The 110,568-nt window shown below is 65.7% G+C and carries 111 protein-coding genes, 5 pseudogenes and 1 riboswitch (1 of these 117 only partly in view); of the genes and pseudogenes, 51 read left to right on the top strand and 65 right to left on the bottom strand.

From position 1 onward, the window contains the following. A protein-coding gene (gene bhcR / locus ACIDOCELLA78_RS84800) for an HTH-type transcriptional regulator BhcR (protein ID WP_201728018.1) crosses the window boundary here: on the top strand, positions 1–17 show its 3' portion. The gene continues 823 nt to the left of window position 1, outside the view; only the last 17 of its 840 coding nucleotides appear in the window; its start codon lies beyond the left edge, outside the window; its stop codon occupies positions 15–17. Positions 18–244: 227 nt separating this feature from the next. Here bhcR and ACIDOCELLA78_RS84795 read toward each other — a convergent pair whose 3' ends face one another. Next, positions 245–448 (bottom strand): cold-shock protein, encoded by a 204-nt coding sequence (locus ACIDOCELLA78_RS84795; protein ID WP_007421600.1) that lies wholly within the window; start codon positions 446–448, stop codon positions 245–247. A 313-nt stretch (positions 449–761) separates the two neighbouring features. Here ACIDOCELLA78_RS84795 and fghA point away from each other — a divergent pair, with 313 nt between their 5' ends. Beyond that, positions 762–1,613 carry an S-formylglutathione hydrolase gene (gene fghA, locus ACIDOCELLA78_RS84790; RefSeq protein ID WP_201728017.1) on the top strand — a complete coding sequence of 284 codons (852 nt, stop codon included), beginning with the start codon at positions 762–764 and terminating at the stop codon, positions 1,611–1,613. Positions 1,614–1,638: 25 nt separating this feature from the next. Here the strand turns inward: fghA and dnaA are convergent, their stop codons facing one another. From dnaA to ACIDOCELLA78_RS84770, 4 genes are all read right to left on the bottom strand, one after another. After that, positions 1,639–3,108: a chromosomal replication initiator protein DnaA gene (gene dnaA, locus ACIDOCELLA78_RS84785; protein WP_201728016.1), complete on the bottom strand. Its 1,470-nt coding sequence runs from the start codon at positions 3,106–3,108 to the stop codon at positions 1,639–1,641. A gap of 548 nt (positions 3,109–3,656) precedes the next feature. Next, entirely contained in the window at positions 3,657–3,929 is a 273-nt protein-coding gene (gene rpsT, locus ACIDOCELLA78_RS84780; protein WP_201728015.1) for a 30S ribosomal protein S20, read from the bottom strand. Positions 3,930–4,166: 237 nt separating this feature from the next. Next, complete coding sequence (gene metZ, locus ACIDOCELLA78_RS84775) at positions 4,167–5,351, bottom strand: O-succinylhomoserine sulfhydrylase (protein WP_201728014.1); 1,185 nt, start codon at positions 5,349–5,351, stop codon at positions 4,167–4,169. Positions 5,352–5,442: 91 nt separating this feature from the next. After that, positions 5,443–6,108 carry a DsbA family protein gene (locus ACIDOCELLA78_RS84770; RefSeq protein WP_201728013.1) on the bottom strand — a complete coding sequence of 222 codons (666 nt, stop codon included), beginning with the start codon at positions 6,106–6,108 and terminating at the stop codon, positions 5,443–5,445. Between the two features lie 101 nt (positions 6,109–6,209). Here ACIDOCELLA78_RS84770 and ACIDOCELLA78_RS84765 point away from each other — a divergent pair, with 101 nt between their 5' ends. From ACIDOCELLA78_RS84765 to ACIDOCELLA78_RS84725, 9 genes are all read left to right on the top strand, one after another. Further along, positions 6,210–6,812, top strand: coding sequence for a TetR/AcrR family transcriptional regulator (locus ACIDOCELLA78_RS84765; protein WP_201728012.1), 603 nt, complete (start codon positions 6,210–6,212; stop codon positions 6,810–6,812). An 83-nt stretch (positions 6,813–6,895) separates the two neighbouring features. Further along, entirely contained in the window at positions 6,896–7,594 is a 699-nt protein-coding gene (locus ACIDOCELLA78_RS84760) for a glutathione S-transferase family protein (RefSeq protein ID WP_201728011.1), read from the top strand. A gap of 14 nt (positions 7,595–7,608) precedes the next feature. Then, positions 7,609–8,292, top strand: coding sequence for a haloacid dehalogenase type II (locus ACIDOCELLA78_RS84755; protein WP_201728010.1), 684 nt, complete (start codon positions 7,609–7,611; stop codon positions 8,290–8,292). 33 nt (positions 8,293–8,325) lie between these two features. After that, positions 8,326–8,534: riboswitch (cobalamin riboswitch) on the top strand. A gap of 105 nt (positions 8,535–8,639) precedes the next feature. Further along, positions 8,640–10,637, top strand: a complete 1,998-nt coding sequence (locus ACIDOCELLA78_RS84750; RefSeq protein WP_201728009.1) for a TonB-dependent siderophore receptor — start codon at positions 8,640–8,642, stop codon at positions 10,635–10,637. 300 nt (positions 10,638–10,937) lie between these two features. After that, entirely contained in the window at positions 10,938–12,173 is a 1,236-nt protein-coding gene (locus ACIDOCELLA78_RS84745; RefSeq protein ID WP_201728008.1) for a branched-chain amino acid ABC transporter substrate-binding protein, read from the top strand. A gap of 10 nt (positions 12,174–12,183) precedes the next feature. Next, positions 12,184–13,113: a branched-chain amino acid ABC transporter permease gene (locus ACIDOCELLA78_RS84740; protein ID WP_201728007.1), complete on the top strand. Its 930-nt coding sequence runs from the start codon at positions 12,184–12,186 to the stop codon at positions 13,111–13,113. Positions 13,114–13,119: 6 nt separating this feature from the next. Then, a complete protein-coding gene (locus ACIDOCELLA78_RS84735; protein WP_249675200.1) occupies positions 13,120–13,650 on the top strand; it encodes an ABC transporter permease subunit in 531 nt (176 codons plus the stop codon). Further along, entirely contained in the window at positions 13,596–15,101 is a 1,506-nt protein-coding gene (locus ACIDOCELLA78_RS84730; protein WP_249675198.1) for an ATP-binding cassette domain-containing protein, read from the top strand. The genes ACIDOCELLA78_RS84735 and ACIDOCELLA78_RS84730 overlap by 55 nt, the downstream gene beginning before the upstream one ends. Continuing rightward, positions 15,094–15,831, top strand: a complete 738-nt coding sequence (locus tag ACIDOCELLA78_RS84725; protein ID WP_201728006.1) for an ABC transporter ATP-binding protein — start codon at positions 15,094–15,096, stop codon at positions 15,829–15,831. The genes ACIDOCELLA78_RS84730 and ACIDOCELLA78_RS84725 overlap by 8 nt, the downstream gene beginning before the upstream one ends. A 97-nt stretch (positions 15,832–15,928) precedes the next feature. Here the strand turns inward: ACIDOCELLA78_RS84725 and ACIDOCELLA78_RS84720 are convergent, their stop codons facing one another. From ACIDOCELLA78_RS84720 to ACIDOCELLA78_RS84700, 5 genes are all read right to left on the bottom strand, one after another. Continuing rightward, positions 15,929–17,230, bottom strand: a complete 1,302-nt coding sequence (locus ACIDOCELLA78_RS84720; protein WP_201728005.1) for an Nramp family divalent metal transporter — start codon at positions 17,228–17,230, stop codon at positions 15,929–15,931. Between the two features lie 180 nt (positions 17,231–17,410). Next, on the bottom strand, positions 17,411–18,010 hold the full coding sequence (locus ACIDOCELLA78_RS84715; protein WP_249675196.1) for a CarD family transcriptional regulator: 600 nt from the start codon (positions 18,008–18,010) through the stop codon (positions 17,411–17,413). A gap of 322 nt (positions 18,011–18,332) precedes the next feature. After that, positions 18,333–18,665, bottom strand: a complete 333-nt coding sequence (gene fdxA / locus ACIDOCELLA78_RS84710) for a ferredoxin FdxA (RefSeq protein WP_201728003.1) — start codon at positions 18,663–18,665, stop codon at positions 18,333–18,335. Positions 18,666–18,742: 77 nt separating this feature from the next. After that, positions 18,743–19,039, bottom strand: coding sequence for an RNA-binding S4 domain-containing protein (locus ACIDOCELLA78_RS84705; protein ID WP_201728002.1), 297 nt, complete (start codon positions 19,037–19,039; stop codon positions 18,743–18,745). Continuing rightward, on the bottom strand, positions 19,026–21,539 hold the full coding sequence (locus tag ACIDOCELLA78_RS84700; RefSeq protein WP_201728001.1) for a helicase-related protein: 2,514 nt from the start codon (positions 21,537–21,539) through the stop codon (positions 19,026–19,028). Before ACIDOCELLA78_RS84700 ends, ACIDOCELLA78_RS84705 begins: the two co-directional genes overlap by 14 nt. Positions 21,540–21,676: 137 nt before the next feature. Here ACIDOCELLA78_RS84700 and htpG point away from each other — a divergent pair, with 137 nt between their 5' ends. Further along, positions 21,677–23,497, top strand: a complete 1,821-nt coding sequence (gene htpG / locus ACIDOCELLA78_RS84695) for a molecular chaperone HtpG (RefSeq protein ID WP_201728000.1) — start codon at positions 21,677–21,679, stop codon at positions 23,495–23,497. 64 nt (positions 23,498–23,561) lie between these two features. On the opposite strand, the gene ACIDOCELLA78_RS84690 is transcribed toward htpG, so the two are convergent. Then, positions 23,562–24,584 carry a dipeptidase gene (locus tag ACIDOCELLA78_RS84690; RefSeq protein ID WP_201727999.1) on the bottom strand — a complete coding sequence of 341 codons (1,023 nt, stop codon included), beginning with the start codon at positions 24,582–24,584 and terminating at the stop codon, positions 23,562–23,564. A 48-nt stretch (positions 24,585–24,632) separates the two neighbouring features. Beyond that, the gene (locus ACIDOCELLA78_RS84685; RefSeq protein WP_249675194.1) at positions 24,633–25,124 is read right to left on the bottom strand and encodes a zinc-ribbon domain-containing protein; all 492 of its coding nucleotides are present in this window, start codon (positions 25,122–25,124) and stop codon (positions 24,633–24,635) included. An 85-nt stretch (positions 25,125–25,209) separates the two neighbouring features. On the opposite strand from ACIDOCELLA78_RS84685, the gene ftsE reads away from it, so the two are divergent. The 6 genes from ftsE (at position 25,210) to ACIDOCELLA78_RS84655 (ending at position 30,087) form a co-directional block, all read left to right on the top strand. Next, a complete protein-coding gene (gene ftsE, locus ACIDOCELLA78_RS84680) occupies positions 25,210–25,881 on the top strand; it encodes a cell division ATP-binding protein FtsE (RefSeq protein WP_201727998.1) in 672 nt (223 codons plus the stop codon). Between the two features lie 12 nt (positions 25,882–25,893). Next, on the top strand, positions 25,894–26,820 hold the full coding sequence (locus ACIDOCELLA78_RS84675; protein WP_201727997.1) for an ABC transporter permease: 927 nt from the start codon (positions 25,894–25,896) through the stop codon (positions 26,818–26,820). A gap of 83 nt (positions 26,821–26,903) precedes the next feature. Beyond that, entirely contained in the window at positions 26,904–27,473 is a 570-nt protein-coding gene (locus ACIDOCELLA78_RS84670; RefSeq protein WP_249675192.1) for a YdcF family protein, read from the top strand. Next, on the top strand, positions 27,473–28,171 hold the full coding sequence (locus ACIDOCELLA78_RS84665; protein WP_201727995.1) for a 1-acyl-sn-glycerol-3-phosphate acyltransferase: 699 nt from the start codon (positions 27,473–27,475) through the stop codon (positions 28,169–28,171). Before ACIDOCELLA78_RS84670 ends, ACIDOCELLA78_RS84665 begins: the two co-directional genes overlap by 1 nt. A gap of 216 nt (positions 28,172–28,387) precedes the next feature. After that, positions 28,388–28,981 carry a DedA family protein gene (locus tag ACIDOCELLA78_RS84660; protein ID WP_201727994.1) on the top strand — a complete coding sequence of 198 codons (594 nt, stop codon included), beginning with the start codon at positions 28,388–28,390 and terminating at the stop codon, positions 28,979–28,981. Next, the gene (locus ACIDOCELLA78_RS84655; protein ID WP_201727993.1) at positions 28,978–30,087 is read left to right on the top strand and encodes a D-alanine--D-alanine ligase; all 1,110 of its coding nucleotides are present in this window, start codon (positions 28,978–28,980) and stop codon (positions 30,085–30,087) included. The genes ACIDOCELLA78_RS84660 and ACIDOCELLA78_RS84655 overlap by 4 nt, the downstream gene beginning before the upstream one ends. A gap of 64 nt (positions 30,088–30,151) precedes the next feature. Here ACIDOCELLA78_RS84655 and ACIDOCELLA78_RS84650 read toward each other — a convergent pair whose 3' ends face one another. After that, complete coding sequence (locus ACIDOCELLA78_RS84650; protein ID WP_249675189.1) at positions 30,152–31,612, bottom strand: class I SAM-dependent methyltransferase; 1,461 nt, start codon at positions 31,610–31,612, stop codon at positions 30,152–30,154. A gap of 446 nt (positions 31,613–32,058) precedes the next feature. Between ACIDOCELLA78_RS84650 and ACIDOCELLA78_RS84645 the strand changes: the two genes are divergently transcribed. Further along, complete coding sequence (locus tag ACIDOCELLA78_RS84645; protein WP_307850868.1) at positions 32,059–33,033, top strand: LysR family transcriptional regulator; 975 nt, start codon at positions 32,059–32,061, stop codon at positions 33,031–33,033. Positions 33,034–33,070: 37 nt separating this feature from the next. Here the strand turns inward: ACIDOCELLA78_RS84645 and ACIDOCELLA78_RS84640 are convergent, their stop codons facing one another. Beyond that, on the bottom strand, positions 33,071–33,271 hold the full coding sequence (locus ACIDOCELLA78_RS84640; RefSeq protein WP_249675187.1) for a hypothetical protein: 201 nt from the start codon (positions 33,269–33,271) through the stop codon (positions 33,071–33,073). Between the two features lie 298 nt (positions 33,272–33,569). Continuing rightward, on the bottom strand, positions 33,570–34,157 hold the full coding sequence (locus ACIDOCELLA78_RS84635) for a RecX family transcriptional regulator (protein ID WP_201727990.1): 588 nt from the start codon (positions 34,155–34,157) through the stop codon (positions 33,570–33,572). Positions 34,158–34,253: 96 nt separating this feature from the next. Here ACIDOCELLA78_RS84635 and ACIDOCELLA78_RS84630 point away from each other — a divergent pair, with 96 nt between their 5' ends. Beyond that, positions 34,254–35,237 carry a malate dehydrogenase gene (locus ACIDOCELLA78_RS84630; RefSeq protein ID WP_201727989.1) on the top strand — a complete coding sequence of 328 codons (984 nt, stop codon included), beginning with the start codon at positions 34,254–34,256 and terminating at the stop codon, positions 35,235–35,237. A 45-nt stretch (positions 35,238–35,282) separates the two neighbouring features. Here the strand turns inward: ACIDOCELLA78_RS84630 and ACIDOCELLA78_RS84625 are convergent, their stop codons facing one another. From ACIDOCELLA78_RS84625 to ACIDOCELLA78_RS84615, 3 genes and pseudogenes are all read right to left on the bottom strand, one after another. Next, complete coding sequence (locus tag ACIDOCELLA78_RS84625; protein WP_201727988.1) at positions 35,283–36,044, bottom strand: NAD kinase; 762 nt, start codon at positions 36,042–36,044, stop codon at positions 35,283–35,285. Beyond that, positions 36,041–36,892 (bottom strand): carbon-nitrogen hydrolase family protein, encoded by an 852-nt coding sequence (locus ACIDOCELLA78_RS84620; protein WP_201727987.1) that lies wholly within the window; start codon positions 36,890–36,892, stop codon positions 36,041–36,043. The genes ACIDOCELLA78_RS84625 and ACIDOCELLA78_RS84620 overlap by 4 nt, the downstream gene beginning before the upstream one ends. 40 nt (positions 36,893–36,932) lie before the next feature. Then, positions 36,933–38,107 (bottom strand): annotated as a pseudogene (locus tag ACIDOCELLA78_RS84615) (aminotransferase). A 289-nt stretch (positions 38,108–38,396) separates the two neighbouring features. Between ACIDOCELLA78_RS84615 and ACIDOCELLA78_RS84610 the strand changes: the two are divergent. The 9 genes and pseudogenes from ACIDOCELLA78_RS84610 (at position 38,397) to ACIDOCELLA78_RS84570 (ending at position 47,750) form a co-directional block, all read left to right on the top strand. Further along, the gene (locus ACIDOCELLA78_RS84610) at positions 38,397–38,735 is read left to right on the top strand and encodes a P-II family nitrogen regulator (protein ID WP_012040513.1); all 339 of its coding nucleotides are present in this window, start codon (positions 38,397–38,399) and stop codon (positions 38,733–38,735) included. 86 nt (positions 38,736–38,821) lie between these two features. Beyond that, positions 38,822–40,254 (top strand): annotated as a pseudogene (gene glnA, locus ACIDOCELLA78_RS84605) (type I glutamate--ammonia ligase). A gap of 230 nt (positions 40,255–40,484) precedes the next feature. Then, positions 40,485–41,663, top strand: a complete 1,179-nt coding sequence (locus tag ACIDOCELLA78_RS84600) for an acetate/propionate family kinase (RefSeq protein ID WP_201727986.1) — start codon at positions 40,485–40,487, stop codon at positions 41,661–41,663. A gap of 142 nt (positions 41,664–41,805) precedes the next feature. After that, on the top strand, positions 41,806–43,782 hold the full coding sequence (locus tag ACIDOCELLA78_RS84595) for a phospholipase C (protein ID WP_201727985.1): 1,977 nt from the start codon (positions 41,806–41,808) through the stop codon (positions 43,780–43,782). A 134-nt stretch (positions 43,783–43,916) separates the two neighbouring features. Continuing rightward, a complete protein-coding gene (locus ACIDOCELLA78_RS84590; protein ID WP_201727984.1) occupies positions 43,917–44,180 on the top strand; it encodes a DUF302 domain-containing protein in 264 nt (87 codons plus the stop codon). A gap of 138 nt (positions 44,181–44,318) precedes the next feature. Then, entirely contained in the window at positions 44,319–45,845 is a 1,527-nt protein-coding gene (gene istA, locus ACIDOCELLA78_RS84585) for an IS21 family transposase (RefSeq protein WP_201727680.1), read from the top strand. Between the two features lie 17 nt (positions 45,846–45,862). Then, positions 45,863–46,609 carry an IS21-like element helper ATPase IstB gene (gene istB / locus ACIDOCELLA78_RS84580; protein WP_201727488.1) on the top strand — a complete coding sequence of 249 codons (747 nt, stop codon included), beginning with the start codon at positions 45,863–45,865 and terminating at the stop codon, positions 46,607–46,609. Between the two features lie 121 nt (positions 46,610–46,730). After that, positions 46,731–46,976 (top strand): DUF302 domain-containing protein, encoded by a 246-nt coding sequence (locus tag ACIDOCELLA78_RS84575; protein WP_201727983.1) that lies wholly within the window; start codon positions 46,731–46,733, stop codon positions 46,974–46,976. Positions 46,977–47,030: 54 nt separating this feature from the next. Beyond that, on the top strand, positions 47,031–47,750 hold the full coding sequence (locus tag ACIDOCELLA78_RS84570) for a sulfite exporter TauE/SafE family protein (protein ID WP_201727982.1): 720 nt from the start codon (positions 47,031–47,033) through the stop codon (positions 47,748–47,750). 120 nt (positions 47,751–47,870) lie between these two features. Here ACIDOCELLA78_RS84570 and ACIDOCELLA78_RS84565 read toward each other — a convergent pair whose 3' ends face one another. The 11 genes and pseudogenes from ACIDOCELLA78_RS84565 to soxC all read right to left on the bottom strand — a co-directional run bounded on the left by ACIDOCELLA78_RS84565 (position 47,871) and on the right by soxC (position 56,935). After that, positions 47,871–49,379, bottom strand: coding sequence for a tetratricopeptide repeat protein (locus ACIDOCELLA78_RS84565; protein ID WP_201727981.1), 1,509 nt, complete (start codon positions 49,377–49,379; stop codon positions 47,871–47,873). A gap of 51 nt (positions 49,380–49,430) precedes the next feature. Then, a pseudogene (locus tag ACIDOCELLA78_RS84560) lies at positions 49,431–50,215 on the bottom strand (sulfite exporter TauE/SafE family protein). Between the two features lie 99 nt (positions 50,216–50,314). Next, positions 50,315–50,752 carry a hypothetical protein gene (locus tag ACIDOCELLA78_RS84555; RefSeq protein WP_201727980.1) on the bottom strand — a complete coding sequence of 146 codons (438 nt, stop codon included), beginning with the start codon at positions 50,750–50,752 and terminating at the stop codon, positions 50,315–50,317. Beyond that, positions 50,749–52,485, bottom strand: a complete 1,737-nt coding sequence (soxB, locus tag ACIDOCELLA78_RS84550) for a thiosulfohydrolase SoxB (RefSeq protein WP_201727979.1) — start codon at positions 52,483–52,485, stop codon at positions 50,749–50,751. Before soxB ends, ACIDOCELLA78_RS84555 begins: the two co-directional genes overlap by 4 nt. Before the next feature lie 24 nt (positions 52,486–52,509). Next, the gene (locus ACIDOCELLA78_RS84545) at positions 52,510–52,803 is read right to left on the bottom strand and encodes a hypothetical protein (RefSeq protein ID WP_249675211.1); all 294 of its coding nucleotides are present in this window, start codon (positions 52,801–52,803) and stop codon (positions 52,510–52,512) included. Positions 52,804–52,808: 5 nt separating this feature from the next. Continuing rightward, positions 52,809–53,648 carry a sulfur oxidation c-type cytochrome SoxA gene (gene soxA / locus ACIDOCELLA78_RS84540; RefSeq protein WP_201727977.1) on the bottom strand — a complete coding sequence of 280 codons (840 nt, stop codon included), beginning with the start codon at positions 53,646–53,648 and terminating at the stop codon, positions 52,809–52,811. 54 nt (positions 53,649–53,702) lie between these two features. Next, positions 53,703–54,014 (bottom strand): thiosulfate oxidation carrier complex protein SoxZ, encoded by a 312-nt coding sequence (gene soxZ, locus ACIDOCELLA78_RS84535; protein ID WP_201727976.1) that lies wholly within the window; start codon positions 54,012–54,014, stop codon positions 53,703–53,705. An 11-nt stretch (positions 54,015–54,025) separates the two neighbouring features. Beyond that, entirely contained in the window at positions 54,026–54,520 is a 495-nt protein-coding gene (soxY, locus tag ACIDOCELLA78_RS84530) for a thiosulfate oxidation carrier protein SoxY (RefSeq protein WP_249675183.1), read from the bottom strand. A 46-nt stretch (positions 54,521–54,566) separates the two neighbouring features. Continuing rightward, positions 54,567–54,911, bottom strand: coding sequence for a sulfur oxidation c-type cytochrome SoxX (soxX, locus tag ACIDOCELLA78_RS84525; protein ID WP_201727974.1), 345 nt, complete (start codon positions 54,909–54,911; stop codon positions 54,567–54,569). Between the two features lie 10 nt (positions 54,912–54,921). After that, positions 54,922–55,677 carry a c-type cytochrome gene (locus tag ACIDOCELLA78_RS84520; protein WP_249675181.1) on the bottom strand — a complete coding sequence of 252 codons (756 nt, stop codon included), beginning with the start codon at positions 55,675–55,677 and terminating at the stop codon, positions 54,922–54,924. Between the two features lie 7 nt (positions 55,678–55,684). After that, on the bottom strand, positions 55,685–56,935 hold the full coding sequence (soxC, locus tag ACIDOCELLA78_RS84515) for a sulfite dehydrogenase (protein WP_201727972.1): 1,251 nt from the start codon (positions 56,933–56,935) through the stop codon (positions 55,685–55,687). Positions 56,936–57,050: 115 nt separating this feature from the next. Between soxC and ACIDOCELLA78_RS84510 the strand changes: the two genes are divergently transcribed. Together ACIDOCELLA78_RS84510 and ACIDOCELLA78_RS84505 are read left to right on the top strand one after the other, a co-directional pair. Continuing rightward, positions 57,051–57,644, top strand: a complete 594-nt coding sequence (locus ACIDOCELLA78_RS84510; protein WP_201727971.1) for an isoprenylcysteine carboxylmethyltransferase family protein — start codon at positions 57,051–57,053, stop codon at positions 57,642–57,644. A 59-nt stretch (positions 57,645–57,703) separates the two neighbouring features. Next, on the top strand, positions 57,704–58,483 hold the full coding sequence (locus tag ACIDOCELLA78_RS84505; RefSeq protein WP_201727970.1) for a class II aldolase/adducin family protein: 780 nt from the start codon (positions 57,704–57,706) through the stop codon (positions 58,481–58,483). 197 nt (positions 58,484–58,680) lie between these two features. Here ACIDOCELLA78_RS84505 and ACIDOCELLA78_RS84500 read toward each other — a convergent pair whose 3' ends face one another. From ACIDOCELLA78_RS84500 to ACIDOCELLA78_RS84460, 9 genes are all read right to left on the bottom strand, one after another. Then, complete coding sequence (locus tag ACIDOCELLA78_RS84500; protein WP_201727969.1) at positions 58,681–58,890, bottom strand: hypothetical protein; 210 nt, start codon at positions 58,888–58,890, stop codon at positions 58,681–58,683. 60 nt (positions 58,891–58,950) lie between these two features. Further along, a complete protein-coding gene (locus tag ACIDOCELLA78_RS84495; protein ID WP_249675179.1) occupies positions 58,951–60,372 on the bottom strand; it encodes a cytosine permease in 1,422 nt (473 codons plus the stop codon). A gap of 38 nt (positions 60,373–60,410) precedes the next feature. Then, a complete protein-coding gene (locus ACIDOCELLA78_RS84490; RefSeq protein ID WP_201727968.1) occupies positions 60,411–60,914 on the bottom strand; it encodes a prepilin peptidase in 504 nt (167 codons plus the stop codon). Between the two features lie 71 nt (positions 60,915–60,985). Continuing rightward, the gene (locus tag ACIDOCELLA78_RS84485; RefSeq protein ID WP_201727967.1) at positions 60,986–61,336 is read right to left on the bottom strand and encodes a carboxymuconolactone decarboxylase family protein; all 351 of its coding nucleotides are present in this window, start codon (positions 61,334–61,336) and stop codon (positions 60,986–60,988) included. Between the two features lie 14 nt (positions 61,337–61,350). Beyond that, a complete protein-coding gene (locus tag ACIDOCELLA78_RS84480; protein WP_201727966.1) occupies positions 61,351–62,766 on the bottom strand; it encodes a bifunctional enoyl-CoA hydratase/phosphate acetyltransferase in 1,416 nt (471 codons plus the stop codon). 12 nt (positions 62,767–62,778) lie between these two features. Next, positions 62,779–64,212, bottom strand: coding sequence for an alpha/beta hydrolase (locus tag ACIDOCELLA78_RS84475; protein ID WP_249675176.1), 1,434 nt, complete (start codon positions 64,210–64,212; stop codon positions 62,779–62,781). Continuing rightward, positions 64,098–64,592 (bottom strand): poly-beta-hydroxybutyrate polymerase N-terminal domain-containing protein, encoded by a 495-nt coding sequence (locus ACIDOCELLA78_RS84470; protein WP_249675174.1) that lies wholly within the window; start codon positions 64,590–64,592, stop codon positions 64,098–64,100. The genes ACIDOCELLA78_RS84475 and ACIDOCELLA78_RS84470 overlap by 115 nt, the downstream gene beginning before the upstream one ends. A 34-nt stretch (positions 64,593–64,626) precedes the next feature. Continuing rightward, a complete protein-coding gene (gene fabI / locus ACIDOCELLA78_RS84465; protein ID WP_201727965.1) occupies positions 64,627–65,403 on the bottom strand; it encodes an enoyl-ACP reductase FabI in 777 nt (258 codons plus the stop codon). Positions 65,404–65,407: 4 nt separating this feature from the next. Continuing rightward, entirely contained in the window at positions 65,408–65,659 is a 252-nt protein-coding gene (locus tag ACIDOCELLA78_RS84460) for a hypothetical protein (RefSeq protein ID WP_201727964.1), read from the bottom strand. Positions 65,660–65,817: 158 nt separating this feature from the next. On the opposite strand from ACIDOCELLA78_RS84460, the gene ACIDOCELLA78_RS84455 reads away from it, so the two are divergent. After that, on the top strand, positions 65,818–67,650 hold the full coding sequence (locus ACIDOCELLA78_RS84455; RefSeq protein WP_201727963.1) for a heavy metal translocating P-type ATPase: 1,833 nt from the start codon (positions 65,818–65,820) through the stop codon (positions 67,648–67,650). A 114-nt stretch (positions 67,651–67,764) separates the two neighbouring features. On the opposite strand, the gene ACIDOCELLA78_RS84450 is transcribed toward ACIDOCELLA78_RS84455, so the two are convergent. The 3 genes from ACIDOCELLA78_RS84450 to ACIDOCELLA78_RS84440 form a co-directional block, all read right to left on the bottom strand. After that, positions 67,765–68,268: a DsrE family protein gene (locus ACIDOCELLA78_RS84450; RefSeq protein WP_201727962.1), complete on the bottom strand. Its 504-nt coding sequence runs from the start codon at positions 68,266–68,268 to the stop codon at positions 67,765–67,767. A 120-nt stretch (positions 68,269–68,388) separates the two neighbouring features. Next, positions 68,389–68,973: a Spy/CpxP family protein refolding chaperone gene (locus tag ACIDOCELLA78_RS84445; protein WP_201727961.1), complete on the bottom strand. Its 585-nt coding sequence runs from the start codon at positions 68,971–68,973 to the stop codon at positions 68,389–68,391. Between the two features lie 87 nt (positions 68,974–69,060). Continuing rightward, a complete protein-coding gene (locus ACIDOCELLA78_RS84440) occupies positions 69,061–70,389 on the bottom strand; it encodes a Zn-dependent hydrolase (protein WP_201727960.1) in 1,329 nt (442 codons plus the stop codon). 29 nt (positions 70,390–70,418) lie between these two features. On the opposite strand from ACIDOCELLA78_RS84440, the gene ACIDOCELLA78_RS84435 reads away from it, so the two are divergent. Further along, complete coding sequence (locus ACIDOCELLA78_RS84435; RefSeq protein ID WP_201727959.1) at positions 70,419–71,912, top strand: CoA-acylating methylmalonate-semialdehyde dehydrogenase; 1,494 nt, start codon at positions 70,419–70,421, stop codon at positions 71,910–71,912. A 66-nt stretch (positions 71,913–71,978) separates the two neighbouring features. Here the strand turns inward: ACIDOCELLA78_RS84435 and ACIDOCELLA78_RS84430 are convergent, their stop codons facing one another. After that, positions 71,979–72,698, bottom strand: a complete 720-nt coding sequence (locus ACIDOCELLA78_RS84430; protein ID WP_201727958.1) for an NRDE family protein — start codon at positions 72,696–72,698, stop codon at positions 71,979–71,981. A 13-nt stretch (positions 72,699–72,711) separates the two neighbouring features. After that, complete coding sequence (purB, locus tag ACIDOCELLA78_RS84425) at positions 72,712–74,049, bottom strand: adenylosuccinate lyase (protein WP_201727957.1); 1,338 nt, start codon at positions 74,047–74,049, stop codon at positions 72,712–72,714. 96 nt (positions 74,050–74,145) lie between these two features. On the opposite strand from purB, the gene ACIDOCELLA78_RS84420 reads away from it, so the two are divergent. From ACIDOCELLA78_RS84420 to ACIDOCELLA78_RS84400, 5 genes are read left to right on the top strand one after another with little or no spacing between them, the layout of a single operon-like run. After that, positions 74,146–74,760 carry a YjbE family putative metal transport protein gene (locus ACIDOCELLA78_RS84420; protein WP_201727956.1) on the top strand — a complete coding sequence of 205 codons (615 nt, stop codon included), beginning with the start codon at positions 74,146–74,148 and terminating at the stop codon, positions 74,758–74,760. Beyond that, a complete protein-coding gene (locus tag ACIDOCELLA78_RS84415) occupies positions 74,757–75,842 on the top strand; it encodes an ABC transporter permease (RefSeq protein WP_201727955.1) in 1,086 nt (361 codons plus the stop codon). Before ACIDOCELLA78_RS84420 ends, ACIDOCELLA78_RS84415 begins: the two co-directional genes overlap by 4 nt. Next, complete coding sequence (locus ACIDOCELLA78_RS84410) at positions 75,839–76,588, top strand: ABC transporter ATP-binding protein (RefSeq protein WP_201727954.1); 750 nt, start codon at positions 75,839–75,841, stop codon at positions 76,586–76,588. The genes ACIDOCELLA78_RS84415 and ACIDOCELLA78_RS84410 overlap by 4 nt, the downstream gene beginning before the upstream one ends. A gap of 22 nt (positions 76,589–76,610) precedes the next feature. Beyond that, complete coding sequence (locus ACIDOCELLA78_RS84405; protein WP_201727953.1) at positions 76,611–77,600, top strand: MlaD family protein; 990 nt, start codon at positions 76,611–76,613, stop codon at positions 77,598–77,600. Next, positions 77,597–78,202 (top strand): ABC-type transport auxiliary lipoprotein family protein, encoded by a 606-nt coding sequence (locus tag ACIDOCELLA78_RS84400; protein ID WP_201727952.1) that lies wholly within the window; start codon positions 77,597–77,599, stop codon positions 78,200–78,202. Before ACIDOCELLA78_RS84405 ends, ACIDOCELLA78_RS84400 begins: the two co-directional genes overlap by 4 nt. A gap of 10 nt (positions 78,203–78,212) precedes the next feature. On the opposite strand, the gene ACIDOCELLA78_RS84395 is transcribed toward ACIDOCELLA78_RS84400, so the two are convergent. The 6 genes from ACIDOCELLA78_RS84395 to ectA all read right to left on the bottom strand — a co-directional run bounded on the left by ACIDOCELLA78_RS84395 (position 78,213) and on the right by ectA (position 84,248). Then, complete coding sequence (locus ACIDOCELLA78_RS84395; protein ID WP_201727951.1) at positions 78,213–79,442, bottom strand: MFS transporter; 1,230 nt, start codon at positions 79,440–79,442, stop codon at positions 78,213–78,215. Between the two features lie 142 nt (positions 79,443–79,584). Next, positions 79,585–81,051, bottom strand: a complete 1,467-nt coding sequence (locus ACIDOCELLA78_RS84390; protein ID WP_201727950.1) for an aspartate kinase — start codon at positions 81,049–81,051, stop codon at positions 79,585–79,587. Beyond that, a complete protein-coding gene (thpD, locus tag ACIDOCELLA78_RS84385) occupies positions 81,048–81,983 on the bottom strand; it encodes an ectoine hydroxylase (RefSeq protein ID WP_249675172.1) in 936 nt (311 codons plus the stop codon). Before thpD ends, ACIDOCELLA78_RS84390 begins: the two co-directional genes overlap by 4 nt. 25 nt (positions 81,984–82,008) lie before the next feature. Further along, positions 82,009–82,407, bottom strand: a complete 399-nt coding sequence (locus ACIDOCELLA78_RS84380; RefSeq protein ID WP_201727949.1) for an ectoine synthase — start codon at positions 82,405–82,407, stop codon at positions 82,009–82,011. A 30-nt stretch (positions 82,408–82,437) separates the two neighbouring features. After that, positions 82,438–83,742, bottom strand: coding sequence for a diaminobutyrate--2-oxoglutarate transaminase (ectB, locus tag ACIDOCELLA78_RS84375; RefSeq protein ID WP_201727948.1), 1,305 nt, complete (start codon positions 83,740–83,742; stop codon positions 82,438–82,440). A gap of 11 nt (positions 83,743–83,753) precedes the next feature. After that, complete coding sequence (gene ectA / locus ACIDOCELLA78_RS84370; RefSeq protein WP_201728055.1) at positions 83,754–84,248, bottom strand: diaminobutyrate acetyltransferase; 495 nt, start codon at positions 84,246–84,248, stop codon at positions 83,754–83,756. Between the two features lie 247 nt (positions 84,249–84,495). On the opposite strand from ectA, the gene ACIDOCELLA78_RS84365 reads away from it, so the two are divergent. Beyond that, positions 84,496–84,993 (top strand): MarR family winged helix-turn-helix transcriptional regulator, encoded by a 498-nt coding sequence (locus tag ACIDOCELLA78_RS84365; RefSeq protein WP_249675168.1) that lies wholly within the window; start codon positions 84,496–84,498, stop codon positions 84,991–84,993. 71 nt (positions 84,994–85,064) lie between these two features. Here the strand turns inward: ACIDOCELLA78_RS84365 and pcaC are convergent, their stop codons facing one another. Beyond that, on the bottom strand, positions 85,065–85,469 hold the full coding sequence (pcaC, locus tag ACIDOCELLA78_RS84360) for a 4-carboxymuconolactone decarboxylase (protein WP_374223234.1): 405 nt from the start codon (positions 85,467–85,469) through the stop codon (positions 85,065–85,067). After that, positions 85,467–86,234: pseudogene (locus tag ACIDOCELLA78_RS84355) on the bottom strand (alpha/beta fold hydrolase); the annotation flags it as partial. The pseudogene ACIDOCELLA78_RS84355 and the gene pcaC, both read right to left, overlap by 3 nt. A 189-nt stretch (positions 86,235–86,423) precedes the next feature. Here ACIDOCELLA78_RS84355 and ACIDOCELLA78_RS84350 point away from each other — a divergent pair. Genes ACIDOCELLA78_RS84350 through ACIDOCELLA78_RS84335 form a run of 4 tightly spaced genes read left to right on the top strand, consistent with a single transcriptional unit; the run spans position 86,424 to position 90,547 of the window. Further along, the gene (locus tag ACIDOCELLA78_RS84350) at positions 86,424–87,752 is read left to right on the top strand and encodes an extracellular solute-binding protein (protein ID WP_201727946.1); all 1,329 of its coding nucleotides are present in this window, start codon (positions 86,424–86,426) and stop codon (positions 87,750–87,752) included. Between the two features lie 13 nt (positions 87,753–87,765). Then, on the top strand, positions 87,766–88,644 hold the full coding sequence (locus ACIDOCELLA78_RS84345) for an ABC transporter permease subunit (RefSeq protein WP_201727945.1): 879 nt from the start codon (positions 87,766–87,768) through the stop codon (positions 88,642–88,644). Beyond that, positions 88,641–89,477, top strand: a complete 837-nt coding sequence (gene ugpE / locus ACIDOCELLA78_RS84340; RefSeq protein ID WP_201727944.1) for a sn-glycerol-3-phosphate ABC transporter permease UgpE — start codon at positions 88,641–88,643, stop codon at positions 89,475–89,477. Before ACIDOCELLA78_RS84345 ends, ugpE begins: the two co-directional genes overlap by 4 nt. After that, positions 89,477–90,547: an ABC transporter ATP-binding protein gene (locus tag ACIDOCELLA78_RS84335; protein WP_201727943.1), complete on the top strand. Its 1,071-nt coding sequence runs from the start codon at positions 89,477–89,479 to the stop codon at positions 90,545–90,547. Before ugpE ends, ACIDOCELLA78_RS84335 begins: the two co-directional genes overlap by 1 nt. Positions 90,548–90,551: 4 nt before the next feature. Here ACIDOCELLA78_RS84335 and ACIDOCELLA78_RS84330 read toward each other — a convergent pair whose 3' ends face one another. Continuing rightward, positions 90,552–90,725: a hypothetical protein gene (locus ACIDOCELLA78_RS84330; RefSeq protein ID WP_249675166.1), complete on the bottom strand. Its 174-nt coding sequence runs from the start codon at positions 90,723–90,725 to the stop codon at positions 90,552–90,554. Between the two features lie 178 nt (positions 90,726–90,903). Here ACIDOCELLA78_RS84330 and ACIDOCELLA78_RS84325 point away from each other — a divergent pair, with 178 nt between their 5' ends. Next, entirely contained in the window at positions 90,904–92,580 is a 1,677-nt protein-coding gene (locus tag ACIDOCELLA78_RS84325) for an IS1634 family transposase (protein ID WP_201727475.1), read from the top strand. Between the two features lie 94 nt (positions 92,581–92,674). Here ACIDOCELLA78_RS84325 and ACIDOCELLA78_RS84320 read toward each other — a convergent pair whose 3' ends face one another. From ACIDOCELLA78_RS84320 to ACIDOCELLA78_RS84300, 5 genes are all read right to left on the bottom strand, one after another. Then, on the bottom strand, positions 92,675–93,100 hold the full coding sequence (locus tag ACIDOCELLA78_RS84320; RefSeq protein ID WP_249675164.1) for a peroxidase-related enzyme: 426 nt from the start codon (positions 93,098–93,100) through the stop codon (positions 92,675–92,677). Between the two features lie 85 nt (positions 93,101–93,185). Continuing rightward, a complete protein-coding gene (locus ACIDOCELLA78_RS84315; protein ID WP_201727942.1) occupies positions 93,186–94,055 on the bottom strand; it encodes a LysR family transcriptional regulator in 870 nt (289 codons plus the stop codon). Positions 94,056–94,060: 5 nt separating this feature from the next. After that, positions 94,061–94,501 carry a peroxiredoxin-like family protein gene (locus tag ACIDOCELLA78_RS84310; RefSeq protein ID WP_249675162.1) on the bottom strand — a complete coding sequence of 147 codons (441 nt, stop codon included), beginning with the start codon at positions 94,499–94,501 and terminating at the stop codon, positions 94,061–94,063. Then, positions 94,459–94,716, bottom strand: coding sequence for a hypothetical protein (locus ACIDOCELLA78_RS84305; protein ID WP_249675159.1), 258 nt, complete (start codon positions 94,714–94,716; stop codon positions 94,459–94,461). The genes ACIDOCELLA78_RS84310 and ACIDOCELLA78_RS84305 overlap by 43 nt, the downstream gene beginning before the upstream one ends. A 134-nt stretch (positions 94,717–94,850) precedes the next feature. Beyond that, a complete protein-coding gene (locus ACIDOCELLA78_RS84300) occupies positions 94,851–95,000 on the bottom strand; it encodes a hypothetical protein (RefSeq protein WP_249675157.1) in 150 nt (49 codons plus the stop codon). Positions 95,001–95,284: 284 nt separating this feature from the next. On the opposite strand from ACIDOCELLA78_RS84300, the gene ACIDOCELLA78_RS84295 reads away from it, so the two are divergent. After that, positions 95,285–95,917 carry a cytochrome b/b6 domain-containing protein gene (locus tag ACIDOCELLA78_RS84295; protein ID WP_201727941.1) on the top strand — a complete coding sequence of 211 codons (633 nt, stop codon included), beginning with the start codon at positions 95,285–95,287 and terminating at the stop codon, positions 95,915–95,917. A 5-nt stretch (positions 95,918–95,922) separates the two neighbouring features. Beyond that, positions 95,923–96,642 carry a molybdopterin-dependent oxidoreductase gene (locus tag ACIDOCELLA78_RS84290; protein ID WP_201727940.1) on the top strand — a complete coding sequence of 240 codons (720 nt, stop codon included), beginning with the start codon at positions 95,923–95,925 and terminating at the stop codon, positions 96,640–96,642. Here the strand turns inward: ACIDOCELLA78_RS84290 and ACIDOCELLA78_RS84285 are convergent. The 3 genes from ACIDOCELLA78_RS84285 to ACIDOCELLA78_RS84275 all read right to left on the bottom strand — a co-directional run bounded on the left by ACIDOCELLA78_RS84285 (position 96,618) and on the right by ACIDOCELLA78_RS84275 (position 98,508). Then, positions 96,618–96,968 (bottom strand): chaperone modulator CbpM, encoded by a 351-nt coding sequence (locus ACIDOCELLA78_RS84285; protein WP_201727939.1) that lies wholly within the window; start codon positions 96,966–96,968, stop codon positions 96,618–96,620. The two genes, ACIDOCELLA78_RS84290 and ACIDOCELLA78_RS84285, sit on opposite strands and share 25 nt — an antisense overlap. Continuing rightward, positions 96,965–97,885 (bottom strand): DnaJ C-terminal domain-containing protein, encoded by a 921-nt coding sequence (locus tag ACIDOCELLA78_RS84280; RefSeq protein WP_201727938.1) that lies wholly within the window; start codon positions 97,883–97,885, stop codon positions 96,965–96,967. Before ACIDOCELLA78_RS84280 ends, ACIDOCELLA78_RS84285 begins: the two co-directional genes overlap by 4 nt. A 68-nt stretch (positions 97,886–97,953) precedes the next feature. Further along, positions 97,954–98,508: an HPF/RaiA family ribosome-associated protein gene (locus tag ACIDOCELLA78_RS84275; protein WP_201727937.1), complete on the bottom strand. Its 555-nt coding sequence runs from the start codon at positions 98,506–98,508 to the stop codon at positions 97,954–97,956. A gap of 245 nt (positions 98,509–98,753) precedes the next feature. Here ACIDOCELLA78_RS84275 and ACIDOCELLA78_RS84270 point away from each other — a divergent pair, with 245 nt between their 5' ends. The 4 genes from ACIDOCELLA78_RS84270 to ACIDOCELLA78_RS84255 all read left to right on the top strand — a co-directional run bounded on the left by ACIDOCELLA78_RS84270 (position 98,754) and on the right by ACIDOCELLA78_RS84255 (position 103,360). Then, entirely contained in the window at positions 98,754–100,640 is a 1,887-nt protein-coding gene (locus tag ACIDOCELLA78_RS84270; protein WP_249675154.1) for a methyl-accepting chemotaxis protein, read from the top strand. A gap of 352 nt (positions 100,641–100,992) precedes the next feature. Next, positions 100,993–102,243, top strand: coding sequence for a TadE/TadG family type IV pilus assembly protein (locus ACIDOCELLA78_RS84265; RefSeq protein ID WP_249675153.1), 1,251 nt, complete (start codon positions 100,993–100,995; stop codon positions 102,241–102,243). A 51-nt stretch (positions 102,244–102,294) separates the two neighbouring features. Next, entirely contained in the window at positions 102,295–102,795 is a 501-nt protein-coding gene (locus tag ACIDOCELLA78_RS84260; protein ID WP_249675151.1) for a TadE/TadG family type IV pilus assembly protein, read from the top strand. 82 nt (positions 102,796–102,877) lie between these two features. Further along, the gene (locus ACIDOCELLA78_RS84255; protein ID WP_249675147.1) at positions 102,878–103,360 is read left to right on the top strand and encodes a TadE/TadG family type IV pilus assembly protein; all 483 of its coding nucleotides are present in this window, start codon (positions 102,878–102,880) and stop codon (positions 103,358–103,360) included. A gap of 27 nt (positions 103,361–103,387) precedes the next feature. On the opposite strand, the gene ACIDOCELLA78_RS84250 is transcribed toward ACIDOCELLA78_RS84255, so the two are convergent. The 3 genes from ACIDOCELLA78_RS84250 to pcaF are packed head-to-tail and all read right to left on the bottom strand — an operon-like array spanning position 103,388 to position 105,937. Then, positions 103,388–104,044 carry a 3-oxoacid CoA-transferase subunit B gene (locus ACIDOCELLA78_RS84250; RefSeq protein WP_201727934.1) on the bottom strand — a complete coding sequence of 219 codons (657 nt, stop codon included), beginning with the start codon at positions 104,042–104,044 and terminating at the stop codon, positions 103,388–103,390. Beyond that, a complete protein-coding gene (locus ACIDOCELLA78_RS84245) occupies positions 104,044–104,730 on the bottom strand; it encodes a 3-oxoacid CoA-transferase subunit A (protein ID WP_201727933.1) in 687 nt (228 codons plus the stop codon). The genes ACIDOCELLA78_RS84250 and ACIDOCELLA78_RS84245 overlap by 1 nt, the downstream gene beginning before the upstream one ends. Before the next feature lie 4 nt (positions 104,731–104,734). Beyond that, the gene (pcaF, locus tag ACIDOCELLA78_RS84240; RefSeq protein ID WP_201727932.1) at positions 104,735–105,937 is read right to left on the bottom strand and encodes a 3-oxoadipyl-CoA thiolase; all 1,203 of its coding nucleotides are present in this window, start codon (positions 105,935–105,937) and stop codon (positions 104,735–104,737) included. Between the two features lie 295 nt (positions 105,938–106,232). On the opposite strand from pcaF, the gene katG reads away from it, so the two are divergent. Beyond that, complete coding sequence (katG, locus tag ACIDOCELLA78_RS84235; protein WP_201727931.1) at positions 106,233–108,419, top strand: catalase/peroxidase HPI; 2,187 nt, start codon at positions 106,233–106,235, stop codon at positions 108,417–108,419. 51 nt (positions 108,420–108,470) lie between these two features. Here the strand turns inward: katG and ACIDOCELLA78_RS84230 are convergent, their stop codons facing one another. Both ACIDOCELLA78_RS84230 and ACIDOCELLA78_RS84225 read right to left on the bottom strand, forming a co-directional pair. Continuing rightward, positions 108,471–109,463 (bottom strand): ABC transporter permease, encoded by a 993-nt coding sequence (locus ACIDOCELLA78_RS84230; RefSeq protein WP_201727930.1) that lies wholly within the window; start codon positions 109,461–109,463, stop codon positions 108,471–108,473. A 16-nt stretch (positions 109,464–109,479) separates the two neighbouring features. Continuing rightward, positions 109,480–110,426, bottom strand: a pseudogene (locus ACIDOCELLA78_RS84225) (substrate-binding domain-containing protein). Positions 110,427–110,568: the final 142 nt, after the last annotated feature.

Below are 110,568 nucleotides of genomic sequence, written 5' to 3'. Positions count from 1 at the left end.
GCCGGCGGCACGAGTGAGGCGTTTGGAAATCCCCCCTGGCCGATGTGATTCGCCGCTGAATTCGTATTCGGCAGGGATGGGAAGCTTGACCGTCTTTCATGCCGACCGGCATGGGGTGAGGAACCGGCATCGTGCCGCCGAACGATATCGGCGAATCCGCCGACGCAGCCGCATAAAAGATGAGGGGCCAAAAAAAACGGGGCCCCGGAGGGCCCCGTCGTGTAACCAGACCAGAACGGTAGGTTCAGACCGCCTTGAGGTTGGTCGCAGCCGCCTTGCCGCGTTCCTGCGTCACCTCGTAGGAAATCTTCTGGCCTTCGTTGAGGCCGCGCATGCCAGCAGCCTGAACCGCAGTGATGTGAACAAAAACATCCTTGCCGCCATCCTGCGGCACGATAAAGCCAAAGCCCTTCGTGGTGTTAAACCACTTGACAGTGCCGATCGCCATTGTCGCGTCGTCGCTCCTAAGACAGACCCACCGTGCGACCGCCGCACGGCTCCAGAGGGACAACCGGGTTTTGGACGTCTTGGCCGTACGGAAACCCGTCTCGTGCAACAAGGCAAGCCAAAGTCGATTGCACGATTAATGACGCAGAAACCGCCGGAGCTGTCAACGCGAATAAATTCTCCCGCGGGCGATTTAAGCAAGATTTCGCAAACTATCCGTTCAAATTCGATAAAACGCATAAGAGCCACCTACGATTGCCTTTCCGCACGCAGCGGGGAATAGTCAGGAAAGCCATTTACAGGGAGATCGATACATGACGAACGCTACCGTTTTCGAGACGATTTCGACCCAGAAATGTTTCGGCGGCATGCAGGGCGTCTATCGGCACGAGGCAAATGAAACGGGATGCGCGATGCGCTTTGCTGTTTTCATCCCGCCTCAGGCCAAGATCGGGAAGGTTCCCGCACTTTATTACCTGGCCGGCCTGACATGCACGGAAGAGAATTTCACGGTTAAGGCCGGGGCGCAGCGCGTTGCCGCGGAGCTTGGGATCGCCCTGATCGCTCCGGATACCTCGCCGCGCGGCCTTGGCTATCCCAGTGAATCGGACGCGTATGATTTCGGCGTCGGCGCCGGGTTTTATGTCGACGCCACCGAAGACCCGTGGCGAAATGGGTACAGGATGTATTCGTACATCTCGGAGGAATTGCCGGCGCTGATCAATGCCTCCTTTCCGGTCGATGCCGCACGGGTCGGCATTTTCGGCCACTCGATGGGCGGACATGGCGCCCTCACGATCGCGCTTCGGAATCCGCGGCGCTATCGGTCCGTTTCCGCATTCGCGCCGATCGTATCGCCGATGCGTTGTCCCTGGGGCGAAAAGGCGTTGACCTTCTATCTGGGCGGCGACCGCACGGCCTGGCGCGATTACGACGCAACCGCGCTGATCGCTGACCGTGGCTGGAATGGTCCGGCCATCCTGGTTGATCAGGGAACGGCCGACCCATTCCTTGAGCGCGAACTCAAGCCCGAATTGCTGCGGGAGGCCTGTTCAGCAAAGGGCGTGGCGCTGGAGCTGCGCATGCAGGATGGCTATGACCATTCGTATTTCTTCATTTCGACCTTCGTCGAAGACCATCTCAGGCATCACGCCCAACATCTCTGATGGGCGGGGCCTGACGAGATGCCGATCAGACGGTCAGTATCCGGCGGAGCAGTTCGACATCCTCGGCGAAATCGGGATCAGCGTCGATCAGTTCGGTGACTTTCGCCACCGCGTGCATCACCGTCGTGTGGTCACGGTTACCGAACTTCCGGCCGATCTCGGGCAGGCTGCGGCTGGTCAGCTGCTTGGCGAGATACATCGCAATCTGCCGCGGGCGCGCGATGTTCCGCGCCCGCCGGGCCGACGACATTTCGCTGATCCTGATATTGTAATGCTCGGCGACCTGCTTCTGGATTTCCTCGATCGTGATCTTGCGGTCGTACGCGCGCAGGAGATCGTGCAGAACCTCGTGCGCCGTTTCAAGCGTGACGGGACGCTCGAACAGGTTTGCGTGCGCGATGAGCCGGTTCAGTGCCCCCTCGAGTTCCCGGACATTCGCGGTGATCTTTTGCGCGAGGAACTCCATCACCCGACCGGGCACGTTCACGCCGGCACGGGCAGCCTTGGCCTCGAGAATGGCCAGCCGCAACTCGTAGGTTGTCGCATGGACATCGGCAACCATGCCGCAGCCCAGCCGGGTGCGAAGCCGGTCCTCGATCCCTGAAAGATCGGAGGGCGACTTGTCGGCGGAGACGATGATCTGCTTGCCGGAATCGACCAGCGCATTGAAGGTGTGGAAGAACTCTTCCTGCGTGCCATCCTTGCCGATGAGGAATTGCAGATCGTCCACCATCAGGACATCGACACTGCGCAACTCGTTCTTGAATTCGATGGTAGACTGCCGGCGCAGGGCGCTGACGAATTTGTGCATGAACTTCTCGGCCGACATATAGGCGACCGTCACCTCGTCCGAGCGTTGCGAAAGCTCCCAGGCGATCGCGTGCATCAGATGGGTCTTGCCGAGCCCGACCCCGCCATAGAGGAACAGCGGGTTGAAACCGGGTGTGGCATGTCCATCCGCGACGCGCCTTGCGCAGGCGTACGCAAACTCGTTCGGCTTGCCAACCACGAACGTATCGAAGGTGAACCGGGGATCGAGCGGCGCGCTCATATCCTGCCGATCCTCAATTTCACGGCGGGCGGCGGCAGGCTTGACGGCAGCCCCCTTCACCTCGGCCTCGGCAAGGTCGGGGGCGCGCTCGCTCGTTCCCACCGGCTTGGTGCGGATATCGACCCGGCGCACCGCAGGATTTTCGGCCTGCCAGAAGGCGGTCAGCAATCCACCATATTCCTTGTTGACCCAGTCGCGCAGGAACCGTGTGGGCAGCATGACCGTGACTTCATCGCCATCAAGCCCATGCAGAACGGCCTGGCGCAGCCAGTTGCGATACTCGACCTCGCCAATCTCTTCCTGCAGACGCCCCCGGACGCGACTCCACTGGCTGGCCAGTTCATCCTGGCCAGTATCGCCGCGCGAACGCCCTGAAGACCGGGCTTCGCTACCCTGATCCTGCCAAACCTGCGTGCTCAAGTGCCGCTCCCGTCCTGACTTCATCCCTGCACGACCGCATGACCGACCCGATATTCGACCGCACAAACCGGCCATCCGCAATCGATGGTTGAAAAAACCACCAAACGGATCAGTCACCGTCATCCATTCGTCATCCTGTGACCTGAAACTAGGCCAAACCCAGCGCCCTGCGCAAGACCCTATTGATTTGATTTTCTGCTGATATAATGTGCATCTTTAAATAATTGCCCATTAAATCAGGTGATTGATGGAGCCCTTTGAAATCTGGCCGCATCACTTCCTGATAAAATCGCAAAAACATCTTGCAATTGTCGGTTGCAGTTCATGTTGACGCGCTGTTGCGAAATACGATCAGTGAAGCAATTCTGATCCTGACAGCGAGTGCATCAGAAAACAACAAACAGCAGACATATCCAGCGACTTGTTTCATTCGCTGAATACCTCAACTGATCGTCGTTAAAAACGTGGTTTCACCAAGCCGAGAGGACTGATTGAAACGGCCCTTGCGTCAAGAGCCGCTCCGGCAACGGCGGTGGGGTTTTATCCGATAGAAATGGAAGCCCCGCCGCGTCTTAGACGGAGGCCGAAAGCGCCTTCACGCGGGCGGAAAGCCGGGACAGCTTACGGGACACCGTATTGGCCTTCAGAACGCCCTTTGTGGCGGCGCGCTGCAATTCAGGCTGAGCGACCACGAACGCGGCACGCGCTTCAGCATGATTGCCCGACGCTATCGCCTCTTCAACCTTCCGGACGAAGCTATGCACGCGTGACCGGCGGGCCTTGTTGCGCGCTGTGCGAACAATGGTCTGACGGATGCGCTTCTGCGCCGATGCAATATTGGCCATGGACGAACGATCTCTTCCAGTAAACGGAGCAAAAACCAACAGGCCGCAGCGCATGGTGGCTGCGGCCCGAAATCATATGTGTAGATATCGCCGGTCGGGTTGGCCGTCAAGCAGGGAAACCGCGCAATCCAGCGTCCGCATTCCGTATGGCCAGAGCGCGCGACAGACGCCGGAACGGCCGTCGCCCGACCGGCCTCCGGATATGACGGCATCCGACCGCAATACCCGCATGGCGCGTTACGCCAGCGCGTCGAACGCCCGATCGAGATCGTCGATCAGGTCCGCAACGTCTTCAAGACCCACGGAGAAACGGATCGTTCCTCCCCCGATGCCAAGGCGGGCTCGCTCTTGCGCGGGAATACGAGAGTGGGTCGTGGTTTCCGGATGAGTTACCATCGATTTCGAATCGCCCAGATTATTGGAAATCGCGATCAGATCGAGTGCGTTCATGAAGCGGAACGCCGCGTCCTTGCCTCCCTCAAGCTCGAACGTCACCAGCGTGCCGCCGGCGCTCATCTGCCGCTTCGCGAGGTCAACCTGCGGATGGTCGGCCCTGAACGGATAGAGAGCCCGCCGGACATGGCGATGGCTTGCGAGATGATCCGCAATGGTCGCCGCCGAGCGGGAGGCCTGGCCGACGCGAAGCGCCATCGTCTCAAGCCCTTTCAGGATGACCCAGGCGTTGAATGGCGAGATCGCGGGACCGGTGTTGCGGGTGAAGGGCTGAAGCGTGGTCTCGATCCAGGCCTTGCTGCCCAGCACGGCACCACCGAGCACACGCCCCTGGCCATCCATATGCTTCGTCGCGGAATAGACGACGACGTCGGCGCCAAACTCGATCGGCCGTTGCAGCAGAGGCGTGGCAAAGACATTGTCGACCACCACAACGGCGCCGGCCTTGTGGGCGAGGTCGGCAACGGCGCGCAGGTCGATGATCTCGAGCATCGGATTGGACGGCGTTTCCAGCAGCACCAGCGCAGCGCCCGGTGCCAACGCCGCCTCCCAGGCCGCGAGGTCGCTCCCGTCGACGAACACGCTCTCGATGCCGTAGCGCGGCAGCAAGGTCGAGACGATCCAGGAACAGGAGCCGAACAGCGCACGCGAGGCGACAACCCGGTCCCCGGCCTTCAAATGGGACAGCAAGGCCGCATTCACCGCAGCCATGCCGGTCGCGGTGGCGCGGCATGCCTCGGCCCCCTCAAGCGCCGCGAGCCGGGCCTCCAGCATGCTGACGGTCGGGTTGCCGAAGCGGGAATACTGGTAATGCGCAATCTCGCCTTTGAACGTGGCCTCCGCCTGTTCCGCGCTATCATAGACAAACCCGGAGGTCAGATAGAGCGCTTCGGCGTTCTCTGCGAAATTGGACCTGATCTGGCCGGCGTGAACCAGAGTGGTCGCGGGGCGGTATTTTCGTTCTTTCATGATCCGTCTATATCGTGCCGGCGTGGGACGGCAACCCACATGCGGCATGGGCCAGACCGGAGGATCGCAAAGGGCTGGTTTGCAACGGCGGTCAGACGGCGCCGAGCGCGGAGGCGGCAGGCGCTGGCTGGCGCAGCCAGCGATCGAGCATGGGAATGATCCGCTTTGCCGGCTGAAATCCTTCGGTGACGATCACGTAGCGCCGATCCGGCTCCTTTGCGGCGACAAGGGTCGGAAAGCCGACGATGCCGGATTTCTGCGTCAGCGCGAAGTCTTGCCGCGTTTCCGCGCCAAGGTCGTCGGAGCGGAGCAGATCCCGGAAAATCTCCGCGCCGAACCCCTGGCGCGCCGCGATTCCCGCCAGCACCACCGGATCCGTCACATCCTCGTTGCATAAATAGAAAGACCGCTGGATGTTGCCCAGAAGGATGAACGCGTCCTCCGCCGAGCGGCGACGGGCTGCGACAATGGCACGACAAGCCATTTCGCTATCGTAGAAAAAGCCTTCGCGGTCGAAAAACGCATGATCGAAGGGCTGCCCGGACGCGTCTTGCACCCGCTCCCAATGGGCTGACGTCAGACTTTTCGCCGCCGCATCCATGGGCGAACGCACGTCTCGCCGCAGGCCGCCGAGAACGATGCGAATGCTCGTCCGGCGGGCATAGCGTGCGCGAATCTCATCCATCACCGGCGCAAAACCCCAGCACCATGCGCACATCGGATCGATAAAGTAGACGAGAGAGGTTTCATATATCATACGTCACACCATATGTGCCAATCCGCCGCGCCGGACGGGTTGTTTTATAATGATCGGTTTATTATATTGGAATTGGTAATGCAGTCGAGATCAAGAGTAATATGCCACGCCCACGCCTCCTGACTGACGATGACGTTCTCGACCGGGCAATCCCGGTCTTCAGACAGAATGGCTACGCAGGCACGTCTCTACGCGACCTGACGGAGGCAACCGGTCTCAGCGCGGCCGCGCTGTACCATCGGTATGGCGACAAGGACGGCCTGTTCCGCGCGGCGCTCGAGCGCTACGCTGATGACGGCTTGACGCCTGTTCTTGAAGAGCTCGCCGCGAATTCCGACCCGATCGCCTCGATTGCCGATTTTCTCGGCCAGATCCGCGACCTTTCGCGGGACGATCCGCTACATCTCGGCTGCCTGCTGGTGAACACGGCGATGGATGGCGGCCCCCTGTCCCCTGAAGCGAGGACGATCGTCGCGACGCGTCTTGGCGACGTTCAGCGGTTTTTCCAGGAACGGCTTGAACACGCCCAGGAGGCCGGGCATTTGCCGGCCGGCATGAACGCCGCCACACAGGCCGAGCTGCTGTTGGGCACCGTTGTCGCGCTGCGCACTTTCGCGCGGCTCGACCCCGATCCTGGCCGGCTGGACCGCCTTGTCGATGACGCCGTGAGCAGACTCACGAGGCCCGCGCCCACATCCATATGAACACATGCACCACCCGGACACGCCGCCAGTCTCCGCCGGCCTTGCGGCGTTGCTACGCGGAGTGCCGCCTGAGGAGAGCCTGAATGCGTGACCCCCTGAAGCTTTACGATCTCGCCGGCGCGGACGAACGCGTCCGGTTCAGCCCGAATTGCTGGCGCACCCGCTTCGCGCTCGCCCACAAGGGCCTGCCGTGCGAGACCGTGGTCTGGCGGTTCATGGAAAAGGACGCCATCGCATTTTCCGGCCAGGGCAAGGTGCCCGTGCTGGTCGATGGTACCCGGCATGTTCATGACAGCTGGACCATTGCCCTGTACCTTGAGGATGCCTACCCGGATCGTCCGAGCCTGTTCGGCGGCGCCGCCGGCCGCGGCCTCGCCCGCTTCGTGAACCAGTGGACCAGCGAGGCGGTACACCCCGCGATCGCGAAGGTTGTGCTGCCCGACCTCGTGGACATTCTGCACGAGGGCGACCGCGAGTATTTCCGCACGACGCGCGAGGCCGCTTTCGGCACCACGGTGGGCGCGCTGCGGGCGGCGCGCGAGGAGAATCTCGCCGCGCTCCGCGCCACGTTGCGCCCGCTTCGCAGCACGCTGGCCGATCAGAAATTCCTCGCCGGCGACGCTCCGAACTATGCGGACCATGTGGCCTTCAGCGCCTTCCTCTGGGCGCATGCCTCGACCCCGGTAAAGATCCTCGCCGAGGATGACACGCTGCACGCCTGGTGCGGCCGCATGTTCGACGCTTATGACGGGCTGGCACGCAGCCTGCCGGCCGCCGCCTGAACGGGAGACATCCAATGTCCGCGATCGAGGGTATCCGCGCCTGCGTGTTCGACGCCTATGGCACGCTGTTCGATTTCGGCTCCGCCGTCGCCCGCTGTCCGGATGTGCCGGATGACCGGCGCGCCGCGCTGGTGACGCTCTGGCGGGACAAGCAGCTGCAATACACCTGGTTGCGCAGCCTACAGAACCTCTACACCGATTTCGAGACCGTCACCGCCGACGCGCTCGATTTCGCGCTGGAAGCGACCGGCCTCGCCGACCCGAAGCGGCGCGAGTCGCTGCTCGCACTCTATCGTATCGTCTCGGCCTATCCCGAGGTAAAGGCGACGCTGGGCACGCTGAAGGCAAAAGGAATCGCCACGGCGATCCTCTCCAACGGCACTCCCGCGATGCTCGCCGCGGCCATCGCCCATGCCGGGATTGGCGACGAGCTTGACCATGTGCTTTCGGTCGAGGCGGTGGGCGTGTTCAAGACCGATCCGCGCGTCTACCAGATGGTGCCGGCGCGCCTCGGCGTCGAGCGCAAGGAAGTCTGCTTCGTCTCATCCAATGGCTGGGATGCCTACGGCGCCTCGGCCTTCGGCTTCCGTGTCGCCTGGTGCAACCGCGCGAAGCAGCCGGCGGAGCGGCTGCCGGGCACGCCCGACGCCATGATCGGCGATCTGTCCGCCCTGCCCGGCCTGCTCGGCCTCGGCTGAGGCGCCGCTTGCGCCAGCCGGGACGGCGGCGCTAGATTGAGAGCAGGAACCGGTGGCCCGCAAGGGCTGAAACGGGAACGCAGAAGGGCGAAGTTTCGCCCCGTCTGCGGCTGCCCCCGCAACTGTGAGCGGCGAGGCGCGTTCATCCGGGCCATTGCGAGGCGGCACAGACCGCCCGCGAGAAGGCCGAACGCGCCAATGACCCGCGAGCCAGGAGACCGGCCGGTTCCGAGACCATGCGCGCGCATCCGGGCGGGGTGAACCGGGAGCGAAGGGTGAAGTCCCGAAGCCTTCGGTCGCCCTGATGGCAGCGCCCGCCCCGCCGGGCGCCGGACCGGAGACTCCTCATGCGCGACTTCGCGCGACACATATCTTTGATCACCCTGACCTTGTGCGGGGCGCTCGCCACTGCGCACGCCCAGAGCGAGCAGCTTCCCGCCGGCACCGTACCGATCGAAACGGTGACCGCCTCGTATGTGCGGACACCGATCGCCGACACCCCCGCATCGGTCACGGTCATTACCGCGGCCGAATTACGCCGGCGCGGTGTATCCACCATCGCCCAGGCGCTCGCCACCGTCCCCGGGCTGAACGTGGTGCAACTGGGTGGGCCGGGGGCCCAGACCTCGGTCTTCATCGACGGCACGAATTCCGAGGACGTGCTGGTGCTGCGCGATGGCGTGCCGGTCAACGACCCCTCGGTGGCCAACGGCGCGTTCAATTTCGGCAATCCCGGCATTGGCGATATCGCACGGATCGTCGTGGTCCGCGGCCCGATGTCGGGCCTCTACGGTTCGGGCGCGATCGGCGGTGTCATCAACCTGATCAGCAAGCGCGGGCACGGCGCGCCGCATGTCGATTACGACATTGCCGGCGGCTTTCCCGGCCAGGGCGAAGGCAGTGTTACACTTTCCGGCCGGAGCGGGAAGTTTGATTACGCAATCACCGGTTCGCTCATCGAGCAGGCCGGGTTCGACGCGACGGCGCGGCGCCTTGCCGTCTATGCCGGGCATCGCGATCCGTTCCGCTACAAGCTTGGCGCCGTCAATCTCGGCTACACGCCCATCGCCGGCACGCGGATCTCGGTGATCGTCCGCGCCCGGCAGACCGGCAGCCAGTATCCCGATCTCGGCTACCCGATCTTCGATGATCCCTATGAAAACAGCTACGATTCCAACGTTTTTGTTCGCTTCGGGGTGAAATCCCACCTGTTCGACAACCGGCTGACCACCGCGCTCGACATCGCCCATGTCCAGGACGACCGCCGCTACCTCACCTTGTTCGACCCCGCCGACCCCAATCAGTATGCCGGCGACAGCGGCTATCGCGGCGACCGCACAGTGATCCAATGGAACAACGTGGTCCGTCTTCCCGATTTCGGGCCTTTGGCAGGGTCGGACCTCGTGGCCGGCATTGAAAGCATTCACGACACCGCAATCGAGAACCTCAACGAGAATTTTTTCGGATTTCCCTATCTGGCGAGCCTCGACGCCTCGCAATCCACCACCGCCGCGCATCTCGGCGCGCAGACCACCGTGGCGCGCCGCCTTTCGGTGCAGGGCGCCATCCGTGCGGATTCGGTCAGCGGCTACGGCACCGTGGTCACCGAGCGCGGCGGCCTCGTCCTCGCGCTGCCCGCCATCGACACACGGTTGAAAGCCTCGGCGGGCAGCGGCTTTCTCGCCCCCTCACTCTACGACCTGCACGGCATCGACAGTTATGGCTATCACGGTAACCCGAACCTCCACCCCGAACACTCGATCGGCTACCGGTTTGGTTTCGAGACCGTCCTGCCCGCCTTCGGCATGGCCGACGCGGTCACGCTGCGGATGAGCTATTTCCATCAGGACATCTCGAACCTGTTCCAGTACACATCGCTGCCCGACGGCACCAGCACGGAGGAAAACGTCGCCCGCGCCCGCATTCACGGCGTCGAGGCCGGCATCGGCTTCGCGCCGGCGCCCTGGCTCTCCGGCCAGATCGACTACACCCGCACCATCGCCCGTGATGTTGCGACGGGCGCCGCCCTCCTGCGCCGGCCGGAAAACGCCGGATCGCTCACCGTCTCGATCCGTCCCATCCCGGCGCTGTCGATCGAACCCGCCATCCGCTATGTCGGCCGTTTCTCCGATTACCTCTACGCCAATTCCGGCTATCCGGCCGGGATCGGCCTTGCCCGGCCCGGCACGATCGCCAATCTCGCGGTCAACTACCGGGTTAGCCGCGCGCTCACCCTCTTCGCGATCGGCCGCAACCTGACCAACTCGCCCTTCGAGCCGGCAAACGGCGTGCAAATCCCCGGCCAGAACTTCCTCTTCGGCCTGAGAGGCACGATCGGCGGATGATGTCCGCATCCCGGCTCGGCGCGCCGCATACGACATATTCGTGAAAGGCATATGTTGCGATGCACAAAAAACTTGAAACAGGCAGGGCAACCGACATATAGTGCGATGCAGCAAACAACACGTTGTTTGCTTTCTTGGACGTTTCCTCCCTAAACTTGGCGGCCTTGTGGCCGCCATTTTTTTTGCTCGCTCCACGTCCTGTCGTGATGTGGCCCTTCCAAAAAAATCGCTTGCCTTCATCCATCAGCCGTTTACTTTACGCATGGCAGCTATATCACAAAAGCAAGAAGGACGGGACGAATGGTACTTTCAAGGCGCAATGCTCTTCGAGGAGCGGCAGGCTCGGTTCTCCTCGCTTCGGCAAGCCCCATCGCCCGTGCGGCGGACAAGGTCTATCACCTTGGGATTACGCTTCCCCTGACCGGTGCCGATGCCGAGGCCGCGCACCTGATCCTGCACGGCGCGCAACTCGCCATCAAGCTGGCCAACCAGAGCGGCGAACTGGGCGACATCCGGCTTGAGCCGATGATCCTGAACAACGCCACAGCGACCGCCGGCCAGTACGACCCGGCGCAGGCCGCCACCAACGCGCGCAAGCTGGCGGGCACGCGCACCGTTCTCGCCAATGTCGGCCCCGAGATGAGCGGCTCGGGCAAAGCGATGGCGCCGATCCTTTCGATGGCCAGTCTCGCGACCATCACCCCCTCCTCCACCGCGCCGGACATCACCAGCCCGACCTATGCCGGCGAGTTCGATCCGGGCGGCAAGCCGATCTATTTCCGCACCGTGACGACCGATGCCTATCAGGGCCCGAACATGGCGAATTTCTACGCCGAGGTGCTGAAGGCGAAAAGCGTCTACCTCCTCGATGACAGCGGCGCCTATGGCGTCGGCCTCGCCAACGCCTTCGAGGCCCAGGCGCGCAAGAAGGGCATGAAGGTCCTCGGCCGCGATCGGCTCGACCCCAAGGCCGCCGACTATTCCGCCGTGCTCACCAAGATCGCCGCGACCAAGCCAGCCTCGCTCTATTACGGCGGCACGATGCAGGCCGGCGTGAAACTGGTGAAGCAGAGCTACCAGATCATTCCGCACGTGATCAAAGGCGGCGGCGACGGCATTCTGAGCCCCGAGATGATGACGGCCGCCGGTTTTCCCGCCGCCGAGGGCTGGTATGGCACCAACGCCTCGCCGCATGTGGTCGATGACCCCAAACTCGCGAACTGGGTCGCGCTCTATACGAAAACCTACGGCGTCGCGCCGGACGACTACGCCATCACCGCCTACGACGCCGCCCTCGTCGCCATCGCCGGGATCAAGGCGGTGCAGAAGGCCGGCAAGCCGCTCACCGCCGCCACTGTGCGCGACGCGATCGCGAGCGTGCATGTCAACGGCTTGCAGGGGCCGATCAGCTTCGACAAGTATGGCGATATGACCAGCCATATCGTCGCCGTGTTCCAGTTCCACCAGGACAAGTCCGCCCCGCTCGGGGATCTGAACAAGCAGATGCGATACGTCGGCGTGGCACCGCAGCACTGACGCGGCACCCATGACCGGAACGGCGGTTTTTCTTCAGCAGCTCGTCAACGGGCTGAGCCTGGGGGCGATGTACGCGCTGCTCGCACTCGGGTTCACGCTCGTCTATGGCATTCTCGAACTGATCAATTTCGCCCATTTCAACGTCTTCATGGTGGGGGCGTTCGTCGGCCTCATCGTGCTGCAATCCTTCGGCCTGCAGGGTCAGACGGTGCTTCTGCACGGCGCGCCCCTGGTTCTCGCGCTGCTCGCTTCCCTCGTGGTGACGATGTTGGCCTCCGGCGTGCTCGGCGTCCTGATCGAGCGCTACACCCTGCGGCCGATGCGCAACGTGCGGGGACCGATGGCGATGATCACCACGATCGGCGTCTCCTATATCCTGTTCAACCTCGTGCTGCTGCTCACCAACGCGCAGGCGCTGAACTACCCCGACCCGATGCCGAGCGTCGACTATCATCTCGGCGGGGTGACGATCCGCCTCAAGGCGGTGATCATCTGGGTCGTCGCGGCGGTGCTGATGTGGGGGCTCAACCTGTTCGTCAGGCGATCCCGCCTCGGCAAGGCGATGCGCGCCGTCGCCCAGGACGCGGAGGCCGCGCGGATGATGGGCGTCGAGGTCGACCAGGTGGTGATGATCGCCTTTTTCGCCGGCTCGGCCCTGGCCGGCGCCGCCGGGATGATCTTTGGCCTCTACTACAATTTCACCCAGTACAGCATCGGCTACACGGCGGGCCTGCGCGCCTTCACCGCGGCCGTGCTCGGCGGCATCGGCAATGTGCCGGGGGCGATGGTGGGCGGCCTGCTCATCGGCCTGATCGAGACAATCGGAAGCCAGTACATCGCCGCGAAATGGGCCGATGTGATCATTTTCTCGATCCTGATCTTCACGCTGGTCTTCCGCCCGGCCGGCCTGCTCGGCGCGCAGTCGCCCAACCGCTCGTAAGCGGCGATGAAACGCCTCGCCTTGCTCTCGCCCCGCCAGCGCCAGGCGCTGTTCGCCGCCCTGCTGATGGTGCTGCTGCTGCTGCCCTTTCTCGGCATCGGTCAGGCGAATATCGATGTCGCGGCCAATAGCTGCGCCTATGCGGCACTGGCGCTCGGGCTGAACATCGTCGTCGGCTTCACCGGCCTGCTCGATCTCGGCTATGCCGCCTTCTTCGCCATCGGCGCCTATGCCTACGGCATCCTGAACTCGTTCCAGCTTCACCCGCACTGGAACGCCGCCTGGGCGCCGCTCGCGGCGATCGGTTTCGTCGCGAAGCTTGGCGCGGGTGCGGCGGCGACGGTGCATTTCACCTTTCCCTTCTGGCTGATGCTGCCGGCTTCCGCCGTCATCGCCGCCTGTTTCGGCATGGCGTTCGGCGCGCCAACCCTGCGGCTGAAGGGGACTATCTCGCTATCGTCACTCTCGGTTTCGGCGAAATCGTGCCGATCGTCGCGCGCAACTGGTCGTCGCTCACCAATGGCGCCGAGGGGCTGAACGGCGTCGGTCCGCCGGTGCTGTTCGGCTATCGCTTCGGCATCAACGCGACACCTTATTACTATGTCGGCCTCGGCCTCGTGCTGCTGCTGCTGTTCATCTCGCTGCGGCTGAAACCCTCGCGGATCGGCCGGGCCTGGATGGCGGTGCGCGAGGACGAGATCGCCGCCGGCGCGATGGGCGTGCACACCACGCGGCTGAAGCTGCTCGCCTTCGCCATGGGCGCCGGGTTCGCCGGCATGACCGGCACGTTCTACATCGCCAAGCTGCAGACCGCGACGCCGGACATGTTCGACCTGCCGGTCTCGATCATGGTGCTGGTAATGATCGTGCTCGGCGGGCTCGCCAGCGTCTGGGGCGCCATTCTCGGCGCGGTGCTGCTGGAACTATTGCAAGCCTGGTTTCTGCCCGCCCTGTCCGGCTGGGTGCAGGGGCTCGGCAACGCGATCCATTCGCCCTTCCTGCAGAATCTCCAGCTCACCTCGGCCTCGGAGCTGATCTTCGGCATCATCCTGGTGACCATGATGCTCTACCGGCGCGACGGTATTGTTCCGGTCGGCCGGAACGAGGTGCGGCTGAGCTACGAGCAGCAGGACGCCGCGGTTTCCCGCGGGGCTGCCCCAGCCGTGGCCAGGCTGCGCGCCGGACTCGCCGAGGCCAGCGCCGACGCACGGCCCGCGGCGCTCGAAATCCGCGACCTCACCGTGAAATTCGGTGGGCTGACCGCGCTGAAATCGGTTTCGCTCGATGTTCCGGCGGGCGGTATCGTCGCCGTGATCGGGCCGAATGGCTCGGGCAAATCCACCCTGTTCAACAGCATCACCGGCCTCGTGAAACCCTCCGCCGGCGTGGTGCGTTTCGCGGAGCGCGATCTGCTCGGCCTGCGGCCGGACCAGGTGCTGCGCGCCGGCGTCGCCCGGACGTTCCAGAACATACGCCTGTTCCCCAACCTCACGGTGATGGAAAACGTGCTGATCGGCCAGCACAGCCATCTCTCCGCCGGGGCCGCCGGGGCGGTGCTCGGCCTGCCCCGCGTGCGCGCCGAAGAGCGTGAGGCGCGGCAATTCGTGCTCGAATTGCTGGCGATGTTCGGCAACCGCCTGGTACCGCGGATCGACCAGGGCGTGGCGCAGCTCTCCTACGCCAATCGCCGCCGTGTCGAGATTGCCCGCGCCCTTGCCTCCCGCCCGCGCCTTTTGATGCTCGACGAACCCACGGCGGGGATGAACCCGGCGGAAAGCCTGGAACTTGCCGAGCAGATCGCCGCCTTCCGCGATTTCGGCCTCACGATCCTGCTGGTGGAGCACAAGCTCGATGTCGTCACCCGCCTCGCCGACAACGTGATCGTCCTCGACCATGGCGAGAAACTCGCCGAGGGACGGGCCGACGAGGTGCGCCGGAACGAAGCGGTAATCGAGGCCTATATCGGCCGGGGTGCGGTCGATGCCTGAGGAAACCCTGCTCGAATTCGCCGGCGTGCACACCCATTACGGCGACCTCCACGTGCTCAAGGGTGTCGATTACACAGTCGCACGAGACGACATCGTGGTGCTGCTCGGCGGCAATGCCAGCGGCAAGTCGACCACGATGAAGACGATCATGGGCACCGTCACCCCCTCGAAGGGCGAGGTGCGCTTCCGCGGCGCGCCGATCAACCGGCTCAGCACCTCGGAGCGGGTGAAGCGCGGCATCGCCCCGGTGCTGGAGGCGCGGCGGCTGTTCCCGCGCATGACGGTCTACGAGAATCTCGAAATGGGCGCCTATACGCGCAAGCGCGGCCCTGACTTCGACGAGGATCTTGAACGGGTCTACGCGCTGTTCCCCCGCGTGAAGGAACGCCGCCAGCAGCTCGCCGGCACGCTGTCCGGCGGCGAGCAGCAGATGGTCGCGATCGGCCGCGCGCTGATGGCCCGCCCGGCGCTGATCTGCATGGACGAACCCTCGATGGGCCTCTCGCCGCGCTTCGTCGAGATCGTGTTCGGCATCATCCAGACGATCAACCGCCAGGGTGTGGCGATCTTCATGGTCGAGCAGAACGCCCACATGGCGTTGCAGATCGCCAGCCGCGGCTACGTGCTGCAGACCGGCCGCGTCGTGCTCTCCGGCCCCGCCGCCGACCTCGCCGCCAACCCGGCGATCCGCGAGGCCTATCTCGGCGAGTTGCAGGTGGAGGACAGCTAGAGCATCATCCGATCAGATGGAGTCATCTGATCGGATGATGCTCTGATTATCAATATCATAGAGCACTACATCCGATCCGGATGGATCGGAAAGTGCTCTAGCCCGGCAGCGGCATATTCACGCCGAAAATCTGCAGGAGCAGAACGACGTTGAGCCCGAGGATCACGATCGCGCCGCCGATCGCGGCGATGGCGGTGATCCCGCGCACCGCGAGCGCGCCCATCAGCGCCCGCCGCGTGGAAAACCACAGCAATGCCAGCATCGGCACCGGCAGCGCCAGGCTCAGCACCACCTGGCTGAGCACCAGCGCTCGTGTCGGGTTCACGCCAAGGCCGATCACCACGAAGCCGGGGATCATGGTCAGCGCCCGGCGAAGCCAGATCGGGATCGAAAACCCGACAAATCCCTGCATCACCATCTGCCCCGCCAGCGTGCCCACTACGGAGGACGACACGCCGGAGGCCAGCAGCGAAATGAGGAAGATCACGGCGGCACCGGCGCCGAGCAGCGGCGAGAGCGTGCGATAGGCCTCGCCGATTTCGGCGATCCCCTGATGCGCCGGATGGAAGGCGCCGGCGGCCATCGCCACCATCGCCATGTTCACCAGCCCGGCGACCCCGAGCGCCGCAAGCACCTCGATATTGGAATAGCGCACCAGCCGCCGGCGCTGCGCCGCATCCTGCGGCGCCACCCGCGCGCCGGAGAGGCCGGAATGCAGGAAGAGCGCGTGCGGCATCACCGTGGCGCCGACGATGCCGACCGCGATCGTCAGCGCCTCGGCATCCGGCAGGGACGGCAGCACCGTATGCAAGGCCGCCTGCCGCCAGTGAACCGGCACGATCAGCAGCTCGGCGAGGTAGCAGAGCGCGATGACGCCGACGAGCGCGCCGATCGCCAGTTCCATCGGCCGGAAACCGCGCCGGTCGAGCAGCAGGATGCCGTAGGTGATGATCCCGGTAATGGCCATGCCCGCCATCAGCGGCAGACGCGCGAGCAGGGCGATCCCGATCGCGCCGCCAAGGAACTCGGCGAGATCGGTCGCCATGGCGGCGATCTCGCTGATGATCCACATCGGAATGGTCAGCGCCGGCGGCAGCGTGTCGCGGCATAGCTCCGCGAGATTCCGCCCGGTGACGATCCCGAGCCGGGCGGACAGACCCTGGAACAGCATGGCGATCAGGCTGGCGAGCAGTACCACCCAGAGCAGGTCATAGCCGTAGCGGGCGCCGGCCTGGATGTTCGTCGCGAAATTGCCGGGGTCCATATACGCGATCGAGGCGACAACCGCGGGGCCGGCAAAGATCAGCGGATTGCGCCATCCGGCGCGCCCGGCCAGCCGGTCCGCGACGGCGCGTGCCGTCCGTTCGCTCAGCCCTGGCCGGGAAACAAGGTCGCTCACCGCAATCGAAGCCCACCCATGAAAATGTAGCCGAGGCTATATATAGGGCAGCAGGCAGGATTTTGAAGAGGCGGGCGAGCGGTCACGCCGAAAACAAAGCGCCGGTCGGAGCGGAACTCCGGCCGGCGCCATGTCTGGATCGTGCGGAGAGTCGGTCGGGCAGGCCCCGGCCGGCTCGGCTCACTCGGCCTTCAGGAAGTCGAGCAGCTTGTCGATCGCGCCCTGCTTGTCGAGCCCCTCCAGCGCGCCGTATTCGGCGGCGAGACGGTCGAGCGCCTGCTCGAAGATCTGCCGTTCGGAGAAACTCTGGTCCGGCTGGCCGGCATTGCGGTGCAGGTCCCGCACCACTTCGGCAATCGCCATCGGGTCGCCGGAATTGATCTTCGCCTCGTATTCCTGCGCCCGGCGCGACCACATCGTGCGCTTCACCCGGGCACGGCCCTTGAGAGCGGCGAGCACCTCGTCGAACTGCTTGCGGCTGGAGAGCTTTCGCAGGCCCGCCGTGCGCGCCTTGTTCACCGGCACCCGCAGGGTCATGCGGTTTTCGTCGAAGGTGATGTGGATCAGTTCGAGCTTCTGGCCGGCGATCTCCTCGGCGGCGATGCGCTCAACCTTGCCAACGCCATGAGTAGGGTAGACGACGTGATCGCCGGGTTTGAAGGTTTCGGCCTTGGCAATCGCGCGTTGCGGCAGCACGGGACGCGGGCCTGGCGGGGGCAGCGCATCGCGTTCGACTTCGGAAGTTTCGGGTTCAGTCTGGGCGGTATTCGGGCTGGGCATATCGGGCTGTGAGTCCTTCTCGGTCTTGGCCGCCTGTGCATCGGCGGCAGTTCTGGCGGTGCGGCGTGGCGTCGCCTTTTCTGGCCGCAGTTCAGTTGGGGGAGCCGCCACTTTACTGGCAGCCTTTGAACGGGACGCCTTGGCACTGTTGCTGACTTCCGCACCGGCGGACGCCGGATCGGTAGGAGCGGGTCGTTTCATGCTGAACCTCGAAAGCGAAGCGATCAAGGGCGCGTATCGCACCACTCAAAAGCCGGACGAACACCGGATCAGCATTGATACCACAAATTTCAGTCCCGGTGAACGCCCGGCCGCGGAACGCTCAATCCTTGTGTGGTTCCGGCGACAGCAACTCCGCCTTGCCAGGCCGGTCCTTCCACTCGTCAGCATCCGCTGGCGGGGTCCCCTTCCTCGTGATGTTCGGCCAGGCGGCCGCGAGTTCACGGTTTTTCTCGATCCAGGCTGATGCCTTGGAGTCGGAATCAGGGACAATGGCCTCGGCCGGGCATTCGGGCTCGCACACACCGCAGTCGATACATTCGTCCGGGTGGATCACCAGCATGTTCTCGCCCGCGTAGAAACAGTCGACCGGACAGACCTCGACGCAGTCCATATACTTGCACTTGATGCAGTTTTCGGTGACCACATAGGTCATCGGGCACTCCTGAGCATGGGATGGATCGATCGGCGATATGCCCCCAACAGCCCGCCAGCGCAAGGCGGCGGCCTGCATCAGTCCTCTGCAACAATCTCGTAGAGCAGGCGCGCCTCGGCGGCAGGGCCGCGTCGCGCACCCAGCGCGATCACCCGCACGACCAGGATTCCCTGCGGCAAGGCGAGGGTCAGCACATCGCCGGGACGGAGTTTTGCATGCGGCTTTTCGGTGATCTGACGATTGATCCTCACGCCGCCAGCCGCGACGAGCCGTGCCGCGACGCCGCGGGTCTTGGCGAAACGCGCATGGAACAGGAACTTGTCGAGCCGTTGCCAGGCGGCATCCTCGCCGCCTGCCGGCTCAGGAGGCGGCACGCCGAAGCGCGGCCAGCGCCGCGAAGGGATGGTCGGGATTGGGCGGCGGGGCCGGGCGCGCGACCTTGCGCGGCGCTGCCGCCGGCCCGCGCTTGTGGCGCCGCAATTCAACCATCGGCGGGCGCGGCGGACCGAACATGCCCGGCGCCATCGCCTCACCGGGAATGAGACGCAGGCCGAGGCCGCGCAGCACCGCCGGCAGATCCTCCAGGCCCACGCCCAGCCGCGGAGCGAGCATCTGCGGCACCGGCGCCGGGCGGCGGCGGGCGGCATGGCGCAGTTCGCCCGCCAGACGCTCGGCGATATCGAGGCGAATCGCCCGCGGACCGGCCACCACCCAGCCGAGATACGCGGCGAGCCCCGCCGGCCAGTCCGGCGCCGGAATCGAGACGAGGCCGGGCGCAGGCAGGTCGGGCAGCGCCCGGCGGTGCCAGGCGGACCACAGCACCGCCCGCAGCACCGCCGCGCGGGGTTTCAGCAGCGCCGGCATGTAGAGCGCGAAAGCGCCCTCCCGCACACCGATCCGGCGCAGTTGCGCCCGCAATTCCCCCCCCGCCCCGCCCGGCGCCAGCACGCCGGCCTGCTCGGCCAGCCGGTGCAGCGGCCCGCGCAGCGCCGGATCCGCCTCGGCCGCCTTCGCCGCGGCGAAGAGCGGCGCCAGCCCCTCGGCGATCACGCCATCGACGAAGCGGGCGAGCCGCGCGCGCACGGCCTCGCGCTGCGATCCGTCGAGAAACTCGCTGTCGATCACCTCGACCGCCGGCGCCAGCAGCGTGGCGCCGCGCCGCAGCCGGGCGACGGGCACGCCCTGCCAGGCAATCGCGCCCGCCGGCCCGAGCGCGAAGTCGCCATCCCCCGCCGCCTCCAGCCGGGAGACCCGGCGCGGCATCTCGCCTGCCAGGGCGCGCCGCGCCGCCCGCAGCACGATCCGCTTGTCCGCCCCGCCCACCGAGGCGTCCGGCTCGAAACGGAACCCCTCGATCCGCCCGACCGGATGCCCCTCGACCACCACATCGCCCGCCCGCGTCACGGCGGACAGCAGCTCGGCGGTCTCGGCCTGTTCCAGCCGCCGGGTCAGCCGCGCCGCCCGGCGATCGACGAAGCGGGCCATCAGCTTCTCGTGCAGCGCGTCAGAGAGCAGGTCCTCCGCCTCGCGCGCGCGGCCCTGCCAGTGCGCGGCATCGCGCACCCAGTCGGCGCGGGCGGCGATATAGGCCCAGATCCGCACCTCGGTCAGCCGCTGCATCAGCGTGTCGATATCGCCATCGGTGCGCCCGAGCCCGCCGATCTGCCCGGAAACCCAGTCCTGCGGCAACACGCCATCGCGCAGCAGATGGGTGAAGACCCGCGCGCAGAGCCGCGTGTGGTGGTCGGTGGCGAGCTTGCGGAAATCCGGGATCTGGCACGCCTCCCAGAGCAGCCGCACGGCGCGGCCGCCCCGCGCGGCTTCGCGGATCGCCGGGTCGTGCGCCAGCGCCGACAGCACGAGCACATCCGACGCATCGTTGCCGCGCACGAGCCCCGCGCGGTCGGGTGGCGCGAGCAGGCTGGCCAGCAGCGCATCGGGCGAGGCGAAATCCAGCGCCGCGTTTCGCCAGGCGAGCTGTTCCAGCGGCTCGAAGGCATGCGCCTCGACCGCGCCGACCAGTTCCTCGGTCAGCGGCGGGCAGGTGCCAGTGGAGCCGAACGTGCCGTCGCGCATCCCCCGCCCGGCGCGGCCGGCGATCTGCGCCACCTCGCTCGCGGTCAGCAAACGCGGGCGGTGCCCGTCGAATTTCGACAGTCCGGCGAAGGCGACATGGTCGACATCCATGTTCAGCCCCATCCCGATCGCATCGGTCGCGACCAGGAAATCGACTTCCTTTTCCTGATAGAGCGCCACCTGGGCGTTGCGCGTGCGCGGCGAGAGCCGCCCCATGACCACCGCGCAGCCGCCGCGCCGGGTGCGCACCGCCTCGGCGATCGCGTAGACCTCGGCGGCCGAGAAGGCGACGATGGCCGAGCGCGGCGGCAGGCGGGAGAGCTTGGCCGGCCCTGCATGCGACAGCCGCGACAGGCGCGGCCGCGTTTCGATCTCGGCCTCGGGCACGAGACGGCGGAGCAGCCGGCGGATCGTCTCGGCGCCGAGGAACATGGTCTCCACCATGCCGCGCGCGTGAAGCAGACGGTCGGTGAAGACGTGGCCGCGATCGGGATCGGCGCAGAGCTGAATCTCGTCCACTGCGACGAATTCGACCTTCCGGTCGAGCGGCATGGCCTCGACGGTGCAGCTGAACCAGCGCGCCTCGGCCGGCACGATCTTTTCCTCGCCGGTGATCAGTGCCACATGCCGCGCCCCCTTCGCGGCCACCATCCGGTCGTAATTCTCGCGCGCGAGCAGGCGGAGCGGAAAGCCGATGATTCCGGAGGAATGGGCCAGCAGCCGTTCGATGGCGAGATGGGTCTTGCCCGTGTTGGTCGGGCCAAGCACCGCCTTCACACGCGGGGCGAATCCGGACATGAGCCGAGTTTGGCGTTTCCGCCGGCAAATGCAAGGCGCAACCCACCGCGCGGCGATTGCAGAACCGCAACACCTCCCCTATCTCGCGGAGCACGATCCGCTCCATGAGCGCGACACCTTGCCGTGAGGATTTTCTGATGAACACCGCAACCGCGACCGACCGTCCGTTCGACGCCGAAGTGGGCCGCCTGCTCGACCTGGTGGTTCATTCGCTCTACTCCGAGCGCGAGATATTTCTCCGCGAACTCGTCGCCAATGCTGCCGACGCGACCGACCGGCGCCGCTTCCTCGCCCTGTCGGACGAGAGCCTGGCGCTGCCCGAAGGTGCTGCCATCCGCATCAGCATCGACAAGCCGGCACGCACCATCACGATCGCCGATGACGGCATCGGCATGACCGGGGAGGACCTGGCCAGCCATCTCGGCACCATCGCCCGGTCCGGCACCAGAGCCTTCACCGCCAGCCTCGCCGAGGCGAAGCCCGAGGACCGGCCGAACCTGATCGGCCAGTTCGGCGTCGGCTTCTATTCCGCCTTCATGGTGGCGGACCGCGTCGAGGTGACCTCCCGCCGCGCCGGCACCGACGCCGCGCACAAATGGTCCTCCGAGGGCACCGGCGGCTATCGCATCGAGACGGCGACCCGCGAGACCCCGGGCACCGACATCGTGCTCCACGTCAAATCCGATGCCGACGAGTTCCTCGAACCCGTCCGCCTCGAGACGATTCTGCGCAAATGGGCCGACCACATCTCCGTCCCGGTCGAGATCGAGCGTGACGGCAAGTTCCAGAAGGCGAACGAGGGCACCGCGCTCTGGCGCCGTCGCAAGGCCGACATCGCCGAGAAGGACTACACCGAGTTCTACCGCCATCTCGGCCACATGTTCGACGAGCCCTGGGCGACGATCCACTGGAGTGCCGAGGGCACGGTGGAGTTTTCCGCCCTGCTCTTCATCCCCGGCCGCTCGCCCTTCCCGGTCACCGAGGATGACCGCGAATCGCATGTCCGCCTGCATGTGAAGCGGATGTTCATCACCGACGACGCGAAGCTCCTGCCCTCCTGGCTCCGCTTCGTCGAGGGCGTGGTCGACACCGAGGACCTGCCGCTCAACGTCTCGCGCGAGATGCTGCAATCCACCCCGGTCCTCGCCCGCATCCGCAAGGCGCTGGTCAACCGCGTGCTGGGCGAGCTGAAGACCCGCGCGAAGGAGAGCGAAGCCTATCGCGGGTTCATCGAGCAGCACGGCCCGATGCTGAAGGAAGGCATCTACGACGACGCCGACCACCGCAACGACATTGCCGCCCTCGCCCGCTTCCGCAGCACGCATGGCGAGGAGCTGACCTCGCTCGACGACTATATCGCGCGGATGAAGGACGGACAGCAGGACATCTATTACATCACTGGCGAGGACCCCGCGCGCCTCGCCGCCTCGCCGCAGATCGAGGGCCTGCGGGCGAAGGGCTACGAGGTGCTGCTGCTCTCCGACCAGATCGACTTCTTCTGGCCCGAGCGGCTCGGCACCTATGAGGGGCACAAGCTCGTCCATGCCGGCCAGGCCCGCGAGATGTTCGACGCCGCGGAGACGCCGGAGGCGATGAAGACGCTGATCGACGCGCTGAAATCAGCCCTCGGCGAGCAGGTCGGCGAGGTCCGCGCCTCGAGCAGGCTGACCGACAGCCCCGCAGCCCTCGCCGCCGGCGAGGCGCAGCCCGACCTCGCCCTGCAACGCCTGCTGCGCCGCGCCGGCCGCCCGAGCTTCGCGCCGGCGCCGGCGCTGGAACTCAACCCGGCGCACCGACTGATCGAGGGGCTCATCGCGCGCGCCGCCGCCGGCGAGGCCATGGACGACTGGGCCGCCCTGCTGCTTGACCTCGCCCGCATCCAGGATGGGGAATCACCAGTGGACCCGGCCCGGTTCGCCCGCCTGGTGGCGGACAGGATGGCCGGCAACGCCGCCTGACATTTCGGGGCGCCGACCGGGCTGACCGGTCGGCGCCGCAACCCTATCGAACCGCCGCCTTGGCTCAGGCGAGCGGCGCGGCCGCGCTCTCCTGCCGCACCTGCTCGGCCTGACGCAACAGGCGAAGAAAATTGGCACCCCAGATCTTCTCCAGCGCCGCACGATCGTAGCCGCGACGCAGCAGTTCCGCGGTCAGCGCCGGGGTTTCGGCCGCATTCATGTAACCGGCGACGCCGCCGCCACCATCGAAATCGGTGCCGATGCCGACATGTTCGATCCCGATCCGGCGGACCACGTAGTCGACATGATCCGCGATCGCCTCCACCCCGATCTCCGAGGGTTTCGCGCCCCGCTTCAGAAACGCCGAAACCATGGTGATCTGGATCAGCCCGCCGGTCGCGGCCAGCGTGTCGAGCTGTTCGTCGTCGAGATTGCGCGGATGGTCGCAGAGCGCCCGCGCGCAGGAATGGGTGGCGATCACCGGCGTGCGCGAGAGCCGGGCCGCCTGCATCATCGTCGATTTCGCGGTGTGGCTGACATCGACGAGAATGCCGAGATCGTTCATCCGCGCCACCGCCGCCCGCCCGAGCTCCGAAAGCCCGCCATGCAGCGCCGCGCCATCGCCGTGTTCGGGGCGTGGGATGGCGGCATCCGCAAGATCGTTATGCCCGTTATGGGTCATTGTCATGTAGCGGACGCCGCGCGCGGCGAAATCATCGAGGGTTGCGAGGTCCCCACCCAGGGCGGCGCCATTCTCCACCACGGGGATCACCGCGAACCTGCCGCCCCGATGCGCGGCCTCGACCTCATCGGCCGTCACGGCGAGGCTTGTGCCGGGCTGGCGCCCCATGGCCGCAATCGCATCGAGCATCGCCAGCGCCCGCTCCTTCGCCGCGGTGCCGCAAGCCGGGATTCGGCGTCCTTGCGGGACGTAAGCGGCAAAGCAGACCGCTCCGACCCCGCCGCGCCGGACCTTCGGCAGGTCGACGCAACGCGGCCCGTCATGCATGAAATCAGGGCCTTCAGGCCAGGGGATGTCGACATGCGTGTCGATGACCAGAAGATCGGCGTGATCGTGATGTGTCATGAGGCAACCCTCGCCGGAGGCAGCCCGTCCGGTCAAGAGCGGAGCCGCTCAACCGAGGCCAAATATCCCGTAGAGTCGCAACATTGGCGGCCAGGCCCGACCGATGGGACCATGCAGCGCGAACAGCAGGACGATCACCACCAGCAATGCGCCGCCGGAAACGATCCATTGCGCCCGCTCGGACGGCCAGATTTCAGCCGGTGCTACGGCCACCCTCCGTGCCTCAACAACCACGGAGGGTTCGGGAACCGGAAGCGGCGCCGGTTCGGGCATGACGAGCGGGGGCTCCGGCACCGGTTCGGATACCGGCGCGGGCGCGGCCTCGTCCGGCGCGGCCTCGGCTTTGGCTTCTACTTCGGCGTCCGCTTCGGCGGGCGCGGGAAGCGGCGTCGCCTCGGCCGCCGCGGCCTCGGGCGTCAGATCCCAGACATGCCCGCATGCGGCACACCGCACGGCGGCGGGTAGTCGCGCCGCCATTTCGACCGGCAGAGCGTACACAGCCTCGCAATTCGGACACGCAGCGCGCATGGCGCGTTTCATGGCAGTTTCGCTCCACCCGCGCAACCGCCGCGGCACGAGCCGGATGCCGGTTGATCGTGACCGGGAGCCGGGGCATTGAAGAGCGATGATCCGCTTCACCCATGTCGGGCTGCGCTACGGCAAGTCTCCGGGCACCGAGTCCGTTGCGCTCGACGATATCGACTTCGAGATCCCGGAGGGCGGGTTCCGCTGGCTCACCGGCCCTTCGGGCGCCGGCAAGACCAGCCTTCTCAAGCTCATGTATCTCGCCCTGCATCCGAGCGAGGGGAGGATCGACCTGTTCGGCACCCCCACATCGAGGCTCGACCGGCGGGGGATCGCCTTGCTGCGCCGGCGGATCGGCGTCGTGTATCAGGATTTCCGGCTGCTCCAGCACCTCACCGCCTTCGATAATGTGGCCCTGCCGCTGCGCCTCGCCCGGCGCAAGGAGGCGCAGGTCCGCGCCGATGTCACCGAGCTGCTCCGCTGGGTCGGCCTGTCCGGCCGGCTCGACCACCGGCCGGACGAGATGTCCGGCGGCGAACAGCAGCGCGTCGCGATCGCCCGCGCGGTGATCGCCAAGCCATCACTGCTCGTCGCCGACGAACCCACCGGCAATCTCGACGACGACCAGGCGGAGCGGCTGATGCATCTCATCCGCTCGCTGAACCGGCTCGGCACCACGGTCATCGTCGCCACCCACAATCTCGGCCTCGTCGCCCGCCACCCCGCGCCGATGATCGAACTGCAGGATGGAAGAATGACATGGCACGGCTAGGTGGACCCCGGCATGGCTAGGCGGCGCCACGCCTCGCGCGCCGACCGGATCGGCCTGCGCGCCGCGATGGCGGACCGGCTGCTGCCCTTCGTGGTGGCGGCGATGTCCTTCCTCGCGGCGCTGGCGCTGGCCGGCAGCATCGCCGCCGGCACGCTGGCGACACACTGGCTCAGCGGTGCACAGGGGCTCATGACGATCGAAGTCGGCTCACCATCGGCGCCGGCCATCGCCGGCAACACCTCGCGTGCCGACGCCGTGCTGCGGCAGATGAAAGCGATGCCCGGCTTCAGCGATGCGCGCCGGCTTTCCGATGCCGAGTTGTCGGATGTGCTGAAACCCTGGCTCGGCTCCGCCGCGAGCGGAAACAACCTGCCGATAGCCTTGCCGGCGGTGATCGTGGTCCACGCGGAGACGGGATCGGTCGACGCCGCAACGCTTGCGAAGACCCTCGACAAGACCGCGCCGGGGACGCTGGTCGATTCCGGATCGCGCTGGGCCGGCCGGATCGCGGAGCTGACGGACAGTATCCGTGCCTCGGCGGCGGCGGTTCTTGTGATCGTGGCGCTGGTCGCAGCCTCGGTCGTCGCGGTCGCGGTGCGGGCGGGCCTTGCCCAGCGGCGGGAAGCGATCGAGATCATTCACGGGCTTGGCGCGCTGGATTCCGACATTGCCAACCAGTTTGCCGGACGCGCGATGCGCCTTGCCGGACTGGGCGGGCTGATCGGCGGCCTCGCCGCGCCGCCCGTGCTGGCCTGGGTCGGCCATCTCGCCGCAGGTCTGATGATCGCCCCCTCATCGGCGACCGGCGCGCATTCGCCGATCATGGCGTTGCCACCCGTGCTGGTGGCAACGCCCCTGATCTTCACCATTGCCGCCGCGGTGATCGGCTGGATCGCGGCGCAGGTGACGGTGCGCGGCTGGCTCCGGCAACTGACGTGAAGCCGGCCGACGACATGGGGTTGGGGCGGCCCCGCAGGCCGGCGCGGCGGCGCGCCGGCCGCCTGCGCTGGGCAATCGGCTTCATGCTGGCCGTGCTGCTGATCTGGATGGGCAGCTTCGGCTGGTTCCTCAATCTGATCGCCGCCGAACATGCGCAAAATCCGATGCCGCACGCGGATGGCATCGTTGTGCTCACCGGCGGTGCGGAAAGGGTGAAGGCCGGCCTCGAACTGCTCATGGCCGGCGCGGCGCCGCGCCTGCTGATCTCCGGCGCCGGCGAGGGCACATTTCTGGGCGACTTCACGGTGAGGGACGGGATCGATGCCAACGCCAAGGCCCGCGACATCGATATCGGTCACTCGGCCGCCAGCACACGGGGAAATGCACGCGAGACCGCGGCTTGGGCCGGGCGGTATCACATCGCCTCACTCATCGTCGTCACCGCCGACTATCACATGCCGCGCGCAATGATCGACCTCCATCGCGCCATGCCCGACGTCAGGCTCATTCCCGAACCCGTCCGCCCGCCCGCGATGACCCATCCAAGCCAGCCCCACATGCTGAAAATCCTGATGGCGGAGTTCATCAAGTATATCGCCGTGCGGCTGCATCTGGACGGCATCGCGGCCCATCGAATAGAGGCTCATGGCTGATGTTCCTGCTGGGATCACTTTTGTTCCACGCCTTTATCGTGGTGTCCGGCCTCACCGCCGGTTTGTGGGCGAATTTGCTGCTGCGCATCTCGCCCGAAAAGGTTCTGCCGTTCGGCCAGGCCTGGGCGCGCATCGCACTGCGGGCGCTGCGGGCACTCTGCGGGATCAGGATCGTCTATGAGGGGCTCGAAAACATTCCCGAAGGCCCGGTGATCCTCGCCGCCCAGCACCAGTCGGCGCTGGATACGATGATCTGGTTCACCCAGTTGGCGAAACCGGCCTATGTGATGAAACAGGAACTCAGCCGGATCCCGGTGCTTGGGCCTCTTCTCATTCCCTCCGGCCAGATCCCGCTCGACCGATCCGGCGGGGCGAAAGCGCTGCGGGATCTGACCGAACGGGTCCGTGCCGCGGCAGCGAGCGGCCGGCAGATCATCATTTTCCCCGAAGGTACCCGCGTGGCGCCCGGCGAACGGACCCGATTGCAGCCCGGCATCGTCGCGATCGCCAAGGCGACCGGCCTGCCCGTCCTGCCGGTCTCGACGGATTCGGGGCGTGCGTGGGGCCGCAACTCCATCCGCAAGCACCCTGGCATCGTACACGTCCAGGTGCATCCGCCGCTGCCGGCGGGCCTTGACCGCGCGGCGATGCTTCGCGCTCTGGAAATCATTTTTTACGGAGAGACATGCTGTGGATAACTCTGTGCGCAATTATCGGCAGTCCCTGAAGAACGTTGTGAGTAGATTTTCATAAGAATATGTTTTATAATGATTTTCATCTTATGTTCTGGTCGGTTTACGGATACCGCCGCCGATGGGGATAAACGAACGGGTCAGGTTTTCGATGGTCCCGCCACAATGGAGGACAAAAGCTGGAATTGGTAAATTTCGCCGTTTCGCTTATGTGATCCCGTTATGTGGTTGACGGACTTCAGTACACTGCTCGGCTCGGCTGCGGGCAGCCCTCCGCTTGAGATCACGACGATCATTCTCGGCACCTTCATCCTCGAAGATGCCGCGACACTGCTTGCCGCAATGCAGGTTGCCGCCGGCGCCGTGTCGCTGCCGATCGCGCTGGGCTCGCTCTATGCCGGCATCGTGCTTGGCGACATCGGGCTTTATTGGCTCGGTCGCCTGTCCGGCCGCCATCCCTGGGCGCACCGGCTGGTGCCGCAGCGCCGGCGCGATATCGGGCGGGATTGGGTGAGCGTACGGATCATACCCGTGGTTCTGGTCAGCCGCTTTATCCCCGGCCTGCGCCTGCCGACCTACACAACATGCGGATTCCTTCGCGCGCCATTTCTTGCATTCGTGGCGGCGGCGATTCTCGCGACGCTCGCCTGGACGAGCCTGCTGTTCTTTGTCAGCCTGAAGCTTGGAGCGCTGATGGTGCGCTATCTCGGCCCATGGCGCTGGGTTGGACTGGCTGTTTTCGTGGTGATCCTGATCATGGTAGGCAGGATCGCCGCACGGTGGCATGCTGACCGGATCGGAAAGGACGCCCTATGAGCGATGTCTCCCCAGCGTCGAGCGTTTCGGCGGGGTCGGCCGGGCGACGGGATGCCAGTCCCGTCTCGTTCTTCGAATTTTGGCCTGGTTTCATCTTCTATGCTCCCGTTGCGCTGTTCTGGCTGTTTCAGTCGATCAGGCACCGCAGCGTGACGCTCCCCGCGCTGACCAACCCCCGCATCGAGGCCGGCGGAATTTGCGGCGAGTCGAAGAACGATATTCTTGATCTGTGCGGCCCGGAGGCCCGGCGGTGGATTGCCCCCTATGTCGGGATCACGACGCCTGCGCATCATGGCGGGGACCTGGCAATGGCCGAAGCCGCCATGCGGCAGGCAGGCCTCGCCTATCCAGTCGTGGCGAAGCCGGACATGAGCTGCAATGGCGCGGGCGTTCGCCTCGTGGAGAACGACGCGGCTCTCGCCGCCTATCTCGCCGAGTTCCCCCGGGCAACACGTCTTCAGATACAGGCGCTGGTGCCACATGAGGGCGAGGCCGGACTGTTCTATATCCGTGATCCCGGTGCCGCACGTGGCAGGATTACATCGATCACGCTCAAATATGCCCCCGTCGTTATCGGCGACGGGCGCTCGCGCATTCGCGACCTGATCGGCGTTGACGCCCGGCTGAACGCGGTTGCCGATTTGCTGCTTGCCAAGCTCGGAGCTGGCGCCGCGCGCATACCCGAAGCCGGGGAACGGGTGCGGCTCGTTTTCGTTGGCAATCATTGCCGCGGGTCGACCTTCAAGGATGGCCGGCACCTGATCACCCCTGAACTCACCGATCGGATCGACAGGATCGCGCGCGACATTCCGGATTTCCATTTCGGCCGGTTCGACCTTCGCTACACATCCGCGAACGCGCTACGCAGAGGCGAGGGCTTCTCGATTATCGAGGTCAATGGCGCCGGCTCCGAAGCCACCCACATCTGGGATCCGCAAACCACGATCAGGGAAGCTTACCGGGCGCAGTTCTTTCATTACGGCGCCGCGTTCAGGATCGGGGCCGCGATGCGCGCGCAGGGTGTGCCACGATACGGCACCCTGCGTCTGCTCCGGGCATGGCGACGGCAGAAGGCGCTCATGGCGCTCTACCCGACCAACGACTGATCCGATTGCAAGGACGGCATGCTCGCGCCGCCGCGAGCGATGCCAGGCGCCAAACCGACAGAAATCAGCAGCGAATCCCCAGCGCTTCCAGCGTCGAACGGCTATCGCGCAGGAAGCTCTCCATGCCGATTGCAAGGGCCGCGCGCATCTCCGGCCGGTCACCCATCGCCTCCGCTGCCCAGCGTTCGATCGTGTCGCGGTCGGGCAATGACAGGCTCGCCCCTTCGACGGCCGATTCTGACCGCTCCTGTTGACGCAACACGGCAAGCGCCCCGGCCGCCGGCATTTTGAATCCGCCGCCCAGTGCCGGCACGGCGAAAGCGACAGTTTCGGTCATCGCAGTACCCGCCGCCTGGGAGGCGAACATAATGCCGTTCAACGCGCGGGCAGGTGCCGTCATCGCCCGGCCGGGCGCCGGAACAAGTACCGCCTGTCCGGTGCCCACAAGCAGGGCGGCAAGCTCAGCAGGGTTGTCGGATGCCGGCGAGGCGCCGCTCGGTCGGGCCAGGCTCAACAACTCCTCAACCGACGCCACCCCTTGCGCGAGACGAGCAAAGACCGGTTCGTAGAATGCAGGATTCATGCCGATTTCGCCCATCGGGGTTGGAATGCCTAATCGGCGTTGGGAATGCGGCAAAGCGAGACCGAGCGTCAGGCCGCGCAGAATGTCATCGCGCGCGACCATCGCGATCCGGCTTCCGCCGCGAACGTATATGTCATGGCGCAACGGCCGGCCGAGAGTGACGTCCTTGATCAGTTCGGTCATCGCCGAATCGCTGAATTTCCTGGCCATTTCCAGCGCCGCGGGAGGTAACGTCACCTCGGCGATACTATCCAGCGCATGCGAGGAGCCGACATAGCTCAACCCCGCCTTCGAGAATGCCGCCGCGACATCGGCGTGGAAGCAGGGCCGCCAGTCAGCATTCATGAACTCATGGGCAAGATACGCCGAAGGCTTGTCGGCGAGCATCTGCAACATGGCACGCGTCCGCTCATCCGTCGCCTCGCCAAGTGGCCCGAAAAGATGGCGTACGACCTCGAAACCCCGCTCGACCTGGCGGTCCGCCCGATCGGCGAGTCTGAGCCCGGTTTCCCGCACAAGGCGTTGCAGCCCCACCATGCCACCCCAGCCCGGAAGCAGGTTGTAGCTGACATGACACAAGCCGCCGGGAGCCAGCCGCCGCTCAAGCAAACGAAGGATGCCGGCGCGGACAGCATCGCTGACCCAGGTCCAGACGCCATGGAGGCTTGCCGCATCGACCTCGGGGAGTTCCGCATCGTCGAACTGGGCGAGATCCGCCTCGATAAACCGGCAATTCCGAATGCCGGCCCGTGCCGCCATTTCCCGCGCTTCAGCGAGATGCGCCGGGTTGAAGTCGATGCCGGTAACGGTCCAGCCAGGGTTTGCGACTGCCATGACCAGCGCCGTGAAACCACGGCCGGACCCTATATCGAGGAAATGAAAGGCCTCGTCCGGACCAGGCATACGCGCGTGCTGGCCCGTCAGCAGCGCCACGAGCGCCATCAGCCGCGGAGACTGTTCAACGTAATAGCCGCTGGAATACACGATATCGGTCACATATCCGTGACCCGTATTCATGCGCGCGAATCTCTTTTTGCGACCGCAATCATCACATCTACATCCTTAATCCCGATACAAAACGCTAGGCAAACCAGAGACGGACAGCAATGCCTCTACCGGCGCTGAACCAGAATTGGTTCCATTTTCCGAGACCGCGCCCCCAATGACGATATCGGGTCGATCTTGCGCGCCATGGCCGTGGCGATTCCACGATTTCCAATGTGATGCCGCGCAGCAACGAGATGAAGCATGGATGACACATATATCTCGGCGAGACCAACCAATCGCGCCGACATCATGATGAAGCGCTGAAAATGAGGGGCTTCCATGACATGATGTAAATATCCATGTCGTCCGGCAGCCGTTATGGCCGGGGTTCACTGATTTTCATGGCAAACCCGCCAGAATTCGAGCAGAGGCCGCCTATGGACCAGCTTTCCCTTATCAACACCTTTATCCGGGTTGCCGAGCGCGGGTCGTTTTCTGCCGTAGCGCGTGATTTCAACACATCGCAGCCGGTGATCTCCCGCCAGATCGCCGCCCTGGAAGACCAGCTCGGTGTCAGGCTGATTCAGCGCACGACCCGAAGACTCTCGCTGACCGAGGACGGCCAGATCTACCTTGAGCATGCGAAAGCGGTCGCCGACGCCGTCGATGCCGCCACGGCAAGCGTCGGCAGCGCCCGGAAGACCCCAACCGGGCAGGTGCGCCTCGGCGTTCCCACGGCTGTCGGCCTCTATCTTGCAGCGAGGCTTCCCGAGTTCTTTGCCCGCAATCCTGAAATCTCGCTCGACCTCAAGATGCGCGACGGCGCGTTCGACCTGATCGAGGAAGGGTTGGATCTCGTGATTTCGGTGGTCGAGGCAACGCAGGCGAGCGTGATCACCCGGGTTGTGGGGACGGCAGCCTCGGTTCTGGTCGCCTCTCCCGCCTATGTCGCCGCACGCGGCGCGCCTGACACCCCTCAGGACCTGCTGCGGCATGAATGCATCGTCTACACACGGCCCGGCGCGGATAGGGAATGGCGCTTCGCGCGCGATGGGATCGAGGAAACGGTCAGCGTGCAGGGCCGATTCCACGTCGATTCGAGCGAGGCCGTGCGCCGCGCCGCGCGAGCGGGGCTGGGGGTCGCTCTCCTGCCACGGCTGACCACGATCGACGATGTCGTCGCAGGGCGCCTGGTCACCCTGCTCGACACGTTCGTGCCGATGAACGTGAAGATCCACGCGATCCTGCCTTCGCGCCGGTATATTCCGGCGCGCACGAGGGCCATTCTCGATTTCCTCCAGGAGGAACTGGAGAAGACCCCCTTCCTGCAATCAACGGCGGGGATGGCGGGCGTTCATGCGCCGATCTTCGACTGAAGTCCTCGACCCGGGGATGCCGGGCGCGGCAGCCCCCTCAGCGGGCGACCTCGCCCTGCCGCGCCCGGCCTGATTGAACGAGAGCGAACTGCACCGGGCCATAGGTGCTGGTGAGAGCAAGGGACGGCTGGCCGGGGAGTGCTGGCGTGGCGCGCGCGAGGCGCACGCCGCCCAACGCCGACCCGAAGCCGGCCAGCAGCGCAACCGTTAACGACGCAACGGCAATGAGTTTCTGCACGATCAGTCTCCAGAGACGAATACGAATCCGAGCGACAACCTCGTCGCCCAGCCATGTTGCACTGCGATATGGCCTCGTTGCCGGGCAATGACCATGCCGGATTTCACATTTCTTTCATGAACCTGCGGGATGAATTGGCGGTTGTGCGCGGCGATTTCGCCTGGCCCCGCTATCCGCGGGCGACCGCGGGCTTGGAGCGCGTTCCGATCCCGATGGATCGGGTGTCGTGCTCTATGAGATTGATAATCAGAGCGTCTTTATCCGATCAGATGACTCCATCTGATCGGATAAAGATGCTCTAGCTCCGGCGCAGCGCCGACAGCGCGGCGTCCGCCTCATCCGGATCGAGATCGACCGCACGCTCGGCGATATCACGGGTGAAGCCGCCTCGCGCGAGGGCCGCGAGGGCCCGCACCCGTTCGCCGGGGCCGAAGGGCGGCAGGCGCCGGCGGCGCAGATAGGCGCAGGCCGCGGCGAGATCGCGCGCCGGATCTTCCGGCACCACTGTCTCGGCCAGAACCGCCTCCACCCCCTTGTCCACCAGATGCGCCAGCGTCGCCCGGCGTGACTTGCCCTGACGGATCAAGCGGCGCGCCCGACCATCCGCGAACGCCGCATCGTCGATCGCCCCCACCGCGCTCAACGCCGCAACCACCGCCGGAACGGCGGCCCGCGCCGCGCGGACAGCGGCTGCGATCGCCTCGGCCTCGAGCCCGGCCAGTTCGGCTGCCCGCGCCCAGCGATCGATCCGGCGGTTCAGAACGCGCGCAAGTCCTGCCCTTGTTGCCGCGAAACGGGCCAGATGCGCGAGCGCGCCCTCGCGCAGCGAAGCCTCGTCCGGCGGCTTCGGGAGGGGCTTGGTCGCATTGCGGGTGGCATTGGGCATATCTGCATCCTGCCATGCGGGGGTGGCAGACCGGAAGACTGCTTGACCGTCAGCGCCTGCGGGAGATAGTGCGGCGCAACAGCAAGGAGTGAACCAATGGCCAAGTCCCCCGTCCGCATCGCCGTCACCGGCGCCGCCGGCCAGATCGCCTACGCGCTCGTCTTCCGCATCGCCAGCGGCGCGCTGCTCGGCCCCGATCAGCCGGTCATTCTCCACCTGCTCGACCTGCCGCAGATGCAGGGCGCGCTCGGCGGTGTGATGATGGAACTCGACGATTGCGCGTTCCCGCTCCTCGCCGGAATGGTCGCGACCGACGACCCCAAGGTTGCCTTCAAGGATATCGACATCGCCTTCCTCGTCGGCGCCCGGCCGCGCAGCAAGGGGATGGAGCGCAAGGACCTGCTCGGCGCCAATGCAGAGATCTTCACCGTGCAGGGCCGCGCGCTCAACGAGGTCGCGAAGCGCTCGGTCCGCGTGCTGGTTGTCGGCAACCCGGCGAACACGAATGCCTATATCGCGATGAAGTCGGCGCCGGACCTCTCGCCGGATTGCTTCTCGGCGATGATCCGGCTCGACCACAATCGCGCCGCCTCAATGCTTGCCGCCAAAGCGGGCGTGAATGTCGGGGATGTCGGCAAGCTGATCGTCTGGGGCAACCATTCGCCGACGATGTATCCGGACTACCGGTTCGCCGAGGCGGGTGGCCGCAAGCTCGCCGAACTCGTCAACGACGAGGCGTGGAATCGCGATGTGTTCATTCCCACCGTCGGCAAGCGGGGCGCCGCCGTGATCGAGGCGCGCGGCGCTTCCTCGGCCGCGTCGGCCGCCAATGCCGCGATCGATCAGGTGCGTGACTGGGTCGTCGGCTCCAACGGCCGCTGGGTGTCGATGGCGATCGCGTCGGATGGCAGCTACGGCGTTCCCGAAGGCATCATGTTCGGCGTGCCCGTGACCACGCAGAACGGTGTCGTGACCCGCGTCCAGACCCTCGAGATCGACGCCTTCGCTCAGTCGCGGCTCGACATCACGCTGAACGAACTCAAGGAAGAGCGCGAGGCGATCGCGCACCTGCTGGGCTGATCATGCCCCGGGCCCTGGCGCATGCCGGGGCCCGCCCGCCGGGGATCACACGGTGAACTGCTCGCGGATGATCCGCTCCGACAGGGCCCGATCGGGGTCCGAGAGGATACGGGCGCGAACCGATCGGTCTTCGCTGGCTGCCACTGAAATCACCCGCCGGACTTCGGTAAAGTCGGCGACGGCGGCCACCGGACGTTTTTCCGATTCGAGGATTTCGAACAGGATTTCGCTATCCGACGGCAGCAGCGCGCCGCGCCAGCGTCGCGGCCGGAACGCGGAAATGGGTGTGAGCGGCAGCAGATTGGCCGAAAGCGGCACAATCGGCCCGTGCGCCGAGAGGTTATAGGCGGTCGATCCCGCGGGGGTCGATACCAGCACGCCGTCACAGATCAACTCGGCGAGACGCACCCTGCCGTCGATCGTGATGCGGATTTTCGCCGCCTGGCGCAATTGCCGCAACAGACTGACCTCGTTGAACGCGAGCGCCTCTTCCACCGCCCCGGTCGAGGTGATCGCATGCATGCGCAGCGGATGGATGTCGTTGCACTGGGCGCGGGCGATGCGCGCCGGCAGGTCGGCTTCGGCGAAATCGTTCATCAGGAATCCGACCGAGCCGCAATTCATGCCATAGACCGGAAGCTCGCGTTCCAGCATGCTGTGCATCGTCTCCAGCATCAGTCCATCGCCGCCAAGGGCCACGACCACCTCGGCTGCGTCCGGTTCCGCATCGCCATACAGCGCGACAAGCCTGTCGCGCGCGGCGAGGGCCTGCTCGGTTGACGCGGCTGCGAAATGAATGCGGGTCAAGCGAGCTTGCGGTGCTGGAGAACCGGCATATCGCGCCGCACCCTCGCCGTGCGGGCGCTGTCGATCCGTGCCGTGGCAAAGCCCGGCCCATCGGACACGCGCGCGACGACGCTGCCCCACGGATCGGCGATCAGCGCGTTTCCATAGGTCAGGCGCGTCTCGCCGCGGCCATCACGATGCGGACCAACGCAGGCTGCCGCGGCGATCCAGCACTGGGTCTCGATCGCGCGAGCGCGTAGCAGCACCTCCCAGTGATCCTTCCCGGTTTGCAGGGTGAAGGCGGACGGCACCATGATCAGGTCGGCGCCGGCCCGGCGCAAGGCGAGGTAAAGTTCGGGAAAGCGCATGTCGTAGCAGATCGACAAACCCACGGTGAGACCGCCGATCCGGCAGGTGACGACTGCATCGCCGGCTCCGTAGGTCGCACTTTCGCGATAGCCGAGCCCATCCGGCGTGGTAATGTCGAACAGGTGGATCTTGCGGTAGCGCGCGATCTCCTGTCCGTCGGCATCAAAGACCAGCGTGGTGTTGTAAAGCCGGTCGTCCGCCTGCTCGCCGATCGACCCGCCATGAACATGAAGGCGATGACGCCGGGCGGTGTCGCGCAGGAATTCATAGGCCGGACCACCGGCGGCACCCGATCCGGCGGGGGGCAGCGCCTCGGCGGCTAGTGTCTTCGCGGCCCGGTCACCGCCGAGACAGCTCCAGACCTCCGGCAATGATACGAGGCCGGGCCGGTCGGCGGCGACGGCGGCATCGATCAGCCGCTGCGCCTGGGCGATGTTGGCGGCCTTGTCTGCCCCCGGCGACATCTGAATGACGGAGAGGCGAAGCGTATCGTCCTGCATGAGCGTATCGTGCGCCAGGTGCCGTGAGCAGGCAAGCGGGCTATTCGGCCGCCCGCCGCGCGGCGAAATGGGCGGCGAGCCGCTCCACGGCCTCGTCCAGCACCGCCTCGCGCTTGCAGAAGGCAAATCGCGCATAGTGCCGCGGCGCCTCGCCCGGATAGAACGCTGAAACCGGAATGGCCGCCACCTTGGCGTGCTCGGTGATGTGCCGGCAGAAATCCGCATCGTCCCCATTGAACCCGAGCGGGGCGAAATCGGCCGTCACGAAATAGGAGCCATGGCTCGGCAGCACGCCGAAGCCGATCCGCCGCAACCCGTCCGACAACCGGTCGCGCTTCGCCGCGAGATCCGACGCGAGCGACGCGAAATAGGCATCGTCCTTGGCGAGCCCCACGGCGACCGCGCGTTGCAGATTGGGCGGCGTGGTGAAGGTGAGGTTCTGGTGCGCCCGCGCGATCACCCCGGCCAGCCGCGCCGGCGCCGTGACATAGCCGATCTTCCAGCCGGTCAGGCTGAACGTCTTGCCCGCGCTGCCGATGCGCACGCAACGCTCCCGCAGGCCGGGCAGGCTCATCAGCGGGATGTGCTTCAGCCCATCGAAAATGAGATGCTCATAGACTTCATCACATACCGCATAGCAGTCATGCTTTACGAGGAGGTCGGCAATGAAGCCGAGTTCTTCGCGGGTGAAGACCTTGCCGGTCGGTTCATCGGCGAGTTGAGCAGCAGCAGCTTTGTCTTGGGGCCGAAGGCTGCCGCCAGTTCGGCGCGCGGGAGCGCCCAGTCGGGCGGGTTGAGCCGCACCAGCTTCGCGGTGGCGCCCACGAGTTGCACTACGGGCAAATAGGTATCGTAGAGGGGCTCGATCAATACGACCTCATCGCCCGGATTGAGCAGGGCGAGCAAGCTCGCGGTGATTGCCTCGGTCGCCCCCGAGGTCACGACCACCTCCCGCGCGGGGTCGGCCTCGATCCCGTAAAAGCGCCGGTTCGCGGCGGCCACCGCCTCGCGCAGTTCGACGACGCCGGTCAGCGGCGGATACTGGTTCCGTCCGTCGTGCAGCGCCGCCGCCGCCGCCTCGATCACGTCGGACGGTCCATCCGTATCGGGGAACCCTTGACCCAGATTGATCGCCCCGTGCTCCACCGCCAGGGCGGACATCACCGTGAAGATGGTCGTGCCGATATTGTCGAGCAGTTGGTTTGGCGATTTCACGCTTGTCTCTCCAGTCTGACGGATGTCGCACTATCGCGGCACAGGGCCGCAGGGCAAGGGGTTTTGCCGAGCGGGCTTGATTTGCAGGCAATGACTGCCGTTTATTTAGGCATGAACTGTGCCGCCCCCGTAGGCACTCGGCGTGCCACTCATTTTTACCCATAACTGGCACGACGCATGCAAAAATGGCATGATATCTGCACGTAAGTCATGCCGGCCGGTGCGCGCACCAGCTCGCCGCGATCAACCGTAACAAGGAGGTGCCCGTCTCGGATCGGGCGTGAACCGGATGAAGAAAATCGAAGCGATCATAAAGCCGTTCAAGCTTGACGAGGTCAAGGAAGCCTTGCACGAGGTCGGGCTTCAGGGCATCACCGTCATGGAGGCGAAGGGATTCGGGCGCCAGAAAGGCCATACCGAACTCTATCGCGGTGCCGAATATGTTGTTGATTTTCTGCCGAAGGTGAAGATCGAGGTGATCTGCGAGGATGCCGTTGCCGAGCGCGCGATCGAAGCCATTACCAACGCCGCGCGTACCGGGCGGATCGGTGACGGCAAGATTTTCGTTTCCACGATCGAGGAAGTTATCCGTATCCGCACCGGTGAAAAGGGCGAAGCGGCGATCTGACCCTCTGTTTCAATCCATCCCTCAAACCCAACGAGAGCGGGTCCGCATGGGGCGGACCCGCACAATGACCAGCAGTGAGGACGACAATGGCGAAGAAGCCCGCCGGTAGCGGCGATGCGATCAGCAAGGTGATGGCCATGATCAAGGAGAACGGGGTCGAGTATGTCGACCTGCGGTTCACCGATCCGCGCGGCAAGTGGCACCACACCGCCCAGCACATCTCCACCATGGGCGAAGACGCCTTCCGCGACGGTATCATGTTCGATGGCTCGTCCATCGCCGGCTGGAAGGTCATCAACGAGAGCGACATGATCCTGATGCCGGATCCGGAAACGGCGGTGATGGATCCCTTCGCCGCCAAGCCCAGCCTGGTCATCTTCTGCGACATTCTCGAACCCTCGACCGGCCTGCCCTATTCGCGCGACCCGCGTTCGACCGCGAAAAAGGTGGAGGCCTATGTTCGGGCATCAGGCGTCGGCGATTCCATCCTGTTCGGCGCCGAAGCCGAATTCTTCATTTTCGACTCCGTCCGCTTCGGTACCGGCGGCAATTTCGGCACCTATCAGCTCGATAGCATCGAAGGCCCCGGGTCCTCGCTGAAGGACTACCCGGAAGGCAATATGGGCCATCGTCCGGTGGTGAAGGGCGGCTATTTCCCGGTTCCGCCGGTCGACTCCGAAAGCGACCTGCGCGCCGAGATGCTCTCGACGATGGGCGAGATGGGCCTGCCGATCGAGAAGCACCATCATGAGGTTGCCCAGAGCCAGCACGAACTCGGCACGAAGTTCGGCACGCTGGTGCAGATGGCCGACCAGATGCAGATCTACAAATACTGCGTCCACAACGTCGCCCACAGCTATGGCAAGACCGCGACGTTCATGCCGAAGCCGATCTATGGCGACAACGGCTCGGGCATGCACACCCATCAGTCGATCTGGAAGAACGGCAAGCCGCTCTTCGCCGGCAACGGCTATGCCGATCTCTCGGAACTCTGCCTGTATTACATCGGCGGCATCATCAAGCACGCCAAGGCGCTGAACGCCTTCACCAACCCGAGCACGAACAGCTACAAGCGGCTGATTCCGGGCTTCGAGGCGCCGGTCCTGCTGGCCTATTCGTCGCGCAACCGCTCGGCCTCGTGCCGCATCCCGTACACGACCAACCCGAAGGCCAAGCGCGTCGAGGTTCGCTTCCCCGACCCGACCGCGAACCCCTATCTCGCCTTCGCCGCCATGGCGATGGCCGGGCTCGACGGTATCAAGAACAAGATCCATCCGGGCGACCCGATGGACAAGAACCTCTATGATCTCCCCCCGAAGAACTTCAGGGCATTCCGACGGTCTGCGGCTCGCTCCGCGAGGCTCTGGAATCCCTCGCCGCCGATCATGACTTCCTGCTCGCCGGCGATGTATTCAGCAAGGAACAGATCGAGAGCTACATCGCGCTGAAGTGGGAAGAGGTTTACCGCTTCGAGCACACGCCGCACCCGGTCGAATTCGAGATGTATTACTCGGCCTGACCGACAGCGACGGCACGCATCGAAGGGCCGGTCCGCAGCCGCGGACCGGCTTTTTCCTGGCCCCGTCCCGATCGTGCGTAAGCGGTCGTAATTCCGCATCCCGCAGAAGCTTGATTCCCGCAGAGCAACGGCCGTTTCCCTCTGGCCGGGTGAGGCTCTATCCTGTCGCGGCCAGGCCCCGCGGATTTGACGGACAGCCGGGCATCGTCACTGACGGGAGAAACACGCGGATGGGCACAGCAGTCCTGGTTCTCAACGCCGGTTCATCGAGCATCAAATTCGGCATGTTCGAGATCGCAAGCGGCCTGCCCCGGCGCGCTCACGGCTCGATCGAGCGGATCGGCGTGGCGCCGCATTTCCAGGGATTCGACGCGGCCGGCCAGCTTCTGACCGAGCGCCGATGGGATGGCGGCGCGGCGATTACGCATGAGGACCTGCTGAAGCCGTTGCTGGAATGGGCCGATTCGCATCTCGCCGGCGATCGGCTTGCCGGCGTCGGCCACCGCATCGTGCATGGGGGGCGCGATTTCGCCGCCCCCGTCACGCTTGATGAGACCATTGTTGCGGCGCTGGCTGCGCTTGTTCCCCTCGCCCCCCTGCACCAGCCCCATAACCTTGCGCCCGTTCGCGCCATCGCCCGCCTGCGGCCCGGCCTGCCGCAGGTCGGCTGCTTCGATACCGGCTTTCACTGCGCGATGGGCGCCATCGCAACGCGCCTTCCCCTTCCCGCGCGCTACCACGACGCTGGCGTTCGCAGATATGGGTTTCACGGCATTTCCTATGAATACATCGCCGGGGCGCTCGCCGCGGCAGCGCCCGCCCGCGCCGCCGGCAAGGTTATCGCCGCGCATCTTGGCAACGGGGCCAGCGCCTGCGCGATGCTGAAAGGCCGGTCGGTCGAGACGAGCATGGGTTTCACGGCGCTGGACGGGCTGATGATGGGCACCCGGCCCGGCACGCTTGATCCTGGCGTGGTGCTGTACATGGCCGAGCAGGAACGGCTGGACCCGGCCGCGATCAGCCATTGCCTGTATCACGAATGCGGCCTGTTGGGCGTCTCGGGCGAGGCGTCGGACATGCGCACCCTGCTGGCGAGTTCACGCCCCGACTCGCGCCTGGCGGTCGAGTTGTTCTGCCATCGGGCGGCTCGCGAAATCGCCGCATTGAGCGTCGCTCTTGGCGGTCTCGAAACGCTTGTCTTTACCGCCGGCATCGGTGAGCACGCGCCGGAAATCCGCGGGAAGATCAGCGCGCGACTGGGCCATTTCGGCATCACCCTCGATGATGCCGCCAACCGGCGCAACGCGCCGGTCATTTCGGCGGCTTCCTCGGCCGTCCAGGTGCGCGTGATCCCCACCAATGAGGAAGCCATGATCGCGCATCACACCGCCACCCTGCTGCGCGGCTGATCGGCTCGATTGCCACCAAAACGTCATCCAACGCGCAGGCCCTCTGGTCTAGAGCGGTCCGCGGCGGCCGCGCCCTGACCGGCGCGGCCGATTCATCCGTGCAGCCGCAGGTTATGCGGCACGGCAACAAAGGAGTCCCTGAATGAAACGCGTAGCCCTTCTGGCCTGTTCGGCGCTTGTCGCCGTCAGCGCCGCGGCTTTTGCCGCGCATGGCCAGGAAGTCGTCACCCAGCCCGCCGCTCATGGCATTGTCAGCAAGATGATGGACAAGCCGCAGCCTGTGCTGAGCGACGCGGAAATGACCGCTCTGGTCCGCCACAAGATCAAATACGTCTTCGTGCTGTATCAGGAGAACCGCTCGTTCGACTCCTATTTCGGCACCTTCCCCGGCGCGGACGGGCTCTATTCGCAGCCGGCCGCCAAGACCCCCGGCTTCGTGCAGGAGCTGGTCAATACCGATGGCAGCACGACGACGATCTCGCCCTTCCGCATCGGCCCGAAGCAATATGCGTGGGATACCGACGACATCGACCATTCGCACGGCCGCATCATCGCCAAGATGGACGTCGTCGCCGGCAAGCCGCTGATGGACAAGTTCGCCGTCACCGAGGAGAAGAAATACTCGCCGTCCGGCAATCCCTCGCTCAAGGCGAAGCAGTTCGGCGAACTCGCGATGGCCTACGAGGATTGCGACACGGTGCCCTTCCTGTGGCGCTACGCCAGCCGCTTCGTGCTGTTCGACCATGTCTTTCAGGATATTGCCGGCCCTTCGACGCCGGGCAACCTGTCGATCTTCGCCGCCCAGACCGGCCTGACCCAGTGGGCCCTGCATCCCAACGAGGCAACCGGAACCTACAAGGGCGGACCGACCGCCACGAACGCCGCCGGCGGCAAGATTTCGGAGGCGGGCGCTGGCGTGCCGGTTGTCACCGACGACGATCCGCTCTGGGGCTCGCCGCTCGACCCGCACCCTGCGGTGCCGGCCAATCCACATGACTTCGCCAGCCCGCACGGCACGCATGTGCAGATCAACCAGACCTACGCCTCGCTGGCGCTGACCACGGCGGGGAAGACCATCAAACGGGAAACCGCGCGCGACACCGACCCGGATACCGATCTTGCGGATGTCCGGCAGGATGTTGCCTATCTCGCCGCACACGGCCAGAAGCCGGTCGGCTGGGGCTGGTACGAGGAAGGCTATGGCAAGGATGCCGGCGACAGGCACGCTGGCCCGACCGACGCCCAGGGCATGCACGCCGCCTACATCACCCATCACAACGGGCCGCAATATTTCGGATACGTCGCCAACAATCCGGCAGAACGCGATCATCTGCACGGCGCATCGGCGTTCTATACCGCGCTGCGGAGCGGAGCCCTGCCGGCATCCGGCGGCGTGTTCTATCTCAAGGGCGGCTTCCGCAACGACATGGGTCTGACCCCGGACAACCCGGATGCCAAGGCGCGCAAGAACTTCGTGGGTGACGATGATCATCCCGCCTATTCGGATGCCCAGATCAGCGAGGCATTTGTGGCCAAGGCGGTAAACGCGATCGCGAGAAGCAAATACTGGAAGCACGCCGCGATCATCATCACCTGGGACGATTCCGAGGGCGATTACGACCATGTGCCGCCGCCGGTGGTCATCGACGGGCCGGATCACAAGCCGCTCACCTTCGGCCCGCGCGTGCCGCTCATCATGATCTCGCCCTATGCGCGGGTACACCAGATCTCGCACGCTGTGGGCAGCCAGGCCTCGGTCGTGAAGTTCGTCGACAAGGTCTTCGGCCTGACGCCGCTCGCCCGCCTGCCGGACGAGATGAAAGGCCGCAGGCTCGGGCAAAAGGAATTCGGCGAGGCCAATATCGGGCCGGCCGACGCGATCACGCCCGATACCTCCGACCTGATGACTGCGTTCGACCCGGCACGGCTCGAAGGCCAGGCGCGCGCATTGCCGCCGAGCTACGCGATCATCCCCGATCACGACCTCACGACCCTGCCGCAATTCGGCGGCAATGGCTGCAAGGTGGACGGCATTGTGCCGACGAATATCACCAAGGGAATCCGGAACAAGATCCCGGCCGACTTCAATCCGCTGCCGAAGACCAATCCGTCCACCTGAGCGCGAACGCCCTCACCAACGCATCGCCCGATCGGACATCATCGTCCGGTCGGGTGTATTTTTGGGCCGCTTGCCATCTCACGAGTCGTGGGTCGATAGTGTCGTCTCCTGCATCCTGGCTGGGGGACCTCCCGATGAGCTATCACATCTCGAAAACGACCGGTCTCGGGTTCGACGACGCCGTTGCAGCGACGGTTGCGGCACTGCAATCCGAAGGCTTCGGTGTTCTCACCGACATCGACGTGGCGGCGACCATGCAGGCCAAGCTCGGTGCACCGTTCCGGCCGTATCGCATTCTCGGCGCCTGCAATGCTGATTCCGGGCTCAATTCGCCCGGGATTCCGAGATTAACTCGCCCGGGATTCCGGGAATTATTCGCCCACCTATTCCGAGATTAATTCGCCCACCTGTTCCGACTTTTATTCGCCCAGGCGGGCGGGGTTGGCCGGGTTGGCTTGAGGTCTCTGCTGGCTGGTTCAGGTTCCCTCCCTTTGGCTGATCGAGGGAGCGGATGAATGCCAGTGGAGCGGATTGCGATGCGCGATGTGCGCGAGATTGTCAGATTGAGGATGGCGGGGCTTTCGACCCGCCAGGTGGGGATCCGGGTCGGGGTTGCGGCATCGACGGTGCGCTTGACGCTGCGGCGACTGGAGGCGGCCGGGCTCGATGGGCCAGGGGCTCTGGCGCTGTCCGAAGCGGCATTGGAAAGGCGCTTGTTCGACGGCGCGGTGGGCAAGCGGCCGGGGCATCGACGTGTGGATGAGCCGGACTGGGGGCGTATCCGCCGCGAGTTGCAGCGCAAGCACGTGACGCTGTCGATCCTGTGGGACGAGTATATTGCCGAGCACCCGGATGGGTATCGCTACAGCCGGTTCTGCGAGCTCTACCGGAGCTGGGAAGCCCGGCTACCGGTGACGATGCGCCAGACCCACGCATCGGGCGAGAAGCTGTTCGTCGATTATGCCGGCGACACGGTGCCGGTGGTGATCGACCGGCTCACCGGCGAGACGCGTGCGGCCCAGATCTTCGTCGCCGTTCTCGGCGCATCGAGCTTCACCTATGCTGAGGCGACCTGGACCCAGACCCTGCCGGACTGGATCGAGGCGCATAATCGCACTCTGGCAGCAATTGGCGGCGTGCCGGCGCTGCTGGTGCCCGACAACGCCAGGGTCGCGATCATCCGCGCCTGCCTCTACGATCCACAGGTCAACCGGACCTACACCGATATGGCGCGCCATTACGGCACGGCCATTCTCCCGGCGCGGCCGCGGCGGCCGCGTGACAAGGCGAAGGTCGAGGTGGCGGTTTTGCTGGCGGAGCGGTGGCTGCTGGGCAAGCTGCGCAACCGGGCATTTTACGGCCTCGCCGAACTGAATGCCGCGATCGCTGAATTCTGCCGCTGGCTGAACGAGGAGCGGGTCGTCCGTCGCCTGGGGGCGACAAGACGGCATCTGCTGGAAACACTCGATCGTCCCGCGCTGAAGGAACTGCCGGCCGAACCCTATGTGCTGGCGCAATGGCGGCGCCGGCGGGTCGGCATCGATTATCACGTCGAGATCGAGAAGCATTTTTACTCCGTCCCCTACCGGCACGCCCGCGCCGAGGTCGAGGCCCGGTTCACCGTGCGCACGGTCGAGATCTTTCTCCGTGGCGAACGGATCGCCGTGCACGCACGCAGGCCGGGTAACGGCAAACACACGACGATCGCCGAGCACATGCCCTCGAGCCACCGGCGTTATGGCGACTGGACCATCGCACGGATCCATCAGGAAGCCGCACGGCTTGGTCCCTCGGTCGCGACACTCTGCACCCTGATCCTCGAACGCCGGCCTCATCCGGAGCAGGGGTTCCGCGCCTGCATCGGCATCCTTCGCCTGGCCCGCAGTGTTGGCGCCGACCGGCTCGATGCCGCGGCCGAGCGCGCGCTCACCATCGGCACCCTGACCTACGGCTCGGTCAAATCCATCCTCGATAACCGGCTGGAGCGAGCCGCCGGCACCGCCAGTCCCGATCCCACCCCGATCCGCCACCCCAACATCCGGGGCGGCGGATATTTCCACTGATGACAAGGAGAAGCCTCATGCTGAACCATCCGACCCTCGATCAGATCCACCAGCTCGGTCTTGCAGGCATGGCCCGCGCGTTCACCGAGCTGCACGCCAATCCCGAAACCCCCAGCCTCAGTCACGCCGAATGGCTCGGTCTTCTGCTCGACCGCGAGATCACCGTCCGACGTGACAAGCGGTTGAGCACAAGGCTGCGCCATGCCAGGCTGCGCCATGACGCTGCAATCGAGGATGTCGATTACCGGAGTGCCCGCGGCCTCGATCGGGCTCTGTTCCAGAAGCTGATCCAGGGTGAGTGGATCGACGCGCACGACAATCTCGTCCTGAGCGGGCCGACAGGGGTCGGAAAATCGTGGCTGGCCTGTGCCCTCGGTCACAAGGCATGTCGCGATGACAGGACCGTGCTCTATCAGCGCGCCCCCAAACTCTTCGCAGAACTCGCGGTCGCCCGCGCCGAAGGGCGTCACGGCCGGATGATCCGCACCCTCGGTGCCGTCAATCTACTGATCCTCGACGACTTCGGCCTTGCTCCACTCGACGCCGGCGCCCGTCACGACCTGCTCGAGATCGTCGAGGATCGCTACGGCCGCCGCGCCACCATCATCACCAGCCAGATCCCCCCGGCGCATTGGCATGAGCTGATCGGCGATCCGACCTACGCCGACGCCATTCTCGACCGTCTGCTCCACAATGCCCACCGCATCGAACTCACCGGCGAAAGCCTGCGCAAGATCCGCAAGCAAACCCCAAAAACCGCTTGACCCAACGAGAACAGGAGAGCAACGAAATCAACAGCCACAGAGACCGCTACCCGGGCGAATAAATCTCGGAATCCCCGGGCGAATAAACGTCGGAATCGTGGGCGAATTAAAATCGGAATCCATGGGCGAATTCTCCGGAATCCGCACCTGCAACCCGCGCATGGCGCACGAGGCGCTGAAACTGGAAGACAAGGTCGGCACCCTGCTGCCCTGCAATGTCATCGTCCAGCAGCACGATGACGGTTCGGTTGAAGTTTCGGCCATTGATCCCGTCACCTCGATGCAGGGAATCGGGAACCCCGACCTTGGCCGACTTGCCGGCGCCGTGCGCGAGATGTTGCGCAATGCGGTCAATCGCATCGCCTGAACCTGGCATACGCGCATCGTGAGCTTTGCCCTGCCCCGTTTGGGGATCGTCATTTTGACCTTCTTCTTTGCCGGGATCGTGAAGGGGATTCTCGGTATCGGCATGCCTGTCATTACGATGGGGGTTCTGGGCGCCATACTCAGCCCTGCGGAAGCCGCATCGCTGCTGCTGGTGCCATCCTTCGCAACCAATGTCTGGCAGTTTCTAAGTCACCGCGGCGCCGGCAGGGCGCTCGCGCGGTTCTGGCCGATGATGGCCGGCATCCTCATCGGCGCGCCGCTCGGCACCGGCCTGATCACCGGTCAGGATGCGCGACCGGCCGCGGCCGCCCTTGGTGTCGTGCTCATGGTCTACGCATTTCTGGGACTGACGCATCCAAGACTGCGCGTGCCGGTGGGCGCGGAGCGATGGGCAGGCCCTCTGGCTGGCCTTGGCGCCGGTCTGCTCGCGGGCGCGACCGGGGTATTCGCCATTCCGACCATTCCCTATATCGCCGCTCTCGGCCTTGAGCAGGATGCGCTGATCCAGGCCCTCGGACTGATCTTTTCTGCCGCGTCTCTTGCGCTGGGCGCGGGCCTCGCCTTTCATGACGCGCTGCCCGCGACCTCGCTGGGCATATCCGCCATCGCCCTGGTGCCGGCCCTCGCCGGGATGAAGCTGGGCACACGGCTACGCCGGAAGGTTCATCCTGACCGCTTCCGCATCCTGTTCCTTTGCGGCCTGATCGTGCTCAGCGTGTTCATCATCTGGCACGCCGTCTCGGGTGCTGCGTGACCTCGGGCAGATATCGCGGCGCAGATCACTCGGCTATCCCGCTCGCGCAGCGCTCCACAGCACTTTCCGATCCATCCGGATCGGATGCAGTGCTCTATGATAACGATAATCAGAGCATCTTTACCCGATCGGATGACCCCATCTGATCGGATGATGCTCTAACATCGCGGCGAACGCGTCGAGGATTCGATCAACCGCCTGATTGCGATAGGCGAACACCGCCTCCCGCTCGGGGTGCACCAGCATCGCCGCATTGGCTTCGAAAACGAGAATTCGCCCGTCTGGAAGGATGGAAAAGTCGATTCCGGCATAATCGAGATCGAGACGACGGCCGATCGCGCTGACCGCCTCGAACGCCGCGGAACCCAGCGCTGTGACCGGATCATCGAGAAAGCGTGCTTCCTCGGCCCTTCGTGCCGGATCGAGATCCATCCCGGCGGTCCAGTAATGCACCATCCAGTGCGGCCCGATCGCGAGATGATAGGGGTAGACCTGCCGGTCGACGAAAATCATCCGGTATTTTCGATAATATCCATCCTCACTCCGGTAATCGATGAACTGGCTGAGATATTTGTCGCCCGCTTCGCGCGACGCTTCGGTCAGCTGTTCCGCGGTTTCCACACGCCGCAATCCATGGCCGCCATGCGTGCCCACAGGCCGGATCAGCGCCGGCAGGCCGATGCTGACAGGAATCTCGTCCGCGGCGATCCGCAGCACCGGCGGCACGACGAGACCGTCGATCCCCGCGAGCAGCGCAGGCAACGCTGTGCGACCGGTGCGCATGACCGCCTCGGGCCGGTTCATGATGGGCCGCCCGCAAGAGATAAACCCGATTGTCGCGCCATCCAGCGGTGGCATCAGGTCGGCCTCGCCGATCGCATTGAAAACCAGGTCGTGCGGCGGCAGCTGGGGAAGACTGTGCATCGAGTGGTCAATGAACCACTCGGCCAGCGTGTAGCGGGCATGCGGCAGCAAATGCTCGATCGGCAGGCTGGCTTCGGCGAGGCAGGTAAGCACCAGTACGCGCAATGAGTCTGGCGGCCCCGGATGAAGAAATACCGGTCCATTCCGGAACGCGATCTCACGATGCCGCGCGGCGGACTCTGGCTCGCTGCCGGCCAGCAGCACGGCAAGCGTGCGATGGGCGTCGATCAGGTCGGGGTCGCACCGCAACGCTCCACGTGCCGCTTCGATCGCCAGGGCGGTCTGCCCGAGCCGCGCCCGTGCCGACCCCAGATTGGCAAGCGCACGGCCGCTCGTATCATCCGGCGCCGCGCGCGCGAACCAGATGGTTGCCTCTTCAAGCCGCCCGGTTTCGGCAAGGCAGTTTCCCAGCGCAACCAGCACCGGGGCTCCCGTCGCGCCGGCAGCAATGGCGGCGGCAAATTCCCGCACCGCAGGCTCGAACCGGCCAAGCGCGCGCAATGCCCGCGCATGGACGAGGAGAACGCCGGGATCCGCGGTATCGGTGGCCGCCCCGGCAATCGCGAGTGCCGCCTCAGGGTCTCCCGCCTCAAGCAAGGCCGAAGCATAGGCAACGACGATTCCAGGCTGGCGGGGATGAGTTGCGTGGAGATCACGATAGATACCGACCAGATCGGTCGCACCATCCACTACGGCGACGTTCATAAAGAAACTTTGGCACGATGGAGTGAAGGACGAGTTAATCTTTCAGGAAGATCATGCCAGTCCGAACGAAGCGGCGTTCCTGTACAGCATGTAGATTGCCACGGCGAAGACCAGCCCGGCGAAGATCCGGTTCAGCGCGGCGCGCCGCCCGGCGAGGTGGATCGCCAGCCGCGTGCCGATGAGCCCGCCGATCACGCCGCCCAGGATGAACTCCACCGCAACCGCCCAGTTCACGAGGCCGGACGCCGCATAATTGACCGCTGTGGTCAGCCCGAAACTGCCGACCGAAAGCAGCGAGGACCCGATCGCGAAAATCATCGGCATCCCGGTCGAGAACAGCAGGCCAGGCACGATCAGGAAGCCGCCGCCAATGCCGAAAAAGCCCGACAGCGCACCGACCGCAAGCGCTGCGACCGCTACCGCCAGCAGCCCGGCCATGTCCGGCCGTTCATGCTGGCCACCCCCGCCATCCGCCACGCCGCGGGGCCGAAGCATCAGCAATCCCACCGCGATCATCAGGATCGCGAAGAGAAACAGCAGCTTCCCGCCATCGAACGCCTTGCCGAGGGTGGACCCGCCGCAGCGCCAACCATGCCAAGCCCGGCGAAAATGACAGCGCTCCGCCACCGCACATTCCCCTTGCGGGCATGGCCGCCAAAATTGGCGAAGGCATTGGCCGAAACCGCCAGCGCGCTCGTGCCGATCGCCACATGTGGCGCGAGGCCAATGACGTAGAGCATCAGCGGGGTCGCCAGAATCGAGCCCCCGCCGCCGATCAGCCCCAGGGTGAAGCCGACAGCGTTACCGGATACAAGGGCGAGAACCGTCTCGATCATGGAAAATCCCCCTGGCGGGTCACGCCACAAGACATTCATATTTACGAATATGTCTAGACCGGCATGTATCAGGTTTCAAGAATGCAACGCGCCGCCGCATCACGGCCGAACGATCACGTATCCCTTCCCGGCCAGCTCCATCAGCCGCGGTACGCCGTAAGGAACCTGCTTCGCCTTTGGGTTCAGCACCGGCGTGTGGCCGGTCTCGCGCTTGAGGGTCTCGATCGTGTTCATGCAGACGTCGAATTCGACATTCTGCGCGATCAGGCTGTCAACCTGCTCGCGCAGCGGCGAGTCGGCGAAGGTAAGCTCCACACCCGGCCCGAAGGCCACCACGATGATCGACGCCGTATCGGGCCAGACCTTCAGCACCGCATTGGCATTGTTGAGAACCTCGCGCTGCTTGGCCATCACCGAGTCCGAAAGTTGCAGCGCCAGCAGATGGGTCGCGAAAGGATTGCTGAGGGCGGCGCGCCCCACCCCCATCGCCGCCGCCGCAACGCCAAGGCCGCCGAACAACCGCCGCCGCGAACTCATGAAACCGCGTAGCCCGGATTGCCGGCGATCCCGAGCACCTTCACCCGGTTGGGCCGCGTCAGCTTCACCATTTTCACCTGGCGGAGATGCCGGGCCACCATATCCCAGACCGGCGTGCCGGTCTGCGGCAGGGACACCGAGGCCCAGCTCGCGACAGTGTATTGTTTCGTCGCCTCGACCGTAGTGCCATCGTCAAGTTCCATCGCGGAAATCCGGTGACCGATCGATTGGGCCGGCGCACAGGCATAGTTCATGCCGCCAACCCGGATCATATCTCCGCCCTGCTGATAGTACGGGTTGGGATTGAAGAGATTGTCGCAGACATCTTCCATCACCGCCTTGATCTCAGCGCCGGTCATGGTCTGCTTGTACACCATCGGATAGGTGATGGCCGTTTCCGCCAGCAGATCGCCCATCGTCAACGGCGCATTGCCAAGCACCGTATTGCCCCAGCGGAAACCGGGCGAGAAGGCGATCTGCGCGCCGGTTTCGGCCCGCAGCGCGTCCATGATCACCTGATCGACCGAGCCGTAGAAATTGTTACGCCGATAGAGCAACGTTTCGGTATCAGCCAGCTTTTCGTTCAGCATCGCGCGGTGCGGCACCTCTTGCGCCTCCACCGCGGCCGCCACCGTCGCGTCCTGTTTCACCTGATCGGCATAGATCGGCAGCAGCCGGTAATGCACGTCCCTCACCCGGCCTTTCGCCAGTTCGAGGTCGAGCACCGCGACGAATTTGCCCGCCGTGCCGGCATTCGTCACCAGCGTGATGCCGCCGGGATTCTTCACCGGGACGGGATGCGGCACCGCATCGTGCGTGTGTCCGCCGAGAATGACGTCGATCCCGCGCACCTGCGATGCGAGCTTGAGATCGACCGGCATGCCGTTATGCGAGAGCAGCAGCACGGCATCGACCTTCTTCACCGCGCGCAGTTCATCGACAACCTTCTGCATCCGGCCCGGGTGGATGCCGAACCGCCAGTCCGGCGTGAACCGGCGCGGATGCGCAATCGGCACATAGGGAAAGGCCTGGCCGATCACGCCGACGCGGTAGCCGCCAAGCTCGCGAATGACGTAGGGCGGGAATACGCGGCCGGTCTTCTGGTCGAAGGCAGGCGCGCCCATCATCTGCGATTCCGCCGAAAGAAACACGTTCTGGGCGATGAAGCGTCCGTGCAGCGCCTTGATGAGCGCCTCGATCCCGTCCTGCCCGTAGGTGAACTCCCAGTGCCCGGTCATCGCATCGATGCCGAGCAGGTTGCCGAGCGCCACCATGTTCTGACCGCGGGTGAGATTCGCGAGCCCCGTGCCCTGGCAGAGATCGCCGCCATCGAGCAGGATCGACCGCCCCGGCCCGGCTCCGGCGCGCAGACTGTCGATCACCGTCTTGAGGCTGGCGAAGCCGCCGAGCGGGCCGTAGCGATGCGCCAGCGCCTCGAAATCGAGGAAGGTGAAGGCGTGGGCGTCCCGCGTGCCGGGTTTCATGTGGTAGAAATCGAGAAAGGCCGAACCCACCAGATGCGGCGGCTGCCCGGCAGCGCGACCGACCCCGATATTCTGCGTCGGCTCGCGGAAATGCACCGGCCGCGCATTCGCGTGCGTGTCGGTCTGATGGATGATGCGGACATCGCCGCTCATCTTCACATCGTAAGGATCGGCGGCGGACCAGGCGATCCGCGGCAGCAGCGCCGTGCTGGCCGCCGCGGTAAGAAGCGCGCGTCGTGCAATCGTCATCCGTTCAGTCTCCGCCCGGCCGGCTCAGCGCGGCACTGCGTTCTGCCAGAGGCGCTTCTGGCTGCGCGCCTGGGCGATCGAGGCGGCGGCCAGCGCCTCGGCGCGCTTCGCCGAGGCCTCGGCCTTCGCATAGTCGCCCGCCGCATCGGCGGCCTTCGCCGCCTTGAAGGCGGCAATCGCCGGCGTCCACTGGTCATCGAGCGCCGCCGCGATCTTCATTTTCGCCGCGGCCCCGGCAATCGCCCGCGCCGCATCGACCTTTCCGGCGGCGTGCGCAACGCCGAGCCCCAGAACCGCTGCTGCCACCACCAAAGCCATCCGTTTCATGACCGTGCCCCCGGGCCCGCGATCGGCAGGCCGTTGCTCATGTAGGTGAGGAAATAGGCAAGGTCGCGATAGGCCGCCGAATCCGGTTTCGCCGGGACCGAACGCACCTTCTTGTTGCAACCGATGAACCGCCGCACCAGCGTGCCGACATCGCCCCATTTCGAGCGGTAGACCGGGAACGACGCGGTGATGCCGAGCGCCGGCGCCAGATATTGCCCCCGAAGTCGCTTGCCCGCCGCCTGCACGTGGCAGCTGGCACAGGAAAAGTTCAGCTGGCCTCTGCGCGAATAGAAATACTCCTTGCCCGCCTCGTACGCCGCAATCGCCCGCTTGTCGTTCGGGATGACGACATGGATCGGTTTGCCGTCCGAGGTCGAGGTCATATAGGCGACGATGTCGGCGAGTTCGCCCTTGGTCAGGCTGAGCGGCTTCAGCCCGTGCCGCTCGCGGCATTCGTTGACGGCGATACCGAGGGTGACGACCTTGCCGGTTTTTTCATCGAATTTCGGATAATCCTGCGCGATGCCGATCCCGCCCCGCGGAAAGCACGAGGCGTAGTCCGCACCATCGGGAAACTTCGTGCCGAATGCCGTCTTCCCGGCATCCACCGCGAAGGAATAGGGCGGGAATTCGAGAATCTGCTTCCACTGCGCGCGGTCGTTGGCGCTGAAATTATAGGGCCCGTTGACGTAATCCTGCAGCGCGAGCGTTGGAAAACGTGTCTGGAAATACCCCTGGAACGCCTTGAGATCGGCCGCCGGATCGGCCTTTGCCGGTGGCGCCAAGCCCGGTGCCAGCGTTGCGAGAGCCACGATCATCGCCCATGCGCGTTTCATTGTCTGTTCCCCCCAGCCGCGCGCGCCGGCACGCAGAATGCCGGCGCGCCTCGCTTACATGATTGCCGCCGACATGTTTGCGGTTTCGCCCTTGTTATCGACCCATGAAACCCCGATCGGATCGCCCGAGGCGCCGCCCTTGAAAGAGAACCTGATGAAGGGATTTTTCGAAACCGCGGGGCCCCAGAAGCCGCGCAGCACGAGCTTGCCCTTGTGGGTGAACTCGACCACCTCGATGTAATGCGGCGGAATGAGCTTGCCGTCCTTGCCCTTCACGAAGCCGGAATCCATCGGGTGCTTGATCAGCGCCTCGACAGTCGTCACCCCGCCCGATGTGGTTGCGTGAACCAGAATTTGATGTGCCATTGTTCCTCTCCTCAGCCGCACCCGCCGAGGGTGACCTTCACCTGTTTCGACGTGGCGTAGAGCTTGCCGCCCGCCTTCACCGCCGTGATGACCTCCGTGGTACGGGCAAGTTTCAGGCGGCTCGAGATTGCCGGGCTCGTGCCCTCCGGAATTTCATAGGCGCACGCAAGCGAATATGGATTGTGCCGGGCCAGCAGCGCGGCACCGGTGATGCCCGTCTCGTTCGCGTCGATGGAAATCGGCACCACTGCGCCATTTTCGGCAATATCCGGCGCCTCCATCTTCACCTGGTCGGTCGAGACCAGGGTCGCGCTGCCCCACAATGCCTTCAGCGCCACATCGGGCATGGTCGCCTTGAAGGCCGCTTCGGGCCAGAGCGAAGCCTTCGGCGCCGCCACCGCAGCGGCAGCGAGGCCGGAACGCGGCATCGCCAGCGCCGCGGCGCCGCCCACGGCACCGAGCAGCACCGCCCGGCGTGCGGGCCCCGTCTTTCGTGGTTTGGTCATCATCTTGTGTTCCCCAATGCATATCTGCTTCGAAGCAGTTCGGCCTTCACTTGGTGTAGAGAAAATCGATCACTTCATTGATCTGTCTCGGCGTCAGGATCAGGTTCTTCCCGAAAGCGGGCATCACCGTCTGCGGGTTTCGCGCCTGCTCGTCGAACACGATCGCATAGAATGTCTTGCGATCTGGTATCATCGCTTTCACGTCCTTGAGCGCCGGACCGACATTGCCCGGTTCCACCGCGCCGGCGAAACTGTGGCAGGCGGCGCAGTTGCCGAGCGACTTGGTGGTGGCGATCTTCTCGCCCGCGGCAACTTGCTGCGGTGTGGCCGCCAGCGCGACGGCGGGCAGCACCGCGACGGCGAGGCCCAGCAGGATGGCGGTGTGTTTCATTTCCCCCTCCTCATTTGCCGCTCCCCTTCATATCGTCCACCGGGCCGGTGGTGCGCGGGGTCAGCCCCATCTTTGCGGCGCTCGATGTGATCCGGACGGAACCGGCCGGCGCGCAATCCTTCATGCAGGCGATATTATGCGTGACGGGACGCGGATCTTTCCAGTTGAAAGAGTCGCGGTTGGGCATCTGCACCCGTGGCACGCTCTGCGCATCGGCGACGAATTTTCCCGTCACGATGCCGTTGAGGTTCAGGATGAAGGCTGTCAGCGCATAGACCTGGTCGGGCTTGAGCGTATGCGGCGCATAGAACGGCATCGCGCGGTTGATGTAGTCCCACAGCGTCGTCGCGTAGGGCCAGTAGCTGCCTACCGTTTTCTGCGGCGCCGTTCCCGCCAGCGACCCGACGCCACCGGCGAGCGCCGGATAGCCATGCGCCCCCTCGCCAAACCCACCATGGCACATCGCGCAATCGCTCGAAAAGAGCTTTTCACCCGCCGCCACCGTGCCGCTGCCGGGCGGCAGATTGGCCCCATCGGGCGGCACGGCGATGGTCCAGCCGGCGATCTGCTGCGGCGTCGGCGTTGTGCCGATCGCGTAATGACCCGGCGGTGTGGCGGGCTTGTAGCGGGACAGTGCGCCATTGCCGGTGCCGAGATCGCGCCACACCTTCAGTGTCGCGGCCGGCACGATCCCGTCATAGGATGGCGCGGGCGCATCGCCCGCCCGCGCGATGGCGACAGCCGCCACCATCCCTGCGGCGGCCATCAAAATCCTACGAGAGCTGGACATTGTTCACCGTCCCGTCGGCCAGCACCTGCCATGTCTGGATCGAGTTGTTCTCATAAACCGGATCACGCCCCCAGAATTTGTGTTTCTGCCTGATCGTCGGCTGAACGTAGCCGGTTTCGTCGGTGACGCGGGACTGGATGAGCGCCGGCTTGCCATCCCACCGCCAGTTGAAGGTGAACCGGGTCAGGCAGCGCGAAAGCACGGGGCCGTCCAGCGTGGCGCGATGATAGTTCACCCCGCCATCGAGCGAGACATCGACATGCCTCACCCGCCCGTTGCCGCTCCAGGCGAGGCCGTGAATCTGATAAAAACCCGGCCCGCCGGTCAGCTTCTTCTCCGGGCAGGGAAAGGTGATGACCGATTTCGCATTCATCGCCCAGGTGAAGCCGAGCGATTTTCCATCGCCCAGCAATTCGCTGTATTCGCTGGTCTCTTCGCGGGTGATCCAGGGCTCGGACCCGACCTGGAGCTGGCGCAGCCATTTCACGTTCACATTGCCCTGCCAGCCCGGCACGACGAGCCGCACCGGATAGCCCTGCTCAGGGCGGATCGCCTCGCCGTTCTGCCCCCAGGCGATGATGCAGTCATCAAGGCATTTCACCATCGGCAGCGAGCGATCCATGTGGGCGCCGTCCGACCCGCTCGCAAGAACCCAGCGGCTGTCGGGCAGCAGACCGGCCTCATCGAGCAAGGTCGACAGCCGCACGCCCGTCCATTCGGCACAACCGATCATCCCGTGAGTGAACTGCAGGGAATTGAGCTGCGCCGCCGGCCATTCGGTGGCGCCGTTGGCGGGGCACTCGATGAAATGGATGCGCGACACGGATGGATAGCGCATCAACTGGTCGAGCGTCAGCAGCAGAGGCCGCTTGACCCGGCCGGAAATCATCAGGCGGTAGTGTTTGGGGTCAATGCTGGGACGTCCCGAATGGTAGCGCTCGAAGAACAGGCCATTCGGGGTGATGATCCCATGATGGTCCTGCAAGGGCGTGAAGCTCGCATCCGCGTCCTTGGTCGGCGAAAGCCACGGCACATAGCGACGGATGACGTTCTTTTCGAAGCGCGAAGGCCTGCCATAGGGACGAGAGTCGACGCCGGCACCCAGCGCATTCGACCACGGATCGTCAGCAGGCGGTGCGATCGTGGCAGCACGAGCGCCGGTGGAAGCGGCGGTGGCGATAGCACCAAATGCGGCGCCGAGCCTGAAAAGGCTCCTTCGATCGGTTTTGGACATTTCCCCTCGCAGCAGCAAAATTCTTCCCGATACGTGTCAGGAGCGATATTTTTCTGTCTTCCTCACATTCATATAGTAAATTGAATATGTCAAACAGAAAATATGTTGCCGGATCATGATCGCCATTCTTCTCTACACGCTGCTTTGGGCAAGCTTCGGCGCGGGGCATAGCTACCTTGCAACGCCGGGTGGGCAGGCGTTGCTGTCGCGCCTCGCGGGGCCGGGCGACCGCCTGGTTTATAACGCGATCGCTGCGGCGCATCTCGCGGTGGTGCTGGGGATCGGCCAATCCTTGTTCCCCGGTCATGGCTTCAACCTGCCGCGCGGGATCATCGTTCTCGGCTGGATCGCGGCAAGTGCGGGGGCCATTGTTCTGGGTCTGGCCGGCCGGAATTACGATCTCGCCCGCTTCACCGGCCTCGCCCAGTTCCGCGCCGGCAAACCCGACCGCGATTCTCCACCCGAGCCGCTCGCAACCGGCGGCATGAATGCGCTGATACGCCACCCGCTCTATCTTGGCCTCGTTTTGATTCTCTGGGGCCTTGCGACGTCGCCATTCCGCCTCGTCACTGCCACCGCCGCAACGGCCTATCTGCTCATCGGCATCCGCTTCGAGGAACGAAACCTGCTGCGCCTCTACGGCGACGCCTATCGAAGCTACCGCGCCAGGGTGCCGATGCTGTTGCCGCTCCGCTGGAAGCGGCGCTGAATTTACTTGACGCAAACGGCAATAGCCACGACCCTGCCCGGAGAGGGAGGACCACCAGCATGAACGTGACGACAAAGATCAATCCGCCTGATGGCATATCGGCCGAAGAATGGCAGATCCGCTGCGACCTTGCCGCTCTGTACCGGCTGGTCGCACATTTCCGGATGACCGATTTCATCTACACCCATATCAGCGCGCGTGTGCCCGGGCCTGAACATCATTTCCTCATCAACGATTACGGCGTGATGTTTCACGAGATGCGGGCTTCCGACCTCGTCAAGATCGACCTTCACGGCAACCGCATCGAAACGCCCGGCATTTCCGCACAACGCGTCAACCAGGCCGGCTTCACCATCCATTCCGCCATTCATATCGCCCGGCCCGACCTTGTCTGTGTCGTGCATACCCACACCGCCGCCGGCATCGCGGTCGCAGCGCAGGAACAGGGGCTGCTGCCGATCAGCCAGCACGCGATGAAATTCTATGGCCGCCTGTCCTATCATGGCTACGAAGGCATTGCGCTCGACCTCGACGAGCGCGAGCGCATCGTCCACGATCTCGGCCAGAACAAGGCGATGATCCTGCGCAATCACGGCCTGCTGGTCGGCGGCCGCAGCATTCCCGAGGCGTTCCACGAGATCTATTTCCTCGAGCGCGCCTGCCAGGCGCAGGTCGCCGCCATGTCGGGCGGCGCGAAGCTGGTGATCCCGCCGCGCGAGGTCTGCGAGCATACCGCCGCCCAGTTCAACAAGGACGAGGCAAACCGCATGGCGCATTACGAGATGGCATGGCAATCCGCCCTCCGCCTCATCGAGGGAAACGGCGACTACCGGAGCTAGTGTCCTGCTTCCGAAATTCATGGGTGAATTTCAGAAACGAGCAGGACATTAAATGATTGATTTTCCTAGTGTCCCGAATCTGAAATCCGGTGGATTTCAGATTCGGGACACTAGAGCATCATCCGATCAGATGATGATACTCTGATTGCCAATACGATAGACCACGACTTCCGATCCGGACGGATCAGATGTCGTGGTCAAAACCCGACGATTTCGGTCCTGATCTCGCGGCTGTGCCGGTCGAACAGCGCAAGCCCGAGGTCCTTCTCCCGCGCCGCCCGCGTCGCTTCCAGGTAGAGTGCGAGCGCCTTGCGGATCAACAGCGCCTTGTCGTCAGGCGTGGCCGCGCATTGCTCGATCTGTGCATGCAAATCTTCTGACAGGATCAGATTCAAGCGGACGGCCATCCATGGTTCCTTGCGGCATAAAGTTTCCGTTTCAGGAACTTAGACTACGCAGATTCGAAATCAAGCGGCAGCAATCCTTACTCTTGCTGTCAGTGCGAGATACACGACACCCGAAACCACGGCGGAAACCAGGAAGGAGATATCGCCAAACCCGGGATGCGCCGCGGCGAAACTTCCGACGAAGAGCGGATACTGGTTGAAGAAGGGAACGCTCGCCGCAATGCCCGCGATCCAGGCGATGAAAGCGGCATTCGCCCCGCTTATCCGGCTGTGCCGGCGCGAATAATGCGCCAGCATCGTGACGGCAATCCACGGGGCGGTCCAGTATCCAAGGAAAAAAAGAAAACTCTCGTAACTCTTGATGAAATGGGTGGCGGCGAGAACCGAGATCGCGGTGCCGATCGCGCCGCTCAGCAGCGCGGCCTGGTATTGCTTGAGCCGGAAACCGAGAGCCAGGGATGAGAGGGTTGCGGAATAGATGTTGATGATGTTGGCACTGATCGTGCCGACCACGATGGCGATGATCAGCGGCGCATGGAACCAATGCGGCATCCATGGGGTGAACAGGTCCGAGGGTTTCGAGAGTGCGACGGTTGCGCCGATCAGCGCCCCCAGCACCTCCATCCAGACGCAGGAGAGGAACGTGGCCAGGAATGCGTTGGTGAAAACGGCCCGCCCGGTCGCCGAGCGGTCGCCCGTGTGGTGAAGATAGCGGGTGTAGTCAGACGAATAGGGAATCCACCCGAGAACGTAGGCAACGATGATGGAGGTGGTCAGAATGAAGGCGCCCGACGTGCCGCCGACAGTCTTCAGCATTTTCGGGTTGGCGGGGGGCAGATGGCCGACATGGGCGGCAGCGAACGCGGTGAGCACCAGAAAGATCGCCACCAGCAGGAAAAAGAAATATTTCTCCGCCGCATGGATCAGGTCGTGACCGATTGCGGCAATCGCGACCTGGATCACGCACAGCGCAATGATGTTCGGGATGAGCCCGGTGCCGAGCATGTATTCGAGCGCATAGCCGCCGATGATCGTGTTGACGCCGAACCACGAGAAGCCGCCGAAGAAGTTCAGGAATGACGGCAACCGGTTGCCCAGCCGACCAAACCAGGCAGCGCCCTGGATCATCTGGGGCAATCCGTATTCCACCCCGAATGTCGAGAACAGCCCCAACAATACCGAGCCGATCAGATTGCCGAGCAGGATTGCGGCGATCGCGTCGACCGCGGACAGGCCGAATACGCCGGTTGCCAGCGCGCCGGTGGTAATGGTTGCGAACTCCACGTTCGCGGCCATCCAGAGCCCGAACAGCGCACGCGGACTGCCGCGGGTCTCTTCCGGGGTGACCTTGTCGATCCCTTTTGTCTCAACCGTGATTGTGCCCGCCTCGGCCATTCCCGCCTTGCCCCTGTTGTTTGTCCCCGATCTTTCCGATGCAGCAAAAACCGTGCCTGTGTAAATAGCCTGCGGCAGGTCAAGCATGAGCAGTATCGAGGCGAGTCTGCCCATTTCGGCAGCAGTCAAAGCCTCGCGGCGGGCAGCAGCACCCAGGCGGCACCTGCGGCAATGGCAATGCCATAGGGCAAGACCGCCTTCCGGGCACGCCAGCGCTCGGCCGCCCACAGCCGGCGAAGCAGTCCGGCGCCATGCGGGACCGGTAACAAGGGCCGCCGCGCCAGGCGCAGCGCCAGATAGGCCAGCGCCAGAACGCCGCCGGCGAGGGCCGTCGCGAAGAGGAAACCCGCAAGGGCCAGGGGTGGGAAGCCAATGGCGAGCGCCACAATCAGCTTCACATCGCCGCCACCGACCAGCCGCCGCAAATAGAGCGCAAACAGCGCCAGAAACAGCACCGCGGCCATGGCGAGGCTCACACCGAGAGGCTGGATGCCATCGCGAAGCCGCAGCGCCACCCCGGCAAGGGCGAGCACCAGCGAGACGCCATCAGGAATGCGGCGCAGCAGCAGATCCTGCCAGCAGGCGACCGCCAGCGGCACGAGCATCGCGATCTGCACCACATGATCCATCCAGGCTTCCAAGGCTTGCGCCCCGCCGGGGCTCGTCCGACGCAAACTGACAGACCCGGACCAAGGAATGGTTAACGCGGCGATCCGGCCAGCTGGTCGAACGCTTCAAGCGCCTCGGCCGCATACATCGCCGATGGGCCGGCACCCATATAGACAGCCATGCCCAGCGTCTCGGCGATTTCGGCACGGGTGGCGCCCGCGCTCGCGGCACCCTGCGCGTGATAGGCGATGCAGGGCTGGCAGCGCGTCGCCACCCCGATCGCCAGCGCGATCAGCTCCTTCGTCTTGCGGTCGAGCGCGCCACTGGCGCAGGCGGCCTTCGCCAGGGCGGAAAAGCCGGCCATCGCCTCCGGCGCCGCCTTGCGCAGGTCGGCGACGCCACCATTCATCGCGCCGATCAGCGCTTGCCAGTCCTCGATCATCGAATCTCCCCCCTTCAGCCGGGCGTGCCGGCCAGCATCAGCGCCACAGCACAGGAAGCGAGACGGGTGCGGGCATCATCCGCCCGGCTGGTCAGCACAATCGGTATGCGCGCGCCGACGACGACGCCGGCCGCATCCGCCCCGGCCAGGAAGGTAAGCTGTTTCGCGACCATGTTTCCCGCCTCGATATCCGGCACCAGCAGGATGTCCGCCCGGCCGGCGACCGGCGACTCGATCCCCTTCTCCGCCGCCGCGCGCGCGCTCACCGCATTGTCGAAGGCAAGCGGGCCATCGATGATGCCGCCGGTGATCTGGCCGCGCTGGCCCATCTTGCAGAGTGCGGCGGCATCGAGGGTCGAGGGCATTGCGGGGTTCACCGTTTCCACCGCCGACAGTACGGCGAGGCGCGGCGTCTCGATTCCGATAGCGCGCGCAAGATCGATCGCGTTCTGGGCAATGTCGCGCTTGGTCGCGAGATCGGGGGCGATGTTGATCGCCGCGTCGGTCACCAGCAGCGGGCGCGGATAGCTCGGCACGTCCATGACATAGACATGCGACAGGCGCCGCCCGGTGCGCAGGCCGTTCTCGGCCAGCATCACCTCGTGCATCAGTTCGTCGGTGTGCAAAGCGCCCTTCATCAGCAGCTTCGCCGTACCGTCGCGGACCAGTTCAACACCGCGCGCGGCGGCGGCGTGGCTGTGCGGAACCGGCTCGATCCGCAGATCTCCCAGATCGAGCCCGGCCTTTTCGGCGGCGGCGCGAATCTTCGCCTCGGGCCCGACCAGGATGGGCACGATCAGCCCGGCACGGGCGGCATCGAGCGCGCCGCGCAGGCTGACATCGTCGCAGGGATGCACCACTGCGGTGACCAGCGGGCCGCGCGCCCGGGCCTCGCCCAGCAAGGCGTTGAACCGCTCGTGCCGGCTGAGGCGAACCTCCGGCAGCGGCATCGCCGGCCGCCGCACCTTCTCGGTCGGCGCGGCGACGAGGGCGGTGCCGCGCAGAACCTCGGTGCCCGACTGGTTGACCGCCGTGCAGGCAAGCGTGACCCGATGCCGTGCCGGCTCAAGTTCGGTGACCGTCACCGTCGCGGTAATCTCGTCCCCCGGCCCGACCGGGGCGCGGAACTGCAAGCTCTGATCGAGATAGATCGTGCCGGGGCCAGGCAGCTTCGTGCCCAGCACCGCCGAAATAAGGCCCGCCGTCCACATGCCATGGACGATGATATGGTGGAACATGTCACCGCGGGCATATTCGGGGTCGAGATGCGCCGGATTGATGTCCCCGGAAATATAGGCGAACAGGGCAATGTCATCGGCCCGCAGGATGCGCCGCACGCTCGCGGAGTCGCCCACTTTCAGTTCGTCGAACACGCGGTTCTCGATCATCGGCGCCGCGAGGGGGGCGGGCGCCGGCCCGATATCGTTCATGTCGGTCTCCGGTCAGCGTTCGTGGATGTAATGCCCAGGCGCTGCGTCGAGCACCGGATATCCGGCCTCCTCGCGGCCGAGCGGCGGCGGCGCGGCCGGCGGACTGGAATGCGCGCCGAGGAAGGCGACCCATTCCGGCCACCACGAACCGTCATGCTTCGGCGCCTCGTCCTGCCACGCCTCCGGCGCGAGATAGGGCTCGCCCGGAAGACGCTGGAGACTGGCGTAATGACGGTGCGGATGACCCGGCTCGCTGACAATGCCGGCATTATGCCCGCCGGACGTCAGCACGAAGGTGATGGGGCCACGGTTGAGCAGGTGCAGCTTGTAGACCGAATGCCAGGGCGCGATATGGTCCCGCTCGGTGCCGACGACGAAGAATGGCACATCGATATCGCCAATGGCGACCGGCCGGCCGCCGGCCGAAAGCCGCCCCTCGGCGAGGTCGTTATGCAGGAACAGATGACGCAGATATTCGGCGTGCATCCGATAGGGCATGCGCGTCGCGTCCATGTTCCAGGACATGAGATCGTTCGGATGCTCCTGCTCGCCGATGAAGTAGCGGCGGATCATCCGCGACCAGATCAGGTCGTTCGAGCGCAGCATCTGGAAGGCGCCGGCCATCTGCTTGGTATCGAGATAGCCATGTTGCCACATCAGGTCTTCAAGGAAGGCGAGTTGCGCCTCGGTGATGAAGAGCTGGAGTTCGCCAGCCTCGGTGAAATCGGTCTGCGCGGCAAAGAGCGTGACGGAGGCGAGGCGGCTGTCATGATCGCGGGCCATCGCGGCGGCGGCGATGGAGAGCAGTGTGCCGCCCAGGCAATATCCCGTGGCGTGAATCTTGAGCGCGCCGGTGATGGCGCTGACGGCATCGAGCGCGGCCATCACGCCATCGGCACGGTAGTCATCGAGGGTCAGATCGCGATCGCCCTTGTCCGGATTGTGCCAGGACATCATGAACACCGTATAGCCTTGGCCAACGAGATAACGGACCAGCGAGTTCTCCGGCGAGAGATCGAGGATATAATATTTCATGATCCAGGCCGGGACGATCAGCACCGGTTCGGGCCGCACTTCACCCGTCGTCGGGGAATACTGGATCAGCTCGATCAGCCGGTTGCGGTAGACCACTTTCCCCGGGGTGATCGCAACATCGCGTCCCGGCGCGAGCGGCAGCCGATTCTCATGGTTCAGGGCGATTTCCGTATCCTTGAGCAGGTTACGCAGCCCGGCCCGGATCGACTCGCCGTGGCTTTCGCGGGCCGCGTGCTCCACCTCCGGGTTGAGCATCGGCAGGTTGGCGGGTGCGATCGCATCCAACGACTGGCGGATCATGAAATCGACGATACGCTCATGGGCGGCATCGACCCCGGCGATGCCGGTCGCCGCATCGTGCCACCAGCGTTCGACTCGGAGAAAGTATTCCTTGTAGAGCCGATACGGCATGTCCTGCCAGCGGGATGATCGAAACGATGATCATTGTCGCAGGGCGGTGTGACGGCCTCCTCAAGGCCGAGCGCCACACGCCAGACCGCCGCCCAATCCTCCATGGCGCGCCGGGCCAGGTCCATCCGCCGCGTGGGCTGGTTCGCCAGATGCACGGCCCAGTCGCGCCAGGCCAGCGCGATGCCGGCGGGCGCCAGACCAGCGGTGAGCCGCGCCTCCGCCGCATGCAGCGACCGGTCCAGCGCATCCGTCGTCGAAACAGGCTCATGCGGCGCGATCGAGGCGGGCAGCACTGGCGGCGGCAGGGGTGACGGCTTGAGTGCCTCGGCGGGCGGTTTCGGTCGGGCGCCTGATCGGCTGCGGCTGGTTTCGGTGCTCACGGGTCTGATTATCCTTGCAGGTATCCGGGTCATGTCACGCCATGATGTGCTGTCCGCCATCCACAGGCACAACCGCGCCGGTGATCCTGGTGGCGGCAGGAGAGGCCAGAAAGGCGGCAAGCGCGCCGACATCCTCGATCGTTACCAGATGGCGCTCCGGCGCAAGTCGCGCCGCTTCGGCCAGAAGGTCGTCGAAATGGTCGATTCCGCTTGCCGCCCGCGTGGCGATCGGTCCGGGCGAGAGGGCGTTGACACGAATTCCGCGCGGGCCGAGTTCGGCGGCGAGATAGCGCACGCTCGATTCCAGCGCCGCCTTCACCGGCCCCATCAGGTCGTAATGCTCGACCACGCGGACCGATCCCTCGTAGGACACACAGAGCAGCGCCCCGCCGGCGCGCATCAGCGGCTCGGCCAGCCGCGCGCAGCGGATGAAGGAATGGCACGAAACATCCATCGCCTGGGCAAAGCCGGCGGCGGAGGAGTCGGCAAGCCGGGCGCGCAAATCGGCCTTCGGCGCGAAGGCAATGGAATGGAGAACGAAATCGAGTTTGCCCCAGCGGCGGGCGATCGTGTCGAACACGGTCTCCAGCGCCCCCTCCTGCTGGACGTCGCAAGGAAGCAACATCTCGCAGGGCATGTCACGCGTGACGGGCTCGACGAAGGGTTTCGCCTTCTCATTCAAATACGTGGCGCAGAATCGTCCGCCGGCGGCGGCGAAAGCGCGGGCGCAGCCCGTGGCGATCGAATGCTCATTGGCAATGCCGAGCACAAGCCCGACCTTGCCTGAGAGATCAACAACGGCTTCCGCCATCGGCTCAGGCCGCCGCCCGGCCACTCTCCCGCCCGGCTGCGCGCCCCACCCGCTCTCCGGCAGGAACGCCCATGCGGAACATGGCCTCCATCATGCCGAACTGCGCCTGCATTATGGCCTGCATCAGCGCGAATTCCGCCTCGGCCACGCGCATCATGCTGCCGGCGATCGTCTCGAACATTACCGGCGAGAGGCTCGACACAAGGAACACATCGGCTCCCTTGCCCATCCGATGCGCCTCGAAAGTGCTGGTCATCGTACCCTCCGTTTTTTCAGGCGTCTCGTGATCTCATGCAGAGTCGCCGGCGTCCTTGATGCAGGTCAAGCCGGGGACGACATTGTCCCGATATGTTCATCATGTCGCGGAGGGAATCCCGGCGCAGCCCCGGCACCGCCGGGTGAACAGGAGACGGCATGGGATGGCGCGCGGCGCTGCGGCGGTCTGCGCCGATCGCAGTCGGGGCGGGGTTCACGCTTGGCCTTGCAGCGCGTGCCGCCGGGTTCGATCAACTCGCCGCCGGGTTGTGGATCGCGCCGGCACTGCTGGTGGCGGCCGAGGTTGCCACCGATTTCGCCATCGGCGTGCTTCGCGGCATGCTGGGGGTCGATCTGATCGCCCTCCTCGCCATCCTGGGCTCGGTGCTTCTCGGGCAGCACCTCGCCGGCGTGATCATCGCCGGCATGGTGGCGGGCGGCGCGGCGCTCGAGGATTATGCGGGGGCGCGTGCCCGGCGCGAACTCTCGGCACTGGTCAAGCGCACCCCGACAACGGCGCACCGCCACACCGATGGCGCGATCGAGGACATTCCCGCCGGAGTTGTCGCCATTGGCGACAACCTTCTGGTCAAGCCCGGCGAGGTGGTCCCGGTCGATGGCACGCTGCAGGGCGCCGCCACGCTCGACGAGTCGGCCCTGACCGGAGAACCGCTGCCGGTGTCACGGCAGGCAGGCGGAGCGGTGCGGAGTGGTGTGCTGAACGCCGGCGGACCGATCGCCCTGCGCGCCACGGCGACCGCCGAGGCGAGCACCTATGCCGCGGTGATCAGGCTGGTTGCCGCTGCCGAACGGGAGCGCCCGCCGATGGCCCGCCTCGCCGATCGCTGGGCGCTCGGGTTTCTCACCCTCACGCTTACGGTCTGCGCCGCCGCCTGGCTGGCCAGCGGCGACCCGCTGCGCGCCCTTGCCGTGCTGGTGGTCGCCACACCGTGCCCGCTGATCCTGGCGACGCCCGTCGCGCTGATCTGCGGCATTTCGCGGGCGGCCGGGCGCGGGGTGATCGTCAAGGGCGGCGGCGCGCTGGAACGCCTGGCGCGCGCCGACATCGCCCTGTTCGACAAGACGGGCACACTCACCGCCGGCACCCCGTCGCTCACCGGCGTCGCGGCACTCGACGGTTTCGCCCCAACGGACTTGCTGCGCCTCGCCGCCTCGCTCGAACAGGTCTCCCAACACGGCGTGGCCGGGGCGATCGTCGCCGCCGGGCGAGCGGCTGGCCGGCTGGCCACGCCCGCTGACGTGACCGAAATGCCCGGTCTCGGCCTGTCCGGCCAGGTCGGCGCCGATCTCGTCATGGTGGGCGGCGCCAGGATGTTCGAGATCGCGGGAATACAACTGCCGCGCGACAATCACGTCGCCGAACAGGCCAATGGCGCGGCGGCAACCGCTTGGGTCGCCGTCAACGGCGTGCCGGCGGGCGCGATCATGCTGACCGACGCGATCAGGCCGGACGCGAAACCGTTGATCGCATCGCTTCGCCAGCTTGGCTTCCACCGCATCGTGATGCTGAGCGGCGACCGCGCCGAACCGGCGGCGCGGGCCGGCGCCGAATTGGGTCTTGACGCGGTCCATGCCGGACTGTCGCCCGCTGAAAAGATCGAGCGCGCCCGAGAGGAACGCGCGCATGGCACGACGATGATGGTCGGCGACGGGATCAACGACGCTCCGGCGCTGGCGGCGGCGGATGTCGGCATTGCCATGGGCGCCCGCGGCACCGCTGCCGCAGCCGAGGCCGCCGAGGTGGTGCTGATGCTCGACCGGCTCGACCGCATCGCCGAGGCTGTAGCCATCGCGCGCCGCGCCCGGCTCATCGCGCTGCAGTCGATCGTCGCGGGCATGGGGCTCTCATTGCTTGCGATGGCCGCTGCCGCCGCCGGCTATCTTCCGCCGGTTGCCGGCGCCCTGTTGCAGGAGGCCATCGACGTCGCGGTGATCCTCAACGCGCTGCGCGCGCTGGGATCGGGAAGCTGAACCCGGCCCGAAATCCACGCGCAAGCTCCAGGGGCGGGCAGCCGGGACATCTGCCGGTGCGGTCGCGCGACAAGCCATCGCCGCCGACAGATGCCGCGGATCGCAAGCGTTCGCCTATGGCTTGAGGTAAGCGAAGCCATGGGCTTCGAGCTGGACGATACGCTCCGCGCCCGCCGGGACGATCACCGCCTGCGGCACCAGCTTCGGCATATGGCCGAGATGGCGGGCCATCGCCGCCATCGTGTTGTGGCACGCGTCGAACTCGACCCCTTCCGCATCGAGTGCCGCCACCCGCCGCGCCACGGGCGAACCGGCCAGGAGCATCTTTACCCCCGGCCCGAACGCCACCACGACGATCTGCACCTTTCGCGCCCCCAGCGCCGCGAGGAGGTTCTGCGCGTTGTTCAGCGCCATCAGCCAATGGCCCGGCGCCGCTGCGCTGACCTGGATCACCACGTGACGGGTTGCCGCCGGGTTCGCGTGCAGAAACGCCGGATGATCGAAATCGAAGGTGCCGAGCATCGAGGGATTGGCGCGGGCCATACCGCCGGAGACGGCCAGCGCCAGCACCGTGGCCAGAACCGCCACGGCGCGTGACGCGATACGCTTGATCCGCATCGGCAGATCCTCCTCTGATGTGATCACCCGAAATGGTGCCGGTCAGCATATCGGCCGTCAGGGTGGCGAAGACAACAGAAAAGCGGGAGATCTGGCGAACGCGCGGAAGGCCTCGCGCCCTTATGGCCGGCCTGGCCCGAAACCCGTCATCCCCGGGCCGCCCCCGCCGCCAAATCCGCCCATCATGCCCCAGCCGCCGAAGCGATGGCGACCATACCCGAGACCATAGCCGGCCGGCGCCAGACCCGGCAGAACCATGCTCGCCTGGCCCTGCTGAAATTCGCTCAAATGGGGCAGCAGGGCCTGGGCAGCCGACTTCTCGCTTTCGAACGTCTTTTTCCGAAGATCGAGCATGTCCTGCATGAAGGCGAAGCGCTGGTCGGGCGTGAGATTCATGATCGCGCCCGGCTGCATCGCCGATCGCATGCCGTTCCAGGCCTGCTCGTGCGCATCCATCACGGCCTTGACGTAGTGATCCCAGGCGGGGCGCTGGGCTGTGGTGATCTTCAGGGTCTGCCGCAGCCCATCGAGCCGCGCGGCGGAAAATCGCCGCCCCGCCCCGCCGCTCCAGGCACCGGGGCCCGGCCCATTTCCCCACATCATGCCAGGCCCATAGCCACCGGGTCCGGGCCCCTGCGCCACCGCCAGCCCGGTTCCCGCGGCCAGCAGGACAGAGGCTGCCGCCAGTTTCCATTTCATCGCCATCGGCGTGCTCCTTTCGTCTGCGGAGGCATGCCGCCCCCGTAACGTCGGAAAGCTAGCCGCCGGCCTCGCCGGGGTCGTTGACCTTAATCAAGCGACCGTGATCTGCCGGTTGGCGCGGGCCAGCACCACGTCGAACAGGATCTGCGCGCCGGCCTCGGCTTCGGCCTCGGTGATCGACTCCGCCTCATTGTGCGACAGCCCGTCCTTGCAGGGCGTGAAGATCATGGCGCTCGGGACCACGCGGGCGAGATGCACGGCGTCATGCCCCGCGCCGGAGACCATTTCCCGTGCTGCCAGCCCGCGTTGCCGGCAGGCTGCGCGCACAAGGTCGACACAAGCGGGATCAAACGGCGTCGCCTCGACCCGGAAGACGGGCGTGATCACGATTTCGAGGCCGCGGGCCCCGGCGAGGGCCGCCGCCTGTTCGGGGAATTCCCGTGCGAGGCGGACGATCTCGGCATCCGACGGATTGCGGAACTCGGCGGCGAAACACACCTCGCCGGGAACCACATTGGGCGAGTTCGGATGAACGCTCAGCCGCCCGACCGTGCCGCGCCCCTGCTCGCCGCAGTCGCGCATCAACCGTTCGACCAGGAGAATGATCTCGGCGGCGCCGGCCAGCGCGTCGCGGCGGGCGGCGGGCGGGGTGGTGCCGGCATGGGAGTCGCGGCCGGTCAGCACAATGTCGAACCAGACCTGCGCCTGCGCGCCGGTCACGATGCCGATCGCCTCGCCCCCGGCCTCAAGCAGCGGCCCCTGCTCGATATGCAGTTCGAAGAACGCATCCGCCGGGCGATGGGTCGCTGGCTCGTCTCCCTCGGCGCCGATCGCGGCCAGGGCCTCGGCGACGGTAACGCCCGACGCGTCGCGCAGGGCGCGGATCGCCGCCTCGGGCTGCACGCCCGCCCAGACCGCGCTGCCCATCATGGCACGGCCAAAGCGGCAGCCTTCCTCGTCGGTCCAGTTGACCAGTTCGAGCGGCGCCTCGGTGACGATGCCGAGTTCGTCGAGCGTGCGCATCACCTCCAGCCCAGCAAGAACGCCGAGCGCGCCGTCGAACTTGCCGCCGGTGGGCTGGCTGTCGAGATGCGAGCCGAACATCACCGGCAAGCGGTCGGGGTCGCGCCCCTCGCGGCGGGCGAACATGTTGCCCATCGTATCGGTGCGAAGGCCGAGTCCGGCGGCGGCGCACCATTCGGCGAAGCGGGCGCGGCCCGCGCGGTCCACCTCGGTCAGCGTCACGCGGTTGACCCCGCCTTTCGGCGTCGCGCCGATCTCGGCCATGTCCATCAGCGCGTGCCACAGGCGAGCGCCATTGATCCGGTAATTCGTGTTCTGCGTCATGCCGGCATGATGGCCTCCGGCCCCACCCGCGCGCAAGACCGCCCCTTGCGCCGCTGCGCCGACGCGGAACATTATGACGCAACAGAAAACGGGGATACGCCATGAAGACAATCGGTCATTTCATCAACAACGAGAGCATTGCGGGTGCCGGGGCGGAGCGCCTGCCGGTGTTCAACCCGGCGACCGGCGCGCAGAGCGGCGCGGTTGCGGTCGCGACGGCGGCGGAAATCGAGGCGGCCATCGCCACGGCGCGCGCCGCCTTCCCCGCCTGGGCCGCGACCCCGCCGCTGCGCCGCGCGCGGATCATGTTCCGCTTCAAGGAACTCGTCGAGCAGCACAAGGACGAACTGGCCAAGGCGATCACGCTCGAACACGGCAAGGTCATTTCCGACGCCGCCGGCGAGGTCGTGCGCGGGCTCGAGGTGGTGGAATTCGCCTGCGGCATTCCCGAGCTGCTGAAGGGCGATTATTCGCGCAATGTCGGCACCAATATCGACAGCTACTCGTTCCGCGCGCCGCTCGGCGTCGTCGCCGGCATCACGCCGTTCAACTTCCCGGTGATGGTGCCGATGTGGATGTTCCCGATGGCGATCGCCTGCGGCAACAGCTTCATCCTCAAGCCCTCGGAAAAGGACCCGTCACCCGGCCTGCTGCTCGCCGAACTGCTGAAGGAAGCCGGCCTGCCCGCCGGCGTGTTCAACGTGATCAACGGCGACCGCACCGCCGTCGACGCGCTGCTGACCGATCCGCGCATCGCCGCCGTCAGCTTCGTCGGCTCGACGCCGATCGCCGAGCACATCTACCGCACCGCCTCGCATCACGGAAAGCGCGTGCAGGCGCTGGGCGGCGCCAAGAACCACATGATCGTCATGCCCGACGCCGATCTCGACCAGGCGGTGGACGCGCTGATCGGCGCCGCCTACGGCTCGGCCGGCGAGCGCTGCATGGCGATCTCGGTCGCGATCGCGGTGGGTTGCATTGCCGACCCGCTGGTCGAGCGCATCGCCAGCCGGGCACGCAGCCTGAAAGTCGGCCCCGGGCTCGACCCCGAGGCCGAGATGGGGCCGCTGATCACCAGGGACCACAAGGCCAAGGTCGAATCCTATATCGAGGCAGGGGTGGCGGAAGGCGCGCGCCTCGTCGTCGATGGCCGGGGGCTGAAACTGCAAGGCCACGAGGACGGCCATTTCGTCGGCCCCACCCTGTTCGACAACGTCCGGCCGGGGATGAAGATCCACCGCGAGGAAATCTTCGGCCCGGTGCTCTCGGTCGTGCGCGAAGCGAATTTCGATGGCGCGGTGAAGATCATCAACGAGCACGAATTCGGCAACGGCACCTCGATCTTCACCCGCGACGGCGACGCCGCGCGCAGCTTCGCCGACCAGATCGAGGTCGGCATGGTCGGCATCAACGTGCCGATCCCGGTGCCGATGGCGTTCCATTCCTTCGGCGGCTGGAAGCGCTCGGCCTTCGGCGATCACGGCATGCACGGCCATGAAGGCGTGCATTTCTACACCAAGCTGAAGACCATGACCTCGCGCTGGCCGACCGGCATCCGCGCCGGTGCTGAATTCGCGATCCCGACCATGAGGTAGGCAGGGTCATCGATCCGAGTGTCGAAGGGCCGGCCCGGTGCCGGCCCTTCCCCGGCCCGGCGGGCCTCAGATTACCGGCGCGAACGCTGCGTGGTCAGGCGGCCCCGCGGCAAAAAGGAAGCGGGGCGTTGCGTTGCCCAGGGCGATCAGCGCCGAGGATACGGTGCCGAACCCGCCGCGCGGGCCGACATTGAGCGCGGTGTCGGCCGGCGCGGCGCGGTCCGCCAGCAACACCCGCCAGGCCTCCCACGCATCGGCGGCGGGATCGGGGCGGGAAGCGGCTTCGAACGCGCCGCGATAGCGGGCGATGCGCGGGCTGTCCGGATCGTTCGGGTCGTGCGCGGTGATCATGGTGATGCCGGGCGCAAGCCGCATCGCCTCCGGTGCGCCGCGCTCCAGGCCGCGCAGCACGAACCCGCCGGCCGCATCGGCGACAAGCAGGTTGAAACTGCGGTAGCGCCCGGCATCCAGCCGGGCGAGCCGCGCCGCTGCCGCCGAAGCCGAGGCTTCCTCCAGCGCCATCAACGGCAGCGCGCCCCGGCTCGCCTTGTCCGGCGCGGGGCCGAGGCTGCCGGTACGGTTGAGCAGGGCGGCGACCACGCCGTGACGGTTCAGGCCGAGCCAGGTGCCGCCGGCGGTGCGATCCCGCCCGGCGATCACGCCCGGGCGGTCGGGCCAGTGCGCGGCCGGCGGGTCCCACGGCCGCGCCAGCATCTCGTCGCGATTGGCGCCGATCACCACCGGCCAGGCATCCCCCGGCAGGAACGAGAGGATCAGCGAGCACATCGCGCGCCGCCGGTCAGTGCGATCCGAACACCCGGTCGAAAATGGCATCGACCCGGGCGAGATGCAGGCGCGGGTCCATCGCCGCGTCGATCGCTTCCGGGCTGATCCGGCCGGCCACTTCCGGGTCGGCCAGCAGATGGTCGCGGAAGCGGCGGAAATCGGGCTGGCCGAGCGCGGTCCAGGTCGCCATCGCGTTGCGCTGGATGATCCGGTAGGCATCCTCGCGCGAGATTCCGGCGCGGGCGAGCAGCAGCAGCACCTCGCCCGAATGCACGACGCCGCCGAGCGATTCGATGTTTTCGGTCATCCGCTCCGGATAGACGGTAAGCTTCTCGATCATGCCGGCCAGCCGGTGCAGGGCGAAATCGAGCGTGATCGTCGCATCCGGCCCGATCACCCGCTCGACCGAGGAGTGGCTGATGTCGCGCTCGTGCCAGAGAGCGACGTTCTCCATCGCCGGCACCACGTAGCCGCGCACGATGCGGGCGAGGCCGGTGAGATTTTCCGACAGCACCGGGTTGCGCTTGTGCGGCATCGCCGACGAGCCCTTCTGCCCGGGATGGAAGAATTCCTCGGCCTCGCGCACCTCGCTGCGCTGCAGGTGGCGCACCTCGGTCGCCAGCCGCTCGATGCCGGAGGCGATCACGCCGAGGGCGGCGAAGAAGGCGGCGTGGCGATCGCGCGGGATCACCTGGGTCGAGACCGGCTCGGGTCGCAGGCCGAGCTTCTGGGCCACATGCGCCTCGATCGAGAGGTCGAGATGCGCGAAGGTGCCGACGGCGCCGGAGATCGCGCAGGTCGCGATCTCCTCGCGTGCGGCGAGCAGGCGGGCGCGGTTGCGGGCGAATTCGGCATAGTGGCCGGCGAGCTTGAGGCCGAAGCTGGTCGGCTCGGCATGGATGCCATGGCTGCGGCCGATGGTCGGCGTCAGCTTGTGCTCGATCGCCCGGCGCTTGAGTGCCGCCATCACCGCGTCGATCCCCTCCAGCAGCAGATCGCTCGCCTGGGTGAGCTGCACGGCGAGGCAGGTATCCAGCACATCCGACGAGGTCATGCCGAGATGGACGAAGCGGGAGTCCGGCCCCACCCCCTCGGCCAGCCAGGTGAGGAAGGCGATGACGTCGTGCCGGGTCTCGCGCTCGATTTCGGCGATACGCTCGACATCGGCCTCGGTCATCGCGGCGATGCGCGCGCCGCCCTTCTCGCGGATGGTGCGCGCGGCCTCGGCCGGCACGTCGCCGGTGGCGGCCATCGCCTCGGCGGCCAGCGCCTCGATCTCGAACCAGATCCGGTAGCGGTTCAATTCCTGCCAGATCGCGACCATCTGCGGGCGGGCGTAACGCGGAACCATCGAAATTCTCCCATCTTCCAGGCCGGCGGCCGGCGCGGCGCCGTTTTGGGCCGGGGCCGTCCGGTTGACAAGACCGGCCGGCTCCGCGAACCCGACATGATGGAATTGATGCTCGCCGATGCGCTGGTGCTCGCGCAGGTTCTGATGATCGACCTCGTCCTCGCGGGCGACAACGCGATCGTCATCGGCCTGGCCGTGGCGCGGCTACCCAAGGCGCAGCAGAAACAGGCGATCCTGATCGGCGTCGCGGCGGCAACCGTGATCCGCATCGCCCTCGCGCTGGTCGCGCTCCGGCTACTGGCGATCATCGGGCTGACGCTCGCGGGCGGCATCCTGCTGCTCTACGTGGTCTGGAAATCCTGGCGGGAGTTCAACCGCCGGCCGGATGAGGCGGCAAGCGAAGCCCCTGGCAAGCTGCGCGACGCGGCGCTACGGATCATCATCGCCGACATCTCGATGAGCCTCGACAACGTTCTGGCGGTCGCGGGGGCGGCGCGCGACCACCCCGCCCTGCTCGCCGCCGGCCTGCTGGTTTCGGTGGTGCTGATGGGCATCGCGGCCAACTTCGTCGCACGTCTGCTCACGAAACGGCGCTGGCTGGTCTGGGTCGGGCTCGCGATCGTCCTATATGTCGCACTTGAGATGATCCATGGCGGCATCCTTCAGGTAGCGACGCATCTGGGCTGGCACCTTCCGGGCTGGTTCGGATGAGCGAGGCCGCGGTCGAGATTTCCAGCGGCGCGGACGGACCGGTGATTGCCCTGACCGGGCCGCTCACCGCCTCCGCGCTGACCGAGGCCTGGCCCCGCGCCATTGCCGTCGCCCGCGCGGCACAGGGGGTGATGACGCTCGACCTCTCGCGCGCGGCACGGATCGACACATCGGGTGCGGCCCTGCTGCTCGCCCTCGAACGCGGCCATGCGGGAGAAACCCGCTGGCAGGGGGTGACGCCGGCGGCCGAGGGCCTGATCGCCCGGCTGCGCGCCGCCCTGCCCGAGACCGGCACGCCACCCTCACCGCGCGCGATACAAACGCGGGGACCGCTGCGGACTCTCGGCGTGCGCATCGCCTTTTTCGGCGAAACCATTCTTGCCACGGCTGGCCTGCCGGGGCGGCGGCGCTTCCTGCGCGGCGGCAATTTCTATCGCATCACCGAGCGCGCCGGCGCGCAGGCGCTGCCACTGGTGATCATGCTCGGCTTTCTCATCGGCATGATCCTCGCCTTCCAGTCAGCGATCCCGATGCGCCAGTTCGGCGCCGATATCTACGTCGCCGCCCTGGTCTCGCTCTCGCTGTTCCGCGAACTCGGCCCGCTGCTCGCCGCCGTCATTCTCGCCGGGCGCACCGGCTCGGCCTTCGCCGCCGAACTCGGCACGATGATGGTGAACGAGGAGGTCGCGGCGCTGACCACGATGGGGATCGACCCCGGCACCATGCTCGTCATTCCCCGGATGGCGGCGGCGATGCTGGTGATGCCGGCGCTCGCCCTCGGGATCGACGTGTCTGGCGTGCTCGGCATGGGCTTCGTGATGGGCATTCTCGGCTTTCCGCCCTCGGCGATCGTCGCGCAGATGCAGATGGCGACCAGCCCGCACGACGTGCTGCTCGGGCTGATGAAATCGGTTGTCTTCGGCGCCGCGGTCGGGCTGATCGGCTGCCGCGCCGGGCTGACCGCCGGGGGCGGGCCGCGCGCGGTGGGCGAGGCCGCGACCTCGGCGGTGGTGGGCGGCATCGTCGCGACCATCCTGCTCGACGGGCTGTTCGCGGTGATCCTTTACAGGCTCGGCCAGTGAACGCCGACGCGCCGGCCATCCGCGTCGAAGGTGTGGCGCAGAGCTTCGATGCGCGGGTGATCTTCCAGAACGTAAGTTTCGAGGTCGCGCGCGGCGAGGTATTCGTCGTGCTCGGCGGCTCGGGCTGCGGCAAGTCCACCCTGTTCAAGCAGATGATCGGGCTGCTCCGCCCAACCGAAGGGCGGATCAGCGTCGCCGGGCACGACACGGTGACGGAGGTTGAAGCCGTCCGCCGCGAGATCGGGGTGATGTTCCAGTCCGGCGCGCTGTTCGGCTCGATGACGCTGCTGGAGAACGTGATGCTGCCGCTCACCGTCTTCACCGACCTGCCGGCCGCCGCCCGCGCCGAAATCGCACGGGTGAAACTCGCGCTGGTCGGCCTCGCGGAGGCGGCGAACCGGCTGCCGGCGGAGATTTCCGGCGGCATGGCCAAGCGCGCCGCAATCGCCCGCGCGCTCGCGCTCGACCCGCCGATCCTGTTTCTGGATGAGCCCTCCGCCGGGCTCGACCCCATTACCGGCGCCGGGCTCGACCGGCTGATTCTCGACCTGCGCGCCGCCCTCGGATGCACCTTCGTCGTGATCACCCACGAACTCGCCTCGATCTTCGCGATCGCCGACCGCTGCCTGATGCTCGATCGGGACGCGCGCGGCATGATCGCGCTCGGCGTGCCGCGCGAGCTCCGGACCGAGGCCGCGCATCCGCGCGTGCGCGCATTTTTTAACCGCGAGGAGGATCCCGCATGAGCCGGATCACGGGAGAACGCTGATGGAACCCAGAGGCGCCGCGCTGCGCACCGGCCTGTTCGTGATCGGCGCCGTCGTCGTGCTGATCGGGCTGGTCTTCCTGCTGTCTGGCAACATGTTCCAGCGCGGAGCCGTCTACGAATCCTATTTCCGGGAATCGGTCCAGGGGCTCGATGTCGGCTCGGCGGTAAAGTTCCGCGGCGTGACCATCGGCAAGGTGACCGCCATAGCACTTGTCGCCGCCGAATATCCGCCGCCCGATCAGAAGAACCTCAACCGCAAGGTCTATCATCAGGTGGTGGTCCAGTACCGGATCGACCCGAGCAAGCTCGGCCGCGATGCCGACATCCGCGAGGCGATCCGGCACGGGCTGCGCGTGCAGGTCGCACCGCAGGGCATCACCGGCCTTGCCTATCTCGAACTCAGCTTCGTCAACGCTCAGACCAATCCGCCGCAAACCGTGCCGTGGACGCCGCATCACCTTGTCATCCCCTCGGTGCCGAGCACGCTGACCGAGGTGCAGGACGCGGTTCAGGGCCTGCTCAACAACATGCGCAACGTGAAGCTCGGCCAGACGATCGATACCCTCACCTCGATGATCAGCACGGTGAACCGCGAACTGACCACCGGCAGCGCTCATGACGCGCTCGTCAATGCCAACGGCCTGCTGGTCGAGTTGCAGCAGCAGGTCAAGCTGGCCGACCTGCCGGCGACGACCCGCTCGATGCGCACCCTGGCCGACGGCACGCAGACCCGCGAAATCCTGCAGCAGCTCGAAGCCACCAGCACGGCACTTGCAAAGGCAAGTGCGGCGATGCCGGCGCTGGTTGCCCAGTCGGAGGCAACGATCCGCCACGCCAACGAGGCGACAGCGACGGTCGAGCGGCAGATGCTGCCGATCCTGCAATCGCTGAAGCAGGCATCGGCGAATCTCGAAGACCTGTCCGATACGCTGAAACGCAATCCCGCCGCCGTGCTGCGCGGCCGGGAACCCCCGAGAGAGACGCCATGACCCCGATCTCCCGCCGCCTCGCCCTCGCAGCCCCGCTGGCGCTTGCCGGCTGTGGCACGGTGCTGTCGGAACAACCCTACCGCCCGCGCATCGACTGGCCGCTCGCTCCGCCTCCGGATCTCCGGGCGGCATCCCGCCCTTCGCGCAGTGTGGTGAAGGTGCATGGCCTCGATGCCGGCCCGGTGCTGACCGATCGCGGGCTGATCACGCTCGAAGCCAATGGCAGCATCCATCGTGGCTACTACAATCGCTGGGCCACGGCGCCGGCGGATGCGGCGACCGCCGCGCTGATCGCCTGGCTCCAGGCCTCGGGCGATTTCGCCGCGGTGGTCGGGGATGGATCATCGGTGACGGCGGACCTGACCGTGGGCGGCACGCTCGATACGCTGCTCGCCGCGCCCGCGCGAGGCGAGGCCCGCGCGGCGCTGACCCTTGTCATCGCAAAGCCGGTCGGCATCGGCGACAGGCCGCTGGCGCAGCGGCGCCTTGCCGCCTCGGCGCCGCTCGTTGGCATAACGCCGGAAGACCTGGTTGCGGCGCAGCGCGGCGCCCTCGCCAGCGTGCTGCGTCAGGCAGTCACCCTGGTCGGGCGGTTCCGGTAATCGCGGCCGCTCAACCCTCTTCCGGCGTGTTCGGATCAAGAGTGGCGACGATCGGCGTGGTGCGCGTGAGGATTTGATAAGGCTGCTGCTGCTCGTTCGGAACCGGCTCACGCACCCGCTGCCGCCAGACGCCGAAGCCGACGGCGGCAAGTGCGGCGAGCGCGAGAAAGATGAACAATCCGCCCGGGCCGGTCCGTGTCATCGCAATGGCTGCGATCACCGGCCCGATCGCGGCACCGATTGAATAGACCAGCACAAGACCGCCGCTTGCGCCCACGCGCTGCTCGGGGTCCAGAAAGTCGTTGGTATGGGCGACGCAAAGCGGATAGAGGGTGAAGACAAGCCCGCCGAACAGCAACCCCAGCGCATCCACCACCCCGGGCGGCCATATCGGCGCGCCGAGTATCACGCTGACGATCCCTGCCCCGGCGAAGGTGCCGATGATGACCTTGCGGCGGTCGAACCGGTCGGAGAGGCGACCTATGGGAACCTGTAGCACGACGCCTCCCATGATCACCACGCTCATGAACAGCGCGGTTTGCGACCGGGCCATGCCGAGCCCATGGGCGTAGATCGCGCCGAGCGCGTAGAAGCCGCCCAGCATCACCCCGGTCATCGCCGCCCCGAAGATGCCGAGCGGGGAAATCCGGTAGAGCCTGAGGAAGGAAAGCGGCGTCGAAACGCCCAGTACCGGCCCGGGAAGCCGGGTCAGCGCGATCGGGATCACGGCGAGCGACAACAGGATCGAAGCTGCGATGAACGGCAGCGCCGGGGCGCGATTGCCGAGGTCGAGCAGGAATTGCCCGGCCCCCTGCCCGGCATAGAGCGCCACCATGTAGAAGGCGAGAATGGCGCCGCGGGTCTGCGGCGTCGCTCTTTCGTTCAGCCAGCTTTCGATGCAGATGAACACGCCGGCGAGGGATATGCCCTCGACGAAGCGCAGCACCGCCCAGAAGCTGAAATCCTGCCAGATCGTGCATGCCAGCGTGCTCGCAGAGAACAGCGATACGAAGGCGGTGAAGGCGCGAATGTGACCGACCCGCTCGATGATCCGCCCCGCGCGGAGCGCGCCGAGTGTGAGCCCGGCGAAATAGGCGGTGCCGATCAGGCCGATCAGCAACTGTGTCGTCCCGGTCGCCTCGAGCCGCAGGCTCATCAGCGTCGAGAGAAAGCCGCTGCCGGCCATCAGCATGAAGATGGAAAGAAGCAGGCTGCGGACGGAAACCAGCGAAGCAACCATCAGATCTTACCTTCCTGCCTCGCAGCGCCGCGGATTCGCGACGGAAAACGATGCTCCGTCCCGAAAGCTGAACTTCGGCCTAGGCGCGGATTTTGCCGTGGTCAATGCCGCGTGCGCGGGTCAGATTCGCACGGATACGCGATCAGGCAGCCGCACGAAGCTTCCGACCTTCGCCATCCTCCACCGCTCGACATTCCACCAACTCCCCATGCAGGGCACGGATCGCGTCATCGAACCGGTCGGCATCCAGAATGAACTGGATATCGACATTGCGCATCTGATGCTGCATCGCCTTCACCCCGATTCCCGCCGCGCCGAGCGCGCCCAGCGCGCGGGCGACACAGCCCTCCTCGCTGAGATCGCTGCCGATCAGCGCGACCATGGCCAGGCGTGGCGCCGAGACCTCGGCATTCGGGAAGCGCGCCTCAAGATCGGCAATCACCCGCCGAACCGTCGGCCCGCCGGCGGCGAGGTAGTGGGTGATGGTGTTGGCGTTGGACGACTTGCTGACGATACGCGCGCGGTGTTTCGTCAACGTGTCGAGGATTGCGGCGTCATAGCCCTTCTTGCCGACCATGTCCTGCTCGAAGAACTGCAGCGCGCGGACCTCGCGGATGCCGGTGACGATCTCGATGCGCGGCGCGGCAGAGACGTAGTCGGCGCAGATCAGCGTACCCTCGTCGTGCCGGTCGAACGTATTGCGCACCCGCAGCGGGATGCCCGCCTGGCGCAGGCCACGCGCCGCCCCCGGGTGAATGGCCTCGACGCCGAGATTGGCGAGCTGGTCGGCCACGTCATAATTGGTGCGGCCGATCTTGCGCGCCTTGCCGACGCCGACGACCTTCGGATCGGCGCTGGAGAGATGAAACTCCTTGTGGATGATCGCCTCGCGCGCGCCGGTGAGCACGGCGAGCCGGGCAAAGGTCATCTCCGTATAGCCGCGGTCGTATTTGCGGACCATGCCATCCGCGCATTTCGCGTAGCCGGTGACGATCGGCAGGGTGGTCGCGAGATCGAGCCCGTCCAGCCCGGTGCGGATCCGCTCCTCGAGGTCGAAATTGCGCCCGTCCTGCCAGCCGGTCAGGTCGACGAAGGCTGCGTTGACGCCACGGGCGCGCAGCAGCAGGGCGGTATTGTGCGCGCTATGCGCCTCGCCAAGCCCGGCGAGCAGCTCGCGCAGGGTGGCGAGCGGTTCGTCGAGCCGGAAATGCCCGTGGCCGCGCAGGCTGTCGAGATCGTCGAGGCAGGCGCGGGTCTCGCTCATGCGGGAAGCGACGAAATCGTCGGCGACGGCGCGCTCCGCCGTCGTGCCGAATACCTCCTCGTTGCGGGCGCGCATCGCGGCGGCGACCGCTTCCAGCGCGTCGCGCCAGTCGCCCTTGTCGCCATCGGCGGCGAAGCTCGCAAAGAGCCCCGGCGGCTTCGCGGCATCGGTCTTCTTCTTCGGCTCCAGCAGCAGATCGGTGATCCCGCCATAGGCCGAGACCACGAAGATCCGCTGGTAGAGATCGCGGCCGGCGCGGCCGGCGATCAATACGTTGCCGACAACCGCGTCCGTCGCCGTGATCGACGTGCCGCCGATCTTCTCGACACTCGGGGCAATGCTCATGCCGCGCGCTCGCGCCGCACCAGCGGACCCGCCACGATATCCACAGTCCGAAAATCGCGATCGGCGATGAATTCAGGCCGCCGCGTCTTCGGGCCGAACGGCTCGACCAGGCTGTTCGCCTTCGCGTTGAACACGAAAAACGCGTTCGAGCGCGGGAAGGGCGTGATGTTGCCGTTCGAGCCATGCATCGTGTTGCAGTCGAACAGCACCACGGTGCCGGCCTTGCCGGTCGGCGCGACGATGCCATGATCGCTGGCGAGCGCCGTCAGCATCTCGCGGTCGGGCACGCCATATTCCTGCTTCTTGAGCGAGGCGCGGTAATGGTTCTCCGGCGTCTCGCCGACGCAGGTGAGATATTTGCGGTGCGAGCCGGGAATGACCATCAGCGGGCCGTTATTCGCGGTGTTCTCGGCCAGCAGGATCGACATCGACAGAGCGCGCATCCGCGGCATGCCGTCCTCGACATGCCAGGTCTCGAAATCGGAGTGCCAGTAGAATTCCTTGCCATCGAAACCCGGCTTGTAGTTCAGCCGCGACTGATGAATGTAGACATCGTCATCCAGCAGGAAGCGCGCCACCCCGGCAATCCGCGAATCCGCGGCGAGACGGCCGAGCAGTTCGTTCTGCGCGTGGATCGCGAAGATCGAGCGCACCTCGTCGCTGCCGCGCTCGGTGATGATGGTCTCGCGGTCGAGCCCGGCGGGATCGGCCAGCAGGTCCATCGACCCGGATTGCAACAGCGCGATCTCGGCCGGATCGAACACGTTCTCCAGCACGAGATAGCCGTTGATGTCGTAGAACCCCGTCTGTTCGTCGCTCAACGGGGCACCGGGCGCCCAGCGCCCATGCACCACCGGATCATAGCGCGGCAGCAGCGAGGGGGTGGGTTCGCGGCGCGACGGGTAGAGATCGTCCATTGTCTGTTCTCCCACGTTTCGTTCGTTGCGGACCAGGATCTCAGGCGGCCTTGCCGACCGGGGCGGGCGGATAGGCGCCGGATGCGTCATGCACTTCCTGGCCGGTAACCGGCGGGTTGAACACGCAGGCGGTGACGATATCGGTCTTGGGCCGGACCACGTGGCGGTCGTGCTTGTTGAGCACGTAGAGCACGCCCGGCTTCAGCTCGTGCGTCTCGCCGGCGTCGAGATCCTCGATCGTCCCTTCCCCGCTCAGCACGAAGACCGATTCGAGATGATGCTTGTAATGCATCCGCAATTCCTTGCCCGCGTACATCGTGGTGATGTGGAACGAGAAACCCATGCCGTCGTCGCGCAGCAGCATGCGCACGCTGTCCCAGCCATCGGTGACGACCTTTCGCTCGGAGGCCTGCGCCTCCTTCAGAGTCCGGATGATCATGTTCTGCTCCTTGCTTGCTGTCGCCTGGCGTTATTCGGCGGCAATGCTGTAGGTGGGCGCGGCGGCCTCATCGACGGCGGTTTCGAGAATGTCGAGCCCGGCCGCCAGAAGGTCGTCATCGATGGTGAGCGGCGCCAGCACCTTGACGATCTCGCCATCGGCGCCGCTGGTCTCGATCACCAGCCCCTCGCGGAAGGCGATGCCGGTGATGCGGTCGGCCATCTCGCCGGTGCCGACATTGATGCCCCGCATCATGCCGCGACCGCGCGTGCTCATCCCGTGCCGCGCCGCGATCGCATCAAGCCGGCGGCCAAGCAGGTCACCGCGCCTCGTGATGTCGGCGGCAAAGGCGCCGTCGCTCCAGAAATGGCGGATCGCGGCGGCGGCGGTGACGAAGGCGTGGTTGTTGCCGCGGAAGGTGCCGTTATGCTCGCCGGGCTTCCACTGGTCGAGTTCCGGGCGGAACAGGGTCAGCGCGAAGGGCGACCCGATGCCGGAGAGCGACTTCGCGAGGGTGATGATGTCGGGGCGGATGCCCATTTCCTCGAAACTGAAAAAGCGCCCGGTGCGGCCGCAGCCGGCCTGGATGTCGTCCACGATCAGCAGCGCGCCGTGGCGCTTCGCGAGGGCGGCGATCTTGCGCAGCCATCCGGCGGAGGCGGCGTTCAGCCCGCCCTCGCCCTGCACCGTCTCGACGAGGAACGCCGCCGGCGCATCGAGGCCGGAGGAGCCGTCGGCAAGGCGCTGCTCGATCAGGTCGGCGGTATCGATCTCCGGGCCGTAATACCCGTCATAGGGCTCGTGGCTGACATGAGCGAGCGGCACGCCGGCGCCGCCGCGCTTGCCCTCGTTGCCGGTGCAGGCGAGCGCGCCGAGCGTCATGCCGTGGAAGCCGTTGGTGAAGGCGATCACGGTCTGCCGTCCGGTCACCTTGCGGGCAAGCTTTAGCGCGGCCTCGACCGCGTTGGTCCCGGTCGGGCCGACGAACATGGCGCGATAGTCCATGCCGCGTGGCTTCAGGATCACGGTCTCCAGCGCGTCGAGGAAATCGGCCTTGGCGTCGGTATGGAAATCGAGGCCGTGAGCAATGCCGTCGCGGGCGATGTAGTCGATCAGGGCCTGTTTCAGCACCGGATGGTTGTGGCCATAATTCAGCGACGAGCAGCCGGCGAGGAAGTCGAGATATCTTCCGCCCTGACTGTCATGCAGCCAGGCGCCTTCGGCCCGCGTGAACTGCCGCGGGATCGCGGTGCAGTAGCTCCGCACCCGCGACTCCATGCGCTCATAGATCGCGGTATCCGGCTTGCGCCGGGAAGGGCGCGGCAGGTCGGTCATATGATGTCCTTTCATGCTTGGTCGCTGGCGGGTCGGGGCAGGCCGATCGTCACCTCGAACTCTGAGTCGTGGCGGCCGGCGAAATGCGTGGCGCGGTCGAACCGCACCGCGCGGACGAAGGAAGCGCCGCGCCGTCGGGCGAGGCTCTCGAACAGCCGCCACGAGGCCGTATTCCCTTCGGTAATGGTCGTCGCAAGGGCGCGGACGCCGGCCATCGCCGGGCGATCGAGCAGCGCGTCGAGCATCTGCCCGCCAAGGCCGATGCCGCGCGCAGCGGCCGACACCGCGACTTGCCAGACGAAGATACGCGATGGGTCGGAGGGCGGCAGATATCCCGAAATCCACCCCACCACCGTCGCCTCGCGTTCCGCGATCACGCAGGTTTCGGCGAAGTCCGTGCATTGCAGGAGGTTGCAATACGCCGAGTTGAGATCGAGCGGCGGGCAGTCCGCAATCAATGCGGTCACCGCCGGACCATCGGCAGCGGTTGGCCGACGCAACGACACCGCGCTGCCGCACGGTGCCGCAAGATGATCGATATGGCCCAAAATTATTTTAACCTCCGAAGCAGTATTATGTCGTATGATGCCGCGCTCGGCGACCCTGCTTGCGATAGGATAAGAAATCTTGCGCCTTTTTCAAGTTTTTTATGAATTCGTTCAACCGGAGGTCGTCAGAATCCCAGAAATATTCTTCGCATAATGAAATATATTGCGGTTGCAAATGTCAGGCTTCTGGGGCTCCATCAGCCGCATGGACGAAGTTCTCACCAGCGCGACCTTGCGTGCGATCCGCCGCATCCTGCGTGCCACCGACCAGGGCAGCCACCGCCTCTATGCGGCAACGGGGCTGACCACCTCGCAGTTTCTTGTGTTGCAGGAAATCGACCGCCGGGGCGATGCGACGCCGGGGGCCATCGCCGCGGCGCTTCAATTCGGCCAGGCGACCATCACCAATATCGCCGACCGGCTCGTTGCCGCCGGGCTGATCTCCCGCCGCCGCGGCGAGCGGGACAAACGCCAGGTGATCATGGCCGCGACCGAGGCGGGCCGCGCCGCTCTCGCCCGGGCGCCGGACCTGTTGCAGGAACGTTTCCGCGATCGGTTCGAGACGCTGCCGCTCTGGGAACAGGCGATGATCCTCGCCGCGCTCGAACGCGTCGGAACGCTGCTCGATGCGGCGGAAATCGATGCCGCGCCGCTGATCGCCGCCGGCGCCATCGACCGTGCCGCCGGCCCGTCACCAGGCTGACGCCCGGCCGGCGACACGGTTCAAAAATGCGGGCGATGGACCCGGTCGGCCGCCGAGCGGCAGCGGGAACCCTATCCCGCCTCTTCCTCGCGGAAGATCGCCTTGGCCATGCGGAAGGCGGAATTCGCCGCCGGCACCCCGGCATAGACGGCGACCTGCATCAGCGCTTCGGCGATTTCCTCCCGCGTCGCCCCGGTGTTGCGGGTCGCGCGCAGATGGAGCTTGAACTCTTCCTCGCGCCCGAGTGACGCGGTGATCGCCAGCACCAGCAGCGAGCGCATCGCCCGCGGCAGGCCTGGACGGGTCCAGACCTTGCCCCAGGCGGTTTCGGTGATGAAGCGCTGGAAGTCGCGGTCGAATTCCGTCGCCCCGTCCAGCGAGCGGGCGACATGGGCGGGGCCGAGCACCGCCCGGCGCACGCCGAGCCCGGCCTCATAGGTATCGCCGCCGCTGCGGGCGGCGAGGAAATCCAGCATCGCGCGGGTAACCTCGGCGGGCTTCTCCACGGTGGGGATATGCGCGGCATTCTCGATGACCACGAAACGCACATCCGGCGCGCCGCCCTCGGCCAGCGCCGTCATCAGCGCCTGCGCGCTGGCCACCGGCGTCGAAACATCGCCATCGCCGACCAGCACCAAGGCCGGCACCTTGAGCCGGCGGGTCGACGGCGCGAGATCGGCCATCGCGATCGCCATGGCGCAGCCGGCATAGCCATCGACGCTGGTGCCGCGCAGCATCGCGCGCAGGCCGCGCGCCGGCGGCGCGTCGATGAAGCCTGGCGTCACCCAGCGCGCCAGCACGCCGTCCTCGATGGCGCCCATCCCGTGCGCGCGCAGGTTCGTCACCCGCTCACGCCAGGATTCCAGCGAGGGGATCGCCATCGCGGTGTCGCAGAGCATCAGCGCCTCGGTGCGGCCGGGATGTCGCGCCGCAAACTCCTGCGCGATCATCCCGCCTATCGAGATACCGCCGATCACCGCAGCCCCGACACCAAGCGCATCGAGCACCGCGGCGACATCACCGGCCAACAGCGCCATCGTGTAGTCGCCCGGCGTCGATTCGGTGAGGCCGTGGCCGCGCATGTCGGGGCGAATGACCCGGAAGCTGCGGGCAAGCGCCGCCACCTGGTCGTCCCACACCCTGTGATCGGTCCCGAGCGAATGCAGCAGCACCAGCGGCGGCGATCCATCCCGCCCATCGATCCTGACATGAACGTTGATGTCACCCGCCGTCACGAACATCGCCTGCTCCCTTCGTCGCCTCGTTGCAGCGCGGACCATAGGACCGGCGCGCGGCATCCGGCAACCGTCAGCACCCCTTGATCGGCGCACCGACCCACGATCTTGTCATCAATGTGTCACGATACTGTCATCGCCACGCCATGCAGTCGCGTTAACTGGCTACGCCAACTTCAGCCAAAGGGACTTCTCATGAAACGTCGCACCCTGATCGCCTCGGCCCCGGCCACGGCGCTGGTCGCCGCCACCGCGCGCGCCGCCGCCCCCACACGGGTCGTACTCTGGCACGCCATGGGCGGCGCGCTCGGCGACAAGCTGCAGTCGATCGTCGACGCCTTCAACAAGAGCCAGACCGATTTCGCGGTCGAGGCCGTCTACAAGGGTTCCTACCCGCAGGTGCTGACAGCCACCATCGCCGCCTGGCGCGCCGGCAAGGCGCCCTCGATCGCCCAGGTGTTCGATGTCGGCACCGCCGACATGCTCGGCGCCGGCCGCGCGGTGGTCGATGTCTACAAGCTCGCCGAAATGACGGGCGTCGGCATCGAACCCTCGACCTACATTCCCGCCGTGCGGGGCTATTACAGCCTGAATGACGGCAAGATGGGAGCCGCTCCGTTCAACTCCTCGACCGCGCTGATGTGGATCAACGAGGACGCCTTCGAGAAGGCCGGGCTCGACCCGAAGGCCCCGCTCGAGACCTGGGACGACGTGATCAAGGCCGCCCGCGCGATCAAGGCGAAGGGTGCCGCGGAAATCCCGGTGATGACCTCATGGCCGACCTGGGTGCATTTCGAGCAGTTCGCCGCCATCCACAATGTCGAATACGCCACGCTGAATGACGGCTTCGGCGGCCCGAACCCGAAACTGCGGCTCGACTCGCATCCCTTCGTGCGCAATCTCGACACGCTGCTGACGATGCAGAAGGACGGCCTGTTTCACTATGAGGGCCGCGACGGCAAGCCGAGCCCGATCTTCTACGCCGGCAAGGCCGCGATCACCTTCGACAGCTCCTCGATCTACGGCCAGCTGGTGAAGAGCGCCAAGTTCCGCTTCGCCAACGCCTACCTTCCCTATCATCAGTCGATCATCAAGAGCCCGATCAACTCGATCATCGGCGGTGCCGCCTTCTGGGCGATGACCGCGCCGGGGCGCGGCAAGGCGGAATACGAGGCCGTGGCGCGCTTCTTCAAGTTCATCTCCGAGCCGCAGAACGATGCCAGCTGGGCCGAGGCCACCGGCTATGTGCCGGTGACGCTGGCGGGGAACGACTACATCGCCAAGCAGGGCTTTTACGCAAAGCAGCCGGGCGGCGACCTCGCGGTCAAGCAGCTCACCCGCACGGAGCCGACGAAGTATTCGCGCGGCATCCGCCTGGGCGGCATGCCGGAAGTCCGCGTGATCATCGAGGAAGAATGGGAAAGCGCGATCCAGAACGGCACGCCGGCCCACAAGGCGCTGGCGCGCGCCCAGCAGCGCAGCCAGGCGGTGGTCAACCGCTTCGCCCGCGCCCTGCACGGCTGATCCAGCCGGCGCGATGGAGAGACGCACCCTGTTCGACGGCCGGCTGCTGCCGGCCGTCCTGGTGGCCCCACAGCTCGCCATCACGATCCTTTTCTTCCTGCTTCCCGCCTGGCGCGCTTTCTCCGAAAGCGTCCAGGCGACGGACGCCTTCGGGCTGAACACCACCTTCGTCGGCCTCGCCAATTTCGGCTCGCTGCTGGGCTCGCCGGTCTATCAGGCGGCGCTGCTGCGGACCGTCGTGTTCTGTGCGGCGGTCACCGTGCTGTCGATGGCGGGCGGCCTTGTGCTGGCCTGTTTCGCCAATCGCGGCATCCGCGGCCAGGCGGTCTATCGCGTCCTGCTGATCTGGCCCTACGCGATCGCACCGGCGCTGGCCTCGGTGATTTTCGTCTTCCTGCTCCAGCCGCAGATCGGGCTGCTCTCCAACGCGCTTACCCGGCTCGGCATCGATTTCAACTACGCCACCAACGGCAACGATGCGTTCGGCCTGATCGTGCTGATCGCCGCCTGGAAGCAGGTGAGCTACAATTTCATCTTCTACCTCGCGGGCCTGCAATCGGTGCCCGCCTCGGTGATCGAGGCGGCGACGCTCGACGGCGCGCGGGGGTTCTACCGGTTCCGCACCGTGATCTGGCCGCTGCTCGCCCCCACCACCTTCTTCCTGCTGGTGATCAACACCGTCTACGCTGCCTTCGACGCCTTCGCCCTGATCTTCGCACTCACCGGCGGCGGCCCCGGCAGCGCGACGACGACGCTGGTGGTCAAGGTCTATCGCGACGGGGTGATCAATCTCGACCTCGGCGGCTCGGCCGCGCAATCGGTCATCCTGATGGCGCTGATCGTGGTCCTCACCACGGTCCAGTTCCGCTACACCGGCAAGCGCGCCACATGAACCGCAGGCCCGACTATCTTGCCCATGCCGTGCTCATTGTCGGCGTGCTTATCTTCATCTTCCCGATCTGGGTCGCCTTCGCCGGCGCCACCCAGTCGGCCGGGGCGATCAACCGCGGCGACCTGTCGCTGATCCCGCGCCTCTCGGGCCTGCCCGTCTTCATAAATGCGCTCGGCTTCGGCAACACCGCAAAGGGCGGCGTGCCGATCTGGCACATGATGATGGTCAGCGCGCTGATGGCGCTCGGCATCGCCATCGGCAAGATCGCGATCTCCTCGATCTCGGCCTTCGCCATCGCCTTCTTCCGCTTTCCCTTCCGCATGGTCGCCTTCTGGCTGATCTTCATCACCCTGATGCTGCCGGTCGAGGTGCGGATCATCCCGACCTATTCGGTGATGTCGGATTTCCACCTGATCAACACCTTCACCGGCCTGACCATGCCGCTGATCGCCTCGGCAACGGCGACGCTGCTGTTCCGCCAGGTTTTTCTCGCGGTGCCGGATGAACTGGTCGAGGCGGCGAAGCTCGACGGCGCCGGGCCGATGCGCTTCTTCTTCGACATCCTGCTGCCGGTTTCCGGCGCCAATCTCGCCGCCCTGTTCGTGATCCTGTTCGTCTATGGCTGGAACCAGTATCTCTGGCCGCTGCTGGTCGCGACCAACGGGCGGCTCGACACGATCGTGCTCGGCATCGTGCAGATGATCACCTCGGACCAGCTCACGCCCTGGAACCTCGTCATGGCGGCGACCATCCTCGCCATCGTGCCGCCGGTCTTCGTCGTGGTGGCGATGCAGCGCTGGTTCGTCGCCGGCCTCACCGAAGTGGACAAGTAATGGCAACGCTGGAACTGCAGGGACTGACCAAGAGCTTCGGCAGAACAACCGTGCTGCACGGCATCGACCTGCGCCTCGCGGATGGCGAGATGCTGGTCATCGTCGGCGCGTCGGGCTGCGGCAAATCCACCCTGCTGCGCCTCGTCGCCGGGCTTGAGGCGCCGAGCGGCGGCCGCATCCTGCTCGACGGGCGCGACATCACCGCTGTCGATCCCTCGAAGCGCGACATCGCCATGGTGTTCCAGAACTACGCGCTCTATCCGCACATGAGCGTGTTCGACAACATGGCCTACGGGCTGAAGCTGAAGGGCATGGCGAAGGCCGAGATCGCCCGCCGGGTGGAGGATGCCGCCGACACGCTCGGGCTTTCGGAACTGCTCGGCCGCAAGCCTCGCGCTCTCTCCGGCGGCCAGCGCCAGCGCGTCGCGATGGGGCGCGCCATCGTGCGCGAGCCGAAACTGTTCCTGTTCGACGAGCCGCTCTCCAATCTCGACGCCAGGCTGCGCGTGCAGGTGCGCGCCGATATCCGCAAGCTGCAGAAGCGCCTCAACGTCACCAGCCTCTACGTCACCCACGACCAGATCGAGGCGATGACGCTCGCCGACCGGCTGATCGTGATGCACCAGGGCCGTGCGGCGCAGATCGCCCCGCCGGTCGAGGTCTTCGCCCATCCGGCCGATACCTATGTCGCCGGTTTCATCGGCGAGCCGGCGATGAATTTCTGCGCCGCCCGCCTCGGGCCCGAGGGCCGCAGCGCCCGGCTGGATGCCGGGCCGGAAATCGCGCTGCCCGCCGGCTCGTGGGGGAACGAGGGCGCGGGTGTGACGATCGGCATCCGCCCGCAGCACGTGGCCCTCTCCACATCGCCCGACGCAATGCGCGTGGCGATCGACCTCGTCGAGCCGCTTGGCTCGGAAACCCTGCTGCACGGCCATCTCGCCAATGGCGAAGCTTTCGCGATCCGCGTCAGCGGGCCGGCGCCGGACGCCGCCGAACTCGGCGCCGACCTGCCCGCAGAACAGCTCCATGTTTTTGACGGCGAGTCCGGCCGGCGCCTCGCGCCAGGCTGACCGTTCAGGCTTTCGGCAGCCGGCCCATCGCGAAGAATTCCGGGTTGGGCTGCATCCCGGCCATGTTGGCGAGCCGGTTCGACATGGCAAAAAACGCCGCAATCGCGCCGATATCCCAGATCTCGTCGGCGTCGAACCCCTGTTCGTGGAGTGCGGCGTGATCGTCCGGCCCAACCATGTCCGACCCGACTTAAACAGTCAAACCCGGAACGATACGGTATCGTAAGTTGAGATCTTTGATTTCACTCGAGATTTTCGTAGGCACGTCGGGATTTTGCAAAAACGTGGTGCTAAATAATTGCGTAAATTGCTTCTTTTAACTTGATTTATGATTGGTTTTCGGCTGCCAATTCGGCATGTTCGTGCGCGAGAAGCGAATCAACGGCTACAGCTACCTTTATCTGGTCGAGAGCGTCCGTGAGGACGGGCGCAGCAAGCAGCGCATCATCAAGAACCTGGGCCGGAAGGAAGTCGTCCTGGCCGATGGAGGTCTCGACCGCCTCGCCGCCTCGATCGCGCGCTATGCCGACCGTGCCTCGGTCCTGGCCCAGCTGGCGGCAGGCAATCCGGACGGGCTGAGCTGCAAGCGGATCGGCGCGCCGCTGTTGTTCGGCCGACTGTGGCAGGAGAGCGGGATCGCTGCTGTGTTCGAGGAGCTGCTGGCCGGGCGGCAGTTCGAGTTCCCGGTCGAGCGCGCGGTGTTCGCCACCGTGCTCCACCGGATCATGGTCTCGGGCTCGGATCGCGCCTGCGACAAATGGCTCGAGGATTACGACATTCCCGGCACCGAGGAGCTCGGCCTGCATCACCTCTACCGCGCCATGGCCTGGCTCGGCGAAGAGCTGCCGGACGAGGAACAGGGGGATGCCACGCCCTTTGCGCCACGGACGGTGAAGGATCTGGTGGAAGAGCGTCTCTTCGCCCGACGGCATGATCTGTTCACCGACCTCTCGGTCGTGTTCATGGACACCACCTCGCTGTATTTCGAAGGTGCCGGCGGCGAGACGCTGGGCGCGCGGGGCCACTCCAAGGATTACCGCCCACAGCTCGCGCAGATGATCCTCGGCGTGGTGATCGATCAGGACGGAAGGCCAATCTGCACCGAGATGTGGCCAGGAAACACCGCCGATGTCTCGGTGCTGGTGCCGGTGATCGACCGCCTGCGGTCGCGCTTCGGCATCGGCCGGGTCTGCGTCGTCGCCGATCGCGGCATGATCAGTGCCGCGACGATCGCCGCGCTGGAGGAGCGCGGGCTGGAATACGTGCTCGGCGCAAGGGAACGCACCGACCGCATCGTCCGCGAGGTGGTGCTGGCCGATGAGCGCCCCTACACCCCGCTCTGCCTCGAGCGCGCCGGTGGCGACGAGACCCAGCTCTTCATCAAGGAGGTCAAGGTCGCGGGCAAGCGCTATATCGTCTGCCGCAACGAGGCGGTGGCCATCGAAGAGGCCGAGACCAGGCGCAAGGTGGTCGCCGCCCTCGATCGTCAGCTGACGCGCGGCGATAAGGCGCTGATCGGCAACTCCGCCTATCGCCGCTTCCTGCGCCCGGTCAGTGACGCAAAGCCCGGCCGCAAGCACAAGCTGTTCGAGATCGACGCCGGCAAGCTCGCCGAGGAAGCCCGCTTCGACGGCGTCTTCGTGCTGCGCTCCAACGCCCGGATTTCACCGCTGCAGGCGGTGATCCGCTACCGGGACCTGCAGAATGTCGAACGGCTGTTCCGTGTCGCGAAGGCGACAATGCGCACCCGGCCAATCTACCATTCCTCCGACGCCGCCATCCGCGGCCACGTCTTCTGCTCGTTCCTCGCGCTGATCCTGCACCAGGCGCTCGACGAAAAACTCCGCCGGGCCGGCAAGCGCGTCGAATGGGCCGATCTCCTGCGTGATCTCGACCGCCTCCAGGAGGTCACCATCAGCAAGCGCGGGCAGCAGATCGTCCTGCGCACCCCAGCAACCAACTCGATCGGGCCGATCTTCAAGGCCGCCGGCGTCGCCCTGCCAGCCAACGTGCGAGACGCATCCGCTTCCTGATCCAAATCCTCCCGAAAGCCGCAGGGTGTGGTGCTAAGAAACCACGCGCCCACAATACATGGCTGTTTTCATTGGACTATTTTCAGGTCGCTGTTCAAGTCGGGTCCGAGGCAGTCGCGACCTTCATCGCGTAATCGATCATCGCGCGCTGGCGCGGGGCGAGCCGCGCCTTGCCCGGATTGACCGCGAGCCGGTCGGCGATTTCCGGATCCTTCGCATAAATCCGCAGGATCGCCCCGTGCGCCACCACGCAATAGAGGCAGTGATTGGCGCCCGAGGTTGCGACCACGATCATCTCGCGCTCGGCCTTGCTCAGCCCGGCCGGGCGGAGCATCAGCGCATCGTGATAGGCGAAGAAGGCGCGGAACTCGTCGGGCCGGTGCGCGAGGGCGAGGAACACGTTGGGCACGAAGCCCGCCTTTTCCTGCACCGCGAGGATCTTCTCACGGATATCAGCGGGAAGCGCGGCGAGGTCGGGCACCGGGAACCGGCTGATCGCGTCATGCTGCATGTCGTTCATCGGCATTGCCCCCTTCGGCGGATTGGGTCCGCTTCCCCCGGCACATTCGGCGCGCGGGGTTGGAAAATCAACCTTGCCGCGTGGCTCAGAGGCCTCGTCCGGCGCGGCAGAGCTTGATGAACCCCGACACCGCCGGGCCCTGCGGCCGGCCGGCAATCGCGGCGAGGCGCACCTCGCGGCTCAGCGGCGGCTCGGCCAGGCGGCAGGTCACCAGCGGCGAGGGCACCGCCATCCGTTCCGAAAGAATGGCGATGCCAAGCCCCGCCGCGACGAGATCGAGCATGTGCCCGGTGCCGCCATCGCAACGGCGCAAACGGAACGCCCCGTCGCAGGCCGCGCACAGCGCCTGGGCGAAGCCGCCGCAGCGTTCGCCATGCAGCAGCACCTCGCCGTTCAGGTCGGAGGCGGTCACACTTTCGGCATTCGCCAGCCGGTGCTGCGGCGGAATCACCGCGACCACGCCCTCGTCGTAGAGTTTCCAGTGGTTGAAACGTTCCGGCAAGGCGCAGTCGGCCGGGAGCACCGCGCAATCCAGCATGTCGGAGAGCATCGATTCGACCAGCATCGCCGCGGCCGCTTCCTCGAAACGGACCATCAGATCGGGCATCAGCGTCGCGATCTCGCGCACAGCGCCGGCGATCGCCGCGGCGCCGACGCCGGGGCCGAGGCCGATCTTCAGGCTGGCCGCCGGTTGCCGCCGCCGCGCCTCGGCCAGCGCCACGGCGTTGTCGGCCGCTTCCAGCATCGCATCGAGATGCGGCAGCATGGCACGGCCGAGTTCGGTCAGTTGCGTGAGGTTGCGCTCGCGATAGAGGAGCGGACCGCCAAGCTCGTCCTCCAGCCGCTGGATCGCGCGCGTCAGCGCGGGCTGGCTCACATTGCAGGCCTCCGCGGCGCGGGTGAAATTGAGAAGCCGGCTCAGCGCGACGAAGTAGCGCACCTGGGTCAGCTCCACCGCGCCTACTCCCGTTCCGGCCTGGCGAGGCAGCGCAGCGCGCCCAGAATACGATCGGGCGCCGCACGGCGGGTAAAATCAACATTGACGAAGCGCCACGCTACCCGCCCGCCGCCATCGAGCAGGAACACCGCGGGAATCGGCAGGAACTGGGAGCCGTTGCCATGCCGGTCGGCGAAATCGATCCCTGCCCTCATGAGGCGTGACCGATAGATCGCCGGAATCCGGAACACGACCCCGGCGGCGAGGCCAACCCCGCAATCCACATCCGACAGAACTTCGAAGGTGGCGCCGTGATTCTGTTTGGCCTGCCGCGCCCAGGGGCCCATGTCGGGCGTCAGCGCGAGGAGCGACGCTCCGGCCGCCTCGATCTCGGGCAAGGCAGTCACCAGCGCGTCGAGCATCAACCGGCAGAAGGGGCACCACTCGCCACGAAAGAACTGCACGACAACCGGCCCTCGGCGAGACGGCTGGCAAGCGAGACCAGCCGCCCCTCGACATTGGGCAATACGAAATCCGGAAACGCCGCATCTTCCGGCAGCACGCCGGAGAGAAACCCGTTATGGCTCAGCGTGGTGAAGACATCCTCATAAGCAAGGCGCACCGCCTCATCCGCGGTGCGGCGCTGGCGTTCCGCCTGAAGCTGCTCGTCGAGGCCCATGGCCGATACGTCTCCGTGATGTACGGACAATACCAAAGCCGCCATCCCGATCAATTCCCGGCCAAAACCGGGACGATCGGGCGGCGGCTGCGATGCGTCGGGGCATCGACCGATCCGGCAGGATCGGGGGCGCCCTACGAGGCGGAGTGCCCCATCTTGTCTTTGCCGGTTTTGTCGTGGCTCATGGCGGTGCCATGGCCCATGGCATTGTGGCCCATGGTATCGTGGCCCATCGCGTCGTGACCCATAGCGGTCTTGTGGCCCATCGCGGTCGTGTGGCTCATCGTGTCGTGCCCATCGTGCTGGTGGTCTGCGCCTGGGCAACGCCGGCGACGAGGCCGAGGGCAAGGGCGGTGGTGGCGAGAATGCGGATCATGGTGGTCTCCTCTGTCTGGGGGCGGTGCCCCGGTCTGCTTCCTGCGGACCGGTCATCGTGGCCCGCCCCGCAAACATGACCGGCCACGCGCGGCCGATCCAATGCCGTTTGGTCATCGTTTCGATACCTCGACGCGGGCGCCGCGGCGGGCGCATCACGGCTGCATCGCACCAACTGGCGAGGAAACCGACAATGCGCCGAAATCGCCCCATCCACCCCCTGCCGCTGCGCATCACGCACTGGCTGAACGCGATCGCCATCATCACGCTGATCGGCAGCGGCTGGGAGATCTACGATGCCTCTCCCTTCCTGCCCTTCACCTTCCCGCAATGGGCGACGATCGGGCAATGGCTGGGCGGGGCGATCGCCTGGCATCTCGCCGCGATCTGGCTGCTGATGCTCAACGGACTCGCCTATCTCGTCTGGGGCACGGCAAGCGGCCATTTCCGCCGCAAGCTCCTGCCGGTGACGCCCCGCGCCGTGCTGCGCGATGTCTGGGCCGCGCTGCGCCTGCGCCTGCCGCACGAGGTCGGCGCCTACAATGCGGTGCAGCGGCTGCTTTATCTCGGCGTCATCGCGCTCGGCCTTCTCGCCGTATTGTCGGGGCTGGCGGTCTGGAAGCCGGTGCAGCTCTGGCTTCTGTCGGATCTGTTCGGTGGATTCTTCGATTCCCGCGTCGTCCACTTCGTCGCGATGGCCGGAATTTCCGCCTTCCTGATCGTCCACGTCCTGCTGGTCGCCCTGGTGCCGCGCGTCCTCCCCGCGATGATCACCGGCGGCCGCCTTCCCGCCCCCCTTACCCAAACGACCGAAGCCGCGGAGTAAGACCCATGAACACGCTTCTCAACCGCCGCGCCCTGCTCGGCCGCAGCCTCGCCTTCGGCGCCGCCGCCAGCCTCACCGGCTGCGACTACGACAACCTGAAACACCCCGACCTTGCCGACCGCGCTCTCACCGCGATGTCCCGCTGGAACGACGAGGTGCAAGCCGCCCTGTTCGACCGGCACACGCTGGCGCCGACCTTCCCGGCCTCCGCCATCACGAACCCACCGCGCTTCAACGCCTTCTACAGCATCGACCAGGCGCCCCGCGTCGATCTCGCCGCCTGGCGCCTCGGCCTCACCGGCCGCATCGGCGACAAGCGGCCCTGGCGCCTCGCCGAACTGCGCGCCCTGCCGCAGGAAAGCCAGATCACCCGCTTCGTCTGCGTCGAGGGCTGGCGGGTGGTGGGCCAGTGGAGCGGCGTGCCGCTCGGCCACTTCCTGCGACGGGTGAATGCCGACCTCAAGGCACGCTATGTCTCGTTCCACTGCGCCGACGGGTATTACGAGAGCATCGACATGGCCTCCGCCCTGCACCCGCAGACGATCCTGGCACTCGACTTTCTCGGCGCGCCGCTGACCGCCCCGTTCGGCGCGCCGGTGCGGCTGCGGATTCCAACCAAGCTCGGCTACAAGAACCCGAAATCGATCGTCGCCCTCGGCGTCACCAACACCTTCCCCAGCGGCTACTGGGTTCGGCAGGGCTATAACTGGTTCGGCGGCTCCTGAGCGGCGGCGATGCGTTCGAGCACCGCGCGCCGCGGTTCCTCCGGAACCGCGGCGATCGCCTCGGCCAGCGCGCGCATCCGCCGGCGCGCATCGTAAAGCTGGTCGAGCAGCGACAGCACCACCGGCATCGCCTCCTCGTCCACCCGCAGATCGGCGGCGAGCTCGTGGATCAGCCGCACCCGCGCGATGTCGATACCCTGGAACAGCCAGACTCCCTCCGCCCGCGCCGGCCGCACCCATTCCAGCGCCACCCAGCGTTCGAGATCGGCCCGGGCCAGCCCCGCCACCTCGGCGATCACGACCTCGATCGTCACCCCATCGCTCATGACGGTACCTCCGCCTCCGTCATCCCGGCGCGCGGATCCGGCGTCTCATCCGGCGTCCAGCCGCGCAGGAAGGCTTCCAGCGCCGGGTCCGGCTTGCCGATGACGATGCGCAGCGTGGCATAGAGATCGCCCGCTGCGGAGCCACCATGCATCGGCACGCCGCGGCCGCGCAGCCGTAGCACCGTGCCGCTGTCCGACCCTGCGGGAATCCGCATCCGCACCGCGCCACCCGGCGTCGGCACCTCGACCTGCCCGCCCAGCACCGCCTCGGCCAGCGTCACCGGGAGGTCGAGCCGGATATCCTGACCCTCGCGGGTGAAGAAGCGATGCGGCGCCACGCTGACACGGATCAGCGCATCGCCGGCCGGCCCGCCATTCCACCCCACCCCGCCCTTGCCGCGCAGGCGGAGCATCTGCCCATCCTCGGTGCCGGGTGGAATCCGCACGTCGAGCGTGCCGCCATCGGGCAGCGACAGCCGCCGCGTGCCGCCGACCACCGCCTCGACGAAGCCGATCGTCAGCGTGTAGTGCCGATCCTGCCCGCGCCCCGGCCCGCCGCGCCCCGCGCCGCCACCGCCGAACATCGAACCGAACATCGCCTCGAGATCGTCGGTGGTCCAGGGGCCGCCGCCTCCGTAACGCGCGCCCTCGCCAGTGTCGGCATAGTCCCGCCAGCCGCCGCGCCGCGCGCGTTCCTGCCCCTCGGCATCGATCTCGCCGCGGTCGAACCGCGCGCGCTGATCGGCGTCGGACAGCAGGTGATAGGCCGCCGAGACCTCCTTGAACCTGGCCTCCGCCGCCGCGTTGCCGGGATTGAGGTCGGGATGATGGTCCTTCGCCAGCCGGCGATAGGCCCGCCTGATGTCATCCTGGCCCGCATCGCGCGCCACACCCAGAACGTCGTAAGGATCCTTCACTCTGCCTCATCCCGGAACAATGTCATCGGAGGCGATCAAAGCACGCCGCACGGCAACTGTCAGCCGGCTCACCGCCCGGCGGCGCGCACGAGGCTCGCCTGCGGCCCGTCCTGTCCCTCCGCCACCGCGAGGCGGACGCCATCGCCGACCCGCAACCGCCCGAACCCGTCGCCGCTCACGCTGTTGCGGTGGAAATACACCTCACGCCCATCATCCGTGGCGATGAAGCCGTAGTCCGCATCGGCCACGAACCGGACCACCTGGCCATGTACCAGCGCCTCATCGTGGTGCTTCACCGCGTTGTCGAGCCGCCGCGCATGGTCCTCCAGCTTGCGGACCGCAGCATCGAACGCATCGCGAACCGCGACATACGGGTCCTCGTGCGCGTGGTTCTCCGGACTTTCCCGGTTGATCACGATATTGCCACGCGGCACCACGATCTCGATCCGCGCATGATAAAGTTTGCCTTTGTGATGATGCCGGTGCGGTGCCTCGATGACAACATGGCAGCGCAGAATCCGCGCCTCGAACCGCTCCAGCACCGCCGCCTTCTCGCGGATGCGCGCTTCGAGCGCGGGGGAACGATCGATATCCTTGAAAGTGATCTGCAGCGGCACGGTCATGACGGCAATCCCTGTCTGGTGTTCCAGACCCTGATGGTCCGGACCCAAAGCCTAGGCGCACGGCTCGCTCACGCCTTGACCAGGATCAAGACACACTGCGCCCGCGCCGCTTGATCATGGGCGCGGCGACGGGAGGCGACATTAAAGACCAATCATTCATTAAGTATTTTCTGCTTTCCTCAAGCAGTTCACGAAATTGAGGATTTTCCGTGCTGCAGAAACTCTCGATCCGCCATCAATTCGCATTGATCGGCCTGTTCGGCATCACGATGGCGGCGGCTGCCCTTGCCATCAGCCTGCTCGGCGCCTACCGCCTCGAACTCGCAGACCGCAAGGCGGAAGTGCGCACACTGGTGAACAATGCCGTCGCCATCGCCTCCTCGTTCGCCCGTCTCGCGAAATATGGCGCCATGCCGGAAGATCGCGCCCAAGCGATTGCACTTGAAATCATCGGCGCCACGCGCTTCGATCACGGAAACTATTACTTCGTGGACGACAAGGACGGTACGATCATCCAGCATGCCAACAAGGCGATGCTCGGCAAGAACCGGATCAACAGCAAGGACGCCTACGGCCACTACATCATCCGCCCGATGCTGGAGGGCGCGCTGGCGGGCCATCCGGTATTCAACGAATATTACATCCCCAAAGCTGGCGGCAAAAAGCCTTTCGCCAAGATTTCCTACATGGCGAAAGTCCCCGGATGGGACTGGGTCATCGGCACCGGCGTCTATGTCAGCGAGATCCGCGCCGCGCTGTGGAGCGATACGACCCGCATAGCGGAAATCTTTGTCCCGGTATTTCTGTTGTTTTTGCTGGCGATGTATTTCATCCAGCGGAACATCACGGTCATCCTGCGCGCGATGACCGGAGCCATGGCACGGCTGTCGAAAGGCGACACGGCCACGCCCGTCCCCTATATCGAGCGCAGCGATGAGATCGGCGGCATGGCCCGCGCGGTCGAGGTCTTCAAGGCCGCAGGGATCGAGAAGGGGCGGCTCGAAGCCGAGGCCAGCGCCGCGCGGGCGGCGCGTGAGGCCGAGGCCGCCAGAGCCGCGGCGGAACGCGATCAGGCAGCACAGGAGCTTGCCCTCGTCGTTGAGTCTCTCGCAACCGGCCTGGAACACCTCGCAGCAGGGCGGATCAGCTTCCGCCTGACGACCGCCTTCGCCGCCGGATATGAACGCCTGCGCACCGACTTCAACGCCGCGATGGAGCATTTGCAGGAACTCCTCCAGGTCATTGCCGCCAATGCCTCGGCGATCCGTTCCGGCACCGGCGAAATCGCTACCGCGGCGGACGATCTCGCCCGGCGAACCGAACAGCAGGCCGCCACTATCGAGGAGGCCGCCGCCACGCTGGCTGAAATCACCGAAACCGTCAGCGGCACCGCTGCCAATGCGGCGCATGCCCGCGAGGCGGTCAGCACCGCGATGAAAGATGCGGAAAGCGGTGGTGCGGTCGTCTCCCGCGCCGTTGCGGCAATGGGCGAGATCGAGGCCTCTGCCGACCAGATCGGCAACATCATCGGCGTCATCAACGAAATCGCCTTCCAGACCAATCTCCTTGCGCTGAACGCTGGCGTCGAGGCGGCTCGTGCCGGCGAGGCCGGGCGGGGTTTCGCCGTCGTTGCATCGGAAGTCCGGGCGCTGGCGCAACGCTCGGCGGATGCGGCGAAAGAGATCAGGACACTGATCTCGACGTCCAACCAGCAGGTCTCCGCCGGCGTTGATCAAGTGGCGGAGACCGGCAAGGCCCTCGATCGCATCGTTGCCCAGATCACCGAAATTAACCAGGTCGTCAGCGCTATCGCGACTGGCGCACAGGGCAACTCGGCGCGGCTTATCCAGGTCAATGATGCGGTCGGCCAGATGGATCGCGCGACACAGCAGAACGCGGCGATGGTGGAACAATCGACCGCCGCGAGCCATAGCCTCGCGCAAGAGGTCGAACAGCTCGCAACCCTGATCCAGCGGTTCGATTTCGGTGACATCGCAGCGCCGGCGCCCTCACGTCCCACGCCAGCGAGGGCCACTCATCGCCACTCCGCTCGCCCTTCCGCCCAGCCCGCGGTCTCGGCACTTCGTGCGTCCGCACTGCAGACGTCCGCGGACAGCTGGGAGGATTTCTGATCAGGGCCAGTGCCGCATGACGGCAAGGCCGAATTAATTCTTTTTTCATATCTCTAGCCTACTGTTCCACTTTCGAGAGAAATTCTCGATTTCGCGACTAATAACCGCAATCCGATACCCAACGATCTGGTCAGGATGTATTTTCCATATGGCCATATCGATCGTGAGGTCCCGGATTCGATAACTGGCTATGAGTGAGAGGATCATCCGATCGGATCGAGCCATCTGATCGGATAAAGATGCTCAAATTATCAATATCATAGAGTACTCCATCCGACCTTGATGAATCGGAAAGTGCTCTAAAGATGGATTCGTTTGCATGCGGGCCAGTCGAAACATCTTGAGTCCCCTGTTGGGTGATCGGCGAGGCAATATCGCGATCATCACGGCACTGGTCTCCCTGATCCTCGTATTCGTTCTGGGTGTCGGGGTGGATTATGGCCTCGCCGTCGACCGTAAGGCGCAACTCGAAACCTATGCAGATGCCGCCGCCCTTGCTGCCGTGACACCTGCCATGGTCGCTGCGGGTCAGGCCGCGGCCATCACGAAGGCCGAAGACGTGTTCAACGCGCAGGCTTTGTCGCTCGGCGGCATCGACTACAATGCCAGCGGCGTGACCGTGAACATCGCTACGAGCGGCAACCAGCAGACGGCCACGGTGCAATACCAGGCAAAATCGAACTCGATTCTGCCGGGTATCATGGGTTCAAGCGGCATCGAGATCGGCGGCCAGGCCACTGCGACAACAACTCTCGCGCCGAATATCGACTTCTACCTCCTGCTCGATGATTCTCCTTCGATGGCCATCGCCGCGACCCAGTCCGGCATCAACACGATGGTCGCCAACACGGCATCGCAGGGTGGCTGCGCCTTCGGTTGCCACGAACAGGCACCCTGGGAAGACGGCCTTAATGAGGATAATTACGCGCTCGCCCGCAGTCTCGGCGTGACCCTGCGGATCGACGTCCTGCGTCAGGCTACACAAGATCTGATGACGACTGCACAAAGCACCGAAAGCCAGAATGGCAGCACCTACCGGATGGCCATCTATACTTTCGATGTTGGGCTGAACACGATCGAACCGTTAACCTCCGATCTATCGCAGGCGCAAACCGAGGCATCGAACATCCAGCAGCTCGAGGTCTATTCGAACAATCGACTGACATCCAGTGACTACAATAACGACGAAGATACGGACTACGACACGGCACTGAACGGTATCAATGCGATCATGCCCAACCCGGGTAACGGGACCAAAACCTACGGCGACACCCCGCAGGAAGTGCTGTTCTTCGTTACGGATGGAGTCGAGGATGAGAACGTCAATGGCGGGCGCCAGCAGTCAGTTCTGAATGCCGATCTATGCTCGAACATCAAAAGCCGCGGCATCAGGATTGCCGTTCTGTATACCGAATACCTGCCTCTTCCGACAAATTCCTGGTACAATACTTATATTGCACCTTTCCAGAGCAATATCGGTCCTACCCTGCAGGAATGCGCCTCGCCTGGGCTTTATTTCGAGGTGCAGACCGGCGGCGACATTTCTGCCGCGATGTCGGCACTGTTCAAGACTGCCGTCCAATCGTCCTATCTGTCGAAATAGCGTGACAGTTTCGTGGTCCGCAACATGATACAACCGAGGCGGGCGGCACGAATGGGCCGCCTGGCGGGCGACAGGAAAGGCGCTGCGGCCGTTGAATTCGCGCTGGTCGCCCTGCCCTATTTCGCGCTGATCTTCGCCATCATTCAGTCCGGCCTGATCTTCTTTACGCAGGAAGTGCTGCAGAACGCCACACAGCAAACCGCCAGGCTGATCATGACCGGTCAGGCCCAGACATCGGGCATGACAGCGCAGCAATTCCTCCAGGATGTCTGCACTGATGGCAACCCGTTGCTCACTTGCGCGAATCTCAACGTCAATGTGCAGACCTTCCCCTCCTTCAGCGCGATCACGCAGGTCAACCCCGTTGTCAACGGCAGCTTCAACACGTCAAAACTTGCCTACAGCCTTGGAGGCCCCGGCGACATCGTGCTGGTGCAGGTCTTCTACCAGCTACCGGTCTTCGCCGGTCCGCTGAATTTGAGCTTCGCGACAGTGAATGGCAGCCAGCGTCTCCTGCAGGCAACCGCAGTGTTCCGCAATGAGCCTTACTGACCCGCCTATCGGCGCACCGGCACCGCGGCGTCTACGCCGGCGCCTCGCGAGACTGTGCCGCAGCCGCGCGGGCGGGGCCGCGGTGGAATTCGCACTCATCCTGCCGGCGCTACTCCTGTTCTTCTTCGCGACAACGGAAATCGAACAGGCCGTGATCGTCTATCAGCTCGTCGGGCAGACCAACTCGACGATCACGAACATCGTCTCCCAATACACAAGCATCAGCGCCAGTTCGCAACTGCAGGACATTTTCGCGGCGGCATCGAACATCCTCGCCCCCTATCCCGCGGCACCAGTCGAAATCGTGATCTCCAGCATCGCGATCGATGGGAATGGCAACGCCACGGTCGCATGGAGCCAAGGCTACAACGCCTCCGCGCTGGCGGTCGGTCAGACGATCAACATTCCGGTCTCGCTCGACCAGCCAAACACGTCGGTACTGCTCGGCCAGGTCGATTATCCGTTCACCCCGACAATCGATTTCCTCAAGCTTGGACCGTTTGACATGACGTCGACAGTCTACATGCTGCCGCGGAACTCAAGCAGCATCAGCCTCACACCGTGACGGACCTTGTCCGGCAGGCGCAGCCCCTCACCCTACGGCAAGCGGCGCGCCCGTGCGTGCACGCACCTGATCAGCGGAGATTCCCGGCGCCAGATCGCGCAGCACGAAGCCATGCGAGGTGATGTCGATCACGGCGAGATCGGTATAGACGCGAGTGATCGAGCCCAGCGCGGTGAGCGGATAAGTGCAACGCCCCACCAGCCGTGGCTCGCCCTCCCTGGTGCCATGCTCCATCAGCACCCAGACCCGCGCGGCGCCGGCGCCCAGATCCATGGCCCCGCCAACCGCCGGCGCCACGCCCTTGCGCCCGACCGACCAGTTGGCGAGATCGCCGTTCGCCGCAACTTGATACCCGCCGAGCACGCACAGATCGAGATGCCGCCCGCGAATGATCGCGAAACTGTCCGCCTGGCCGACAATCGACGCGCCCGGCCGCAATGTTACCGGCTGCTTTCCCGCGTTGATCAAGAACGGGTCCTCAGCCCCCTCGCCCGGAGCCGGCCCCATCCCCAAAATCCCGTTCTCGGAGTGAAAGATCACCTCCCGATCGACGGGGACATGGTTCGCAACCTGCGTCGGCAGCCCGATGCCGAGATTGACCACCCAGCCCTCGGGAATGTCGATCGCGACACGCGCGGCCATTTCGGCGCGCGACCAGCCCTGCCGCATCATCGTCTCCGCCATCACACCACCTCGCCTTCCATGGGCTCCGGCACCATCACCACCCGGTTGACGAACACGCCCGGCGTGACGATCCGGTCCGGATCGAGAGCGCCAAGTTCGACCCGTCGGTGCACGCTCGCCACCGTCACCTTCGCCGCTCCCGCCATGATCTGATTGAAATTCCGCCCCGCCCGCCGGAACGTCAGGTTCCCCCATCGGTCCGCCGCCCAGGCCTCGATCAGCGCGAAATCGGCCTCGATCGCGTATTCCAGCACGCAATCCCGTCCATTGATGTGTCGGGTCTCCTTGCCGGTCGCCAATTCGGTCCCCGCCGAGGTGGGGGTGAAGAAAGCCGGAATTCCGGCATTTGCAGCGCGTATCCGTTCTGCCAGGGTGCCCTGGGGCACCAGTTCAAGCTCGATCTTGCCCGCCTCGTAGAGTTCGTCGAATGCCGTCCGCCGGCTCGCACGCGGATAGGAGCAGATCACCTTCGCAATCGCCCCCCGCTCGATCAGCTTCGGCATGCCGCCGAAATCGCCACCAGCGTTGTTGGCGATCAGCGTCAGCCCCCGCAGGTTACGAGCCGCCAGCGCGTCGATCAGCGCATTCGGCTGCCCCACGGCGCCGAACCCGCCCACCATGATCGCGGCGCCATCGCCGATCCCCTCCAGCGCCGCCTCGATCGAGGGGACGAACTTGTCGATCATCGTCTCACACCCGCTCGATCAGAACCGCAATGCCCTGGCCCACGCCGACGCACATCGTTGCGATCGCCAGCCGGCCGTCCCGGGCCTCCAGCGCCCGCAGCGCGGTGCCCGCCAGCCGTGCCCCAGAGGCGCCAAGCGGATGGCCGAGCGCGATCGCACCGCCATGCGGGTTGACGCGGGGATCGCCATCGGCGAGCCCAAGGTCGCGCGTCACCGCCAGCGCCTGCGAGGCGAAGGCCTCGTTCAACTCGATCACATCGATCTGTTCCAGCGCCACCCCGGTGCGGGCCAGAAGTTTCCTCACCGCAGGGGCAGGCCCCATACCCATGATGCGCGGCGGCACACCCGCCGTTGCCATGCCGACCACCCGCCCGCGAGGCGTCAGCCCATGCGCCTTTGCCGCCGCTTCCGACGCGAGGATCAGCGCCGCCGCCCCGTCATTCACACCCGACGCATTCCCGGCCGTCACCGTGCCGGGGTCGCGGAATGGTGTTTTCAGCTTCGCCAGCCCTTCAAGCGTTGTCTCCGGACGCGGATGCTCGTCGGTATCGATCACCGAGTCTCCCTTGCGCCCCTTGATCGTCACAGGCGTGATCTCGCCGGCGAAGAAGCCTGCCGCCGCCGCGGCCTGACATTTTTGCTGGCTGGAGAGGGCGAAACGGTCCTGGTCTTCGCGCGAGACATTGAAATCCGCTGCGACGTTCTCGCCGGTCTCCGGCATCGATTCGGCGCCAAACCGCGCCTTCATCAGCGGATTGACGAAACGCCAGCCGATCGTGGTGTCGTAGACCGCGTTCGAACGGTCGAACGCCGCGGTCGCCTTCGGCATCACGAAGGGCGCGCGGCTCATGTTCTCCACCCCGCCAGCGATGGCGACGGCCGCCTCGCCAAGCCGTATCGCTCGTGCCGCACTCCCCACCGCATCCAGCCCGGAGCCGCAGAGGCGGTTGACGGTTGCACCCGGCACGCTCTCCGGCAACCCGGCGAGCAAGAGGGCCATACGCGCCACATTCCGGTTATCCTCGCCGGCCTGGTTCGCGCACCCGAACAGCACCTCGTCGATCGCCGCCGGATCAAGCTCCGCCACCCGCGCAAGAACGCCGCGGATCGCCACCGCCGCCAGATCGTCCGCCCGCACCGCGGACAGCGCGCCCCCATACCGGCCAAACGGTGTGCGGACATACTCGCAAATAAAGGCTTCGGACATGGACGCGATATCTCCCTTCAAAACGCGGCGCAGGTGCGGCGGACTTCCTCAGTTTGTGCGACTGTCGCACACACGATACCTGGACGCACATTTCGTATCTCGCTCCGCTGCATGTCTGCAAGCGGTTTTCCGTGCTGCGGCGCACCAATTCGACATCTGGCTGAATTCCACAGTGTTACCATGATGTTTCAATAGGCAAAACCTATTCACATATTCCATAAAATGGATTGGACCGATCGATTCCTTGTCGCTAGGGCCATTGTCGCGGCAGTCCAACAATCCCAAGGAGGATCCCTTGTCAGCAGAAGCGAAATGCCCCTTCACCGGTGGCGTCCGCCAACACACCCAGGCCGGCAACCATTCGAACGCCGGTTGGTGGCCAAACCAGATCAATCTCAAGATTCTGCACCAGCATTCCGCGCTCTCGAACCCGATGACACCGGCGTTCGAATACGCCACCGAGTTCAAGAGCCTCGACCTGGAGGCACTGGTCACCGACCTCAAGGCATTGATGACGGACTCGCAGGATTGGTGGCCGGCAGATTTCGGCCATTACGGGCCGCTTTTCGTGCGCATGGCCTGGCATGCCGCGGGCACCTACCGCATTGGCGACGGCCGTGGCGGCGCCGGCACCGGCCAGCAGCGCTTCGCCCCGCTCAACAGCTGGCCCGACAACACCAATCTCGACAAGGCGCGCCGCCTGCTCTGGCCGATCAAGCAGAAATACGGCCGCAAGATCTCTTGGGCCGACCTGATGGTGCTTGCCGGCAACGTCGCGCTCGAGACGATGGGCTTCAAGACCTTCGGCTTCGGCGGCGGGCGCGCCGATACCTGGGAACCCGAAGAGGACGTCTACTGGGGACCTGAGAAGGCCTGGCTCGGCGATGAACGCTACAGTGGCGATCGCGACCTCGAAAACCCGCTCGCCGCCGTGCAGATGGGCCTGATCTACGTCAATCCCGAAGGCCCGAACGGGCAGCCCGATCCGGTGGCCGCGGCACGCGACATTCGCGAAACCTTCGCCCGCATGGCGATGAATGACGAGGAAACCGTTGCCCTGATCGCCGGCGGCCATACGTTCGGCAAATGCCACGGCGCGGGCGATGCCGCCCTGGTCGGGCCTGAGCCGGAAGCCGCGCCGATCGAGCAGCAGGGCCTCGGCTGGATCAGCAGCTTCGGTTCGGGCAAGGGCGGCGATGCCATCACCGGCGGGCCGGAAGTCACCTGGACGCAGACGCCCACGCAATGGAGCAATTATTATTTCGACAACCTGTTCAACTACGAATGGGAACTGACGAAGAGCCCCGCCGGTGCCTGGCAATGGGTTGCGAAGAACGCCGGCGAAGTGATTCCGGATGCGTTCGATGCCGCGAAGAAGCACCGCCCGACCATGCTCACCACCGACCTCTCGCTGCGCATGGACCCGGCCTATGAGAAGATATCCCGCCGGTTCCACCAGAACCCGGACGAGTTCGCCGATGCCTTCGCCCGCGCCTGGTTCAAGCTCACCCATCGCGACATGGGCCCGGTCTCGCGCTACCTCGGCAAGCTCGTCCCGTCCGAAACGCTCATCTGGCAGGACCCCGTCCCGGCGGTGGACCACAAGCTGATCGACGCAGCGGACGTCGCGGCGCTGAAGGCGAAGCTTCTCGCCACCGCCATCGCACCGACCCGCCTCGCGCTCACCGCCTGGGCCTCGGCGGCAACCTTCCGCGGCTCGGACAAGCGCGGCGGCGCCAACGGCGCGCGCATCCGCCTCGCCCCGCAGAAGGACTGGGCGGCGAACGAGCCGGCCGAACTCGCCAAGGTGCTCGCCGCACTCGAAAAAGTGCAAGCCGAGTTCAACGCGGCGGCGACCGGCGGCAAGAAGGTCTCGCTGGCCGATCTGATCGTGCTCGGCGGCTGCGCCGCGATCGAGGCGGCGGCGAAGGCGGCGGGGCATGACATCGCGGTGCCCTTCACCCCTGGCCGCACCGACGCGACCGAGGCGCAGACCGACGCCGCCTCCTTCGCGGTGCTGGAGCCGAAAGCCGATGGCTTCCGCAACTATCTCGGCAAGGGCGATCCGCGCGCGCCGGAGGAACAGCTGATCGACCGCGCCCAACTGATGACGCTGACGGCTCCGGAAATGACCGCGCTGATCGGCGGCATGCGCGCTCTCGGCGCCAATGCGGATGGGTCGAACCACGGCGTCTTCACCACCCGCCCCGGCGCGCTGACGAACGACTTCTTCGTCAACCTGCTCGACATGGGCATGAGCTGGCACCCCGGCAGCGAAGACGGCGTCTACGAGCTGCGCGACCGCAAGAGCGGCGCGGTGAAATGGACGGCGACACGGGTCGATCTCGTGTTCGGCTCGAATTCCCAGCTTCGCGCGCTCGCCGAGGTCTATGGCACGCAGGACGGCGAGGCCGCCTTCGTGAAGGACTTCGTCGCCGCTTGGACCAAGGTCATGGAGCTCGACCGCTTCGATCTCGCCTGACCACGACGACCGACCGGCCGGGTGCCCCGCATCCGGCCGGCGGCTTTCAGCTCAGCGAAGCCGCCGCCGCAGATTGTCGACATAGACGGCGCCGACCACCACGATCCCGAGAATCACCTGCTCGACATAGGGCGAAATCCCCGCCAGCTGCGTGCCGTTCTTCAGGATGGTCATCAGCAGCGCGCCGAGGATGCTGCCGAGGATCGTCCCCACCCCGCCGAACAGCGACCCGCCGCCGATCACCACCGCGGCGATCGCATAGAGTTCGTAATTCGCCCCCGAGGTCGGCTGCGCCGCCGCCGTATAGGCGAGATAGATCACGCCGGCGAGCGAGGAGACGATCCCGCCGAACACATAGACCAGCAGCAGATGCCGCGGCACGTTGATGCCGACCCGCCGCGCCGCCTCGGCATTGCTGCCGATCGCCAGCGTGTAGCGGCCAAACCGCGTCTTGTTCAGCAGATAGGCCGAGAACAGAGCCAGCAGCACCGCGATCCACGCCATGTTGGGAAAGCCCATCACTGTGCCTTGCGAAATCTCCTGGAACCCGTTCGGCAGGCCGAACACCGGCGTACCGTTGGTGGTCAACAGCGCCGCCCCGAGTGCCACCGCGAGCATACCCAGAGTCGCGATGAAGGGTGGTACGCCGAGTGCTACCACCGAGAGCCCGATGATCGCGCCGATCACCGCCCCCAGCGCCAGCGTCAGCACGATCGCGACTGCCGCCGGCATGTGCGCATCGACGATCGCGATCGCGCAGATCATCGACGACAGCGCGACCACCGAGCCCTGCGAGATATCGATCCCGGCGGTCGCGATGATGAAGGTCTGCCCGGTTGCGAGGATTGCGATCACCGCGACCTGCTGGGCGATGTGGAACCAGTTCCCCCCGCTCAGGAAACGGGGGTTCAACACGCCGAACACGACGACGAGCACGGCGATGCTGATCAGCGCGAAGGCGATCTGGCGGACGAAGCGCCACAGCATGCGCCCGCGCGGAATGGACTCGACGTCGAGCGCGGCCGTGCGTGCCTGCTGGTCCATCGTCCGCCAGTCTCCCTCAGCCCGCGGGGTTATATTTGGGCGCGTACTGGCGGATGGCCGCCGTCGCCTGGCTGGAGCCGAGATTCTTTGGCGTCAGCAGGAAATACGGCGTGTTGATCCGCTTCGGCAGGGTCTTGCCGTCGAGCTTGTCGAGCAGTGCGACCACCGCGTAATAGCCCATGTCGTACGGCGATTGCAGGATCGAGGCCTGGATGATCCCCGACTTGACCAGCGCGATCTCGCCAAGGTCGGCATCGAAACCCACCACCTTCACCTTGGCGTGAGCGCGCTGCACCGCCTCGGCCGGGCCGAGTGCCGCGCGGTCATTCGCGCCGAAGATCACCTTCAGATGCGGGTATTGCGTGAGCATTGTCGTCGCGATCCGCAGCCCGGCGCTGACATCGTTGTTCGAATACTGGATCGGTCCCATCTTCCTGATATGCGGATAGGACTTCATGCCGAGCATGAACCCTTTCGGCCGGGCGATTCCGGTCGAGGCGGTATGGTTGAAATCGACGATCGCATACTCCCCTTGCCGCCCATCAGGTGGTCGGCCGTATATTTCGCGAGCGCCGCCGCGGCGCCGACATTCGAGGTCGCGAGGAAGCAGTCCGAAATATTGGGGGACAGGCCGGAATCCACCGTCACCACCGGAATGTGGTGTGCCAGCGCCGACTTGACCGGCTTGAGCAGCGCCTGCGGATTCTGCGCGGCGAGGATGATGCCGTTTGTGCCGCCCGTCACCGCGTTATTGACCATGCCGATCTGCCCGGCGAGGTCGGTGCCGCTGGCCGGCGCCTCGAAAGCGACCGACACGCCGAACTTCTTCGCCGCCGCGTCCGCCCCCTCGCGCACCGCGAGCCAGTAGGGCGAGGCGTTGGATTTCGTGATGAGCGTGAAATGATAATGCTTCGCCGGCTTGGCCGGCACCGGCAGCGAATGAACGGTGGGCGCGGCCGCCATGGCCGGCGCCATACCCATGCCGCCGAGCAGCGCGACCGCCGCGGCACCGAGCAGTGTCTTGCGTAAGTTCATGGATGTTCCCTTTCGGCTTCGTTGGTTTCAGCATCCGCATAGCCGGTCATGTAGCGGATCAGTTCGGTCT

It is taken from the genome of Acidocella sp. C78, assembly GCF_907164655.1.
The sequence above is the reverse complement of the archived record's forward strand: the minus strand, read 5'-3'. Positions and strand labels throughout refer to the sequence as shown.

Bases quoted from the DNA above. Each gene is read 5' to 3' on its own strand.
- ACIDOCELLA78_RS84795 (WP_007421600.1), bottom strand. From the start codon at position 448: ATGGCGATCGGCACTGTCAAGTGGTTTAACACCACGAAGGGCTTTGGC.
- fghA (WP_201728017.1), top strand. From the start codon at position 762: ATGACGAACGCTACCGTTTTCGAGACGATTTCGACCCAGAAATGTTTC.
- dnaA (WP_201728016.1), bottom strand. From the start codon at position 3,108: ATGAAGTCAGGACGGGAGCGGCACTTGAGCACGCAGGTTTGGCAGGAT.
- rpsT (WP_201728015.1), bottom strand. From the start codon at position 3,929: ATGGCCAATATTGCATCGGCGCAGAAGCGCATCCGTCAGACCATTGTT.
- metZ (WP_201728014.1), bottom strand. From the start codon at position 5,351: ATGAAAGAACGAAAATACCGCCCCGCGACCACTCTGGTTCACGCCGGC.
- ACIDOCELLA78_RS84770 (WP_201728013.1), bottom strand. From the start codon at position 6,108: ATGATATATGAAACCTCTCTCGTCTACTTTATCGATCCGATGTGCGCA.
- ACIDOCELLA78_RS84765 (WP_201728012.1), top strand. From the start codon at position 6,210: ATGCCACGCCCACGCCTCCTGACTGACGATGACGTTCTCGACCGGGCA.
- ACIDOCELLA78_RS84760 (WP_201728011.1), top strand. From the start codon at position 6,896: ATGCGTGACCCCCTGAAGCTTTACGATCTCGCCGGCGCGGACGAACGC.
- ACIDOCELLA78_RS84755 (WP_201728010.1), top strand. From the start codon at position 7,609: ATGTCCGCGATCGAGGGTATCCGCGCCTGCGTGTTCGACGCCTATGGC.
- ACIDOCELLA78_RS84750 (WP_201728009.1), top strand. From the start codon at position 8,640: ATGCGCGACTTCGCGCGACACATATCTTTGATCACCCTGACCTTGTGC.
- ACIDOCELLA78_RS84745 (WP_201728008.1), top strand. From the start codon at position 10,938: ATGGTACTTTCAAGGCGCAATGCTCTTCGAGGAGCGGCAGGCTCGGTT.
- ACIDOCELLA78_RS84740 (WP_201728007.1), top strand. From the start codon at position 12,184: ATGACCGGAACGGCGGTTTTTCTTCAGCAGCTCGTCAACGGGCTGAGC.
- ACIDOCELLA78_RS84735 (WP_249675200.1), top strand. From the start codon at position 13,120: ATGAAACGCCTCGCCTTGCTCTCGCCCCGCCAGCGCCAGGCGCTGTTC.
- ACIDOCELLA78_RS84725 (WP_201728006.1), top strand. From the start codon at position 15,094: ATGCCTGAGGAAACCCTGCTCGAATTCGCCGGCGTGCACACCCATTAC.
- ACIDOCELLA78_RS84715 (WP_249675196.1), bottom strand. From the start codon at position 18,010: ATGCCCAGCCCGAATACCGCCCAGACTGAACCCGAAACTTCCGAAGTC.
- fdxA (WP_201728003.1), bottom strand. From the start codon at position 18,665: ATGACCTATGTGGTCACCGAAAACTGCATCAAGTGCAAGTATATGGAC.
- ACIDOCELLA78_RS84700 (WP_201728001.1), bottom strand. From the start codon at position 21,539: ATGTCCGGATTCGCCCCGCGTGTGAAGGCGGTGCTTGGCCCGACCAAC.
- htpG (WP_201728000.1), top strand. From the start codon at position 21,677: ATGAACACCGCAACCGCGACCGACCGTCCGTTCGACGCCGAAGTGGGC.
- ACIDOCELLA78_RS84690 (WP_201727999.1), bottom strand. From the start codon at position 24,584: ATGACACATCACGATCACGCCGATCTTCTGGTCATCGACACGCATGTC.
- ACIDOCELLA78_RS84685 (WP_249675194.1), bottom strand. From the start codon at position 25,124: ATGAAACGCGCCATGCGCGCTGCGTGTCCGAATTGCGAGGCTGTGTAC.
- ftsE (WP_201727998.1), top strand. From the start codon at position 25,210: ATGATCCGCTTCACCCATGTCGGGCTGCGCTACGGCAAGTCTCCGGGC.
- ACIDOCELLA78_RS84675 (WP_201727997.1), top strand. From the start codon at position 25,894: ATGGCTAGGCGGCGCCACGCCTCGCGCGCCGACCGGATCGGCCTGCGC.
- ACIDOCELLA78_RS84670 (WP_249675192.1), top strand. From the start codon at position 26,904: ATGCTGGCCGTGCTGCTGATCTGGATGGGCAGCTTCGGCTGGTTCCTC.
- ACIDOCELLA78_RS84665 (WP_201727995.1), top strand. From the start codon at position 27,473: ATGTTCCTGCTGGGATCACTTTTGTTCCACGCCTTTATCGTGGTGTCC.
- ACIDOCELLA78_RS84660 (WP_201727994.1), top strand. From the start codon at position 28,388: ATGTGGTTGACGGACTTCAGTACACTGCTCGGCTCGGCTGCGGGCAGC.
- ACIDOCELLA78_RS84655 (WP_201727993.1), top strand. From the start codon at position 28,978: ATGAGCGATGTCTCCCCAGCGTCGAGCGTTTCGGCGGGGTCGGCCGGG.
- ACIDOCELLA78_RS84650 (WP_249675189.1), bottom strand. From the start codon at position 31,612: ATGGCGCTCGTGGCGCTGCTGACGGGCCAGCACGCGCGTATGCCTGGT.
- ACIDOCELLA78_RS84645 (WP_307850868.1), top strand. From the start codon at position 32,059: ATGGCAAACCCGCCAGAATTCGAGCAGAGGCCGCCTATGGACCAGCTT.
- ACIDOCELLA78_RS84635 (WP_201727990.1), bottom strand. From the start codon at position 34,157: ATGCCCAATGCCACCCGCAATGCGACCAAGCCCCTCCCGAAGCCGCCG.
- ACIDOCELLA78_RS84630 (WP_201727989.1), top strand. From the start codon at position 34,254: ATGGCCAAGTCCCCCGTCCGCATCGCCGTCACCGGCGCCGCCGGCCAG.
- ACIDOCELLA78_RS84620 (WP_201727987.1), bottom strand. From the start codon at position 36,892: ATGCAGGACGATACGCTTCGCCTCTCCGTCATTCAGATGTCGCCGGGG.
- ACIDOCELLA78_RS84610 (WP_012040513.1), top strand. From the start codon at position 38,397: ATGAAGAAAATCGAAGCGATCATAAAGCCGTTCAAGCTTGACGAGGTC.
- ACIDOCELLA78_RS84600 (WP_201727986.1), top strand. From the start codon at position 40,485: ATGGGCACAGCAGTCCTGGTTCTCAACGCCGGTTCATCGAGCATCAAA.
- ACIDOCELLA78_RS84595 (WP_201727985.1), top strand. From the start codon at position 41,806: ATGAAACGCGTAGCCCTTCTGGCCTGTTCGGCGCTTGTCGCCGTCAGC.
- ACIDOCELLA78_RS84590 (WP_201727984.1), top strand. From the start codon at position 43,917: ATGAGCTATCACATCTCGAAAACGACCGGTCTCGGGTTCGACGACGCC.
- istA (WP_201727680.1), top strand. From the start codon at position 44,319: ATGCGCGATGTGCGCGAGATTGTCAGATTGAGGATGGCGGGGCTTTCG.
- istB (WP_201727488.1), top strand. From the start codon at position 45,863: ATGCTGAACCATCCGACCCTCGATCAGATCCACCAGCTCGGTCTTGCA.
- ACIDOCELLA78_RS84575 (WP_201727983.1), top strand. From the start codon at position 46,731: ATGGGCGAATTCTCCGGAATCCGCACCTGCAACCCGCGCATGGCGCAC.
- ACIDOCELLA78_RS84565 (WP_201727981.1), bottom strand. From the start codon at position 49,379: ATGAACGTCGCCGTAGTGGATGGTGCGACCGATCTGGTCGGTATCTAT.
- ACIDOCELLA78_RS84555 (WP_201727980.1), bottom strand. From the start codon at position 50,752: ATGAGTTCGCGGCGGCGGTTGTTCGGCGGCCTTGGCGTTGCGGCGGCG.
- soxB (WP_201727979.1), bottom strand. From the start codon at position 52,485: ATGACGATTGCACGACGCGCGCTTCTTACCGCGGCGGCCAGCACGGCG.
- ACIDOCELLA78_RS84545 (WP_249675211.1), bottom strand. From the start codon at position 52,803: ATGGCTTTGGTGGTGGCAGCAGCGGTTCTGGGGCTCGGCGTTGCGCAC.
- soxA (WP_201727977.1), bottom strand. From the start codon at position 53,648: ATGAAACGCGCATGGGCGATGATCGTGGCTCTCGCAACGCTGGCACCG.
- soxZ (WP_201727976.1), bottom strand. From the start codon at position 54,014: ATGGCACATCAAATTCTGGTTCACGCAACCACATCGGGCGGGGTGACG.
- soxY (WP_249675183.1), bottom strand. From the start codon at position 54,520: ATGACCAAACCACGAAAGACGGGGCCCGCACGCCGGGCGGTGCTGCTC.
- soxX (WP_201727974.1), bottom strand. From the start codon at position 54,911: ATGAAACACACCGCCATCCTGCTGGGCCTCGCCGTCGCGGTGCTGCCC.
- ACIDOCELLA78_RS84520 (WP_249675181.1), bottom strand. From the start codon at position 55,677: ATGGCCGCCGCAGGGATGGTGGCGGCTGTCGCCATCGCGCGGGCGGGC.
- soxC (WP_201727972.1), bottom strand. From the start codon at position 56,935: ATGTCCAAAACCGATCGAAGGAGCCTTTTCAGGCTCGGCGCCGCATTT.
- ACIDOCELLA78_RS84510 (WP_201727971.1), top strand. From the start codon at position 57,051: ATGATCGCCATTCTTCTCTACACGCTGCTTTGGGCAAGCTTCGGCGCG.
- ACIDOCELLA78_RS84505 (WP_201727970.1), top strand. From the start codon at position 57,704: ATGAACGTGACGACAAAGATCAATCCGCCTGATGGCATATCGGCCGAA.
- ACIDOCELLA78_RS84500 (WP_201727969.1), bottom strand. From the start codon at position 58,890: ATGGCCGTCCGCTTGAATCTGATCCTGTCAGAAGATTTGCATGCACAG.
- ACIDOCELLA78_RS84495 (WP_249675179.1), bottom strand. From the start codon at position 60,372: ATGCTTGACCTGCCGCAGGCTATTTACACAGGCACGGTTTTTGCTGCA.
- ACIDOCELLA78_RS84490 (WP_201727968.1), bottom strand. From the start codon at position 60,914: ATGGATCATGTGGTGCAGATCGCGATGCTCGTGCCGCTGGCGGTCGCC.
- ACIDOCELLA78_RS84485 (WP_201727967.1), bottom strand. From the start codon at position 61,336: ATGATCGAGGACTGGCAAGCGCTGATCGGCGCGATGAATGGTGGCGTC.
- ACIDOCELLA78_RS84480 (WP_201727966.1), bottom strand. From the start codon at position 62,766: ATGAACGATATCGGGCCGGCGCCCGCCCCCCTCGCGGCGCCGATGATC.
- ACIDOCELLA78_RS84475 (WP_249675176.1), bottom strand. From the start codon at position 64,212: ATGCCGTATCGGCTCTACAAGGAATACTTTCTCCGAGTCGAACGCTGG.
- fabI (WP_201727965.1), bottom strand. From the start codon at position 65,403: ATGGCGGAAGCCGTTGTTGATCTCTCAGGCAAGGTCGGGCTTGTGCTC.
- ACIDOCELLA78_RS84460 (WP_201727964.1), bottom strand. From the start codon at position 65,659: ATGACCAGCACTTTCGAGGCGCATCGGATGGGCAAGGGAGCCGATGTG.
- ACIDOCELLA78_RS84455 (WP_201727963.1), top strand. From the start codon at position 65,818: ATGGGATGGCGCGCGGCGCTGCGGCGGTCTGCGCCGATCGCAGTCGGG.
- ACIDOCELLA78_RS84450 (WP_201727962.1), bottom strand. From the start codon at position 68,268: ATGCGGATCAAGCGTATCGCGTCACGCGCCGTGGCGGTTCTGGCCACG.
- ACIDOCELLA78_RS84445 (WP_201727961.1), bottom strand. From the start codon at position 68,973: ATGGCGATGAAATGGAAACTGGCGGCAGCCTCTGTCCTGCTGGCCGCG.
- ACIDOCELLA78_RS84440 (WP_201727960.1), bottom strand. From the start codon at position 70,389: ATGTTCCGCGTCGGCGCAGCGGCGCAAGGGGCGGTCTTGCGCGCGGGT.
- ACIDOCELLA78_RS84435 (WP_201727959.1), top strand. From the start codon at position 70,419: ATGAAGACAATCGGTCATTTCATCAACAACGAGAGCATTGCGGGTGCC.
- ACIDOCELLA78_RS84430 (WP_201727958.1), bottom strand. From the start codon at position 72,698: ATGTGCTCGCTGATCCTCTCGTTCCTGCCGGGGGATGCCTGGCCGGTG.
- purB (WP_201727957.1), bottom strand. From the start codon at position 74,049: ATGGTTCCGCGTTACGCCCGCCCGCAGATGGTCGCGATCTGGCAGGAA.
- ACIDOCELLA78_RS84420 (WP_201727956.1), top strand. From the start codon at position 74,146: ATGATGGAATTGATGCTCGCCGATGCGCTGGTGCTCGCGCAGGTTCTG.
- ACIDOCELLA78_RS84415 (WP_201727955.1), top strand. From the start codon at position 74,757: ATGAGCGAGGCCGCGGTCGAGATTTCCAGCGGCGCGGACGGACCGGTG.
- ACIDOCELLA78_RS84405 (WP_201727953.1), top strand. From the start codon at position 76,611: ATGGAACCCAGAGGCGCCGCGCTGCGCACCGGCCTGTTCGTGATCGGC.
- ACIDOCELLA78_RS84400 (WP_201727952.1), top strand. From the start codon at position 77,597: ATGACCCCGATCTCCCGCCGCCTCGCCCTCGCAGCCCCGCTGGCGCTT.
- ACIDOCELLA78_RS84395 (WP_201727951.1), bottom strand. From the start codon at position 79,442: ATGGTTGCTTCGCTGGTTTCCGTCCGCAGCCTGCTTCTTTCCATCTTC.
- ACIDOCELLA78_RS84390 (WP_201727950.1), bottom strand. From the start codon at position 81,051: ATGAGCATTGCCCCGAGTGTCGAGAAGATCGGCGGCACGTCGATCACG.
- ACIDOCELLA78_RS84380 (WP_201727949.1), bottom strand. From the start codon at position 82,407: ATGATCATCCGGACTCTGAAGGAGGCGCAGGCCTCCGAGCGAAAGGTC.
- ectB (WP_201727948.1), bottom strand. From the start codon at position 83,742: ATGACCGACCTGCCGCGCCCTTCCCGGCGCAAGCCGGATACCGCGATC.
- ACIDOCELLA78_RS84365 (WP_249675168.1), top strand. From the start codon at position 84,496: ATGGACGAAGTTCTCACCAGCGCGACCTTGCGTGCGATCCGCCGCATC.
- pcaC (WP_374223234.1), bottom strand. From the start codon at position 85,469: ATGCTGGATTTCCTCGCCGCCCGCAGCGGCGGCGATACCTATGAGGCC.
- ACIDOCELLA78_RS84350 (WP_201727946.1), top strand. From the start codon at position 86,424: ATGAAACGTCGCACCCTGATCGCCTCGGCCCCGGCCACGGCGCTGGTC.
- ACIDOCELLA78_RS84345 (WP_201727945.1), top strand. From the start codon at position 87,766: ATGGAGAGACGCACCCTGTTCGACGGCCGGCTGCTGCCGGCCGTCCTG.
- ugpE (WP_201727944.1), top strand. From the start codon at position 88,641: ATGAACCGCAGGCCCGACTATCTTGCCCATGCCGTGCTCATTGTCGGC.
- ACIDOCELLA78_RS84335 (WP_201727943.1), top strand. From the start codon at position 89,477: ATGGCAACGCTGGAACTGCAGGGACTGACCAAGAGCTTCGGCAGAACA.
- ACIDOCELLA78_RS84330 (WP_249675166.1), bottom strand. From the start codon at position 90,725: ATGGTTGGGCCGGACGATCACGCCGCACTCCACGAACAGGGGTTCGAC.
- ACIDOCELLA78_RS84325 (WP_201727475.1), top strand. From the start codon at position 90,904: ATGTTCGTGCGCGAGAAGCGAATCAACGGCTACAGCTACCTTTATCTG.
- ACIDOCELLA78_RS84320 (WP_249675164.1), bottom strand. From the start codon at position 93,100: ATGAACGACATGCAGCATGACGCGATCAGCCGGTTCCCGGTGCCCGAC.
- ACIDOCELLA78_RS84305 (WP_249675159.1), bottom strand. From the start codon at position 94,716: ATGGGCCTCGACGAGCAGCTTCAGGCGGAACGCCAGCGCCGCACCGCG.
- ACIDOCELLA78_RS84300 (WP_249675157.1), bottom strand. From the start codon at position 95,000: ATGAGCCACACGACCGCGATGGGCCACAAGACCGCTATGGGTCACGAC.
- ACIDOCELLA78_RS84295 (WP_201727941.1), top strand. From the start codon at position 95,285: ATGCGCCGAAATCGCCCCATCCACCCCCTGCCGCTGCGCATCACGCAC.
- ACIDOCELLA78_RS84290 (WP_201727940.1), top strand. From the start codon at position 95,923: ATGAACACGCTTCTCAACCGCCGCGCCCTGCTCGGCCGCAGCCTCGCC.
- ACIDOCELLA78_RS84285 (WP_201727939.1), bottom strand. From the start codon at position 96,968: ATGAGCGATGGGGTGACGATCGAGGTCGTGATCGCCGAGGTGGCGGGG.
- ACIDOCELLA78_RS84275 (WP_201727937.1), bottom strand. From the start codon at position 98,508: ATGACCGTGCCGCTGCAGATCACTTTCAAGGATATCGATCGTTCCCCC.
- ACIDOCELLA78_RS84260 (WP_249675151.1), top strand. From the start codon at position 102,295: ATGGGCCGCCTGGCGGGCGACAGGAAAGGCGCTGCGGCCGTTGAATTC.
- ACIDOCELLA78_RS84250 (WP_201727934.1), bottom strand. From the start codon at position 104,044: ATGGCGGAGACGATGATGCGGCAGGGCTGGTCGCGCGCCGAAATGGCC.
- ACIDOCELLA78_RS84245 (WP_201727933.1), bottom strand. From the start codon at position 104,730: ATGATCGACAAGTTCGTCCCCTCGATCGAGGCGGCGCTGGAGGGGATC.
- pcaF (WP_201727932.1), bottom strand. From the start codon at position 105,937: ATGTCCGAAGCCTTTATTTGCGAGTATGTCCGCACACCGTTTGGCCGG.
- ACIDOCELLA78_RS84230 (WP_201727930.1), bottom strand. From the start codon at position 109,463: ATGGACCAGCAGGCACGCACGGCCGCGCTCGACGTCGAGTCCATTCCG.